Annotated in this window: 105 protein-coding genes and 5 pseudogenes; 61 read left to right on the top strand and 49 right to left on the bottom strand. The window is 62.4% G+C overall.

From position 1 onward, the window contains the following. The first annotated feature begins 194 nt into the window (after positions 1 to 194). The 4 genes from BcanWU425_RS25145 (at position 195) to BcanWU425_RS25130 (ending at position 7333) form a co-directional block, all read left to right on the top strand. Complete coding sequence (locus tag BcanWU425_RS25145) at positions 195 to 2576, top strand: Ig-like domain-containing protein (protein WP_231188647.1); 2382 nt, start codon at positions 195 to 197, stop codon at positions 2574 to 2576. A gap of 321 nt (positions 2577 to 2897) precedes the next feature. Next, on the top strand, positions 2898 to 4601 hold the full coding sequence (locus BcanWU425_RS25140) for a type I secretion system permease/ATPase (RefSeq protein WP_204510869.1): 1704 nt from the start codon (positions 2898 to 2900) through the stop codon (positions 4599 to 4601). Then, positions 4598 to 5911 (top strand): HlyD family type I secretion periplasmic adaptor subunit, encoded by a 1314-nt coding sequence (locus BcanWU425_RS25135; protein ID WP_204510870.1) that lies wholly within the window; start codon positions 4598 to 4600, stop codon positions 5909 to 5911. Before BcanWU425_RS25140 ends, BcanWU425_RS25135 begins: the two co-directional genes overlap by 4 nt. An 807-nt stretch (positions 5912 to 6718) precedes the next feature. Next, positions 6719 to 7333, top strand: coding sequence for a transglutaminase-like cysteine peptidase (locus BcanWU425_RS25130; protein ID WP_204510871.1), 615 nt, complete (start codon positions 6719 to 6721; stop codon positions 7331 to 7333). Positions 7334 to 7376: 43 nt separating this feature from the next. Here the strand turns inward: BcanWU425_RS25130 and BcanWU425_RS25125 are convergent, their stop codons facing one another. The 3 genes from BcanWU425_RS25125 to BcanWU425_RS25115 are packed head-to-tail and all read right to left on the bottom strand — an operon-like array spanning position 7377 to position 10328. Next, positions 7377 to 8378, bottom strand: a complete 1002-nt coding sequence (locus BcanWU425_RS25125; protein WP_204510872.1) for a methionyl-tRNA formyltransferase — start codon at positions 8376 to 8378, stop codon at positions 7377 to 7379. A 1-nt stretch (position 8379) separates the two neighbouring features. Continuing rightward, the gene (locus BcanWU425_RS25120; RefSeq protein WP_231188645.1) at positions 8380 to 9492 is read right to left on the bottom strand and encodes a hypothetical protein; all 1113 of its coding nucleotides are present in this window, start codon (positions 9490 to 9492) and stop codon (positions 8380 to 8382) included. After that, positions 9489 to 10328, bottom strand: coding sequence for a 2OG-Fe(II) oxygenase (locus tag BcanWU425_RS25115; RefSeq protein WP_204510873.1), 840 nt, complete (start codon positions 10326 to 10328; stop codon positions 9489 to 9491). The genes BcanWU425_RS25120 and BcanWU425_RS25115 overlap by 4 nt, the downstream gene beginning before the upstream one ends. A gap of 302 nt (positions 10329 to 10630) precedes the next feature. On the opposite strand from BcanWU425_RS25115, the gene BcanWU425_RS25110 reads away from it, so the two are divergent. After that, positions 10631 to 10852: a hypothetical protein gene (locus BcanWU425_RS25110; protein WP_085358728.1), complete on the top strand. Its 222-nt coding sequence runs from the start codon at positions 10631 to 10633 to the stop codon at positions 10850 to 10852. 59 nt (positions 10853 to 10911) lie between these two features. Here BcanWU425_RS25110 and BcanWU425_RS25105 read toward each other — a convergent pair whose 3' ends face one another. Then, positions 10912 to 11253, bottom strand: a complete 342-nt coding sequence (locus BcanWU425_RS25105; RefSeq protein ID WP_085358730.1) for an H-NS histone family protein — start codon at positions 11251 to 11253, stop codon at positions 10912 to 10914. 528 nt (positions 11254 to 11781) lie between these two features. Then, on the bottom strand, positions 11782 to 12021 hold the full coding sequence (locus tag BcanWU425_RS25100) for a hypothetical protein (protein ID WP_204510874.1): 240 nt from the start codon (positions 12019 to 12021) through the stop codon (positions 11782 to 11784). 198 nt (positions 12022 to 12219) lie between these two features. Here BcanWU425_RS25100 and BcanWU425_RS25095 point away from each other — a divergent pair, with 198 nt between their 5' ends. After that, a complete protein-coding gene (locus BcanWU425_RS25095; protein ID WP_085358734.1) occupies positions 12220 to 12966 on the top strand; it encodes a response regulator transcription factor in 747 nt (248 codons plus the stop codon). Between the two features lie 12 nt (positions 12967 to 12978). On the opposite strand, the gene BcanWU425_RS25090 is transcribed toward BcanWU425_RS25095, so the two are convergent. Next, the gene (locus BcanWU425_RS25090) at positions 12979 to 13251 is read right to left on the bottom strand and encodes a hypothetical protein (protein WP_162847239.1); all 273 of its coding nucleotides are present in this window, start codon (positions 13249 to 13251) and stop codon (positions 12979 to 12981) included. A 240-nt stretch (positions 13252 to 13491) separates the two neighbouring features. On the opposite strand from BcanWU425_RS25090, the pseudogene BcanWU425_RS25085 reads away from it, so the two are divergent. Together BcanWU425_RS25085 and BcanWU425_RS25080 are read left to right on the top strand one after the other, a co-directional pair. After that, a pseudogene (locus BcanWU425_RS25085) lies at positions 13492 to 13785 on the top strand (hypothetical protein); the annotation flags it as partial. Positions 13786 to 14675: 890 nt separating this feature from the next. After that, positions 14676 to 15158: a phasin family protein gene (locus tag BcanWU425_RS25080; protein WP_085352703.1), complete on the top strand. Its 483-nt coding sequence runs from the start codon at positions 14676 to 14678 to the stop codon at positions 15156 to 15158. A 279-nt stretch (positions 15159 to 15437) separates the two neighbouring features. On the opposite strand, the gene BcanWU425_RS25070 is transcribed toward BcanWU425_RS25080, so the two are convergent. Beyond that, positions 15438 to 16229 (bottom strand): Crp/Fnr family transcriptional regulator, encoded by a 792-nt coding sequence (locus tag BcanWU425_RS25070; protein WP_085352704.1) that lies wholly within the window; start codon positions 16227 to 16229, stop codon positions 15438 to 15440. 465 nt (positions 16230 to 16694) lie between these two features. Here BcanWU425_RS25070 and BcanWU425_RS37565 point away from each other — a divergent pair. From BcanWU425_RS37565 to BcanWU425_RS25055, 5 genes and pseudogenes are all read left to right on the top strand, one after another. Then, a pseudogene (locus BcanWU425_RS37565) lies at positions 16695 to 16877 on the top strand (IS21-like element helper ATPase IstB); the annotation flags it as partial. A gap of 75 nt (positions 16878 to 16952) precedes the next feature. Beyond that, a pseudogene (locus BcanWU425_RS25065) lies at positions 16953 to 17980 on the top strand (IS110 family transposase). An 885-nt stretch (positions 17981 to 18865) separates the two neighbouring features. Then, positions 18866 to 20500, top strand: a complete 1635-nt coding sequence (locus tag BcanWU425_RS25060) for a calcium-binding protein (RefSeq protein ID WP_143275435.1) — start codon at positions 18866 to 18868, stop codon at positions 20498 to 20500. 1862 nt (positions 20501 to 22362) lie between these two features. Then, positions 22363 to 22581: a DUF6894 family protein gene (locus BcanWU425_RS37740; RefSeq protein WP_377791128.1), complete on the top strand. Its 219-nt coding sequence runs from the start codon at positions 22363 to 22365 to the stop codon at positions 22579 to 22581. Positions 22582 to 22585: 4 nt separating this feature from the next. Beyond that, positions 22586 to 22726, top strand: a complete 141-nt coding sequence (locus BcanWU425_RS25055) for a hypothetical protein (RefSeq protein WP_162847221.1) — start codon at positions 22586 to 22588, stop codon at positions 22724 to 22726. Positions 22727 to 23309: 583 nt separating this feature from the next. Here the strand turns inward: BcanWU425_RS25055 and BcanWU425_RS25050 are convergent. The 6 genes from BcanWU425_RS25050 to BcanWU425_RS25025 all read right to left on the bottom strand — a co-directional run bounded on the left by BcanWU425_RS25050 (position 23310) and on the right by BcanWU425_RS25025 (position 30034). Then, positions 23310 to 24023, bottom strand: a complete 714-nt coding sequence (locus BcanWU425_RS25050) for a class II aldolase/adducin family protein (protein WP_026233824.1) — start codon at positions 24021 to 24023, stop codon at positions 23310 to 23312. Beyond that, positions 24020 to 25438 (bottom strand): FGGY-family carbohydrate kinase, encoded by a 1419-nt coding sequence (locus tag BcanWU425_RS25045; RefSeq protein WP_231188643.1) that lies wholly within the window; start codon positions 25436 to 25438, stop codon positions 24020 to 24022. The genes BcanWU425_RS25050 and BcanWU425_RS25045 overlap by 4 nt, the downstream gene beginning before the upstream one ends. 6 nt (positions 25439 to 25444) lie before the next feature. After that, the gene (locus BcanWU425_RS25040; RefSeq protein ID WP_085352707.1) at positions 25445 to 26452 is read right to left on the bottom strand and encodes an ABC transporter permease; all 1008 of its coding nucleotides are present in this window, start codon (positions 26450 to 26452) and stop codon (positions 25445 to 25447) included. Then, on the bottom strand, positions 26449 to 27453 hold the full coding sequence (locus tag BcanWU425_RS25035; protein ID WP_204510876.1) for an ABC transporter permease: 1005 nt from the start codon (positions 27451 to 27453) through the stop codon (positions 26449 to 26451). The genes BcanWU425_RS25040 and BcanWU425_RS25035 overlap by 4 nt, the downstream gene beginning before the upstream one ends. Continuing rightward, positions 27446 to 28930 (bottom strand): sugar ABC transporter ATP-binding protein, encoded by a 1485-nt coding sequence (locus tag BcanWU425_RS25030; protein WP_204510877.1) that lies wholly within the window; start codon positions 28928 to 28930, stop codon positions 27446 to 27448. The genes BcanWU425_RS25035 and BcanWU425_RS25030 overlap by 8 nt, the downstream gene beginning before the upstream one ends. Before the next feature lie 102 nt (positions 28931 to 29032). Then, positions 29033 to 30034 (bottom strand): autoinducer 2 ABC transporter substrate-binding protein, encoded by a 1002-nt coding sequence (locus BcanWU425_RS25025; RefSeq protein WP_007608730.1) that lies wholly within the window; start codon positions 30032 to 30034, stop codon positions 29033 to 29035. 688 nt (positions 30035 to 30722) lie between these two features. Between BcanWU425_RS25025 and BcanWU425_RS25020 the strand changes: the two genes are divergently transcribed. From BcanWU425_RS25020 to BcanWU425_RS25005, 4 genes are all read left to right on the top strand, one after another. Continuing rightward, a complete protein-coding gene (locus BcanWU425_RS25020) occupies positions 30723 to 31853 on the top strand; it encodes a sugar ABC transporter substrate-binding protein (RefSeq protein WP_231188641.1) in 1131 nt (376 codons plus the stop codon). A gap of 66 nt (positions 31854 to 31919) precedes the next feature. Further along, positions 31920 to 33461: a sugar ABC transporter ATP-binding protein gene (locus BcanWU425_RS25015; RefSeq protein WP_204510879.1), complete on the top strand. Its 1542-nt coding sequence runs from the start codon at positions 31920 to 31922 to the stop codon at positions 33459 to 33461. After that, positions 33454 to 34566 (top strand): ABC transporter permease, encoded by a 1113-nt coding sequence (locus BcanWU425_RS25010; protein WP_007596118.1) that lies wholly within the window; start codon positions 33454 to 33456, stop codon positions 34564 to 34566. Before BcanWU425_RS25015 ends, BcanWU425_RS25010 begins: the two co-directional genes overlap by 8 nt. Beyond that, positions 34563 to 35522, top strand: a complete 960-nt coding sequence (locus BcanWU425_RS25005; protein ID WP_204510880.1) for an ABC transporter permease — start codon at positions 34563 to 34565, stop codon at positions 35520 to 35522. Before BcanWU425_RS25010 ends, BcanWU425_RS25005 begins: the two co-directional genes overlap by 4 nt. A gap of 15 nt (positions 35523 to 35537) precedes the next feature. Here the strand turns inward: BcanWU425_RS25005 and BcanWU425_RS25000 are convergent, their stop codons facing one another. Further along, positions 35538 to 36437 carry an SMP-30/gluconolactonase/LRE family protein gene (locus BcanWU425_RS25000; protein WP_204510881.1) on the bottom strand — a complete coding sequence of 300 codons (900 nt, stop codon included), beginning with the start codon at positions 36435 to 36437 and terminating at the stop codon, positions 35538 to 35540. Positions 36438 to 36638: 201 nt separating this feature from the next. Here BcanWU425_RS25000 and BcanWU425_RS24995 point away from each other — a divergent pair, with 201 nt between their 5' ends. Beyond that, on the top strand, positions 36639 to 37664 hold the full coding sequence (locus BcanWU425_RS24995) for an aldo/keto reductase (protein WP_204510882.1): 1026 nt from the start codon (positions 36639 to 36641) through the stop codon (positions 37662 to 37664). A gap of 189 nt (positions 37665 to 37853) precedes the next feature. Here the strand turns inward: BcanWU425_RS24995 and BcanWU425_RS24990 are convergent, their stop codons facing one another. Beyond that, positions 37854 to 38657 (bottom strand): DeoR/GlpR family DNA-binding transcription regulator, encoded by an 804-nt coding sequence (locus BcanWU425_RS24990; protein ID WP_204510883.1) that lies wholly within the window; start codon positions 38655 to 38657, stop codon positions 37854 to 37856. Between the two features lie 233 nt (positions 38658 to 38890). On the opposite strand from BcanWU425_RS24990, the gene BcanWU425_RS24985 reads away from it, so the two are divergent. Genes BcanWU425_RS24985 through BcanWU425_RS24965 form a run of 5 tightly spaced genes read left to right on the top strand, consistent with a single transcriptional unit; the run spans position 38891 to position 43833 of the window. Beyond that, complete coding sequence (locus BcanWU425_RS24985) at positions 38891 to 39910, top strand: ABC transporter ATP-binding protein (RefSeq protein WP_085357362.1); 1020 nt, start codon at positions 38891 to 38893, stop codon at positions 39908 to 39910. Positions 39911 to 39968: 58 nt separating this feature from the next. Further along, the gene (locus tag BcanWU425_RS24980) at positions 39969 to 41222 is read left to right on the top strand and encodes an ABC transporter substrate-binding protein (RefSeq protein ID WP_085357364.1); all 1254 of its coding nucleotides are present in this window, start codon (positions 39969 to 39971) and stop codon (positions 41220 to 41222) included. Between the two features lie 57 nt (positions 41223 to 41279). Beyond that, the gene (locus BcanWU425_RS24975) at positions 41280 to 42188 is read left to right on the top strand and encodes a carbohydrate ABC transporter permease (protein WP_094183382.1); all 909 of its coding nucleotides are present in this window, start codon (positions 41280 to 41282) and stop codon (positions 42186 to 42188) included. Next, positions 42185 to 42994, top strand: a complete 810-nt coding sequence (locus BcanWU425_RS24970) for a carbohydrate ABC transporter permease (protein ID WP_085352716.1) — start codon at positions 42185 to 42187, stop codon at positions 42992 to 42994. Before BcanWU425_RS24975 ends, BcanWU425_RS24970 begins: the two co-directional genes overlap by 4 nt. A 47-nt stretch (positions 42995 to 43041) precedes the next feature. Then, complete coding sequence (locus tag BcanWU425_RS24965; RefSeq protein ID WP_231188639.1) at positions 43042 to 43833, top strand: endonuclease/exonuclease/phosphatase family protein; 792 nt, start codon at positions 43042 to 43044, stop codon at positions 43831 to 43833. 182 nt (positions 43834 to 44015) lie between these two features. Here the strand turns inward: BcanWU425_RS24965 and BcanWU425_RS24960 are convergent, their stop codons facing one another. Next, positions 44016 to 44153 carry a hypothetical protein gene (locus tag BcanWU425_RS24960; RefSeq protein WP_018459404.1) on the bottom strand — a complete coding sequence of 46 codons (138 nt, stop codon included), beginning with the start codon at positions 44151 to 44153 and terminating at the stop codon, positions 44016 to 44018. 38 nt (positions 44154 to 44191) lie between these two features. After that, positions 44192 to 45295 carry a DNA topoisomerase IB gene (locus tag BcanWU425_RS24955; RefSeq protein WP_204510885.1) on the bottom strand — a complete coding sequence of 368 codons (1104 nt, stop codon included), beginning with the start codon at positions 45293 to 45295 and terminating at the stop codon, positions 44192 to 44194. Between the two features lie 260 nt (positions 45296 to 45555). On the opposite strand from BcanWU425_RS24955, the gene BcanWU425_RS24950 reads away from it, so the two are divergent. Beyond that, a complete protein-coding gene (locus tag BcanWU425_RS24950) occupies positions 45556 to 46380 on the top strand; it encodes a ribonuclease HII (protein WP_085395842.1) in 825 nt (274 codons plus the stop codon). A gap of 31 nt (positions 46381 to 46411) precedes the next feature. On the opposite strand, the pseudogene BcanWU425_RS24945 reads toward BcanWU425_RS24950, so the two are convergent. The 4 genes and pseudogenes from BcanWU425_RS24945 to BcanWU425_RS24930 form a co-directional block, all read right to left on the bottom strand. Beyond that, positions 46412 to 46585: pseudogene (locus BcanWU425_RS24945) on the bottom strand (ATP dependent DNA ligase); the annotation flags it as partial. Between the two features lie 237 nt (positions 46586 to 46822). Next, a complete protein-coding gene (locus tag BcanWU425_RS24940) occupies positions 46823 to 47161 on the bottom strand; it encodes a hypothetical protein (RefSeq protein WP_085395844.1) in 339 nt (112 codons plus the stop codon). 64 nt (positions 47162 to 47225) lie between these two features. Then, positions 47226 to 47489 carry a GlsB/YeaQ/YmgE family stress response membrane protein gene (locus tag BcanWU425_RS24935; RefSeq protein ID WP_018459399.1) on the bottom strand — a complete coding sequence of 88 codons (264 nt, stop codon included), beginning with the start codon at positions 47487 to 47489 and terminating at the stop codon, positions 47226 to 47228. 24 nt (positions 47490 to 47513) lie between these two features. Then, positions 47514 to 47972, bottom strand: coding sequence for a YidB family protein (locus BcanWU425_RS24930; RefSeq protein ID WP_026233798.1), 459 nt, complete (start codon positions 47970 to 47972; stop codon positions 47514 to 47516). Between the two features lie 172 nt (positions 47973 to 48144). Between BcanWU425_RS24930 and BcanWU425_RS24925 the strand changes: the two genes are divergently transcribed. The 3 genes and pseudogenes from BcanWU425_RS24925 (at position 48145) to dusA (ending at position 49629) form a co-directional block, all read left to right on the top strand. Further along, the gene (locus tag BcanWU425_RS24925) at positions 48145 to 48285 is read left to right on the top strand and encodes a hypothetical protein (RefSeq protein ID WP_018459397.1); all 141 of its coding nucleotides are present in this window, start codon (positions 48145 to 48147) and stop codon (positions 48283 to 48285) included. Positions 48286 to 48344: 59 nt separating this feature from the next. Continuing rightward, positions 48345 to 48434, top strand: a pseudogene (locus BcanWU425_RS24920) (DUF3606 domain-containing protein); the annotation flags it as partial. 235 nt (positions 48435 to 48669) lie between these two features. Further along, entirely contained in the window at positions 48670 to 49629 is a 960-nt protein-coding gene (dusA, locus tag BcanWU425_RS24915) for a tRNA dihydrouridine(20/20a) synthase DusA (RefSeq protein ID WP_231190905.1), read from the top strand. 33 nt (positions 49630 to 49662) lie between these two features. Here dusA and BcanWU425_RS24910 read toward each other — a convergent pair whose 3' ends face one another. The 5 genes from BcanWU425_RS24910 to BcanWU425_RS24890 form a co-directional block, all read right to left on the bottom strand. Then, on the bottom strand, positions 49663 to 50217 hold the full coding sequence (locus tag BcanWU425_RS24910; RefSeq protein ID WP_018459395.1) for a TIGR02281 family clan AA aspartic protease: 555 nt from the start codon (positions 50215 to 50217) through the stop codon (positions 49663 to 49665). Positions 50218 to 50245: 28 nt separating this feature from the next. Then, on the bottom strand, positions 50246 to 50449 hold the full coding sequence (locus tag BcanWU425_RS24905; protein ID WP_018459394.1) for a DUF1289 domain-containing protein: 204 nt from the start codon (positions 50447 to 50449) through the stop codon (positions 50246 to 50248). A gap of 44 nt (positions 50450 to 50493) precedes the next feature. Next, positions 50494 to 52089: a sensor histidine kinase gene (locus tag BcanWU425_RS24900; protein ID WP_018459393.1), complete on the bottom strand. Its 1596-nt coding sequence runs from the start codon at positions 52087 to 52089 to the stop codon at positions 50494 to 50496. Positions 52090 to 52226: 137 nt separating this feature from the next. Continuing rightward, a complete protein-coding gene (nhaD, locus tag BcanWU425_RS24895; RefSeq protein WP_204510887.1) occupies positions 52227 to 53504 on the bottom strand; it encodes a sodium:proton antiporter NhaD in 1278 nt (425 codons plus the stop codon). A 22-nt stretch (positions 53505 to 53526) separates the two neighbouring features. Then, positions 53527 to 54399, bottom strand: a complete 873-nt coding sequence (locus BcanWU425_RS24890) for an NAD(P)-dependent oxidoreductase (RefSeq protein WP_026233796.1) — start codon at positions 54397 to 54399, stop codon at positions 53527 to 53529. Positions 54400 to 54581: 182 nt separating this feature from the next. On the opposite strand from BcanWU425_RS24890, the gene BcanWU425_RS24885 reads away from it, so the two are divergent. The 4 genes from BcanWU425_RS24885 (at position 54582) to BcanWU425_RS24870 (ending at position 58275) form a co-directional block, all read left to right on the top strand. Beyond that, the gene (locus BcanWU425_RS24885) at positions 54582 to 55019 is read left to right on the top strand and encodes a VOC family protein (RefSeq protein ID WP_018459390.1); all 438 of its coding nucleotides are present in this window, start codon (positions 54582 to 54584) and stop codon (positions 55017 to 55019) included. 53 nt (positions 55020 to 55072) lie between these two features. Beyond that, on the top strand, positions 55073 to 56215 hold the full coding sequence (locus BcanWU425_RS24880) for an Mrp/NBP35 family ATP-binding protein (protein WP_085352723.1): 1143 nt from the start codon (positions 55073 to 55075) through the stop codon (positions 56213 to 56215). Between the two features lie 218 nt (positions 56216 to 56433). Further along, positions 56434 to 57525, top strand: a complete 1092-nt coding sequence (locus BcanWU425_RS24875; protein WP_018459388.1) for a TRAP transporter substrate-binding protein — start codon at positions 56434 to 56436, stop codon at positions 57523 to 57525. 303 nt (positions 57526 to 57828) lie between these two features. Then, the gene (locus BcanWU425_RS24870; RefSeq protein ID WP_438286320.1) at positions 57829 to 58275 is read left to right on the top strand and encodes a YunG family protein; all 447 of its coding nucleotides are present in this window, start codon (positions 57829 to 57831) and stop codon (positions 58273 to 58275) included. A 57-nt stretch (positions 58276 to 58332) separates the two neighbouring features. Here BcanWU425_RS24870 and BcanWU425_RS24865 read toward each other — a convergent pair whose 3' ends face one another. Together BcanWU425_RS24865 and BcanWU425_RS24860 are read right to left on the bottom strand one after the other, a co-directional pair. Then, complete coding sequence (locus BcanWU425_RS24865; RefSeq protein ID WP_231190903.1) at positions 58333 to 59313, bottom strand: sensor histidine kinase; 981 nt, start codon at positions 59311 to 59313, stop codon at positions 58333 to 58335. A 227-nt stretch (positions 59314 to 59540) separates the two neighbouring features. Then, positions 59541 to 60587 carry an alpha/beta fold hydrolase gene (locus tag BcanWU425_RS24860; protein WP_204510888.1) on the bottom strand — a complete coding sequence of 349 codons (1047 nt, stop codon included), beginning with the start codon at positions 60585 to 60587 and terminating at the stop codon, positions 59541 to 59543. Positions 60588 to 60893: 306 nt separating this feature from the next. Here BcanWU425_RS24860 and BcanWU425_RS24855 point away from each other — a divergent pair, with 306 nt between their 5' ends. Both BcanWU425_RS24855 and BcanWU425_RS24850 read left to right on the top strand, forming a co-directional pair. After that, positions 60894 to 61568 (top strand): response regulator transcription factor, encoded by a 675-nt coding sequence (locus BcanWU425_RS24855; RefSeq protein ID WP_007592584.1) that lies wholly within the window; start codon positions 60894 to 60896, stop codon positions 61566 to 61568. Between the two features lies 1 nt (position 61569). Continuing rightward, a complete protein-coding gene (locus BcanWU425_RS24850; protein WP_085385594.1) occupies positions 61570 to 62979 on the top strand; it encodes a sensor histidine kinase in 1410 nt (469 codons plus the stop codon). Positions 62980 to 63048: 69 nt separating this feature from the next. On the opposite strand, the gene BcanWU425_RS24845 is transcribed toward BcanWU425_RS24850, so the two are convergent. Next, positions 63049 to 64350, bottom strand: coding sequence for a M20/M25/M40 family metallo-hydrolase (locus tag BcanWU425_RS24845; protein WP_085385596.1), 1302 nt, complete (start codon positions 64348 to 64350; stop codon positions 63049 to 63051). 279 nt (positions 64351 to 64629) lie between these two features. Here BcanWU425_RS24845 and BcanWU425_RS24840 point away from each other — a divergent pair, with 279 nt between their 5' ends. Beyond that, on the top strand, positions 64630 to 65718 hold the full coding sequence (locus tag BcanWU425_RS24840; RefSeq protein ID WP_085352726.1) for a TRAP transporter substrate-binding protein: 1089 nt from the start codon (positions 64630 to 64632) through the stop codon (positions 65716 to 65718). Between the two features lie 78 nt (positions 65719 to 65796). Here BcanWU425_RS24840 and BcanWU425_RS24835 read toward each other — a convergent pair whose 3' ends face one another. The 5 genes from BcanWU425_RS24835 to BcanWU425_RS24815 form a co-directional block, all read right to left on the bottom strand. Next, entirely contained in the window at positions 65797 to 67452 is a 1656-nt protein-coding gene (locus BcanWU425_RS24835; RefSeq protein WP_204510890.1) for a TRAP transporter large permease, read from the bottom strand. A gap of 27 nt (positions 67453 to 67479) precedes the next feature. Then, positions 67480 to 68061, bottom strand: a complete 582-nt coding sequence (locus BcanWU425_RS24830; protein WP_018459380.1) for a TRAP transporter small permease subunit — start codon at positions 68059 to 68061, stop codon at positions 67480 to 67482. A 170-nt stretch (positions 68062 to 68231) separates the two neighbouring features. Beyond that, positions 68232 to 69257 (bottom strand): GTP 3',8-cyclase MoaA, encoded by a 1026-nt coding sequence (gene moaA, locus BcanWU425_RS24825; protein ID WP_085352728.1) that lies wholly within the window; start codon positions 69255 to 69257, stop codon positions 68232 to 68234. 107 nt (positions 69258 to 69364) lie between these two features. After that, positions 69365 to 69862 carry a hypothetical protein gene (locus BcanWU425_RS24820; RefSeq protein WP_204510891.1) on the bottom strand — a complete coding sequence of 166 codons (498 nt, stop codon included), beginning with the start codon at positions 69860 to 69862 and terminating at the stop codon, positions 69365 to 69367. Positions 69863 to 70001: 139 nt separating this feature from the next. Further along, positions 70002 to 70691, bottom strand: a complete 690-nt coding sequence (locus BcanWU425_RS24815) for an HAD-IA family hydrolase (RefSeq protein ID WP_018459377.1) — start codon at positions 70689 to 70691, stop codon at positions 70002 to 70004. Between the two features lie 167 nt (positions 70692 to 70858). Here BcanWU425_RS24815 and rpiA point away from each other — a divergent pair, with 167 nt between their 5' ends. Genes rpiA through gor form a run of 3 tightly spaced genes read left to right on the top strand, consistent with a single transcriptional unit; the run spans position 70859 to position 73537 of the window. Continuing rightward, the gene (rpiA, locus tag BcanWU425_RS24810; protein ID WP_085352729.1) at positions 70859 to 71572 is read left to right on the top strand and encodes a ribose-5-phosphate isomerase RpiA; all 714 of its coding nucleotides are present in this window, start codon (positions 70859 to 70861) and stop codon (positions 71570 to 71572) included. Between the two features lie 2 nt (positions 71573 to 71574). Then, positions 71575 to 72093 (top strand): DUF2059 domain-containing protein, encoded by a 519-nt coding sequence (locus tag BcanWU425_RS24805; RefSeq protein ID WP_085352730.1) that lies wholly within the window; start codon positions 71575 to 71577, stop codon positions 72091 to 72093. Positions 72094 to 72148: 55 nt separating this feature from the next. Then, on the top strand, positions 72149 to 73537 hold the full coding sequence (gene gor, locus BcanWU425_RS24800; RefSeq protein WP_018459374.1) for a glutathione-disulfide reductase: 1389 nt from the start codon (positions 72149 to 72151) through the stop codon (positions 73535 to 73537). Positions 73538 to 73543: 6 nt separating this feature from the next. Here the strand turns inward: gor and BcanWU425_RS24795 are convergent, their stop codons facing one another. From BcanWU425_RS24795 to BcanWU425_RS24765, 7 genes are all read right to left on the bottom strand, one after another. Then, a complete protein-coding gene (locus BcanWU425_RS24795; protein WP_018459373.1) occupies positions 73544 to 74683 on the bottom strand; it encodes a hypothetical protein in 1140 nt (379 codons plus the stop codon). 572 nt (positions 74684 to 75255) lie between these two features. Beyond that, positions 75256 to 76482, bottom strand: coding sequence for a carboxylate-amine ligase (locus tag BcanWU425_RS24790; protein WP_143275438.1), 1227 nt, complete (start codon positions 76480 to 76482; stop codon positions 75256 to 75258). Between the two features lie 21 nt (positions 76483 to 76503). Next, a complete protein-coding gene (locus BcanWU425_RS24785; protein WP_018459370.1) occupies positions 76504 to 77331 on the bottom strand; it encodes a class II glutamine amidotransferase in 828 nt (275 codons plus the stop codon). A gap of 91 nt (positions 77332 to 77422) precedes the next feature. Then, positions 77423 to 78049 carry an FMN-binding negative transcriptional regulator gene (locus BcanWU425_RS24780; RefSeq protein ID WP_018459369.1) on the bottom strand — a complete coding sequence of 209 codons (627 nt, stop codon included), beginning with the start codon at positions 78047 to 78049 and terminating at the stop codon, positions 77423 to 77425. 73 nt (positions 78050 to 78122) lie between these two features. Further along, entirely contained in the window at positions 78123 to 79577 is a 1455-nt protein-coding gene (gene pdxR / locus BcanWU425_RS24775; RefSeq protein ID WP_204510892.1) for a MocR-like pyridoxine biosynthesis transcription factor PdxR, read from the bottom strand. Between the two features lie 50 nt (positions 79578 to 79627). After that, positions 79628 to 80224 (bottom strand): redoxin domain-containing protein, encoded by a 597-nt coding sequence (locus BcanWU425_RS24770; protein ID WP_026233787.1) that lies wholly within the window; start codon positions 80222 to 80224, stop codon positions 79628 to 79630. Between the two features lie 15 nt (positions 80225 to 80239). Continuing rightward, positions 80240 to 81997, bottom strand: coding sequence for an MOSC and FAD-binding oxidoreductase domain-containing protein (locus tag BcanWU425_RS24765; protein ID WP_204510893.1), 1758 nt, complete (start codon positions 81995 to 81997; stop codon positions 80240 to 80242). Between the two features lie 167 nt (positions 81998 to 82164). On the opposite strand from BcanWU425_RS24765, the gene BcanWU425_RS24760 reads away from it, so the two are divergent. The 5 genes from BcanWU425_RS24760 to BcanWU425_RS24740 all read left to right on the top strand — a co-directional run bounded on the left by BcanWU425_RS24760 (position 82165) and on the right by BcanWU425_RS24740 (position 85070). Continuing rightward, positions 82165 to 82545 (top strand): nuclear transport factor 2 family protein, encoded by a 381-nt coding sequence (locus tag BcanWU425_RS24760; protein ID WP_204510894.1) that lies wholly within the window; start codon positions 82165 to 82167, stop codon positions 82543 to 82545. A gap of 436 nt (positions 82546 to 82981) precedes the next feature. Continuing rightward, a complete protein-coding gene (locus BcanWU425_RS24755) occupies positions 82982 to 83455 on the top strand; it encodes a tellurite resistance TerB family protein (protein WP_085352736.1) in 474 nt (157 codons plus the stop codon). Between the two features lie 2 nt (positions 83456 to 83457). Continuing rightward, positions 83458 to 83820, top strand: a complete 363-nt coding sequence (locus BcanWU425_RS24750; RefSeq protein ID WP_026233786.1) for a hypothetical protein — start codon at positions 83458 to 83460, stop codon at positions 83818 to 83820. Continuing rightward, positions 83817 to 84452 carry a TerC family protein gene (locus BcanWU425_RS24745; RefSeq protein ID WP_204510895.1) on the top strand — a complete coding sequence of 212 codons (636 nt, stop codon included), beginning with the start codon at positions 83817 to 83819 and terminating at the stop codon, positions 84450 to 84452. Before BcanWU425_RS24750 ends, BcanWU425_RS24745 begins: the two co-directional genes overlap by 4 nt. Before the next feature lie 33 nt (positions 84453 to 84485). Next, the gene (locus BcanWU425_RS24740) at positions 84486 to 85070 is read left to right on the top strand and encodes a TIGR00645 family protein (protein WP_018459361.1); all 585 of its coding nucleotides are present in this window, start codon (positions 84486 to 84488) and stop codon (positions 85068 to 85070) included. Positions 85071 to 85091: 21 nt separating this feature from the next. On the opposite strand, the gene BcanWU425_RS37735 is transcribed toward BcanWU425_RS24740, so the two are convergent. Together BcanWU425_RS37735 and BcanWU425_RS37445 are read right to left on the bottom strand one after the other, a co-directional pair. After that, positions 85092 to 85469: a LysR substrate-binding domain-containing protein gene (locus BcanWU425_RS37735; RefSeq protein ID WP_268738912.1), complete on the bottom strand. Its 378-nt coding sequence runs from the start codon at positions 85467 to 85469 to the stop codon at positions 85092 to 85094. After that, positions 85403 to 86029, bottom strand: coding sequence for a LysR family transcriptional regulator (locus BcanWU425_RS37445; protein ID WP_268738911.1), 627 nt, complete (start codon positions 86027 to 86029; stop codon positions 85403 to 85405). Before BcanWU425_RS37445 ends, BcanWU425_RS37735 begins: the two co-directional genes overlap by 67 nt. Positions 86030 to 86187: 158 nt before the next feature. Here BcanWU425_RS37445 and BcanWU425_RS24730 point away from each other — a divergent pair, with 158 nt between their 5' ends. Then, positions 86188 to 86763: a hypothetical protein gene (locus BcanWU425_RS24730; RefSeq protein ID WP_204510896.1), complete on the top strand. Its 576-nt coding sequence runs from the start codon at positions 86188 to 86190 to the stop codon at positions 86761 to 86763. A 33-nt stretch (positions 86764 to 86796) separates the two neighbouring features. Here the strand turns inward: BcanWU425_RS24730 and BcanWU425_RS24725 are convergent, their stop codons facing one another. After that, complete coding sequence (locus tag BcanWU425_RS24725; protein ID WP_204510897.1) at positions 86797 to 87879, bottom strand: substrate-binding domain-containing protein; 1083 nt, start codon at positions 87877 to 87879, stop codon at positions 86797 to 86799. Between the two features lie 112 nt (positions 87880 to 87991). Here BcanWU425_RS24725 and BcanWU425_RS24720 point away from each other — a divergent pair, with 112 nt between their 5' ends. Both BcanWU425_RS24720 and BcanWU425_RS24715 read left to right on the top strand, forming a co-directional pair. Continuing rightward, positions 87992 to 89476: an aldehyde dehydrogenase family protein gene (locus tag BcanWU425_RS24720; protein WP_231188636.1), complete on the top strand. Its 1485-nt coding sequence runs from the start codon at positions 87992 to 87994 to the stop codon at positions 89474 to 89476. 186 nt (positions 89477 to 89662) lie between these two features. Beyond that, positions 89663 to 89926, top strand: coding sequence for a hypothetical protein (locus BcanWU425_RS24715; RefSeq protein ID WP_085352740.1), 264 nt, complete (start codon positions 89663 to 89665; stop codon positions 89924 to 89926). Positions 89927 to 89933: 7 nt separating this feature from the next. Here BcanWU425_RS24715 and BcanWU425_RS24710 read toward each other — a convergent pair whose 3' ends face one another. Continuing rightward, positions 89934 to 90830: an alpha/beta hydrolase family protein gene (locus tag BcanWU425_RS24710; protein ID WP_085362159.1), complete on the bottom strand. Its 897-nt coding sequence runs from the start codon at positions 90828 to 90830 to the stop codon at positions 89934 to 89936. A 180-nt stretch (positions 90831 to 91010) separates the two neighbouring features. Here BcanWU425_RS24710 and BcanWU425_RS24705 point away from each other — a divergent pair, with 180 nt between their 5' ends. The 4 genes from BcanWU425_RS24705 (at position 91011) to BcanWU425_RS24690 (ending at position 95326) form a co-directional block, all read left to right on the top strand. After that, positions 91011 to 92399 (top strand): class II 3-deoxy-7-phosphoheptulonate synthase, encoded by a 1389-nt coding sequence (locus BcanWU425_RS24705; RefSeq protein ID WP_106943045.1) that lies wholly within the window; start codon positions 91011 to 91013, stop codon positions 92397 to 92399. Between the two features lie 4 nt (positions 92400 to 92403). Next, positions 92404 to 92757 carry a diacylglycerol kinase gene (locus BcanWU425_RS24700; RefSeq protein ID WP_085352742.1) on the top strand — a complete coding sequence of 118 codons (354 nt, stop codon included), beginning with the start codon at positions 92404 to 92406 and terminating at the stop codon, positions 92755 to 92757. Between the two features lie 91 nt (positions 92758 to 92848). After that, positions 92849 to 94606 (top strand): NAD+ synthase, encoded by a 1758-nt coding sequence (locus BcanWU425_RS24695; protein ID WP_204510899.1) that lies wholly within the window; start codon positions 92849 to 92851, stop codon positions 94604 to 94606. A gap of 147 nt (positions 94607 to 94753) precedes the next feature. Further along, positions 94754 to 95326: a putative immunity protein gene (locus BcanWU425_RS24690; RefSeq protein WP_204510900.1), complete on the top strand. Its 573-nt coding sequence runs from the start codon at positions 94754 to 94756 to the stop codon at positions 95324 to 95326. A 95-nt stretch (positions 95327 to 95421) separates the two neighbouring features. Here BcanWU425_RS24690 and BcanWU425_RS24685 read toward each other — a convergent pair whose 3' ends face one another. Continuing rightward, positions 95422 to 96615: a DUF2865 domain-containing protein gene (locus tag BcanWU425_RS24685; RefSeq protein WP_204510901.1), complete on the bottom strand. Its 1194-nt coding sequence runs from the start codon at positions 96613 to 96615 to the stop codon at positions 95422 to 95424. 131 nt (positions 96616 to 96746) lie between these two features. After that, a complete protein-coding gene (locus tag BcanWU425_RS24680) occupies positions 96747 to 97052 on the bottom strand; it encodes a hypothetical protein (protein ID WP_026233782.1) in 306 nt (101 codons plus the stop codon). Positions 97053 to 97343: 291 nt separating this feature from the next. Between BcanWU425_RS24680 and cysS the strand changes: the two genes are divergently transcribed. The 4 genes from cysS (at position 97344) to BcanWU425_RS24660 (ending at position 101373) form a co-directional block, all read left to right on the top strand. Next, on the top strand, positions 97344 to 98726 hold the full coding sequence (cysS, locus tag BcanWU425_RS24675; RefSeq protein WP_085395862.1) for a cysteine--tRNA ligase: 1383 nt from the start codon (positions 97344 to 97346) through the stop codon (positions 98724 to 98726). Positions 98727 to 98841: 115 nt separating this feature from the next. Continuing rightward, positions 98842 to 99351 carry a GNAT family N-acetyltransferase gene (locus BcanWU425_RS24670; RefSeq protein WP_085385796.1) on the top strand — a complete coding sequence of 170 codons (510 nt, stop codon included), beginning with the start codon at positions 98842 to 98844 and terminating at the stop codon, positions 99349 to 99351. After that, complete coding sequence (gene cimA, locus BcanWU425_RS24665) at positions 99348 to 100946, top strand: citramalate synthase (RefSeq protein ID WP_018459349.1); 1599 nt, start codon at positions 99348 to 99350, stop codon at positions 100944 to 100946. Before BcanWU425_RS24670 ends, cimA begins: the two co-directional genes overlap by 4 nt. 49 nt (positions 100947 to 100995) lie before the next feature. Beyond that, positions 100996 to 101373 (top strand): VOC family protein, encoded by a 378-nt coding sequence (locus BcanWU425_RS24660; RefSeq protein WP_018459348.1) that lies wholly within the window; start codon positions 100996 to 100998, stop codon positions 101371 to 101373. Here BcanWU425_RS24660 and BcanWU425_RS24655 read toward each other — a convergent pair. Continuing rightward, positions 101370 to 101975: an LOG family protein gene (locus tag BcanWU425_RS24655; RefSeq protein ID WP_204510902.1), complete on the bottom strand. Its 606-nt coding sequence runs from the start codon at positions 101973 to 101975 to the stop codon at positions 101370 to 101372. The genes BcanWU425_RS24660 and BcanWU425_RS24655 overlap by 4 nt on opposite strands. Positions 101976 to 102177: 202 nt before the next feature. On the opposite strand from BcanWU425_RS24655, the gene BcanWU425_RS24650 reads away from it, so the two are divergent. From BcanWU425_RS24650 to BcanWU425_RS24635, 4 genes are all read left to right on the top strand, one after another. Next, positions 102178 to 104133 (top strand): ABCB family ABC transporter ATP-binding protein/permease, encoded by a 1956-nt coding sequence (locus tag BcanWU425_RS24650; RefSeq protein ID WP_204510903.1) that lies wholly within the window; start codon positions 102178 to 102180, stop codon positions 104131 to 104133. 83 nt (positions 104134 to 104216) lie between these two features. Beyond that, the gene (locus BcanWU425_RS24645) at positions 104217 to 104915 is read left to right on the top strand and encodes a phosphatidylserine decarboxylase (protein WP_018459345.1); all 699 of its coding nucleotides are present in this window, start codon (positions 104217 to 104219) and stop codon (positions 104913 to 104915) included. 87 nt (positions 104916 to 105002) lie between these two features. After that, positions 105003 to 105884, top strand: a complete 882-nt coding sequence (locus BcanWU425_RS24640; RefSeq protein WP_018459344.1) for a CDP-alcohol phosphatidyltransferase family protein — start codon at positions 105003 to 105005, stop codon at positions 105882 to 105884. Between the two features lie 152 nt (positions 105885 to 106036). Further along, positions 106037 to 106756 carry an RraA family protein gene (locus tag BcanWU425_RS24635; RefSeq protein ID WP_018459343.1) on the top strand — a complete coding sequence of 240 codons (720 nt, stop codon included), beginning with the start codon at positions 106037 to 106039 and terminating at the stop codon, positions 106754 to 106756. An 18-nt stretch (positions 106757 to 106774) separates the two neighbouring features. Here the strand turns inward: BcanWU425_RS24635 and BcanWU425_RS24630 are convergent, their stop codons facing one another. Further along, positions 106775 to 107086 carry a hypothetical protein gene (locus tag BcanWU425_RS24630; RefSeq protein WP_231188633.1) on the bottom strand — a complete coding sequence of 104 codons (312 nt, stop codon included), beginning with the start codon at positions 107084 to 107086 and terminating at the stop codon, positions 106775 to 106777. Positions 107087 to 107396: 310 nt separating this feature from the next. Here BcanWU425_RS24630 and BcanWU425_RS24625 point away from each other — a divergent pair, with 310 nt between their 5' ends. The 4 genes from BcanWU425_RS24625 (at position 107397) to BcanWU425_RS24610 (ending at position 113264) form a co-directional block, all read left to right on the top strand. Continuing rightward, positions 107397 to 108170 (top strand): motility protein A, encoded by a 774-nt coding sequence (locus BcanWU425_RS24625; protein ID WP_018459340.1) that lies wholly within the window; start codon positions 107397 to 107399, stop codon positions 108168 to 108170. Positions 108171 to 108193: 23 nt separating this feature from the next. Next, positions 108194 to 109024 carry a flagellar motor protein MotB gene (locus tag BcanWU425_RS24620; protein ID WP_231188632.1) on the top strand — a complete coding sequence of 277 codons (831 nt, stop codon included), beginning with the start codon at positions 108194 to 108196 and terminating at the stop codon, positions 109022 to 109024. Positions 109025 to 109295: 271 nt separating this feature from the next. After that, positions 109296 to 111194: a potassium transporter Kup gene (locus BcanWU425_RS24615; protein ID WP_085385797.1), complete on the top strand. Its 1899-nt coding sequence runs from the start codon at positions 109296 to 109298 to the stop codon at positions 111192 to 111194. 141 nt (positions 111195 to 111335) lie between these two features. Beyond that, positions 111336 to 113264: a potassium transporter Kup gene (locus BcanWU425_RS24610; protein WP_204510904.1), complete on the top strand. Its 1929-nt coding sequence runs from the start codon at positions 111336 to 111338 to the stop codon at positions 113262 to 113264. Positions 113265 to 113354 lie beyond the last annotated feature (90 nt).

Raw genomic sequence — 113354 nt, 5'->3', positions numbered from 1 at the left:
CGAGGGCAATTAAACTGAATCACACAGGAGACTTTGATTTGGCGACGACAACAACTGGATGGCCGGACGCAACAAACACAGGTGTACCTGCAGGTGTAACTCTTACGCCATCGGGCGACTTGGTCATTACTCAGGCGGGGACGGTAATCTCTGGGCTTAACATTAGTGGGACGGTCTATATCAACGCTCCCAATGTGACGATCGAAAACTGCAAAATTACTGCGGCGAGTTTTGCGGTCGTGCAAATCAAGCAAGGCGTGACGGGAGCCGTCGTCCAGAACTGCGAGATCAATGGCGTCGGCAGCAATAACGACGGATCGAACGGCATCAGCGGCCAGGGCACATTCACCGGCAACAATATCTATAATGTCGAAAACGGCATTAATGTGCAGGGAAGCTCGACAATCATGGGCAACTACATCCATGACCTGAAGGCATCCGGATCGCCTCACTATGACGGCATCCAGGTCGATGGCGGCGTATCAAACGTGACCATCAGTCACAACACGGTCATCAACGACTACAGCCAAACCTCGGCGGTCATGGTGGACAATTATTTCGGCCCCATTTCGAATGTCAGCGTCAGCAACAACCTGCTCGTCGGCGGCGGCTTCACCGTCTATTCCGATGCGCAGTTCAACGGTGGCTCGATTACCGGCGTGTCCTTCACAAACAATCACATGGGATCTGGCTATTGGGGTGTCACCGATTTCAATCTGAATTCGCCGACCTATACCGGAAACGTCAATGATGGCGCGACGCTCGCGTCGGCCCTGAATACATCGGCGAACCAGGGTCCGACGACTTCACCGAGCCCCGCACCGAGCGCGCCGGTGATCGCGTCCTGGTCGCCCGACACCGGTGCGACCGGCGACGGCGTCACTGACGCCAACAAGATCTCCCTGCACGGAACGGCCGCTGCAGGCAGCACCGTAAAGGTTTACGACGGCTCGACCCAGATCGGTACGGCAACGGCCAACTCGAGCGGCAGCTGGGACTACATTACCTCAGTCCTGACTGACGCCAAGCACGCACTGACGGCGACCGCGACCAACGCGTCGGGCCAGACCGGCGTGGCGTCGGCCGCGCTGGCCGTCACGGTCGACACCAAAGCGCCGACTGCGCCGACCATTGCCAGCCATAGCGTGAACAGCGCCAATCAGGTGGTGCTGTCGGGCAATGCCGAAGTGAGCAGCGTCGTAAAGGTGTTCGACGGCACGACCCAGATCGGGACCGCGATGGCCAACAGCAGTGGCGTGTGGGGCTACACCAGCGCCGCCCTTGCGGCCGGTTCGCACAGCTTCACCGCGAAGGCAATGGACGTAGCAGGCAACACCGGCGCGGCGTCCACCGTGTTCGCGGCTAACATCGGGACTTCGACGTCCCCAACCACACCGACGTCGCCGACGCCAACTCCTGATAAAGTAATCGAGTCGGCTGGTGCGACAAGTCTCGTTGAGAGTGGCGGCAAATTTTACCTCAACGGCAGCAGCGGATCGGGCCCCTCGCTGAAGAACCACGGCGTCGACTTTGTGGACGGGTCAGATTACACCTGGGCACCGATTGGTGCGGAGAAGACGGCGACGGGCTATCTGGTTGCCTGGAAGGAGGCGAGCACCGGTCAGTACACGGCCTGGAACACCGACAACAACGGCAACTACGTTTCCCATGTCAGCGCCCTGACCGGCTCCACGTCGGGCGGCTCCGTGTCGGGTACGAACTCTGGCCTCAAATCGCTTGAGACGAGCTTCCATCAGGATCTCAACGGTGACGGGCAGATCGGTACTTCCAGTGCTTCCACACCGACGTCGCCAACGCCAACCCCTGATAAAGTAATCGAGTCGGCTGGTGCGACAAGTCTCGTTGAGAGTGGCGGCAAATTTTACCTCAACGGCAGCAGCGGATCGGGCCCCTCGCTGAAGAATCACGGCGTCGATTTTGTAGACGGGTCAGATTACACCTGGGCACCGATTGGTGCGGAGAAGACGGCGACGGGCTATCTGGTTGCCTGGAAGGAGGCGAGCACCGGTCAGTACACGGCCTGGAACACCGACAACAACGGCAACTACGTTTCCCATGTCAGCACCCTGACTGGCTCAACGTCGGGCGGCTCCGTGTCGGGTACTGACTCTGGCCTTAAATCGCTCGAGACGAGCTTCCATCAGGATCTGAACAGTGACGGGCACATCGGTACTTCCACCGCAACTGCGTCGTCCACCGTATCCGACAGCACCAGTCAGGTCGTTGCGACTTCGGGCAGTACGCTCGTCGCCTCGACCGGCAACACGACCTTGAAGGGAACGTCAGGCAATGACATCTTCGTTGGCAGCAGCCAGGCCGACACTTTCGTGTTCGGCGCGAACTTCGGCCACGACGTCATCAAGGACTTCGTTGCTCGAGGTCCTGCTCACGACACGATCGAGTTCAGCAAGACTGTGTTCGACAGTTTCGCGAGCGTTCTCTCCCACGCGGCCCAGTCGGGCGGCGACGTCGTCCTCGCGACGGGGAGCGACACGCTCACACTGAAGAACACCAAGCTGGATGCGTTGACCAGCCACGACTTCCACTTCGCGTAAGGGGCGAGTCAACCACACAGACGAGTACTCAACAACTGCCTCGGGGATCTCTTGGGGGATCTCCCGAGGCTTGTTTCAAGGGCGGGTGTCATGACTGACTCTGGACGGCGGGGGGTGATCTCCCCGCTTGTGAATTCTTATCGTATCCCACTTATGCATTTGGCAGGACTATGGTCTGTCGGACGACAGTGGGCGGATCACGCCGAACTGCGGACGCCGCGACTGACCGGCTGGGCGAAGCGCCCGGTCGAGGCCCTGCGGAAACGGATATTCGCTGGTCGATCCCGGCCGGCGGAGGACTATGACGAGCCGGATTCAGAGATGTCGGCTTTCTTACGGTCTTGCCGCCGGATTTTCTGGGCTCTCGCCGCCTTCAGCGGCATGAGCAATCTCCTTATGCTCACCGGCTCGTTTTTCATGCTGCAAGTCTATGATCGGGTGCTGCCCGGGCGCAGCATACCGACGCTAATCGCCTTGATGGTTCTTGCTACGGTTCTTTACCTGTTCCAGGGCGGGCTCGATCTCGTCAGGAGCAGGATCAGCTCCCGGGTCGGCCGGTATTTCGATGAAAGGCTCAGCATTCGCATATTCGACTCGCTTGTTCGCCTGCCTTTGAAGACCAGAGCGGACGGCGATGGCTTGCAGCCGGTGCGGGATCTCGATCAGGTCCGCAGCTTCCTGTCGAGTGGAGGGCCGACGGCGCTCTTCGATCTCCCCTGGATGCCGATCTATCTCGGCATCTGCTTCCTCTTTCACTTCTGGATTGGCGTGACTGCGCTGGCCGGCGCGCTGGTCCTAGTCGGCATTACGATACTTACGGAAACACGTACGCGAGGGCCGGCAAAGGCATCCTCGCGCCTCGCCGTCTCGCGGACCGCACTGGCGCTCGAAGGGCGGCGAAATGCCGAGGTCCTGCAGGCGATGGGCATGCGGCAACAGGCGGGCTTACGTTGGCGGGATGTCAACGCGAAGTACCTCGCGGCCCATGAGCAGGCAAGCGATGTCGCAAACGGACTCGGTGGTGCCTCCAAGCTCTTCCGGGCGATCTTGCAATCGCTGGTTCTTGCCGTGGGCGCCGTCCTCGTTATCAATCAGGAATCCACAGCCGGCATCATCATTGCGGGATCGATCCTCACCGCGCGGGCACTGGCGCCCGTCGAAATGGCCATCGCGAACTGGAAAGGATTCGTCGCCGCGCGGCAATCGGGGCAAAGGCTTGATCGCTTGCTGAAGCTTCTGCCTCGCGAGGAGGAGCGGTTGGCATTGCCTGCGCCCGTTGAAACTCTCACTGCCGAGCACCTCTATATTGGCGCCCCGAACTCGGAGAGGCCCACCGTCAGTGAAGTGTCGTTCCAGCTGCGGAGCGGGCAAGCCGTTGGAATCATCGGTCCGAGCGGGTCCGGCAAATCGACGTTGGCACGCGCGCTGGTGGGAGTGTGGCCGTGCATTCGAGGCAGGATCCGGCTCGACAACGCTTCGCTCGATCACTGGTCTTCGGACGCCCTCGGCAAGCACATCGGTTATCTGCCTCAGGACGTCGAATTGTTCGACGGCAGCATTGCAATGAACATTGCACGGTTCGATCCGCAGGCAACGGCCGCCGCAGTTCTGGAAGCTTCGCATGCCGCGGGCGCACACGATCTCATCCTCTCGCTTCCAGACGGCTACGGCACGAAGATCGGCGAAGGAGGGTTAGCGCTGTCGGCAGGGCAGCGGCAGCGTATCGGGCTCGCGCGCGCCTTTTACGGCAAGCCGTTCCTGGTCGTACTTGATGAACCCTCTTCCAATCTCGATGCCGAGGGCGAGGACGCCTTGACCGAGGCGATCTTGAACGTGCGCCGTCGGGGCGGAATTGTCGCCGTTGTTGCGCATCGACCGAAGGCGTTGGAAGGCGTGGACCATGTCTTGTGCCTCGGGGAAGGCAAGGTGCAGTCCTTCGGCAAGAGAGAGGAGGTCCTCAAGAGAGTGTTGCGAAATCCCACTCCGCTCAAGGTCGTCGCGGAAGCTCAAGGAGGTGGCCGATGAATGGCCAGGTGACGCCGGCGATGCAATCCATCCAGCGTTACATGATCGTGGGTATGATCATGTTTGGTTTGGTAACCTTTGGGGTCGGCGGCTGGGCGACAACCACCCAATTGTCGGGCGCGGTGATCGCCCAAGGCGTGGTCGTGGTGGATTCGAGCGTCAAGAAGGTTCAGCACTCCACTGGTGGGATCGTGGGAGAGTTGCGCGTGCGGGAGGGCGCGCGGGTCAATGCAGGGGATATTTTGATCCGCCTCGACGAGACGCAGACGCTCGCGAATGCCACCATCGTCACCAACAGCCTCGATGAGCTGTTCGCGCGGCAGGCTCGTCTGGAGGCCGAGCGCGATGGCGCCGAGCACGCTGTCTTTCCCAAGGTGCTGCTCGACCGGGCCAAGGAGAGCAACTCCGAGGCGAGCCGTGCGATCACTGCCGAGCGAAAGCTCTTTGAGCTGCGTCGTCAGGCGCGGGGCGGCCAAAAAGCGCAGCTGCAGGAGAAAAGCGCGCAGCTGGAAAACGAGATCAAAGGCCTTACGGGGCAGACCGAGGCCAAGCAGAAGGAGGTCGAATTTATCCGGCAGGAGCTGGAGGGCGTGCGCAGTCTCTGGCAAAAAAATCTGGTGCCGATCGCGCGGCTCAATTCTCTCGAACGTGATTCCGCTCGCCTCGAAGGCGAGCGCAGCCAGCTGGCAGGAATGATTGCTCAATCGAAAGGCAAGATCGCCGAAATCGGACTCCAGACCATTCAGATCGACCAGGACCTGCGGACGGAAGTTGGCAAGGATCTGATCGAAACGCGATCGAAGCTCTCCGAGCTGAGCGAGCGCAAGACTGCGGCCGTCGATCAATTGAACCGGGTCGATATCAGGGCACCGCAAACCGGCCGCGTCCACGAGCTGAGCGTGCACACCGTTGGAGGTGTGATCTCTCCAGGCGAGCAGATCATGCTGATCGTGCCCGATGCGGACTCGCTTGCGGTCGAGGTCAAGATCGCACCGCGCGATATCGACCAGGTCTATATGGGGCAGACCGCGACAATGCGCTTCGCGGCGTTCAACCAGAAGACCACGCCCGAAATCGACGGAGAGGTCAGCATGGTCTCGGCAGACATTACACAGGATCAGCGTGCCGGCACCAGTTACTACACGGGCCGTGTCCTGCTGAAGCCGGAAGAGCTGGCGAAACTCGGGTCGGCCAAGCTGTTGCCCGGCATGCCGGTCGAGGTCTTCATCAAGACGGCAGGTCGGACCGCGCTATCCTACCTGCTCAAGCCGCTGCACGATCAGGCAGAGCGCGCATTCAAGGAGCGCTGACTCTTCGCGAGAAGATAGCAGAGCTCGACTGCCCGAATTCGGGCCTGGCGCCCGCTCCGTGGGCGCCAGCGTTGCGATCAGCCGCTGCTGCTGGGCGGCCGGAAGGCACCGGTGACGGGCCGCGGCTGGCCGAAGAGTGCGCCTTACAAGTCGGACGGCACTGCGGTCTGGTCTGAAGCATCGACCGCGGCGTTCTGGTCATGTCGGGCCGTCGCGAGAGATGGCGAGATCGATCAACCTCCTGATCAATAGCAATAGATCGCGCGGTTTTCGACGGAAGGGGCGTAGCGGATGTCTGTCGTCCGTGGGCGAGACCACGGATCGCTCGAACGACCGTCCGCTCAGCACATCCATCCGTTTAGCGTACAGGGTCATCGCGGCCAGGAAGACAAGTTCAGCCCCCAGGATGATGAGTAGCCCATCTGGCAGATGAAACTGTCCCGATCGATTTGGGGCCGGCGAAATTAGACCAACGCTTCAAATCGTATGGGGCGATGGTTGCCCGGCTCTAAACGCGCGAAGCACGTTCCGTGGGGTGCTTGAACGGCTTTTTCAGCAGGCCATCCGAGCCGACCTAACAGTGTCTGCTGCTCATTCTCCCCCATTCTTCGTCGCCAGGATTGTGAGCGCGATCGCGCGCCTTGCAGGCGGTTGTCACGTCTATTTAATTGTTGAATTTTATTATACGCATTATATTGTATTTAATTGAGGTTTTAATATCATAATTGCGAGTAATGTTCTTGCGACAGGGCGGTCGCGCTCTGGGTTGAATCCGGGCCTCAATTGGCGTTCGCGGGGGATCGGCAGATGCAACGTATCTCGGGGCCAATCGTCACGGCAGCCGTAGCCGTCATGATCGGAGGCGTCCACTGGGCGCGTGCGGCCCCGTTGACCGTGCAGACGGCCCCGCGAGCGGCTCTTGCGCATATCGAGCTGGGACGCCCGACGCTTCCGCCCCTCACTTACACGCTGTTTTGCCTCCGCTATCAGGGCGAATGCCGGCTGCGTCGCTTCTTCCGGGGCGGGCCGATCCGGCTGACCGAGAGGCGATGGGCGGATCTGCGGGAGATCAATCGTGCGGTCAACTTGGCGATAGCGCCAGCTCGCAACGAGCTCGGTCTTGCGGGTGAGACCTGGATCATCAACCCCGCTCGCGGGGATTGCAACGACTACGCGGTGAGCAAGCGCCACGAGCTGCTTCAGCGCGGCTGGCCGGCGCGAGTGCTGTTATTGAGCGAGGTCGTTGTCGACTCCGGAGAACATCATTTGGTGCTTCTGGTGCGTACCGAGAGTGGCGATGTCGTCCTTGATAATCTCACGCCGCAGATCGTGCCGTGGTCGCGGACGCCCTATCGCTGGGTTCGCGTGCAGAGTCCGGGCCGCGATGGGCTGTGGGCGGCGGTTGGGCGGGAAGGGGCGTGAAACGCCAGCGCCGGGAGCCTTGCTTGGCAAGAACGGCCAAGAGCTACTCCTGAGTGCATTTGAGTTGCTCGAGCGAAGCAAGCCTGTCCTCAAGCGCAACGATCCGGCGGAGAAGGTCAAGGCGTGACAGCCCAAGGGTAGCTCGCGTCGATCCAATGACGAAAGCGGCAGCACATGGCCGTTCGGAACTGGCAGTGAGGACGCTGGACACGCGCAGGACGCCGTCGCCGGTCAGCACATCCACCCAACCTTCGGAGGGTGACCGGCCCACGATCCGGCCCGGCACGCGGCCGATATAAGAGGGAGCATCAAGCCGCGGCGAAGCCTTGGCGATGATAAGCCGCTGAGCGTCAAGATGGGTGAAGGCACCAGGAAAAGGCGGAGTTAATCCGCGGATCAGTCGATCAATGACGTCGGTCGGCTGTCGCCAATCAATCTCGCCATCGTCCGGCACGCGGGTGCAGCCATAGGAGGCCTGATCGATATTCTGGACGGTGCCCTGATAGCCGGCAACGACTCGCAGAACGACCCCGCCGAGCTCACGCTCCTGGATGGCGTTGAGACGATGGTACAGGCACGCGACCGTGTCGTTCGAGCCGATCGGGATCGCCTGCTGAAACAGCAGATTGCCGCCATCGAGCTCCGGGATGACAAGGTGAATGCTGATTCCGGCGGTCGTCTCGCCATTGATGATTGCCCAGTTCACGTTGGCGCGGCCGCGATAATGAGGTAGAAGCGAATAGTGCACGTTAACAAAGCGACACAATGCAAGAATTTGCGGCGGGATTATCCGATCGAAGGAAGAGATCACGACGGCAGCGGGACGCAAGTCGGCGATCGCTTTCCGAAGCTGGTTCAATTCCTGCAACTCCGTGACCAAGATGCCCTGGGCGTTCGCAAACGCCCTTAGCGCGCTGGCTTCGGGTTGGTCCGGCTTCCGGAAGACCTGGACCACGCGGCACTGCGCAGCCAACGACCGAAGGGCAGTGAAGCCTGTCGGTCCGTCCGCGAGAAGGAGGACATCGGGCTGCAGCCGCTCGGTCATGTCATTCCTGCCATGGTACGAGCTGGGCAAAGCCGTCCCGTGTCACGGCACCGCCGCGCCACACCCATTCGGCTGCCCGCAATCCTCCAGTCTGCAATCGTACGATCGGCTCGGGGCCAATCTCCGACAGCAGGATGCCCATATGGCCCTGCCCGACCGGCTGCGTGGGCCAGAGGGAAAAACCATTTCGGGCCAGCGCCGCTCGATCGACGTCGCCCCAGAACTGTACCACGACGGCGCCGGCGGGCGCGCATGCAGCCAGATGCGCAGCTTCCGCTTGGCCGATACGCGGCGCTGCCGCTGGCTGCAACGCGACAACGAACGCGTCCCATCCTTCGGGATGGACCGCCGCAGCACTGTCGAACGTCGTGACGCTCGCCCCCGAGCTTGCTAGTCCAGTGCGCAACGGGACAAGGAAGTCATTGTCGCAGAGCAGACCGATTCTGTTGCCGAGCACCGCCAAACCGCAGTCGTGCAGCTGTTTCACGGCGAGCGGTCCGAGGAATGAGAAGGCGTCCACGGCGGGGTGTCGCTCGTTGACACCGACCACCGGGATTTTGCGCCTTGCACACGCTTCGATATCCAGGTCCTCACGACGAAATTCCCACGCCTCGAACATCAAGGCGATCACGGCGTCGTTGCGCAAATGGGCAATCAGCGGAGCCGTCAGGGGGCGAAGGTGGCCACTGTTGGTTATGATGTCGACATTGCAAAGCACTTCGGGGCTGATCTTCTCCAGGATTTCGATGCGATCAGCGACGCCCAAGGGGGCAGCGAGCTCCAGAGTCTCTTGTTTGGCATCGGCCACGGTCCCGTGGCGGCCAGCTTTTGCAAGCGCGTAGACGTGCTTGGCTCCGGACATCGCGGCGAGGACGGCAGTCACGGCGTAGGCGCCAGTCGCCGCTTCGGTCAGCACGGTCAATTCCGAAAGGTCCAGCCCTGTTCGCTCAACGGCGAGCTTCATCAATGTTCGCAGCCGAACAGGCGAGAAGCCCGGCCTCGAAGGAATTCGCTTGTCGGTATCGGCTGGTCGCGGTTGGGTGAAGGCTGTTCCGGCCTCAATTCCGGTCGTGGAATGGGATCCCGCCATTGCCGCTGCAAATACTGGATTCATGATGCCCTCGACCGGCGCGCTCTGGATATCCGATCGCGTGCCGCCCGGAGCACGTTATAGAGCGGATCGGGTATGAGGGCGCGGAGATGATCCTGCCAACTCATTCGCTCAATGCAGTGGTCTTCGCCGGGACGCGCGGCCCAATACCGGACGCGGCGTTCGCCCGGCGCCGGGACGCGGCGCGTCGTCGTGTAGTAATACGATGCGACAGAAAGGCGCATTCGACCAGGCGGACATGTGACCGGATCAGGGAGGCCGTGAAGAGTGGCGCCGTGTGTCTCCCAGAGGATCATGGTGTTGAACTGCGGGAAGATACGGCGTCCGAGAGCTGACATGTCGGCAGGCCACAGCTCGAGGCTGCCGCCGTAGGCTTCCGGCCAATCCCGGTTGAGATAGATGAGGAGATTGACCCGGTGGAACAGTCGGGTCGTCGGATGAACCTCGAAATCGCGATGAATCTTCGTGAAGCCTCCCGGAGGCGTTCGATGTACCCCCGCGAATTTGTGGGTTGGATCGGAGAGAAGATCGCGAACTCCAGTGATGGCCGACACGAACTCACGGAAACGAGCGCTATCCACCAGGCTCAGCAGATGTTGAGTGGCTGGCCCGAGCCCGTGAGAAATCTCCTGCTTCACCAGGCGATCGGTGTTTGTGGCAATCATGTTGGTTTCATGGAGCGCGACGCATTCGGCAGCAACCATATCCAGTAATTTCTCGGGAAATGCGTCGTGGACGACAATGTGCGGCCAGGGTTTTGCACTGGCGTATTCAGAGCGCAGGGCATCGCCTCGGGCGAAGAGGCCGCTTAGCGAGTGAAGTTGTACGTCGACATGCAATTTCGCGGACTCCCGCTGTGGCGGCTACGAGCTGCCCCCTTCCAGGCATGCTGCCCACAAATTTAATTCTATGACTAAAACTCCGCGAATTAAATGTCAAATTAAATAACTGGAGGTGTGAGCTGCGCACGGTGGAGATTGGGGGATCTTCTCCGAGGCAGAAATGTCGTTTCAGTCTGCTGCTCCGCGAAGTCGAATAGGCCCTGTGACCAAATTTAAATCATTAAATTAATATACATCAGTTGCCACGCGATGATTTTGGTCTATCCTGCAAAGCGGGCTGGCTGTTGCAGGATGATCCCATGACCCATCTCGATACCGACGGCGAAGATCGTCGTGAGTTCTTGAAGAGCTGCGGAAAATTTGCCGCCGTCACCCCTCCTGCCATGACGCTGTTGCTGTCCACCTCTCTTACGTCAACCGCGATAGCCAGTTCAGGCGGTCATATTGTTCATGGCAACAATGGCTACGGCAACGGCGGCGGTGACGGCAGTCCGAACAATAAAGAGGATCGCGATCGCTAGATGTTGCTGTGGACAGCCGCGCCATAGCAGTGTCTACGGCGTCGCGACCGTCGCGGGGCTCAACCGGTGCGGCGGCGCTTGTGGCTGGATGAACGGTTGATCAACAAATCGTTCAGCTTCTTGCCGGCTCGGAGCTGCGCCTTCAGCCAGCGGGGTTGCTTGCCACGACCGGACCAAGTCTCGGACGGGTTTTTCGGATTTTGATACTTCGGCAGCACGGGCGGGTAGGGGCGGCGCGCACGTTCCCCGTTGGGGGCCCCGGAAGTTCCCTCGATCCTGCGAAGCCGCTCTTCGAGCTTGGCTTTTTCCGCAATCATTCTCCGACTAAGAACAGTCGTCACTTCATCGTAAAGCCGCCACAGCTCAGCTGTGGTCGCGGATGCCCACTCTTCGTTCCCCATGGAAGCCGTCCCCACTACTTCCGATTTGAAATAGGAGGGGGGCTTATCAGGTCGAAGCCCCGTCGGGCAAGCCTGATCGGCCCGCGCACAGAACTCTAGTGTGCAGTGCGGTACTTCTTGGCGCTACCAGCCGGGCCTGTGCCTTCGACCGGCCGGTCGCCTCCCAGCCGGTCTCCGCCGGCGGACCCTTCGCATCGGGCCGAGCAAGCGCTGCTCGGCCATCGACACGCGACTACGTAAATTCTGCAATTCGGTGAATTGAACGATCAGAGATTCATGCGTTTGCCGCAAAACAGCCGAAGAATACATATGACCACCTACTCATTACCAGCGATGTCCCGTGACCGCAGATTGAAGTTTGCCGGGTTAGCGAAAATGTCGCCCGAACTTTGCTGACCAGGTTTTCATCGGTGCTACTGCCGAAGCAGAGCCGTTATCGTTCGCGACGTCTGATTAATGGTTGGAAAATTTCCACTCCTCATATTGATGTTGGATGAATAGTATTACTTTTTGAGCCTCCTCTTCGTGTTATGGGGCGAGGCTTTCAGCTGCCTCGCTCCGGTCAAGTTTGTCGAATGTTAGATTTGAATCGTGAATGTGACTATATATCGTTCGTAATAAGTGGTCGGTGATGAGCTTGATGGCGGTTAACCAATCCTGACAGGCAGCCACATACTGGACCGCCAGATCTGCGGGAGAGTTTTGCAGATCATAGCCAGGTGAGAAGGCGCTGTTTTGTAGATGAATCGGCTGCTTCGGATTTTCCATGGAGGACCGCAATCCTACGGTGCTGCACGCATTCTCAAAGCGAGTTACAGTGGTGTGGCCATCATGCGTTGCCGATCGCCGTGACGAATTGACAGTGCGGCATTTTGGCAGAACGGATTGTTGTGCTTCCCGCGCGTCTTGAGGTGAATGCAGGAATAAAAACTGCCGCGCGGGGTATCAGGAATAGGCAGGGGAAGCATGCGCCGCATCAGAGTCGTCATCGCGGATCGGCACCCGATCGTCTTGCAGGGGATCAGCAGCGTCCTTGCGGCGCAGCGCGATTTCGCGATCGTGGCCGCCTGCGGCGATACTGCAAGCTGCATTGGGGCCATCCGACTTTTGGTGCCCGACATTGCACTGGTCGATATTGCAATGCCCAGTATCAGTCGACCTGACATTCTGGCTATCGCAAACACCGCTGGCCAAGGTACCCGGGTCATTTTCTTCGCTGAAAAGGCCGGCGATCAAAGGTCGCAGACGCTGGCCGCGGGCCGCGCCTGCCTCGTCCTCACGAGGGATGCTGAGCCGGAGATGCTGGTCGCGACCCTGAGGAAGGTTGCGGAACGCCAGGGGCCGGCATCGCGGTCGCCGTGCACAGGTGGCGAGGTCCGTGGGGAGTCTCACATCGGTGAGGAAAAGGCTCCGACGCAGCTGACCGACCGGGAACGGCAGATCATGAGACTTGTATCGGAGGGGCTGTCGAACAAGGAGATTGGGCGTTTCCTGAACATTACCGATGGTACGATCAAAGTCCACCTTCACCACATCTTCCAGAAGCTCGATATCAGCAATCGAACAGTTCTCGCGGCATTTGCAATTTCGCAAAACGGGCAACATGCGGCCGCACGTGAACTCGCCCCTTCCGGCCTACTACAGCAGGATTCGTCGGTTCGAAACGACGAGGACGTCAAGCGTAGCAATGTCCTTCCGGAACGTACGCGTTAGCTGGACATCGCATCATGCTGGGCGGTGAGCATCGGTTGCGGCGCGCAGATGCTCGGCCATGTTGCGGCAGGCTCCTTCGGCCTCAGCCAATGTTCGGAAGGGCGACCCGCTGATCTTGATCGCGCCGTTGTTCTCGTAGAGTGGTCGCCAACTCGCCAGGTACCCGAAGCGTCCGTGAAAGCCTGGACCGGTAGGGCTCTCCAGGCTGATCACAAACGAGAAGCCATCGCCGCTCGCGCTCCAGATCTCCATGTTTTCGATTGGCCGGTGAAATTGCAGTGGCATGGCAATCATCCGTCGTGCGCTGCTCTTGACCCAGCTAATCAGATATATGCATATTAAATATTAATTTGATACTCTCGATTGGGGCTCCGGCAACGGGCTAGCAAGCCCGAAAGGCCATGGAAATGCTGGCAGTCTGCCGGCGGCGCACGCCTCGCAATCTCCATTTTTCAAACAAAATTTTGGTTGAAAGTCTATTTAATATATAATACCAATAAAGTAAATTTAAATCAAGGGGAGCGCATCGTGAGCCAAAGTGGCAATGAAGATGACGACCGGCGGGCGTTCCTGAAAACCTGCGGAAGATTCGCGGCCGTGACACCCCCCGTCATGACGCTGCTGCTGTCGACCTCGCTGACCTCGACAGCCATCGCACGTTCAGGCGGACAGAACGGAGCAACGCATGGCGACGACAAGGGCCAGTCGTTCCTCGACAATGATCGCCCGTCCTCTGCAGCGTCGGGGTCCTCTGGCGGCGGGGCATCTGGAGGCGGGGCATCTGGAGGCGGGGCATCTGGAGGCGGGGCACCTGGAGGCGGTGGCGGACCTGGGGGGCGGCGTGGTGGGGCATCTGCTGCCGGAGGGCCATCCGGCGGTGGCGGCGGATCCGGCGGAGCGACCGGTGGCGAAGGACCTTTCGCGACGGGAGGGAACTCCGGAAATCCGGCCGCATATGGAGGGGTCGATTGTGCAGATGAAGAAGACGACGAGCGGAGGCACAAGCCCGAGTGCGAGCGAGCCGCCACTCGACTTTCGAGCGCAACCCGCTCCGAGCCTTAACAACGGTTCGATCCGCTGTTGTTGCAAGCTGAGCAGCCAGACCCAATGGAGCGTGCCGCGCGCCGGGGCACATGAGTACTTTTTTAACGCGCCGCCGCATCGTCATCGGCAACGCAGCATGCCGAATTAGTCGCGTTTTCCTTTGATTGCATATTTTTGCCCAAGTCAAAGCTGGCGGAATTCTCGCGGACATATTGCTAGGAGAACTCACATGAAAATCTGCGCTCGAGTGGACAACCCTGCCGCTGTTCTTCGCCAGCGTCTCGAAGCCCTTGCCTCTCAACTCGCAGAACTTGAGAGTCTCAGGGACCGGGTGGATCGAGAAGAGAACCATCAGCGCGAGCGGCGCCAGTGCGGCTATCTCAGACGACGAGCAAGCTCAGAGTGCAACCGAGCGGTCGCTGCAACGTCGCAGATCTAAAGCTCCGCCTTGTCGCAACCCATCAAATTATTTCAGCGAGAGTCCGAAAGCGAACGGATGTTTCGAATTTAATCGATCATATTTGGCTTCGGCAGGGGGCGAGCGGTTCATCCGCAGCAGCCTCCGGTCACGCCGAGAACAGGGGCGCTGGTTTTCTGACGCAGTACGTGCCGGGAGCGGGGGTCTTCAATCCATTAACTAGTTTCGCTTGAAAGGATGAAAGCTCGTGAATGATGCCAATGTGAAAGTCGAAACGCAGGCCGATCCGGTGAATGAGAATACGAATGGTGCAAAACCAAGGATCGATTTGCCGCTTTTGAATTTCCAGGAACTCTTCCGTGGATTCGCCGAGCAGGGCGCCGCACAGACCAAGAAAAATATCGCGAGCATGAAAGCGACTTCCGAGGAGATCAGCGACATTCTCCGTGAAGCCTGCTCAATGAACGCCAGAGGGGCCGTCGATTACGGTGCCAAGGTCATCGAGATTTCCAAAGACAATACCAGGGCCACCCTGGAGTTTTTATCCCGGCTCGCTGAGACCAGGTCGCTGCTGGATATCGTGCATCTTTCGACCGCCCGAAGCCGCGAGGCTTTCGAAGTCGTCTCCGCACAGAATCGGGAGCTCTGGGAGCTCGCGCAGAAAGTTGCGATCGAGACGACCGAGCCCATCAAGACCAGCTTCAATAGGGTGTTTCACAAGACCGTCTGAACCGAGGCTACCGGCCGCGCGGTTCGACTGGACGGACATCTCCGCGACGAGGGGACGCTCGGTCCAGTCGATGGCGGGGCAGCGTGCCCTGACCGCACAACAGGTTGCAGGAGATCAAGATGGGTGTGGTGATGATCAAATGCCCGGAAACGGGCGACGCCATTTCGACGGGTATCGAAACCGATCGCGAAAGGTTTCGTTGCAGCGCGGTATTCTTTCGCGCACCTATTGCCGGGTCTGCGCGGCTACACACGAGTGGTTCGCGCGAGAGCCCTGGGTCTACGAGCCTGCCCTGGATAGTCGGTTGCCGGGCGGCTGGCAGGCGTCTCGCGCCGGCGCGGCGTGAATAAGTCCTGCTGCGCCACGCGAAACGATCCGATCGATTCTGCGGCTCATCACCTTGTAGCACTCGCATGCCACGGCTTCGAGCCGCGGCCGGTCAATCTCGAGCTGACCGCGGCGGTTGGATTTCAAGGCTCGTGACGCGCGCAATGCCCTCACAACATGCGTGACCGTGGTGCGCCGGACCCCCAGTAGCTCCGACATAGTCTCCTGTGTCAAAGGGAGGGGATTGCTGCTATTCGCCCGGTCGTGAATTTGAAGCAGCCAGCAGGCCATCCGGGCTTCGACGGAATGCAGTGCATTGCAAGCCGCGACGTGCTGAACCTGCGTCAGCAGCGATCTCGTGAAAATCTGCGCCATGGATGCGATGGCGGGGCTGCGCCCCAGAGCTGACAAAAATTGCGCCGCCGGAATCTGCAGCACGGGCCCTGGTACGCGGACGACTACCGTCACAGATGAGTGGGATGTGCCAAGCGCCAACGTTAGACCGATCGCACCTTCACGACCGATCACCGCTGTGGCGGCAGTCTGCCCGTTCGGCAAGTCCACGATGAAGGCAATCGCGCCGCCACAGGGGAAGAGAAGGTGCTCGATCCGATCTCCCGATCGGACCAGTACGGCGTCGCGCTCGAGCACGACTTTCCGCAGGTGAGGCGCAAGCAAAGCGAAATCGGCCGGCGGCAAGGCTGCTAACAATCGATTACCAACTCTGGTCGCGTGGTCCATCATGGGATTCGTCCCCACCGATGTCCGGCGCTAGGTCTCGTGCCGGCTGGTGCCAGCTGGTCTGCACTACTCAACAGCGATCCAATCGGTCACCGGAGATATGGTTCCAATTGGGAGTCGTGCGTGTGCGACGGCACCGCCACGCACGATCCCGCGAGATCCTGCGATTGGCGCCAACTGGAGACCGGCAGGCTCGCGGGCATTGCAGTTGATTTCGGCCGAGCCTATCGCTCGTCCGCCTTCTCGGGAACCGGAAGAGTGTCCTCGGAGCGGACGCTCTATGCCTGTGGGACGGATGCCAATTTTTGGCCGAATATGCTCAGGCGGCGACTGCCTAATCATTGAACGTTCTTAACTCGTGGCTAAACTCTTAATCAGGCGGGTCCCAGGTTTGGGCCCCGCCCACCGCACCTCGCAAAGCCTTAGGCCGATCCACGGTTTGAAGACCGAATTAAAACGGCTTTTCACGTCGAGACCGGCAACGATAGCTGGCGGTTCAAAAGCCGAGACGACGATCACGCGACCCGCGCTCGTCTCGCCTCCGCTATCCCGGCCAGCTCCGACGAGACGAGCGCTACCAGCAAACCCCGCCGCGCAAAGGGGCCAAAATTGGACGCCGATGAGGGGGCAAATTTGCAAACGATGACGTAATTGCGGTCGGCGCTCGTGGCATGCAAGCCGCATTATCGTCGAGCCCTCGCAATCACCTGATTCGAAGGAGCTCCCATGAAGCAGTACGTCGGGCTGGACGTCTCACAGAGAGAAACCGCCGTATGCGTTGTCAACGAGACTGGCCAAGTAATCTTCGAAGGAAAAGCCAAGTCTAATCCTGGTGCCTTGACCGACCTGCTTCGCAACATGCGCCTCAAGCCGAGCGTATCGGCTTCGAGACGGGTGCGATGGCGAGTTGGCTATGGCATGAACTCCGCAGGGTTGAGCTTCCGGTGGTCTGCATCGACGCTCGGCATGCGCACGCAGCTTTGTCGGTCCGTATGAACAAGAGCGGTCAGAATGATGCGCGAGGCCTTGCAGAACTGGTGCGAGTGGGATGGTATCGAGAGGTCAAGGTCAAAAGTGAGGAAAGCCAAAAGATCCGAGCGATCCTTGTCGCTAGATCTCGGCTAGTGTCGATGCGCCGAGACATTGAGAACCAGATTCGTGGCTTGATCAAGGAATCTGGATTACTATTCCCTCGCGCGATCGGCCAACAGTTCCGCAACCAGGTCAGCGAATTCTTAGGCGCTGATCATTTACTCCTCAACGTGATATCGCCGCTGCTCTCGATCCATGAGAACATCTGTCGAGAACAGGAAAAGTTCGACAACGAGGTCCGCCAGTTGGCGAAGCTGGACGAGACGACGCGGCGACTGATGACGGTCCCGGGTGTCGGCGTCGTCACGGCCCTAACGTTCCGCCACACGATCGATGATCCCTCGCGCTTCCGATCGGCGTCGACAGTCGGCGCTTACCTCGGCCTTACGCCGCGACGTAGCCAATCCGGCGAAACCGACACCAACGGAAAGATATCTCGACGGGGCGACCGGCTTCTCCGAACTTACTTGTTCGAGGCCGCCACTGTCCTTCTTTCTCGAACCAAAAAGTGGTCTTCTCTAAAGGCCTGAGGCATGAAGCTCGCCAACCGGATCGGCATGAAGAAGGCAAAGGTCGCAATTGCCCGAAAGATCGCCGTGATTCTCCACTGCATCTGGGTCGATGGCACATCGTTCGACTGGGTCCAGCCGAAGCCAATCTAATATTTGCTCGCAAGTTCCTGGTCCGGTCCGCCGGACTGGCGATGTCCCGCTGGGACGGTGGTTGTGGTGACCTCGGTCAATCGGCTGGTGGCGGTTCGCCCGCACTCCGCTGCAGACGTTGAGGCGCCCGATCCGGACATCATCATGAGGCGCTCGCGACCTCGGAAAGGACCATGACCCCATCTACGACATCAACCCAACTCGCTGAAGCCGCCAACGATGTCGATTGCCAATCCCGCTAGGCAATCGTCTCGCCATCCGCGATCGCTCCGTCTCCGCAACCTGACCAGCTCCGACGGAGCAATCGCTACGGGCGTGTCACTGGAGAGAGGAAGAATGGTAACTTGACAACAAACCGCAATTAAAGGGCCGATCTCCTCCAGAAGAATGTTCAAGGCGCTCGGGCCTTCTAAGCACGCGATCGGCCATACCGGAAGGGCGGCAAAAGCACTGGGTGAAGAGGTCAAGAACCGGATCATCCCGCAGTACACCGGGAGCTTTGATCGGGCGAGCCTTTGCGGCGCTCGGGTTTCGGAGGACTCTCTCGAACGCGAGGCAATCTGCACGTCTTTGCGCCCGATGATCCGAGCTGGACGCCATCGACCTTCCAACGTCAAAACCCGCGTGAAAAAGTCCGGAATGCCGAATGGGCTGCTCACGTTGAGAGACGCCCCCCGTTTTAGAGACGTTGCGGACTAGGCACGGTACTGCATTTGGCCCCGAATTCGATCAATCCGGGCTAGAACCTTCTCTCGTGACGATAGCTGTCGATTTCAAATATATGATTTAATTCGTTTAAAAATGTGATTTAATCATAACAACGAAACGTTGTAAGTCATTTGGACGCATCTCCGCGGCAACCTGCGGACCACGAGGGAGGTTCACATGGCTGTTCTCTTTGGCGACACAAGTGGATCACTCACGGGCCGACAGCATGGCGCAGCGCAAACACTGGTTGGTTCCGATCCGACAAACACACTGTTCGGGGATGCTGGCGTGGACTTGCTCGGCCGCGCGATCGGCGGCAACGACACGTTGCTGACGTCCGGCTCTGGAAGCCTATATGGTGATGCGGGCGGAAACATTTCTGATCATGCCCGGGGCGGCAGCGACACGTTGTCCGCTCAAGTATCGGCGCCCGCTATCATTCCCGGCGAGACCTTCAGCCTGGATATGTACGGTGATGCTGGAGGCAACATTTCGGACTGGGCCATTGCGGGCAATGACATGTTCAATGTCGAATTGCCCCTGGCCTTTACGCCCGGAGTGAGGGTGAATGCCTATGGCGACGCTGGCGAAACATTGTCTGGTCAGTCCCAGGGTGGTGACGACAACTTCGGCGTCACTGCTGGCGGACATCAAACAATTATCGTGTATGGAGATGCGGGTGGAAACCTGATCAATTGCGCGGTCGGCGGTAATGACACATTCGTTGGTCACATCGGACCGGATGGGAGTTTTGTGTTCTATGGCGACGCTGGCGGAGGCTTGCTCGGGCATACCCGGGGCGGCAATGACAGCTTCACTGCGAGCGGATCCGAGTACAACAACTATCTCTATGGTGACGCCGGCGGCGACATGGCCGGTCATGCGGCCGGCGGCAATGATAGTTTCGCTGTGAGCGGGATTAATCCGTTCAATTTTGTCTTCGGCGATGCCGGTGCAAATATGTCCGCTTCCGCCGCCGGGGGAAACGACACGTTCGACGACTCTAGCGACGCAACACTCGCTGACCGAAATGTCTTTTCCGGCGATGCTGGCGGGAACATGTCCGGCTCTGCCCACGGAGGGGACGACACGTTCAACAAGACCGGCTTAGGAGGAAGTACGTTCTATGGCGAAGTCGCGGGCGACATGTCTGGTCGTGCCCAGGGCGGCAATGACACATTCCAGGCCTCGGGCACGCAAAACCAAAATCTCTTCTACGGCGATGCCGGCGGCAATATGGGCGATCAGGCCGTTGGCGGCGACGACACCTATTTCGGTGGCAACGTATTTTCCCAGCTCATCAATCAAGCATATGGCGATGCGTCGACTATGTCGGGCCGCGCGCATGGCGGCAATGACACCCTGGTCGGCGGCAATGATCCGAATCCGCATGCCGTGGGCAGCTACGAGACCATTCTCGTCGGCGATGCCCAATCCATGTCCGACTACGCGCGCGGCGGCAACGACAGGCTGGTTAGCGGCACGGGAAACGATGACATATGGGGTGATGCCCAGATGATGCTCGGCTTTGCCCAAGGAGGGAACGACACGTTCGTGTTCGATTTCGATAACGGGCACGATAAAGTCGAAGACTTCGGACAGGGACTCTCGAATCAGGGCGCCGATCACATCGACGTCTCTGCGCTCGGTATCGAGAACTTCAGCGATCTGAGCTTCTCACCGTTCGATCCTGTCACGCACGAGAGCACGGTCACGTTCAGTCCAGGCAACGACGTGGTGGTGCATAGCCAGCAAGCACTCAGACCTCAGGATTTTATCTTCGCGCCACATCAAGACGGTTTGTTGGCCTGAGCCGTCGCTCAAGACCGCCCGCACGCTCGACATACATTCAGCCTCGTGCCTACTTCAGGGCGCGACGAGGTTATCGGGTTATGGTCGGTCCCAGACAGCGTTCGGTCCCATCCCGTCGTGCTGCATTGTTTTCCGTGTGGACACGCGAAGCTGAAAGTTGCTGCGGTGCAGGTCCGGTTGTGGACCCAAAGCGGACTCCAGCGCATCGCGCTGCCCCTGAGGGAGTAGCGAAGCCTCGAATAGCCTTGGAGCAACTTATGGGCGCACTTTCGTGACCGAGCCCGTTAACATAGTTAAATTGATTTGCTGGTTTTTCCCGATAGTTTTTTGCGCAGGGGAGAACATTCATGCGAAGCTCTCGCGCAATCCTTTATGCCCAACGACTTAGCGAACTCACCTCTCAGCTCTCAGAATTGGAATATATTCGAGGTCTAGTCGAAGAAGCAGAGCGAAGCGCCCGCAGTGTGCCTCCATTACGCTTGACACATCCTGCTTCGCGCCGCCTTCGAACTCGTGAACCAGGCGCCCTGTCTGTCCGCTTCCGTCGCCGCGCGCCACCAAGCTGGAATGCAGGCGCTATCAGCCCCCGACAACGACAACCAAGTCAATCGGACTTTGCTGGAGCCATTCCCCGACGGATGGTGGGCTTCCTCCTAAAACCTCTCCAAGCGCTGGCTTACCGCGCCTTGGACGAGAGCCAGGGAAGCGCCAGCAATGATAAGCGACTTCGCACGTTGATACGCATCGCCGGCCGAGGGTCTAACCGTAGGCGCCGGTGGCTGAGAGACAATTCCGCGCTCCCGCCTGCATGTTAGGAGCGCAAATGGCCGAAGAATTCAGCGCCGAGACACGCCGCCGGCTCGAGCGAGCCAACGAAACCATCGCTCAAAGTCGTCAGTTAGCCACGGAACATCGCGCACTCGTCGCTGAGTGCGAACTAAATCTCCGACACAGGCTGCTCAACATTGCCACCCTGCCTACTGATGACCTGGAGCGCCGGGTCCGCGCACCTGAGGGGAGTGGACTGCACCCCCTTGTGGCCCATCAAGTTGCGCCTCGTTCGGAGGAGGTCCGCTCATCGCGCCACAGCAGACCAGGTTGTTCAACTTGAGTTCTTCGCATTTTGACCCATTGCAAAAGCTTCGAGCGTTCGTCTTTACGAACACGTGCTGGGGACCCACTCCATGCCACAGCACGGGATAAACGTTGTGCTCGACATCGCCAGGAATGTCCTCCCTTTAGCCATGAGTTGCTTCGGGGTGATTGCGGTGACCCACAGCAGTCGTCAAGCTACTGGCTAGTTTTCTTGATGCAAACTGGCTCACTGTTGGGGACGCTCTTGCAATCCCAATCTGGGCCGAAGCCAGATGCCTGATGAACGGATGGATATCGAACAAGAAAGACAGCACAGACACATATCAGAACAACGGCAAAGAGGACGACGAAGACGTCACTGCGCGCGAACTGCCACCTGAGCCATCTGATCGTTCGTTCCAGGGTTAACTACCATTCTCACAATTAGCCTCGCCTCGCTAAAGATTCATTCGACCAATTCGGAGAAATTGAGCAATTGGCGCGAGGCCAGCTTTTGGCCCATCGCTTCCTTACGCGGTGTCGCTGCATGTCGGCTCACAAGGGCAGACCGGAAGTTTGCAGCCAGGGGCCAGGTCGGCGGCTTGTGACCCGTTGCTAACGCGAGCTAGTGAGCCTTCATTGCGCGCAATAGAAAACGAAGGCCCGAGCGTTCGTCACGCTTAAGACAGCGGATCCGTTTGCGGGTCGGTTATTTCGGACTACGCAGCGTGGAGCGCTGCTCATTCCACGCCGCCAGCAGAGGTTTCAGCAGCTCGTCAAGCTGAAGCGTGCTGGGTTGGCGGCCGGACGGGACGGCATTGAAGGATCCATCGGGATTGGACTGCCGTGACGATGAAGATGCCCTGGCCAAAGCCAGGACCACCGCCAGCGAGATTGCATCTGCCCCCCGCGTGCACGACCCGCGCCGCATCGCCATTGAGGACGAGGCCAGCCGGCAAGTTACCATCATTCCAGTGATCAATCACCACACCAACATAGGAGGATGACTCCGTGGCTGCCGACAAACCGGTCGGCGACAACGCGCGCAAAGGCGCGGTGAAGAAGCGGTCGCAGACCAAGACCAGGATGGGCGGCGCGACGACCTGGACCAAGCGTGACAGGTCGAGCAGCGAGTTCATGGCCTTGAAGTAGACCAGCAAGAAAACTAGCGCCAGAAAAAGTGATCTCGTTCAGCCTTACCGCTGTCGAGCTGCTGGGCGCGTTTCGAGATATGCGCATAACCAAACGCGATCCCAAGCTTGTCATCGGGACGTTTTGTCGCTGAGCCCGATGAACTCCAGGCCGGCGTCGGCATAAAGGTCGATCAGATTGCGGTCGGCAGGGGCGCCGGAAACTCTGCCGAATATGTCGATGCGCGGTCGTCGCTGCCTCATATTTCTTGAGGACGGTGGAGTCGTGCGACTACAGTTCTCGCGAAAGCTGCTCAAAGCTGCTAACGTTTCTTCAAACGTAGACGCTGGTTTATGATTTACGGTAACCTCTTTCGCTCATCGCCATTTCTCTCTCCGGAGATCCAGGTGGCCCGCTGTGTTTTGAGCCCAAAGCCCGTTGCTCTTGCTTGCGTGTAGAATCGGTGGTGGGCGGCCTCACTCTTCCGCCACTCTCACCTTGAAAGCACCCTAGCCAACGTCCGTTGACACCTTTGCGACTGTTGCAACATTCGCGTGGGCCGGTGCTGACCGAACTCGGTGGCAGCTGTCCGTGAAATCCACCATCAATGTGCCGTCCGTTTCGAGTCCAGTAAGGCGCGCGGAACATCGCCGACATCGTCAAGGTCAGGCGCCTGGCCGTATCCCATGCGTTTCATCTGCTCATGTACCTGCGCCATTTCAGCGTCGCTGAGGCGCGGCGGCTCGCCGATAGCCAACGCATGGACATACATCTTCGCCAGCGTCTCCACCTCCAAGGCGAGCCAAAGCGCCTTTTCAAAGGTCTGGGCCGTCACGATCAAGCCATGATGGCCAAGGAGGCAAGCGTCGCGATCTTCGAGGGCCTTGAGGGCGTAGTCCGATAGTGCCTGCGTGCCGAAACAAGCATATGGCGTACACCGGACATCGTTGCCACCCGCAACTGCGACCATATAGTGGAAGCAGGGAATATCACGTTCGTGAACGGCGAGAATCGTGCTGAAGGTGGAATGCGTATGCAGCACGACGTTGACGTCTTCGCGTGCTCGCAGAATATCGCGATGAAAGCGCCATTCGGATGAAGGCCGATGGTTGCCCTGGTAGTTCGCGGCAAAATCCATCGCGACAATGTCCTCTGGCTGCATCCGATCATAGGGCAGACTGGTAGGCGTGATTAGCATGCCGTTTGGAATCCGGTGCGAAAGATTGCCGGATGTGCCCTGATTGAGACCGTTTCGATTCATCTCCCTGCAGGTATCGACAATGCCTTGGCGGAGATCGGCATGATTACGGTCTGTCATGAAGCGGGCTCCGAGAAAGCGATCCAGGACTGGTAAGCGGTGGAAAGGTCGCGCGGTTCGAACCTATCGTTGCTGAGTGATGTGACGGCTTCAAGGATCACGCTTGAAACCGGCAGCGTACGCGAGAATCGCCGCCACAGCAGCGCAGCACCAAGCGCCGTTCCGTCGGGAGATCGACTCACCCAGACACTCTGCGAGGATCGCAAAGCCGCAAGACAACGGGCGAAGGGCAGGTTTGCGGCAAAGCCACCATCGATGACTATGCGTTTTGAGCTCTCGAGCGCATCAAGGCAGCGGTTTGCGCTGAACGCTGCGTAGAGCACCGCCAATGCCTGCCATTCGGCAGGCGTTTCGGGGGGCGGCCCGATGACTCGTCCGCGGCGAGCAGCGCCCGGAAACAATCCATCATCGCCGACGAATGAGGGGAGCGCCAGGGTTCCTCTCGACAGCAGGGTGGGCAATGCGGCAAGGACGGCTGCATCAGAAGCAAAATGTTCCCCGCGGATGAGGTCGTATTCGCGGCCGGCCGCGATCAACGTCGAAGGTGCATTCTCCCCATCGACATCGATATTGAGAACCATCGCGCGCGCGCAATCGAGTTTGTCCAGGGGGAGGCCGCGCTGAAAGCCGATCATCCAAGTACCGGTCGATAGGATCGAGGCATCGGCCATGCCGGCGGCCTTGTAGCGAAACAGGTTGGCGTTGGAATCATGCACGCCGCAGAGGATCTCGGTCGATTGCGCCAGGCCAGTGCGCCTGGTTACAGATTCCGAAACCGTCCCTAGCACCTCACCGGCGGGTACGCATTCGGGCAACAGATGGCTCCAACCGCGCTTACGCATAAGAGAAGAAGGCTGACGGTGGATGAGGTCCCAGATATGGCTCTGAGCCGCGAGCTGCGAGATTTCGCTGGCCGCACGTCCACCAAGCCGCAGGGCGAAAAACTGCGCGGTGGTCAGATAGGCTTTTGCGCGAGCGAATTCGACGGGATACGCGCTTTCCTGCCAAAGCAGCTGTTTTCCGAGCCGCATCGCCCCTCCGATTCCGCAAAACACCTCATCGTAACCAGGCGCGATCCGGGCATATGCTTCATCGATTGCGGGCGGAGAGACGGCATCATAGTCCATCATCGGCAGCACTGGCGTATCACCGTCGACGAGAACCGCGCCGCATCCATGCGCAGCCACGATCACGGCGCCAATGGCATGGCGTTGAGACAAGTCGGCAAGGGTATCGAGAAACCACTCTTCTAACCCGGCAAGGTCATAGGCGAGGTACGAGCCCTGAGTCATAGGCACATTTGGAAGCCCGTGTGTTTCGAGCGGCCAGCCGTCGTCGCTCGCCACGACCAGTTTGAGATTGGTCTTGCCGATGTCGAGAACTGCAATAGGGTTCGAGACGATCGAGCGCATCATCGCCGGCTACCGCGGCGCTTTGCCGGCGACATGAGGAACCGCCGCGACGGCAATCAAGATTCCACCCCAGATCGCTAGCGTGAGGAATTGGCTGAGGTTCAGAAGGTTGAATGCCGAGGAGATCACCTGAAGGATGATCAACGCAAGCAATAGCCCGCCGACTTTGCCGAAGCCGCCAAACGGATCGATGCCGCCGAGCACGGCCGCGAGAATGGTGACCAGCAGATAGCTCTCGCCGTATGCCGCGTTGGCCGAATTGAAACGTGCCAACATGACGACCGCCGCCACGCCCGCGAGCAAGCTGGAAAATAAATAGAGTTTGAGGAGGACGGCGCGGGTATTGACGCCGGAGTAACGGGTCGCCTTCTCGTTCGAGCCGATCATGTAAACCTTTGCACCGAACGGCGTCGCGTTCAGCATGAGCGCGACGGGCAAGGCGCAGAACGCAAGTACGATCAGAGCAAAGGGTACCCCGAAAACCGTTCCGTTGCCGATAAACACAATCGGCTCCGGGAATCCGGAGATGACGTTACCGCGCGACAGGCCGATCGCGAGACCCTTGCAGAGCGTCATCGTGCCGAGCGTGGCCAGGATCGGCGAAACGCCGAGATAGGCGATGACAAAACCATTGAGGAGGCCGACCAATGCAGCCACTGCAAATCCTGCAGCGATCGCAAAGACCTGAATGCCGACCCAGGCAAGGCCCTGGCTCCCCGGGATGTAGCGCGTCAGCAGGAAGGCGATGGTCAGTCCGGACAGATTGGCGGTTGCGATGATGGAAAGGTTGAGTCCACCAGATAGCAGGGCCAGCATCATCGCCAGTGAGAGGATGCCAAGTTCGGGCATCTGGAAAGCCATGGATTGCAGCGTGTTGACCGAGAAGAACCGATCGCCGATCGTGATCGCGAACACGACCCAGAGTGCGAACAACAGCAGGATGAGGGTGGCGACTGTGCCGCTGCTGGCGAGACCGACCATGCGCCGGCGAAGCGAGAGGGCAGGGGCGTTGCTCATCGGGGCGCGCTCCGGGTTCGCCGCTCGCGCTGCGACCAGGCGGTCGCAGAGACCGAAATGAGAATAACCAAGCCGACGAAGAACGGCGACCAGTAGGACGAAACGCCCAGCAAAATGATTCCATTTTGGAGTACCGCGAGCAGTGTCAGGCCCAAAAACGTGCCGAAGACCGTGCCGACGCCGCCCATCAGGCTGGCGCCGCCGAGCACGACGGCAGCGACCACATCGAGTTCCTTGCCCACCAGCACCGTCGGGGCAACGGACTGCGCGAGTTGTGCCTGAATCAGGGAGGCGATTCCGGCCATGACACCCATGTAGCAATAGACCAGTATATTGAGGCCGAAAATGTGGAAGCCGAGCCGCTGTGCGGCGTCGGTATTGCCTCCCATGGCATAGATTTGCCGGCCGATATTGGTTCGGTTAAGCAGGAGCCAGGTGACGAGAAATGCCAGCACGAGCGCGAGGATCTGCAGATTGACACCGTAGGAGCTATCCTTGCCCCATTCGAACTCGAACCAGAATATTCCGGTCGCAAACCAGTCGGGCAACGAATAGATGTATTTGCCGCCGGTGAAGAAGATCAGAAGCCCATAGAAGATGTTCAGCGTCGCGACCGAAACGATGATCGATGGTATTCGAAGTTTCTGGATGAAAATCGCGTTGAGGGCACCGAGCGCACCGCCAATTCCAATCGCGATGGCGAAGACGCCGATCCAGTTCGCCCCGTAAGCATTGGCAAGCGAAAGTGTGACATATTGCGCCACCGACGCGGTCGCGGTGAATGAGATGTCGATTCCACCGGCGATCAGGACGACCAGCAGCCCGAGCGCTAGGATGCCGACAAATGCATAGGAGGTCAGCAGATCAAACAGATTCTGCATGGTCAGGAATTGGGCGTTCGCGAAGCCCAAGCTGGCGCAGAGCCCAAGGATGACTGTCAGCAGCCAGAACTCATGGCTGCGACGAAACCTGCCGAATGATGCCATGTGCGATTCAGGCATTGACGGCCTGCCCAAGCGCATCTTCGGAAGTGGCTGCGGCAGGCACGTCGGTTGTCAAACGACCATCCCGCATCACCAGGACGCGATGACTATGATAAAGGACCTCGGAGATTTCGTCCGATATCATCAAGACCGCGACGCCGTCGCGGGCCAACCGCCGGATGATTTCGTAAATGCCGTCCTTGGCGCTGATGTCGACGCCCACCGTGGGGCTATCGAGGATAAGCACCCGCGGATTGGTCGCCATCCATTTGGCGAGCACGACCCGCTGCTGGTTGCCCCCGGAGAGCGTCTTCACCGGGTTGGCGGGATTGGAGACCTTGATCCCGAGTTCAGCAACCCACCGAGCGACATGGGTCTGTCGCGCGCGTGCGGCAATCAGGCCGAACGCGCCAGCCAGACGATCCAGCACCGCAAGCGTGACGTTCGCCGTGACGGACTGATTCAGGATGAGACCAAGCGTAAGCCTATCTTCGGATACGTAGGCGATCCCTCGATTGATCGCCTCTGCATTTGTACGGAGGGCGATGGGCCGCCCGTCAAGTGCGATAGTGCCGCGATCGGGCGGCTTCATGCCGAACAGGGATAGCGCCAATTCGGTTCGCCCTGAGCCGAGCAGACCGGTGAGACCCACTACTTCGCCCGCGCGCAACTGCAAGCTTACATCCTCATACTCGCCCTCGCGGCCCAGGCCCTTAACTTCCAGCACAACCGGGCCAGCGGCAAGCTCAGGCGCCTGTATCTGATACTCGAAGGACTTGCCAGTCATCAGCTGGCTGAGTTTCCGCCCATCGATTGTGTCTGCGGCAAAAGTACCGACTTTGGCGCCATCCCGCAGCACCGTTACGCGCTGGGCGATTTCAAGCACCTCATCGAGACGGTGGCTGACGAAAACGACGCAGATGCCGGCACGCTTCAGCTCGCTTACGAGCGCGATCAGGGCGTTCACCTCGTGGCGGGTCAACGATGCCGTCGGCTCATCCATAATCAGGAGTTTGGCATCCGCAGCCAAGGCGCGGCAGATCGCGACCAGCTGGCGTCCGGCAATGCTGAGCTCTGACACTTTCGCGTCCGGGTCGAACGCAACGCCGATCTTTGCCATTGTGGCCTTCGCGGCGGCGCGCATTGAGGCCCAGTTCACCGAATGGAGGCCGCCAAGATGGTGCGCCATCGCGATATTCTCGGCGACGGTGAGGTTGGGGAATAGCGAAAGATCCTGGTAGATGACCTGAATGCCGCAATGCGTGGAGTAGACCGGGTTCAGTTTAGGATATTCCTTGCCGGAAATTGCGATACGGCCGCCAGGCTCCGGTGCCTCGACGCCCGAAATGATCTTGATCAGGGTGGACTTGCCGGAGCCGTTTTCACCGACCAGGCAATGCACCTCGCCGACTTCCAGAGTGAGATCGACGTCGCGGAGCGCGTGCACGCCGCCGAAGCGCTTCGATATGCCGGACATTTCCAGGAAAGTCACCAAAGGTTCGCCTGCAATGGAGTCGTGCGATCACTCGAGTGGTCCCGCATTCCCGACCGGAAGGGCCGGGAATGCAGCGCGACGAGGCGACTAAACCGGTCCGGCCTAGAGCCCTCCCGCGATCAGACCGTCGATGGTTTCCTTGTTGATGCGCATGATCTTGTCCACCTTGATCTGCTTTCCTGCAACGTCGACGGCTGCCTTGCCAAGGCCGGGTACATCGACGCCATCCGTGATCGGCTTGCCATCGAGCACGAGTTTGGCCACCGCGACCATCGCGTAACCCGCATCGGTGGGATTCCACAGAAAACCCTCGCGGATCGTATCATCCGCGATAAGCGACTTCGCCTGGCTTGGCAGTACAGTGCCGACAACGGCGATCTTCTTGCCAAGACGTTGCTGACGCACAGCATTTCCGGCCCCGATTGGTCCGTTCGAACCGAAGCCGAGAATACCACGCAGGTTGGGATAGGCCTTGATCACGTCAAGCGTCGTGCGCTGGCTGGTGTCGATCTCGTCGGCGCCAGGGAAGCGGTCGGCGACGAGCTTCATTTTTGGAAAATTTTTCTGCTGGTAGGCAATCGCGGCATCGGCCCATTTGTTGTGAAGTGGCGTCGTAAGAGTCCCGACATAAACCACATAATCACCTTCGCCGCCCATGTCCTTGGCGAGACGTTCCATCTGCACCTCGCCGAACCGAACGGAGTCGATCAATTCCACATTCCAGTCACGGCCTTCCTGTTCCGGACCCTCATGCGTGATGACCTTGATTCCGGCGGCCTGGGCGCGCTTCAGTACGGGCTCGCAGACTTTTACATCAAGCGGCACCAAGCCGATCACGTTGACCTTCTTGGCAATCAGATCCTCAAGCAGCTTTACTTGCTGTGCCGGATCGACGTTCGCCGGGCCAACCATAGTGGCATTAATGCTGAAATCCTTCGCACCCTTCTGGATTCCCTTTTCAAGTGCGTTGAACCACGGAATTCCCGCGATCTTCACGACCGTGACCATTTCCTTTTGGGCTTGCGCAAAGGCAAAGCCCGGAAAACCGGCACCGGCCAACGCGGCCGTACCACCGATCAGCTTGAGCGTCTGGCGTCTGTCCATTGTTCCCTCCCAGGAAACGATCTTGGATTCCGCACCCTTGACCTGACAGTCGCTGGGTGGGGCAGTCGAGCCTGTTCTTGCTTGGGGGCAGAAAGTGTTGCCTGTCCAACCGCAGGACCTTGAAGGACATTAGAGACCGGCGCTTCAGAACGTGTCAAGCAAGTGACATGTTCGCCAGCCACCGTCGCGGTGCGATACCTGATCTCGCCGTCGAGCTGCTGAGTGAGGAGCTGCGAGCGATCGGCGTTGCTACAGCCATTATCTTAGCGGAGGAGCGCCAGGCCGCCGGACGAAAGCAAGTAGTCCCAGCCTCTGGTTTTCAAAACCCGGCTTCAGCAAGCGGGCTTCGTTCGGCTTCGCGTAGCGATTCACACTTTTCCCTGAGTGTCATTTTTTTCGTCACGCGCGTGGATGCCACCATGAAAGCCCGGCCATCGCCAGCTTCGCCGTTGCACAATCCCTTGCCGCCCACGAACATCCGACTGTCATTGTTACGTTTTCTGCTTCCACAATTGCCGTCGGTTTGGCCGTGCGTTCAGATCGTGTCTCGCGCCGGAGCGTCCGCCCTCGGCTTGTCAGCATCGCAAGCTGCGTGCCATCCTAGCCCGACACGCGCATGGGAAGGTCAATTCCCGGCATGGCTACGCGCCGCGTTAGGGTGGAACACAAACGCTCAGGGAGACACGACATGGTGTGGACGCTTCGTCTGGCGGAGCTGGCTTGCGCCGGCTTGCTGTTGTCATCGGTGAGTGCTCTGGCAGGTCCAAAGGTCGTCTCCGGTCCCGGCGCCGACCCCGCCTGCTTCAAGCCGTGGTCGTCCGAGACCAAATTCTTTCAGTGGCCCAAGAAGGCGGGCCCCTACAGAATCGCGCTGGTCAACGGTTTTGTCGGCAACACCTGGCGCATCCAGATGGTGAAGACTGCCAAGGCTTTCGCCGATCAGCCGGGTATCAAGGAGAACATCAAGGAGTTAAAGGTTGTTTCCACCGGGACCGATGTCGCGGCGCAACTTGGCGCGATGGAGGATTTCATCAACCAAGGCTTCGACGCAATCGTTACCATTGCGGTAGCTCCCGACGGTTTTGATCGCATCATCCGTCTTGCCGACAAGAACAACGTCGTGGTGGTGCCGTTCGACAACGTCCTCGACACCGACAAGGTGATGATGGTCAACGAGGACCAGAAGGAAATGGGCCGCATGTCGGCCAAATGGCTGATCGACGAGAGCGGCAAGAAATCCGGCGACATCCTCGAAGTCCGTGGCCTCCCGGGAAACTCCGTTGACCGCGATCGTCATCTCGGTTTCCGCGAGGTAATAGAATCGCCCGGCAACAGCTTCAAAATCACCGAGGTGGTTGGTAATTGGGACACCGGCACCTCGCAGAAGGTGACTGCAGATGCGTTAGCTGTGCATGGTCATTTCGACGGAGTATTCACCCAAGGCGGATCCGACGGCACCGTGCAGGCACTGATGGCTGCCAAGCATCCCTTTGTGCCGATGTCGGGCGAGGGCGAAAACGAGTACCGTAAACAGATTGCCGATCACGCCAAGGACGGACTAAAGGGAATGTCCTACGGCCAGTCGCCGGCGCTGGTGGCGATCGCGACCAAGGCGGCGATCTCGGCGCTGCAGGGCAACATTATGCCGCAGCTGATCTCGATCCCGATTCCAGTGGCGACCTACAAGGATCTCAAGCCGGGCACGAATTACTGGCCCGAGCTCAATGCCAACTTCTTTGCGCCGAACCAGTTCACACCGTGCGGCGTGAACTTCACTGCACCGGAGATCATGTCGCAGAGCGAGAAGAACACCCAGTGACGGCTCCAGCGATGTCTCTGTCACGGCCCGGCATTCGCCGGGCCGTCGTTGCGTGAAGGCCCGGCCATGCCGGCTGCCGATCCGACGCAATCCGCCTTCCTGGAGCTTGCCGGCATCTCCAAGCGCTATGCCGGCGTTCGCGCGCTTGAAGGCGTCGACTTCGCCTGCGAACGCGGCAAGATTCATGCCGTGCTGGGCGAGAACGGCGCCGGCAAGTCGACCCTGATCAAGATCATTGCCGGTGTGGTGCAGCCCGACAGCGGTCGCATGCGCCTCGCGGGGAGCGAGGTCAGCTTCGCCACGCCGTCGGCGGCGAATGCGGCCGGTGTCGTCTGCATCTTTCAGGAACTATCGCTGATGCCCGACCTCTCGGTCGCGGACAACATCTCCATTGCATCCCCGCCGCGGCGGTTCGGCCTGATCGATGCGAAGGCGCAGCGCCGCCGCGCCGAAGAGCTTTTGTCCGAGATCGGCTGTGAGGACGTCAACCCCCTGAGGCGCGTGCGCGATCTGCCCCTATCGAGGCGCCAGGTGGTCGAGATCGCGAAGGCGCTCGGCAAGCGGCCGCAGTTGCTGATCCTCGACGAGGCGACATCGGCACTGACGAGCGCCGATGTGGAGAAGGTTTATGCGATGCTGGCGCGGCTCAAGGCCGAGGGCGTCGCAATCCTGTACATCTCGCACCGCATGCACGAGGTCGAGGCGCTCGCCGACCGGGCCTCGGTGTTTCGCAACGGCCGCCATATCGAGACCTTCGACAAGGGGAGGCGTTCGACCGCCGATATCATCCAGCTCATGATTGGGCGTGACATCGCGGCCCAGTATCCGCCCAAGCCGGCGCGAAATGCCGCGAAGCCGGTGCTGGCGCTCGAGAACCTGTGCTGGGAGAGGCAGCTCGATCGCATTTCACTGAGCATCGGCGCCGGCGAGATCGTCGGGCTCGGCGGTCTCGACGGGCAGGGCCAGAAATCCCTGTTGCTTGCGCTGTTCGGTGTTTTGCGCGGTGTCACTGGTCGCCTCACGGTGGCGGATCGCGAAGTACGTCCCGGCTCCCCGGCGGCGGCAAAATCGGTCGGCATCGCGCTCGTCCCTGAGGACCGCAAGACCGAAGGGCTGATGCTGCCGATGTCGATCGCGGACAATCTTGCGATCGCATCGCTCGACGCGCTTTCCACTGGCCCATTCATCGATACCGGCCGGGAACGCACCGCGATCCAGCGAGCCATCGCGAGGCTACAGATCAAGTTGGACGCAGCGAGTGATGCGGTCTCGACGCTGTCGGGCGGAAACCAGCAGAAGGTCGTGCTCGCCAAATGGCTGATGACCGATCCGCGCATCATCCTGCTCAACGATCCCACGCGCGGAATCGACGTAGGCACCAAGCAGGAGCTCTACCGGCTGATGCGCGAACTCGCCGACCAGGGCGCCGCAATCCTGTTCTACTCGACCGACTATGACGAGCTGATCGGCTGCTGCGACCGCGTCGTCATCATGTATGACGGCCGCATCGTGCGCGAGCTCGAGGGCGACGACCTCACCGAGACCAACATTGTCGCAAGCTCCCTGAATGTCGACACCGATACCGCAGCGGGGGCGGCGCATGCTTGACGATATCGCGATCAGGATCCGCCAGAACATCGGTCTGGTCACCGCCATCCTGTTGTTCTGTGCCCTCTACATTTTCTACAACGCCGCGCATCCCCGCGGTTTCTCCTCCGCCGTGCTGGTGCAGAATGGCGACGAAATCTTTGCGCTCGCCATGCTGGCGATGGCGCAGACAGTGCCGGTCTTGATGTCGGGCCTTGATCTCTCCGTCGGAGCGGTCATGACCATGGTGGGCTGCTTTGCGAGCTACCTCCTGACCGGCGCGGCAGGTGGTGCGCCGCTGCATCTCGACATGTTCGGCGTGCATCTCGGCCTCGGCACCTTTCCGGGCGGCGTGAGCGGCATTCTGCTCGGGATCGCCGTGTGCCTTGCGATCGGCGCGGCTGCCGGCTTTATCAATGGTTGCGTCGTCGTCTATGGGCGCATCCAGCCGATCATCGCGACGCTTGCGACCGGCGCGGTCTACATCGGCATCGCGCTTTTCCTGCGTCCGACCCCGGGCGGCAAGATCGATGTTGATCTGAACTGGGCGCTGACTAACTCGCTCGGCGATTTCGCCTCGACCGTGCACATCTTCGACGATGGCGCGGCTGCCTGGTTTGCGCCGTTCGCCTGGATCCCTGTGCCCTTTGTGCTTCTCGTTCTCATTCCGCTGCTGGTGTGGGTGCCGTTCCGCCGCTCCGTTCTCGGCCGCGCCGTCTATGCGATCGGCTCGGCCGAGGGCGCGGCTTATATGTCCGGCCTTCCGATCGAGCGCGCCAAGATCGCCGCCTTCACGCTCGCGGGCTTCTTCGCCGGCTGCGGCGGTCTCTTCCTTGCTATCCAGACTTCGTCTGGGAATGCGGACATTCCGCAGGCCGGCGCCTATACGCTCAACTCGATAGCCTCCGTGGTGATCGGCGGCACGTCGCTGCTTGGCGGAACCGGCAGTGCGATCGGGTCGATCTTCGGCGCCATGGTCTTGCGCGTGATTTCCTTCTTCTTCCGCATCTTCGACATTGCCCCTCTTCTGCAGCCGCTGTTCGAGGGCGTGATCCTGCTCGCTGCCGTCAGCATCGGCGCGTTGGGTATGCTGCGCGTCAAGAACACGTTGGAGCTGTTTCGATGACGGCGGCCTCATTCAGCCTCTCGCGCGACGATCGCCCGATCCTGATTGCGGCGGTGTTCATCGTCGTCATTCTCGTCGCGGGTACGGTTTACACATTCGCCCGTTTCGGCAGCGCTCCCCTGTTGTCTCCGGCCTATCTTCTGCAGCAATTGCAGATCGGTGCGTTCCTCGGGATCGTCTCGGCCGGCATGATGATCGTGATCCTGATCGCGCAGATCGATCTGTCGGTGCCCTGGACGCTCGCCGCCGCGGCCATGATGGCGACCTCGGTCGGCGGTCCTCTCGCAATTCCGGTCGGGCTCGGGGTCGGCGTTCTGGTCGGGCTCGTCAACGGCGTCGGGGTCGCGTATCTGCGGGTCCCCTCGATGATCTTTACGTTGGGCGTGAACGCCGTGATGCGCGGCCTGATGGTCGCGCATACTGGCGGCTATGCACCGCAGACCGGGGCGACCGACCTGATGCGGATGCTGGCGGGCGATCGTACGCTCGGCATTCCCAACGCGCTGTTCGTCTGGGCCGCGGTGTCCGTGCTGGTGGTCGTCATCCTGCAGCGCATGTCGCTCGGCCGCTACATCTACGCCATCGGCAACAAGGAGGCGGCGGCCTATCTGGCCGGCGTCAACACGCGCCGCGTCACGGTGGTCTGCTTCGTGCTCTGCGGCCTTGCTGCCGCGCTCGCGGGCGTGCTGCTCGCCGGCTATTCCACCAAGGCCTACCAAGGCATGGGAGACGCCTATCTGCTGCCCTCGATCGCCGCCGTCGTGATTGGAGGCACCAACATCCTCGGCGGCCGCGGCCGCTATCTCGGCACGCTGATCGGCGTCGTCCTGATCGTGCTCCTGAACAGCGTATTGTCGATCATGGAGATGCCGGAGGCGGGCCGCCAGGTGATCTATGGTCTCGTTATCATCTTCATGCTGCTCGTCTACGGGCGGGGCGAACGCGTCACGAGCTAGATGGCCGGCCTAAGCTTACACGGCCGCGCGCGTATTGAGGAAGATCGAATACAACGAGGTCTGTCCGCAAATGTACAGGCGGTTGCGCCGTGGACCGCCGAAACAGACATTCGCCACGATCTCACCGATCGGGAACGTGCCGATATGCGTCCCGTCGGTCCCGTAGCAGAACACGCTCCGTCCCGCCGACGTCCAGATGTTGCCATGGATGTCGCAGCGAAATCCGTCATAGAGCCCGTCGGGGCAGGTGGAAAACAGCGAGGGCTCAGCGACCTTGTCTCCCTGCACCTTGTAGGACCAGATCGTCGCGGGCAGCCCGTCGACGTGGGTCGCGCCGGTATCGGCGACATAAAGCAGCTTCTCGTCTGGCGAGAACGCCAGCCCGTTCGGCTGCACGCGGTCAGAGACGACCAGGCTGATCTCGCCGCCCGCTGGACCGATCCGGTACACGTTGGAGGCGCCAATCTCGGATTTGGTCTGCCGGCCCTCGTAATCGCTGTCGATGCCGTAGGTCGGATCCGAGAACCAGATCGAGCCGTCCGATTTCACCACGATATCGTTGGGCGAGTTCAGCCGACGCCCTTCGAACTGCTCGGCAAGCACCGTGATGGAGCCGTCATGCTCGGTCCGGGTGACGCGGCGCATGAAGTGCTCGCAAGTGACCAGCCGCCCCTCGCGATCGGTCGTGTTGCCGTTCGAGTTGAAGCTCGGCGAGCGGAACACCGACACCGATGAATCCGTCTCGTCGAAGCGCATCATCCGGTTGTTCGGAATGTCGGACCAGATCAAATAGCGGCCGGCCGGAAAGTAAGCGGGTCCTTCGGCCCAGCGGCAGCCGCTGGTGAGTTTTTCGAGATTGGCGTGACCAAAGACCAGGCGGGCAAAGCGTGGATCGTGCGTGACATAGGGGAGCATCGTTCCTCCTTCGTTGCCGCAGGTCGTGAAGTGCCCGCGCGCCGGTTCCGCTTTTCTTAGCAACCCGAATGTATGAGCGGAATAGTCTTGTACGAGACCCGCAATCCTCGCGTTGACACCCGACGGCAAATACATACGCTGCGCGTCGCTGCAATGAGACGAGCGCGCGATCAAGGCGCGAAGAAGGAAGAGCAATCCACCATGATTTCGCAATCAGCTTTGCCGCGCCGCACACTTGGCCGGACCGGTCTCGAAGTCTCCATCCTCGGGTTCGGAACCGCACCGCTCGGCGATCTCTTTCTCGAGCTCGACGACCACACTGCAATTGCCGCAGCGAGCCGTGCCTTCGAGCTCGGCATCAATCTGCTCGATACATCGCCGCACTATGGCAACGGCCTGTCGGAGCATCGCTGCGGAACGGCGCTCCGGCGCGTGCCGCGCAAGGATGTGGTGCTTTGCACAAAAACTGGTCGCTGGATGGATCCGTTTCACCAGCCGGAGACTCGGTCCGGATTTATTGGTGGACAGCCGCACCGAGCCGTCGTCGACTATTCCTATGATGGCACCATGCGCTCGGTCGAGCAGTCGCTGTTGCGGCTTGGCACCGACCGGATCGACCTGTTGCTGATCCATGATGTCGATGTGTGGACCCACGGTAAGGACGCGATCGAGGATCGGTTTCGCGAAGCGATGTCCGGGGCCTATGTAGCGCTGGACAAACTTCGTTCCGAAGGTGTGGTCGCGGGCATCGGGATCGGCGTCAACGAGGCGGAGATGTGCGTGCGCTTTGCGCAGGCCGGGTCCTTCGAGGTGATGCTGCTCGCCGGGCGTTATTCGCTGCTGGAGCAGCCAGCACTCGAGGAGTTCATGCCGCTGGCGCTGAAGCAGGGCATCGCGGTGCTGCTTGGCGGCGTGTTCAATTCGGGGATTCTGGCGACGGGCGCCATCAAGGGCGCCAAGTACAATTATCAAGACGCACCGCCGCAGATCCTTTCGAAGGTTGCTGAGATCCAGCGTATCTGCGCAGCTCATGACGTAGCGTTGCCGACGGCCGCTCTACATTTTGCGCTGGGTCATCCCGCGGTCGCGAGCGTGGTTCTCGGGGCGCATAATGCGCAGGAGGTCGAGCGCAATGTGGCAGCGCTGACCACCACAGTGCCGGGCGCGCTCTGGAGCGATCTCAAGGCCGCGTCCCTGCTGGAATCGGAAGCGCCTGTTCCGAGGTAGACCGGATGAACACGCTTGAATTGGTTCAAGCCGAGGGCTCGGATCACCGGGAAAACAGCTCCCCACCGCTCGGGCTCGCCCCCGTAGGTGCGCGGCACGTGGGACTGGCTCAGTGCCGATTGCGGCGCGGATTGTCGGCCGTGCGTTGAAGTCCGCGATCGATCTGAGCAAGGGAGTCTATGTTGTCCGCTAGGTATGGCCAAGGCGTTCGAAATCTGCGCGGGCGTCGCGGGCCGTGTGGATCAGACCGCCATACCTGTCCGCGATTGGCTTAAACGATCCAGGCAATCGATCATCGATGACGAGATGGTGGCAGTCGTCGAGATGGCCGCCCCGGACCGTCGCATTGCGACCGAACTTGGTGATGTCGGCCACTAGCACGGACGTTCGCGAATTGGCCACAATGGATTGACGCGCCTTGACTTCATCGGCATGGAAATCGAGCAGCGTGCCGTCCTCATCAATCCCCCCGACACCGAATATACCAAAGTCGGCGCGGAAACCCGCGAAGAAGCGCGCAGCCGACTCGCCAATGATATCGCGATCGAGTTGCCGCAGCGTGCCGCCCGCGATGCTGATCTCCACGTCCGGATTGTGCGCGAATGCTGCGGCCACGTTCAGGCTGTTGGTGATCACCCGCAGATCCCGACGGCGGGAGAGCGCCTGCGCGACGTATTCGGGCGTCGTGCCAAGTCCGATCATCAGTGACGTCCCGTCAGGGATGAGGTTGGCGGTCGCGTGCGCGATCCGCCGTTTCGCGCTGGCGTTTAACCTGTGCCTGCTGCCATAGGCGAGGTTCTGGTTCTGGACCGGGAGGCCGACCCCGCCATGCACCCGCCGGAGCAGGCCCTGGTCGCAGAGTGCATTCACGAGGCGGCGAATGGTCTGCTGAGTGACATCGAAACGCACCGCGAGCTGCTCGATGGAGGCGAAGCCTTGCTCGCGCACGATCTCTAGTATGTGGGTCTGACGGGTCGTGGCGGTCCTGAGCATAGGCCCTCCGTTCTCAACGAAAGTATCATTTGAACTCCAAGGACGCAATTTTCTGGTTTCATATGGCGTTACGCTATGTTCAAATGAACATCGTGGTGGCTACGCCGACGAATGCGCGTGGCACGAGGGAGGGCGCATGGACCGGTCTGTCTGCGGTGAGCGGCCTTGCATGGGTCCGTTGCAGCGAGCCGTCGCCAGCGGCGTAGCCGCATCACGGTGAGAGCGAACAGGCCATGTCAGCGATCACGCTGAGTCATGTCTCCAAGTTCTGGGGCGCGATGCGCGCCGTCGATGACGTCAGTCTGACAGCGAACGAGGGCTCGCTACTTGTGCTGCTGGGACCGTCCGGCTGCGGTAAGTCGACCACGCTGCGGCTGATCGCCGGGCTTGAGGATGCTGATGCCGGTACGATCGCCATCGGCGGCGTCGACGTGACCCATCTGACCCCGGCGCAGCGGAATATCTCCATGGTCTTCCAGTCCTATGCGCTGTTTCCGCATTTGAGCGTAGCCGAGAACATCGTCTTCGGACTGCGTGTGCGTCGCGTGTCGCGCGCGGAACGAGACGAGCGGCTCCGGCGTGTGGCCGAGATTGTTGGCCTTGCGCATCTGCTTGAACGCAAGCCGTCGCAGCTATCTGGCGGCCAGCGCCAGCGGGTTGCACTGGGACGAGCCATCATTGCGGAAGCGCGGGTCTGCCTCATGGACGAGCCGCTTTCAAATCTGGACGCCAAGCTGCGGCATGAGATGCGGACGGAGATCCGCGCCCTGCAACAGCGGCTCGGAATGACGATGGTCTACGTGACCCACGATCAGACCGAAGCCATGACGATGGCGGATCGCGTCGTGCTGATGCGCGATGGTCGTATCGAGCAGAATGGCACACCAGAGGAGCTATATAACCGGCCGGCGACGGCATTCACGGCGCGGTTCATCGGCACGCCGCCGATGAACCTGTTGCGCCAGGGTGATCATCTCATCGGCATCCGGCCCGAGCATATCCGCATCGTGTCGGGCGGGGACCATTTTGCGCGCGTCAGGGCGATCGAGCATCTTGGGGCCGACAGCATCGTTCTGTGCGAGGTCGATGGTCAGCCCATCTCGGTGCGGCTCGAAGGTTTCAGCAAGGTTCGGCCAGGCGAGGATGTCCGGATCGCGTGGGAACCCGGGCTCGAGCATCGGTTCGATTCAAGTTCGGAAACTCGCTTGGAGACCATCGTCACAGAGGGCCAGCGGGCGATATCCGGTCGATAGCAGCGGCTGTTTCAAACGCAGTAACGAAGGAGATTGTCCCATGTTTGCGCGACGAACGATGTTGATGGCAGCGGCGTTTGCCGTACTCTCGATGGCTGCACGCCCGGCTGCCGCGGTGGATCTGACCATGTACTATCCGGTCGCGGTCGGCGGTCCCGTCACCAAGATCATCGACGACATGGTCTCGCGCTTCGAGAAGGACAATCCCGACATCAAGATGACGGCGGTCTATGCCGGCAACTACACGGATACGATGACCAAGGCGATGACCGCCATGAAGGGCGGGCAGCCGCCGCAACTGTCGGTGTTGCTGTCGACCGACGTGTTCACGCTGATGGACGAGAACGCGATCGTGCCGTTTGACGATCTCGTCGGCGACAAGGCCTGGTTCAAGGAGTTCTATCCGGCGTTCATGGCGAACGGGCAGATCGACGGCAAGACCTGGAGCGTGCCGTTCCAGCGTTCGACCATCGTGCTGTACTGGAACAAGGACGCCTTCAAGGAGGCGGGCCTTGATCCCGAGAAGGCGCCGGCGTCCTGGGACGAAATGGTCGAGATGTCGAAGAAGCTGGTCAAGAAGGATGGCGGCAACACGACGCGCTGGGGCATCGAAATTCCCTCGACCGGATATGCCTACTGGATGCTGCAGGCGCTGGCGATCGAGAACGGGCAGAAGATGATGAACGAGCCCGGCAACGAGGTCTATCTGACCGCTCCGAAGACGGTCGCTGCCCTCGAGTACTGGGTCGACCTGTCGCGCAAGCACAACGTCGCCCCGGCCGGCAGCATCGATTGGGCGACGCTGCGCAACGATTTCCTCGAAGGCAAGACGGCGATGATGTGGCACACCACCGGCAATCTGACGGCGGTCAAGGACGCCGCGAAATTCCAGTTCGGTGTGGCCATGCTGCCGGCCAGGGAGCGGCGCGGATCACCGACCGGCGGCGGCAATTTCTACATCTTCAAGAGTGCGTCTCCCGAACAGCAGAAGGCGGCCGTCAAGTTCATTCAATGGATCACGGCTCCGGATCGCGCGGCCGAATGGAGCATGAAGACGGGCTACGTGGCAGTGTCGCCGGCCGCCTACAAGACGCCGACGATGGAGGCCTACGCAAAGGCCTTCCCGCAGGCCACAGTTGCGCGCGATCAGCTGGAGCACGCGGTGCCGGAGCTCTCCGTTCATGAGAACGGCCGCATCTACAAGTTCATCGGGGATGCCGTGCAGGCCGCGATCACGGGCGCGCAGAAGCCGCAGGAAGCGCTGGCCGCCGCGCAACAGCAGTCCGACCGCGTCTTGCGCGCCTACAAATAGGGACGTGGCGGGATGGCGCGCCACCGCCATCCCGCCGGCTCACAGATGTCCGACTCCATGGTCTCATCGCCAATAGCCCCGCGCCGTGCCCGATCGCAAGCGTGGTGGAACACCGTGAATGCCTGGCTGCTGCTGCTGCCGGCGGCCGTCCTGCTACTCGCATTCACGCACTTTCCGATTCTGGCGACGATCCGGCATTCGCTGTTCGTCACGCGCCGCAATGGCACGGAGGCCTTCGTCGGGCTTGACAGCTATCGGTCCATGGCGGCCGATCCGATCTTCTGGAAGGCGCTGGTCAATAATTTCTGGTTCGCGCTCGGCACGATCCCGACCTCGATTGCCCTGGCCCTGGTGATGGCGATCTGGGTCAATCGCAACATACGCGGCCGCGGCTTTCTGCGACTGGCCTATTTCACGCCGACCGTGCTGCCGATGATCGCCGTCGCCAATATCTGGCTGTTCTTCTACACGCCGGATTACGGGTTGCTGGATCAGTTGCGCGGCCTTTTCGGTCTCGGTGGCTGGAACTGGCTGGGCGATCCCTCGACGGTGATGAGCTGTCTGATCGTGATGGTGATCTGGAAGGAGGCCGGCTTCTTCATGATCTTCTACCTGGCGGCGCTGCAGCAGCTCTCGCCGGACCTCGAAGAGGCCGCGTCCATCGAAGGCGCGAGCCGGTGGTACACGTTCCGCCGGATCACGTTCCCATTGCTGATGCCGACCACGTTGTTCGTGGCGATCAACGCAGTCATCAACTCCTTCAAGTTGGTGGACCATCTGGTCATCATGACCAAGGGCGGTCCGAACAACGCCAGCACGCTGCTGCTCTACTACATTTATGAGGTTGCCTTCACCTTCCAAGATTCCTCTTACGCGGCAACGCTGACGGTTGTGCTTCTGATGCTGCTGAGCTCGGTTGCGCTGATCAAGTTCGGTTATCTCGATCGCAGGATCCACTATCAATGAGAGGCCGGACACGCCCCATTGAGGCCGTCGCAGCATGGCTCCTGGCTTTGATCTGGCTTGCCCCATTGGCCTATGCCTTTTGGAGCGCGCTGCATCCGGCCGCTTACGCCACGTCGTTCAGCCTGTCCGCGCCCTGGACGCTGGAGAATTTTGCCCGGGCCTGGAACCAGGCGCCGTTCGCTCGGTACTATCTCAACACGGTGGTGCTGGTGACGCTGATCCTGGTTGGTCAGCTCATCCTGTCGACGCTGGCCGCCTATGCCTTTGCGCGCTTCAGGTTCAGGGGCAGCGGCATCGCTTTCGCCCTCGTTCTGCTCCAGCTGATGATCATGCCCGACGTCTTGATCGTCGAGAACTACCGCGCGATCGCCAAGCTGGGATTGCTCGATACGATCCCTGCGATCGCGCTGCCCTATCTCGCGAGCGCCTTCGGCATCTTCCTGCTGCGGCAGACCTTCAAGGGGGTGCCCCAGGAGTTGGTCGAAGCCGCGCGGGTCGAGGGAGCGGGTCCGCTCGGAATCCTGTGGCGGGTCTATGTCCCGCTGGCTCGCCCGACCTATGTCGCCTTTGGCCTCGTCTCCGTCAGCTATCACTGGAACAATTTCCTGTGGCCGTTGATCGTCACGAATTCGGTGGAAGCGCGGCCGCTCACCGTGGGGCTTGCCGTGTTCGGCGCGCCTGAGACCGGCGTGGATTGGTCAGTGATCACGGCGGCAACCGTGATGACGATGGCGCCGCTGCTGATCGCGTTTCTGCTGTTCCAGCGTCAGTTCGTCCAGTCATTCATGCGTGCAGGCATCCGTTAATGAGACTTCTCACCTGGAACATACAGTGCGGAAAGGGCTGCGACGGCGTGACCGATCTGGCAAGGATCGTTGCCGTCGCTCGACAGACGCTCGATGCGGACGTGTTCTGCTTCCAGGAGGTGAGCGCGAACTTCTCGAGATTTGGTGATGGAGCGGATCAGAGCGAACAGCTGGCAGCCCTTTTGCCCGGCTACTCCGCAATATTCCGGCCCGCGATCGAAACTGTCGATCCTGATGGCAACCTCCATCGCTTCGGTAACATGACGCTGTCGAGGTTGCCGGTGCTGCAGATTGCAAACCATCTGCTGCCATGGCCGGGCGTAGCCGCGGTGCGCAGCATGCGCCGTCACGCCCTGGAGGTGACGGTTCAGGCCTCGTTTGGCGCGGTCCGCGTCGTCAACACGCATCCCGAGTTCCATTCGGCCGGCCAGCGCGAGGCGCAGATCGCTCGCCTGCTGGATTTGCAGGAGGACGCGTCAATGAGTCCGAGGCAGGCCGGCTTCCGGCACGATGAGCCATATGGAAGTCAGACCGTCGCGGCGTCGAGCCTGCTGTGTGGTGATTTCAATTTTGATGTTGCCGACCCTCAGCACGCATTGATTGCCCGATCTGGCCGGCCTCGTCTGGCGTATCGGGATGCATGGACCGCCGATCGTCCCGGCCGCGCGCGTGCGCCGACTTGCGGAATCTACGACCGCGCGCAGTGGGCCGACGGGCCCGACTGCCGCGACTTCATTTTCGTGACGGAAGATTTGACCGGCTACGTTCGCAGCATCGAGGTCAACGAAGCGACGGATGCATCCGATCACCAACCCATTGCAATCGAAGTTTCGGAATAGAGGAATAGAGGAGCTACTAAAAAGCTGTCGTTGCAAGGGGGGCTTCCTCGGTCTACGTCGCGATACGTCTGAACTCGGTCAAACAAAAAAGAATGGCACGCCACGATGAACGCGACGGCGGCTGACCTCAAAGCCGCGCCTGAATTTATGCACTCTGGCAGGTGGGCCAACACGTGATTGATTCAGAAGGCGTCCAATGCCCTTTTACGTTTGGCCGAAAGCGCGAAGGCGGCAAGCAAGCCGACAATAACAAGCACGCCGGCCAGCTTCTGTTCGCCTTCGACAGCTTCCGGCACCTGCCGAGGCGTGCGCGCAAGCATCGAGGAGGACGCGGGCGTCCGGAGACTGGTACGCGAGGCTAGGCGGGCGCCTTCAGAGAATTGAGACGCTTGCGGAGAAATGCCAGCACCACGATCTCGTCGGGAGTGAGCTTGGCGTACTGGCGCTTGAACTTCTGCGCGATCTTGGCATCAATCATCTTCACGAGGTCACCAGACATGTAGGCGTTCAGGACTTCCGGGTGCACGTAGCACTTGCGGCAGATCGCCGGTGTGTTGCCGAGCTGCTTCGAGACGCTTTCGATCGCGGCGACGACGTTGCGCTTGGCCTCGGCCTGGCCGTCGTACTTCTTGAATTCGGCAAGCGCCAACGCCGCCAGAACCGTCCCCGCCCAAGTTCGAAAATCCTTGGCGCTGAAGTCCTCGCCCGTGATGTCCTTGATGTAGGCGTTGACGTCGCCGGAATCGACGGTGCGGGGCTGTCCGTCCTCGTCCAGGTACTTGAAGAGCTCATGTCCCGGGATCTCCGCGCAGCGCTTCACGATCGCGACTATCCGCTTGTCCTCGACGCGAAGCTTCCACTGTTTGCCCGACTTGCCCGTGAAGTCGAACCGAAGGACGCCGCGCCCGATCGCGACGTGCTTGCGGCGCATGGTGGTGAGCCCGTAGGACTTGTTTTGCTCGGCATACTCGGCATTGCCCACCCGGATCAACGTCTTCTCCAGAAGACTGACGATCGTGGCCAGCACCTTCTCGCGGGGCAGTCCGTCCCGCTTCATGTCGGCGGCGACCCGCTCCCGCAGCGCTGGCAGCGCGGTCGCGAACTGGATGATGTGCTCGTACTTGTTCTGGTCGCGCAACTCGCGCCATTTTGCGTGGTAGCGGTACTGCTTGCGGCCCCGCGCATCGAGCCCGGTTGCCTGGATGTGGCCGTTCGAAGACGGGCAGATCCACACGGATTCGTAGGCCGGCGGGATGCCGATTGCTTTGATGCGTCGGATGACGGCGGCATCGGTGATTCGCTTGCCGTCCTTGTCGTAGTAGCTGAAAGTGGTTCCAGTCCGCTTGCGCGTGTACCCCGGCGCGGAGTCGCTGACATACCGGAGGCCTTCTTCCGCGATGGTGGCCGCGACCTCGGCGGTGCGGTCCAGAACCTCTTCTTCGTTGCTGGTTTGTCGGAGCATGGGCCGGTCCCTCGGAAGCACCCTGGGATCGAGGCTCCACTCTTTCTAAAGGGATGAAGACACCGGTTGGTTCCGCTCGGAGGTCGGTGGACGCGAGGTGTGGATCAGTGGCCCTCCAGAATAGCGGGACCTCAGATGGAGAGCCGGTCCGGTTCTTTCGACAAGGCGCTGCGCAGTCGATGACGGCATGGTCTAGCTTCAGACAATCGCCACAAATTTCACCGACACGCTTCCCACAGTCAATCTTCAGGAAGGCCGCCATGTCCCAGTATTCACTCGATGTATTGCGTCGGCGCTATGTCGTCGAGAAAAGACCGCTCGAAGCCAGCATCGAGCAGATCTTGCGGGCCGACGCCCGCGCGGGAGCCCGTGCCATCCTGGCCTCAATCGATAAACGGCGCTCCGAAAATAGGTCCGAGGGGCAGCGCCTGCGAAAGATGCTCCGCTTCGAGACCTCTCTCTGGGAAAGCGGCCATCATGCCGTGGCAGGCGTGGACGAGGCGGGAATGAGCCCTCTCGCCGGGCCAGTCTCTGCTGGCGCCGTGATCCTGAAGCCCGGCACGCGGATAATCGGAATCGACGACTCGAAAAAACTCGATGCCGCCGCTCGCGAAGAACTCGCGAGGGAAATCAAGGAGAAGGCAGAGAGTTGGTGTGTAGCATTCGTCGAGGTCGAGGAGATCGACGCGATCAACATCTATTGGGCAGGCATCCAGGCGATGCAGCGTGCGGTCCGGGGCCTAGGGTTGGCGCCGCAGCACTTGCTGATCGACGCGAAGCGGTTGAAGGAAATCGAGATCCCTCAGCAGTCCATCATTAAAGGTGACGCCAAGTCCGCCAGCATTGCGGCCGCCTCCATCCTCGCGAAAGTCGAGCGCGATATGGTCATGCGGACGCTCGACGTGCGTCACCCCGGCTACGGGTTCGCGGATCACAAGGGCTACCCGGTGCCGGCTCATTATGAGGCGCTCGCCAGGCTTGGTGCATGCGCAGCTCACCGGAGGTCGTTCGGACCTGTACGCAAGGCCCTCGGACTGCCGCCCCTGCCGCCGTGGCCTTCGGCATCCGAGCGCACCGCTGGTTGAACTCCTGGGGTCCACGTTTCGTCTCGGCGTACTATTTTCGCGGCCATTTCTTTTCGCGAACGACGTCCTCGGCCAATTTGTCCGACCTCAGGCCGAGATAGACCGGCTGGCGCAGCTCGCCCTTGCTGGTCCACTCCGCTAATTTCACTTCCGCGACCTACGAAGGATGCACCCAGGTCGTGACCCGCTCATCCTTTACTTTGGCTGCGGTGCTTGCTGAACGCGATCAGCTTGTGGCGCGGCAGGAGGGCCTTGAGCCGGTGCTTGCGCTATAGTTCGGCCGACATCTCTGCCCGCAGGTCCGTCAGGGCGACATTTAGGCGTGCACCTATAATCGTCAGCAGGCCAAAGGTCAGCGCGGGCGAGAACAATGAAGGCAGGGGCGATGAATGCGCAGCTGCAACATTCGTTTGCGGCTGCGCCTGTTCGAAACGTTCAGACGTCACGTTTTCGGACTTGGCTGAGGCATAGGTCCGGCTTGAGGAGTTTGAGGAGGTGTCGGAGTGCTCTGCTGCTGAAGCGCCGCGGGGTCGCCACCCGCATGAGGGACGCACGTACCGATGTTGCTGAGCAGGCGTTTGGCCTGGAGGTCGCGGACCTTTGAGTATTCGCGTCGTCGCTCGATATTGGCCGCGGCCCATCGGTCCCAGGCCTCGAAAGCGTCCGTATAGTGCTTTCGCATCTGCTCCTCGGCGGCAAGGCAATCGGCGAACTTGTCGAAAACCAGGTCGGTGTTGACCGGGGTCATGCCTCCTACCAGGACAACGAGCATCCATTTCATCTTGCCGATCGCCTTTCACACCGGGCGAATTCTCCGCTTACGCGCAGAATTCCGTTCACTGTGGTTAGATCGCCCGACGGCTGCGACCGGCTACAAAACCGTAGACGAAAAGCACGATGATGGCGCCTACCACTGCCCCCACTAGTCCTGCGCCTTCTCCTGGCCGGTACCAGCCGAGAGATTGGCCAAGATAGGTCGCTACGAACGCGCCCACTATTCCCAGGATGGTGGTCAGGATGAAACCCGAGGGCTCGTTGTCGCCGGGCATGATGAACTTCGCGATGACGCCTGCGATGAAACCGATGATGATCGTCCAGATGATGCTCATGTCTCTCCCTCGATCGCTGTGGTGTTATCCCGCCGATGAAGCCGGAAGACGTCCATCAGGCGTGTATTTGTCCACGGCAGTCGGAAGCTCTCGGGACAAACGGTCGAGAATCTCCTGCTGCGACAAGCCGGTCTGCTGCTCCAGTTTTTGAAGGACGTCCGGACCGATAGCCTGCTGGAGTTCGGGCGGGGTGACTTCGCGGTTCGGCCCCTGATTGATCCAGGATTGAGCCACATCGCCTTGCCCGTTCTGCCTGAAGTGCTCGAGCAATTCGCCGATCCCGCCGTTCAGCAGCGAACCCACGCCTCCGGTGCCCGCTAGGCCGCCAAGGCTGCCGAGCATGCCGCTCAGGGAATCCTTGGCACCCGCCGGCTGGCCGGAGGTCGCATTGCGAAACATGTCCGCCAGCTTGTCCCGATTTTGATACCCCGCGATTGCGAGCATACCCAAGAGGGCGGTCATCGATGGCATTCCGCGGCTCATTTTCGGCTCCTGAGTTCAACGATCGGCAACCAACCTACGCTGGGCTGAGAAGTTCCAAGTTTTCCCGAGCCGTGGGTTTGGGAAAGGAGGATCTAGAGAAGCATCTGCAAGAAAACGGGAGCGGGCTCCGGGCGAAAGTCCGGAGCAAACCAGCTCGCGCGACGTGCGCCAAATGGCCGCTTTGCTCATGCGGCGCGACGAAGCCTTCGTGCAGGCGGTCGAGGAACTGAAAATGGAAAAGCCCACCAAGTTGGAGCCGCGATGCTGCGTCGCTCGCGTTCGTTCGGCCTCGCGCTCGCAACAGCTTCTTTGAAGGAACTCGCGATTCCTTGAAGCGTCGCACCGCGATGAGTTTCGCGGGCGGAGGAGCAGATGGCAGCGAAGAAGAAGACCGCACGGGGACGCAAACAAGATCGCGCCCGCGTGGCTAACGGCCAGGACTACGAAGTGCGATACGATTCCTCCTGACTTGAACGCGCCAGCTGCCCGACTTGAGCTTCTTAAAGGTCGGCACCGCGTGTGCGCTCCACCCGGATTTCATGTGCGCTAGTGTGCACCGGGAGATCAAACGCGGTACAAACGTGTGCAATTTTGGCTAGTTTGGAGTGCACACGTGTGCACTTGTTCCTGCTCTAGTCCATTGTAAGGATAGGATAACTACTTGGAATATCAAGAATATCGCTTTTCCGTGGCGCCCATGATGGATTGGACCGACCGGCATTGCCGGGTGTTCCACCGTCACCTGACGAGGCGGGCGCTGCTCTATACGGAGATGCTGACCACTGGCGCCATCATTCATGGTGACCGGAAGCGGCTGCTTGGGTTCGACCTGGTCGAGCACCCGGTCGCGCTTCAGCTCGGCGGGTCGGATCCACGCGAGCTGGCGCTGGTGGCGCGGATCGGCGAGGAGTTGGGTTATGACGAAATCAACCTCAACGTCGGCTGCCCCTCCGACCGCGTGAAGGACGGCCGTTTCGGCGCTTGCCTGATGGCAGAGCCTGATCTCGTGGCGAGGTGCGTCGAGGCGATGAAGGGTGCGGTGGCCGTGCCCGTGACCGTGAAGTGCCGCATCGGGATCGACGACCAGGATCCCGAAGTCGCGCTCGACAACCTTGCGCACGCAGTCGTTGACTCCGGCTGCGATGCGCTGATCGTACATGCCCGGAAAGCATGGCTCAGCGGTTTGTCACCGAAGGAGAATCGCGACATCCCGCCGCTCGACTATGATCGCGTCTATCGCCTCAAGCGCGCGATGCCGGATGTGCCTGTCATCATCAACGGCGGCATCCCCGGTGTCGACGAGGCAAGGGCACATCTCGATCACGTTGACGGCGCGATGCTTGGACGAGCCGCCTATCAGGAGCCGTGGCGGCTGCTCTCGGTCGATACCGACATTTTCGGCGAGGCGGCGCCGCATGCCTCGATGCAGGATGCGCTCGAAGGGATGGTGCCCTACATCGAACAGCAACTCGCGCGCGGCACGAGGCTGCACTCTATGACGCGGCATTTCGTCGGCGCATTCCACGCCGTCCCCGGCGCGCGCGCCTTCCGCCGGCATCTTGCCGAGCAGGGGGTGAAGCCGGGCGCTGGCCTCGAGGTGCTACGCGAAGCGATTGCGCGTGTCGGTGCGCACGTACCGGCGGAGGCGGCGGCCTAGCCGTAATCGCATGACGAGCCGGATTGCAAGAGTCTAGTCGACTGCCAGGCGCGAGCGGCGGCGACTGGTCTGGAGCTCCGGATAACCCGTGAGCATCAGCCTGTCGGCGCGCACGCCCCAGCTCTCCAGGCGATCGAGGAAGCTCATCCCGAGCAGGTTGGTCTTCATCTGCCCGCGCTGTACGACGAGGGCTGGCACCGATTTCTCGACGAGGTGACCGACGGAGAGGCGGTCGATCGTGAGGCGGGCCGCCTTGGTATGACCGCCCGCGGTTTCGAGATCGACGTCGTATTCGAGCATCTCGAGCGGCAGCCCGATCGCCTTCGCGGTTTCCCAGGTCAGCACCACCGAGGTCGCGCCGGTGTCAATGACCATCGGTGCGGCCACGCCGTTGATCTTCGCGCGCAGCGCGAATTCGCCGCCCTGGCCGCGCGGAATCTGCACGGCGGGCGCGGGCGCTGCGGTCTGCGTGCGAAAGATATGCGAGACCTTGCTGCTTGCGCGCGCGATCTGGTCGGAATCGCCATAGGCGACGACGGCACCGGCCGTGCAGGCGAGCATGATGAAGACGAGCAGAAAGCGGATCATTGCGCATCTCCAGATGCGCGCCGACCGGTCAGGTGTGTTTCGGCGATCCCGCGATGGGCGGAAGTCCAGCCTGATTCATGCGCGCCGGCAACAGCGCCATGAGGGCGAGCCGCTCCGCGCTCTCCATGGCGTGCCAGCGCGCGATCTCCGGCAATGTGCGTCCGCAGCCGAAGCACAGCCTGGTCTTGGGGTCGATCATGCAGACCGCCACGCACGGCGTTTCTTTGCTCATTGGGGCATAGTGGCGGATGGTCGGGCATGTCTGCAAGCATCTCGTTACGAGCCCGTACCCGCGCTCATGATCGGCTTGCGGCGGGGCCGGCGCTTCTCGTCCGCCACCGCGGAACTCTCGGGTTGGAGCGGCGGAGAATCATCCGACATCGGCGCCAGCGCGCTCATCACGCGCTCGGGCGGGAAGGTGACGATCACTTCGGTGCCGATGCGCAGCTTCGATTTCAGCGTGAACGTACCGCCATGCAGGTCGACCAGATTCTTGGCGATCGGCAGGCCGAGACCGGCGCCCTGTTCGGCCGACTTGATGGAATTGGAGCCTTGGCCGAACGAGGCGAGCACGACCGGGATCTCGTCCTCGGGAATCCCGGAGCCGGTGTCCTTCACCGAGAGATATTGTCCGCCTGAGGCCGTCCAGCCGGCCTTGAGCCAGATCTCGCCGCCCTGCGGAGTGAACTTGATCGAGTTGGAGAGCAGATTGAGCACGACCTGGCGGATCGCGCGCTCGTCGGCCCACAGCCGCGGCATTGCCTGCTCGAACACCTCGTGGATGGTGATGCCACGGCTCGAGGCGCGCAGCTTCATCAAATGATGGCAGTCGGCGACGATGCCGACCAGCGAGACCGCTTCCTCGTTGAGCTCGTAGCGGCCAGCCTCGATCCGCGACAGATCGAGGATCTCGTTGATGAGGTTGAGCAGGTGGACGCCGGAATTGTGGATGTCGGCCGAGTACTCCTTGTAGACCGGCACGGCATGCGCGCCGAAAATCTCGCTCTTCATCACTTCCGAGAAGCCGAGGATTGCATTGAGCGGCGTCCGCAGTTCGTGGCTCATCTGCGCCAGAAAGCGCGACTTGGCCACATTGGCGGATTCGGCGCGGTGGCGCGCTTCGTCCGAGATCGCCTTGGCTTGTTCGAGCTCGCCGATCAGCGCGTCCTTCTCGGCCCGCGCCTCGAGCGTGGCGAAGGTCGAAGAGTGCAGGCGGTGAGCCAGCAACACGAAATAGCCTTCGGCGGCGACGGCGAGCGCGGCCAGGATGTAATTATCCAGCGAGCCGGTCATCACGAAGCTCAGCGCCATCGCGACCGCGACCGGTGCGGTGGCGGCGAGGGCGGCGATCGGCAGATTGGCGGCCAGCATGCTTGATACTGCGATCACCAGCAGCATCAGGAACATCATCAGCGTTTCCGTGATCATGTCGAGCACGGGATGGATCAGGATCGCCATCCAGCAAAGGCCATAGAGCAGGTCGAGCACGACGAAACGCGTCTGCCATGCGCGCGTTGCCGCGGGCGAGGCGGGCTCGGCCAGGAAGCGGTGGCAGCTGCGGATCATTGCGGCATGAATGCAAAGCATGCCGGCGGTCCAGGCCGCGGCCGGGATCGGCTGCATCCACAGCCCAAACAGCACGCCTGTCGCGACCACAAGCAGCATCACGACATAGGAGGCCGACAGCCGCGTCTGGGCGTACTGGCGCAGCATTTCGGCATCGAAAGCCGGCCGGGTTCCACTGGTCGACGTTAACTTATCGCGCGCCTCGCGCACCCGCTGTGCCGCAGCCCGGCGATGGCTCGCCGACGGCACGCTCACCGGCTCGGCCGGAAGCTGCACAACCTCGGGCTTTTCAGCGGGTTTACTCATCGCACAACAACAATTCCTGCCCGCGCGGGACGGGCCTTCTGCATTGTCTATCTCTGGCAAGAAATCCTTAAGAGGTGACTTAAGGAGCTAAAGAATTACGTTAACCCGGCGTTAATTTTGGATCCGGCGTGAGCCGCTCAATGCAGCGCCGCGTGCTGCGCGATGTACACCACGGCGCCCGCCAGATAGCCGGCGAGCGCGGGAACGGCGATGCGGCGGGCGTACCAGAGGAACTCGATGCGCTCGAGCCCCATGGCGGCGACGCCTGCGGCCGAGCCGATGATCAGGATCGAGCCGCCGGTTCCGGCGCAATAGGCGATGAACTCCCAGATGAAGCTGTCGGGTGGATAATGCGCGAGGTCGTACATGCCCATCGTCGCGGCGACCAGCGGCACGTTGTCGATGACAGCACTGAGCAGGCCGAGCACGATCACGATGATGTCCTGTCGGCCGATCGCGGTGTCCAGCCATTTGGCCAGCATGGAGAGCAGGCCGGCATGTTCGAGGCAGGCGACCGCGAGCAAGATGCCGAGGAAGAATACGATCGAGCCCATGTCGATCCGCGTCAGCGCATTCGCAAGCGTGAGGGGACCGCGGACATGCTCATCCTTTTTGCGATGAACGATCTCGCCGACCAACCACACGATGCCAAGCCCGAGCAGGACGCCCATGAAGGGCGGCAGGTGCGTGACCGTCTTGAAGGCGGGCACCGCGATCAGTACGCCGAGTCCGAGATAGAACATCACGTTCCGCTCGAACGGATCGACGCCCTGCAATCCGTCCTCTTTCGGCGGTGGTGCGATGGTCTTGCCCTTGAGTGAAAAGCTGATGAATGCGAGCGGCACCAGCAGGCTGAGCAAGGAGGGCAGGAACACCGCGCTCATGATTTTCAGGGGCGAAATCTGTCCGCCGATCCACAGCATGGTCGTGGTGACGTCGCCGATCACGGTCCATGCGCCGCCGGCATTTGCGGCGATGACGATGAGGGAGGCGAACAGCAAGCGGTCGTCGCGCTTGGCGATCAGCCGCTGGATCAGCGAGACCATGACGATGGTGGTGGTCAGATTGTCGAGGATTGCACTAAGGAAGAAGGTAACGAAGCCAATCAGCCATATCAGACGGACCTGGCTGGTCGTGCTGATGCGGGAGGTGATGACCTCGAAACCGTCATGGGCGTCGATGACCTCGACGATGGTCATCGCGCCAACCAGGAAGAACACGATCTGCGCGGTGGCAGCGACGGACTCGTCAAGCTGACGGCCGACCAGCGTGTGGTCGCCGGTCGCGAGCGCGTAGATTGTCCAGAGCACGCCCGCGCCGAGTAGCGCAGACGCGCTCTTGTTCACCCCGATAGGATGCTCGAGCGCGATCGCCGCATAGGCGAGGATGAAGATTGCGGCGAGTGCGGTCAGCAAGGCAGGATCACTTCGTGAGGTGTCAGCGATTCAGGCGCGCGAGCAGGCTCGATGTATCCCAGCGCTTGCCGCCCATCTTCTCGACCTCGGCGTAGAACTGGTCGACGAGCGCGGTCACCGGCAAATTGGCGCCATTGCGGCGGGCTTCGGCTAGCGAGATCGAGAGATCCTTGCGCATCCATTCGACCGCGAAGCCGAAATCGTATTTGTCCTCGTTCATGGTCTTGTAGCGGTTCTCCATCTGCCAGGACTGCGCGGCGCCCTTGGAGATGGTTTCGATCACGGCGGCGACGTCAAGGCCACTTTTCTTGGCGAAGTGAATACCCTCGGAGAGGCCCTGGACGAGGCCGGCGATGCAGATCTGGTTGACCATTTTGGTCAGCTGGCCGGAGCCGGCGGGCCCCAGCAATTTGCACATCCGCGCATAGGCGCCTGTGATGATCGGCTCGGCGCCGGCATAGGCGTCCTGCGCGCCGCCGCACATCACCGTCAGCACGCCGTTCTCGGCGCCGGCCTGGCCGCCGGACACGGGTGCGTCGATGAACTTGAAGCCGGCCTTGGTCGCGGCCGCATCGAGCTCACGCGCGACCTCGGCGGAAGCGGTGGTGTGGTCGACGAAGGTTGCACCCTTCTTCATGCCGGCGAACGCGCCGTCGGCACCGATCGTGACCGCGCGCAGATCGTTATCGTTGCCGACGCAGCACATCACGAAATCCTGGCCCTCGGCCGCGGCCTTCGGGGTCGCCGCGGTCTTGCCGCCGAACTTGTCCGCCCACTCCTTCGCCTTGGCCGCGGTGCGGTTATAGACGGTGACCTCATGGCCCCCTTTTTTCACGAGGTGTCCGGCCATGGGGAAGCCCATCACGCCGAGACCGAGGAAAGCGACTTTAGCCATCTGTAGTACCTTGTCCGTAGTTTGGGTTTTACGGTTCTTGCCGGGCGAGGGCCGTCCGGTTCCGCCATTGCGGCAGATCGGGCGCACCATAAACCCTTGAGGCCGGAGGGCAACGGGTTCGTTTGGCCCCCGCCTGTGTTAGGATGGTGGACCTAAGGACTTCAAAAAAAGGGAGCGAAGGCATGGGCGGCGTAAGCGTGGGCGTGCTCGATCATTTCAATGTCCGGACCCGGAATCTGGCCGAAACCGTCCGCTTCTACGAGGACGTGCTGGGCCTGGAAAAAGGCGCCCGGCCGAATTTCGCCTTCCCCGGCGCCTGGATGTACAGCGAGGGAAAGCCGGTGGTGCACCTCGTCGATATTTCTCCGACTGCCGAGCCACAAAAGCCGGATTCCGGCGTTGTCCACCACGTCGCCTTCGCCAGCCGCGGGTTTGACGGCATGAAGCAGCGGCTGGCCTCAAAGGGGATGAAGTTCGACTCCCGCCAAGTGCCCGGCGGTGAGCTCTGGCAGATCTTCGTCCACGACCCCAACGGGGTCATGATCGAGCTCAACTACGAGGCGGCCCTGGAGCAGGGGGCCGCGCCCGCCGAGATGGCTGACGATATCGGCAGGCAGTAGCCTTTTGGGCGTTTCCGCTCTAATGGGGCATCTTGAATTCTAGGAGATGCGCTTTGAGCGTGACGCAGCAACAGGTTCTCGACAGCCTCGCCAGGATCAAGTCGCCCCGCGGGGTCGCGCTCACCAATGCCAATGTGCTGAGCGCGATCAGCGCGGCCGACGGCAAGGTGTTCTTCTCGATCAATGTCGAAGCCGCCGAAGCGCGAGCCTGGGAATCCGTCCGGGCCGAGGCCGAGGCCGCGGTGCGCGCCATTCCCGGCGTCACCACCGTCATGGTGGCGCTGACCGCCGAGCGGAAGGCCGGCGCGGCGCCGCCACCGCCGCCAACTCCCAGCCGCGGCACGCCGGGCGTGCAGCCCGTCCACGCCCACAAGCCGCCGCCGCAGGGCGGCGCCCAATCGCCGATGGCGCGGCAGTCCGAGATTCCGGGCGTCGCGGCCGTGATCGCGGTCGCCTCGGGCAAGGGCGGTGTCGGCAAATCCACCACCGCGCTTAACCTGGCACTCGGTCTGCGCGATCTCGGCCTCAAGGTCGGGCTGCTCGATGCCGACATCTACGGCCCATCGGTGCCGCGGCTGACGGGCCTGCATGAGAAGCCGGAGCTGAACGACGAGCGCAAGATGATTCCGCTCAAGCGCTTTGGCCTGGCCATCATGTCGATCGGCTTCCTGGTGGAGGAAGAGACCGCGATGATCTGGCGCGGGCCGATGGTGATGTCGGCAGTGACGCAGATGCTGCGCGACGTCGTATGGGGCCAGCTCGATGTGCTCGTCGTCGACATGCCGCCAGGCACCGGCGATGCCCAGCTCACGCTGGCGCAGAACGTCCCTTTGAAGGGCGCCGTGATCGTCTCGACCCCGCAGGACCTGTCGCTGATCGACGCAAGGCGGGGGCTTGCGATGTTCAAGAAGGTCAACGTGCCCGTGCTGGGCATCGTCGAGAACATGAGCTATTTCCAGTGCCCGCAATGCGGCACGAAATCCGACATTTTCGGCCATGGCGGCGCGCGCCACGAGGCCGAGAAGCTCGGGGTACCATTCCTGGGCGAGATCCCCCTGCACATGGCGATTCGCGCCACCTCGGATGCGGGCACGCCCGTAGTGGACAGCGAGCCGGATGGTCCCCATGCGGCGATCTACCGCGCCATTGCGGGACAGGTGCGGGACCAGCTCAAGGGCGTCATCGCCGCGGCCTAAGCGGATCCAAGCCGATCCCTTGAAACCAATACCTTGGGGACATGCGACTTTCGTAGAGCCCTGTCATGCCAATGTCGCGTTTCGAAAGCAGGGCTTCCGTGTTAAAGGCCCACGGCAGTCAAGCCCCTTCGGTTCGACGCGGCCCAAGAACGCGTCGCCGGAATGAGCGGCAGCAAAGAGGAAGTTAGGGGAAACGCCCCAACAAGGAGAGACTGAAGATGAAGCGTCGTGATTTCCTGAAAGTGTCGGCAGCCGGCGCGGCGGCGACCGCCGCGGTGGCCTCGCCGGCGATCGCGCAGTCCTCGCCCGAGATCAAGTGGCGCCTGACGTCGAGCTTCCCGAAGTCGCTCGACACCATCTATGGCGGTGCCGAGCAGATGGCGAAGTACGTCGCCGAGATGACCGACAACAAGTTTCAGATCCAGGTCTTCCAGGCGGGTGAAATCGTCCCGGGCCTGCAGGCGCTGGATGCGACCCAGAAGGGCACCGTCGAGATGTGCCACACGGTGTCGTATTATTACGTCGGCAAAGACCCGACCTTCGCGATTTTCGCGTCGGTGCCTTTCGGCCTGAATGCACGCCAGCAGAATTCCTGGCTGTACCAAGGCGGCGGCAACGAGCTCGCCAACGAGTTCTTCAAGAAGACGAACGTGGTGGGCTTCCCCTGCGGCAACACCGGCACCCAGATGGGCGGCTGGTTCCGCAAGGAGATCAAGACCGTTGCCGACCTGTCGGGCCTGAAGATGCGCATCGGCGGCATTGCCGGCCAGGTGCTTCAGAAGGTCGGCGTGGTGCCGCAGCAGCTCGCCGGCGGCGACATCTATCCGTCGCTCGAGAAGGGCACCATCGACGCGGCCGAATGGGTCGGTCCCTACGATGACGAGAAGCTCGGCTTCGCCAAGGTCGCCAAGTACTACTACTACCCGGGCTTCTGGGAAGGCGGTCCGACCGTTCACGCCTTCGCCAACATCGACAAGTGGAACGAGCTGCCGAAGAACTATCAGGCGATCCTCACCAACGCGACCGTCAACACCAACACCTGGATGGCCGCGCGCTACGACATGGTGAACCCCGGCGCGCTGAAGCGTCTGGTCGCCGGCGGAACGCAGCTTCGCCCGTTCACCAATGAGGTTCTGGAAGCCTGCCTCAAGGCGACCAACGAATTGTGGGGCGAGATCTCGGCCAAGAATCCCGACTTCAAGAAGTCGATCGACGCCATGCAGGCCTACCGCTCCGACGAATATCTGTGGTGGCAGGTCGCCGAATACACCTACGACAGCTTCATGATCCGCTCGCGCACCCGCGGCTGATCTTCGAGCAAGTCGCAAGACGACACGCCCGGTCTCGTTCGCGAGGCCGGGCTTTTCTTTGGGGCGACGCGATCGGAATAGGCGAGCGGATATCGGCGAGCGGCGGTGTCGCCGGGGGACGGGCGGGGCCTCCAACAAAAAATCTGAAAAACAACCCCATGCACAGTAGACGAGGGGTGAGAGGACAAGGCGTTGCGAGTGTAGCCAACAGCTTGATGCGATGGGCTAATTGGCAGGCACGCCCGAGCATCGCGCGGTCGAGGGCAACTTCGTATTTTTGGGCGTCAAAGCGGGCAGGCGCGCGTGCTTCAGCGAGATCGTTTGACTCGTCGGGCAAAACAGTGGCATAAAGGCATTATCGCAAAATCCGAAATGAGCGCCTCGGCGGCTGGCCTGGGGTTGATGATGAGCTTCGATCCCGATGAGGTTCAAAGCGCGCTGCGCAAGGCCTGGTCGTTGGCAACCGCCAGTCAATGGACGGCGAGCAATCCGGCGGCGGGGCAATGCAACGTCACCTCGCTGCTGATCCACGAGCTCTTCGGCGGCGAGTTGCTGAGGACGCCGCTGCCGGCCGGCGACCATTTTTACAATCGCATCGGTGGTCGGCGGTACGACTTTACGGCCAGCCAGTTCGATCAGCCGATTGCTTACAGGGATTTACCTGCAAGCCGTGCCGATGTGGAATTGGGAGCGACAAGCGATGAACTGGCCGAACTCAGAGAGGCTTTTCAGGAGCGTCGTACGAAGTAAAGCCAAGGGCCAATCGCAGACGGGTGACAGGAGTGGGCGCGGGAAATCAGCTCAACATCAATTCGCAAGACGGTCTTTGCTCATGCGCAGGATGACCACCACACCCTCTTCCGACCAGTCAAAAGTTATAGTCCCGCCAAGCTGGGCGGCCATACTTCGGTGCACCAACTGGCTTCCAAAGCCTTCGAGCTTTGTTGGAGCGACAACGGGGGGACCACCCCGCTCCGTCCACTTGACCACGACCTCGTCCTCGTGAGCGTTGCACGATACGTCCAGGGTGCCACTTGAAAGGGACAGCGCACCGTATTTCGCAGAGTTGGTTGCCAGTTCATGCATCACCAAGGCGAGTGCTGTGCTGGAAGCCTCTCCCACGTTCATCTTGGGGACCGAGACACGAATACGAACGCTGGCTCCTTCCTCATCGTACGGCGCAAGCAGAACAGAGATGAGGTCTCCGAGAAGCGTCCCTTCTCTATTTCGTCCCGGTACCGGGCGCACAAGGTCCTGAGCACGTCCAAGAGCCATCAGGCGACTGGTCAGCTCCTGGGCCATATCCTCTTTTGATGCTGCCGAGCGTGAGCTCATTTGCGTCAGCGCCGTTGCGACGGTGAGAAGGTTTTTCAGCCGGTGGCTCATCTCGCCCGCCAGGAGCTCGTTGGCTTCCTCGGCTTGCTTGCGTTGGGTGACGTCCAGGAAAATACCGAACATCGTTCGATCCGCGATGTCGGCATCGTCGCCCTGGCCCCGCGCGGAAATCCAACGGATATCGCTGCCGGTCAGAATACGAAAATCTATCTCGTAAGAGCCTACGACTGCGCGAGTAGCGGCAAATGCCGATCTCACCCTCTCAAGATCGGCGGGGTGGATGTTCTTGGACAGTATCTCGAACGTAATTTTCTGCTCGCCCTTGGGCACCTCCCAAAGGTCGTACGCGGGTTCATCCATGGTGATGGCGTCGGTATCAACGTTCCAGGACCATAGAGCGACACCGGCGGCGCGAGTGGCAGCCCGGAGGTGCTTTTCGTGCCACAAGGGCATCGTCACCTGGCTAGGAACCATTGTGCTTCGTTTTCCCGCTTTATCTGACCAATCGGCACCTCGGCCAACGGGCGATCGACAGATACCATACCCGGTCGAAAAGGTCTCCGTTCGACCGAGAGGGCGGGTTGAAGTGTGGTCCCGCGCCCGAGTTGGCTCAGAAGCGATCCTCCGCAAACGAGCCGTGAGGTTCGCCGACGGCGATCAGCGGCGTTGTTCGTGAGCGATTACGCGTTGCTTCGCGAAACGCCTGGGCCTTCCCGTCCATGGGTCAACACGGCCTCGGCAGCAGCTTCGTCGATGGCCGCCATCACATCAGCGGTTGCGGAATGATGAATCATGTGTCCCGCTCCGTCGATCCGGTGCAATTTGCTCTGCTTGACCTCGCCATGCAGCCTGACCGACTGCTTGATATCGATCAGACGATCGTTCTGGCCCGCGATAATGATCGTCGGCATCTTGAGTTCTGCATAAGTCTTCGAACCTGAGAATGCGGCGGAGATCAACATCGTCGCTTCGGCCGCTGTGGCCCGCATCTGTGATGGGCGCAACGCCATTTCTTTCGGAAAGCCGGCGAACTTGTTCGGGACCGGCCGGGGGCCAAACAGCTTGCGCAACATCGCGGGCCACATCATCCGACCGGCTAGCGGCGAAATCGTGGAGCTGATGACGTCCCCGACCACCGGTAGGGCGGACAGCACCGACGCCGCGCTGTCCGCGCGGGGAGTCGGGAAATAATAGCCCGAGGCCAATACGAGAGCCTGCACGAACGAAGGATGTCTTGTCGCCAGCGCAACCGCAACCGACGCTCCCCATGAATGGCCAAGGACAATCGCTTGAGAGACGCCCAACTGATCGAGGGCCTTCTTGAACAGGTCCGCCTGGGCATCCGGAGTCCAGACGACGTGCCTTGGCCGCGAGCTATGCCCAAAACCGGGACGATCGAACACTATGACCCTGTAGTTCTCGGCTGCGAGATCGATCAATCCACTCGAGACGAAATCCTGGACCATGCTGCCATTGCCGTGAAACAAGACTAGCGGCTTGCCTCTGCCGCGTTCCAAATAGTGCAGGCGAACCCCCTCGACGTCGATGAACCGACCCTGCGGAGGATTATCGCGTTGCGCTTTGTTCGCGAGCCGCCGGTTTATGATTGCGGTAGCCGCAACGAGGGTACCTGCGGCAGCAAACGCGGCGGCGCCTGGATGTCGCGTGATGGCGCCCAAGCAATCGGATAGAAGGGAGCTGGAACGTGTTCGTCGTGCAAGGCGCATGTGCATTACCTTAGGTGGTCTGCACGACGCCCCATCAAATGAGAAATGTTGCAGCTGAGTTGAACGGTTCGCGGGGGTGTTCGTTCCTCGGCAGGGCCGACGGCGGCGGGGCCCAAGGAGGTAAATTTCCGGGCCATCCGCGACCTCATCCGCTCGTGCCCGGACTGGCTTACAGGAACCTGACGGAAGGGAGCGGCCGGCCCGCCGGGTGCTTTTTCGCTGGCCGAGATGCCCCGGATGATGGAAGACAGCGAAGATGCGGCGGAAGCCGTGCGGTGACACCGGAACATCCCGCGGGAAAATGCGATGCGCCTTCTGATCGTCGAGGACAATGCCGAGCTGTCGCGGCTCGTTGCCGGCGGGCTGTCGGCGGCCGGCTATGAGAGCGACATCGTCGGCAGCGCTGCCGAAGCGCGCGAGGCGGTCAGCAGCGTCAGCTATGCCGCGATGATCCTCGACCTCGGACTACCCGACGGCGATGGCCTGTCGGTGCTGCGTGAGCTTCGCCGGCAGATGGAGCCGTTGCCGGTGCTGGTGCTGACCGCGCGCGGCGGCTTGCAAGATCGTGTCAGCGGCCTGCGCAGCGGCGCCGACGACTATCTCGCCAAACCGTTCGCGATGGAGGAGCTGGTGGCGCGACTGGAGGCGATCCTGCGCCGTCCGGGCCAGTTGCTTGGCCGCTCGCTGCGCCTCGCCAACCTCGTCTATGACACCGAGAGCCGCCAGATCTTCGTCGACGACCAGCCGCGCATCATCTCCGCGCGCGAGACCTCGGTGCTCGAGATCCTGCTGCGCCGGCAGGGGCGGGTGGTACCGAAGAAGAACGTCGAGGACCACATCTTCGGCCTCGATGGCGAGGTCGCCTCCAACGCGGTCGAGGTCTACGTCTCGCGGCTGCGCAAGCAGCTCGCCGAGCATGGCGCCAAGGTCGTGATCCACACCATCCGTGGCGTCGGCTATCTCATGGCCGAGGAGAAATAGCGTGGCCCGGATCGGATCTCACGCCGGATTCCGCGCCGGGATCCATGGGAGGTCGCCGACGTTCAAATCGCTGATCTGGCGCATCGTGTTCCTGCACATCGTGGCGGTCGCGGTGGTCGCGATCTTCCTGCCGCTGGTGCTGTTCTGGCTGCTCAATTCAGAGATCGACCAGCTGCATCGCGATGCCATGCGCGCGCAGGCCGAGGTGTTGGCCGAGCGCATCGTCGCCCAGCCCGACGGGCTGCTGACGTTCAACCTGCCGGACAGTCTCAAGGGCCTTTATTCAGAAGCCTATGGCCGCTACCAGTACGACATTCGCGATGCCGGGGGGAATCTGCTGTTTTCGTCGCGGCGCAAGACCGGCACTGCGGCGGCCGCGCCACCGCCGCTCTCCGAAACGATTTCCGGGGCCGGAGTCACCCGCACCGTCGACGGCAAGGTGATACGCATTCGCGTCGCGGAGGACCTCGCGCACCGCGACGTCATCATCGACGACATCGTATCGAACTTCTTCCGGCGGGTCGGATGGATCACCATTCCGATCCTGCTGGTCCTGCTCGGCATCGACATCATCATCTTTCGCCGCGCTGTTGCGCCGCTATGGAAGGCCTCCGAGGAGGCGAGCAATATCGGCCCGGCGCGCACGGACATCCGTCTGCCGACGGAGCAGATTCCGCGCGAGATCATGCCGCTCGTCACCGCCGTCAACCAGGCGCTCGACCGCCTCGAGGACGGCTTTCGGGTGCAGCGGCAGTTCACCGCCGACGCCGCGCATCAATTGCGCACGCCGCTCGCGATCCTGCGCACGCGGATCGAGACGCTCGGCGATGGCGCCGCACGGCATGCGCTGCATGCCGACATCGAGGGCATGAGCCGCATCGTCGCGCAGCTACTGGAGATCGCCGAGCTCGACACGCTGGTGCTCGATCCCGGCGAGACCGCGGATTTGCGCGCGGTCTGCGCCGAGGTGGTCGGTTCGATCGCGCCGCTCGCGATCGCACAGCACAAGGATATCGCGCTGAGGGGCACCGAGGCGCCGGTGCTGATCCACGGCAATTCGGTGATGCTCCAGCGCGCGATCTTCAATCTCGCCGAAAACGCCATCAAGTTCACGGCAAAGGACACGTCGGTCGATGTCGAGGTGAGCGAGGACGGTGCGGTGCGCGTGCGCGATTGCGGCCCGGGAATTGCGGAAGCCGAGCGCGAATTGATCTTCCACCGCTTCTGGCGCGCCGACCGCCAGCGCAGCGACGGCGCGGGCCTCGGGCTGTCGATCGTGCGCGCCGTCGCGGATGATCACGCGGCGACGGTTGCGGTGGACAATCTTCCCGGCGGCGGCGCGCAGTTCACGCTGCGGTTCAGGCTGGCGGAGAAGTCGGACGACGTTGATTTGAACGCGGCGCGGCGCTGACGCGCCACTTTCTCCCACATCCGCCTTTGCCAAGGCTTCGGCGGACGTGAGGAGAGAAGGAAGATCGGGCTATTTCAGCTTGCCGGTGGACAGATCCATGATCATGCGTGTGGTCAGATAAAGCCGCGGCACGATGCTGTTGAGCTGCACATATTCGGCATCGTTGGAATGCGCGCCGAACCCCGACAGGCCCATGCCTTCCACCACGGCTCCGCTGGTCTTGAGTGCGGCAAACGCCGCGTCGGTGCCGCCGCCGGTCGCCTTCTCGTCGACTTTGAGAGGCAGTCCGATCTCCTCATAGATCGTCTTGCCGTGGGCCGCGACTCGACGTGAGGCGTCGTTGGCCTCCAGCGGCGGACGGCGCACCTCGAATTTCAGCTCGACCTTGGACTCGGGCAGCAGGTGATTCTTGATCTTCTCCTGCAGTGTCTTCTCGAGCTCGTCGAAATCGGCGACCTTAAGTGCACGTGCGTCGGCCTGGGCCGTGGCCTCCGCGGGGATCACGTTGCGGTTGGTGCCGGCCTTGGAGACCGTCCAGTTCAGTTTCAGGCCCTGCTCTGGTTTGGACAGGTCCTTCATCTGCAGCAGCTGGTGGGAGAGTTCGTACAGCGCGTTGACGCCGCCCTCGGGCCGTGAGCCTGCATGCGACGACTTGCCCTGCACCGTGAGATAGGCCGAGCCGATGCCGCTGGTGGCCAGCCGCAGCGTGCCGTCGGTACCGCCGCCTTCAAAGGAGAACACCACATCCTGATCCGCAGCGAACCTGGTGATGGTGCTGCGCCAGCCCGGTGAGGAGATCTCCTCGTCGCCATTGGTGAGCACCGTGAGCGTGCCGTAGTCCCGGAAGCTCAGCTTCTGCAGCAACGCCACGGTATGAAGAATGAGCGCGACGCCCTGCTTGTCGTCGGCAATGCCGAGGCCGTAGGCCTTGTCGCCGTCGATGCGGAACGGTTGATCCTTCAGCATGCCCTTCAGGTACACGGTGTCCATGTGGGCGATCAGCATGATCTTCTTGCTGCCGGTGCCCTTGAATACGGCGTGTACGGCCGGGCCGATCTTCTCGGGTGTGTCGTCGAGGCGATAGACGTCGGTGGGTTCGAGGATCTCCACCGTGCCGCCGAGCTGCTTGAGCTGGCCGGCAACGCGCTGGGCGATCTGGTTCAGACCTTCGACATCCTTGCTGCCGGATTCGATGCTGACGAGATCGCGCAGCGTGTCGAGCAGCGGCTGCTGCTCTTTTTGCGCCAACGCATGGACGTCGGCCATGACATTCGCGCTCAGCTCAGCATGCGCCGGCATTGCCGCACATCCCAGCCAGAGCGACGCGATCAACGAACCAACGAGCGATGGAGCAGGGTAGGATCGCGACATGCGTGGCGGCCTTAGGTTGGGGGAATGGCGCGGTATGCCCGTGTTTCCGGCGCTTGTCACGTGCCCGGCGCGCCCGTCATGCCCGGCCGAGGCGGGCGTGATGGGAACGGCCAGGGCCGCGGCCGTCTAAGCCTAAAGTCGTAGGACCGGATGGCGCGGGAGCTGGGCATTTTCGTCCCTCACATCGTGAGGGATGGAAATCGGACGACACATGTTCCATGCTGGCCTCCAAGCCTCGGCAAGAAGGCCCATCGTCACAATCCATCAGGGTAGGACATCATGAAAAGACGAGATTTCATCAAGGTCACCGGGCTTGGTGCGGCGGGTGTCGCCACGCTCGCCGCTCCAGCGATCGCGCAGACGACGCCCGAGATCAAATGGCGCATGCCGACGAGCTGGCCGAAATCGCTCGACACGCTCTATGGCGGCGCCGAGATGATGGCCAAGATGGTCGCGGAAGCGACCGACAACAAATTCCAGATTCAGACATTTGCCGGCGGCGAGATCGTGCCGGGCCTTCAGGTGCTCGATGCCGTGCAGAACGGCACCTGCGAAATCGGCCACACCGCGTCTTATTATTATTTCGGCAAGGACCCGACCTTCACCTTCGGCTCGGCCGTGCCGTTCGGACCGAACATGCGCATCAACCAGGCCTGGTACATGCTGGGCGGCGGCAGGGAGATTCTCAACGAGTTCTACAAGAAGTACAACGTCGTCTCGCTGCTTGCCGGCAACACTGGCTGTCAGATGGGTGGCTGGTTCCGCAAGGAGGTCAAGACGCCTCAGGACTTCAGCGGGTTGAAATTCCGCATCGGCGGCTTCGCCGGCAAGGTGATGGCCAAGCTCGGCGCGGTGCCGCAGCAGATCGCCGGCGGCGACATTTATCCGGCGCTGGAGAAGGGCACCATCGACGCCGCGGAATGGGTCGGGCCCTATGACGACGAGAAGCTCGGCTTCGTGAAAGTCGCGCCGCATTATTACTTCCCGGGCTGGTGGGAAGGCGGGCCGATGCTTCTGGCCTTCGTCAACCAGGACAAGTGGAACGCGCTGCCGAAGCACTATCAGAGCATCCTCGAGCAGGCGGGGCACTACGCCAACAACTGGATGATGGCGAAGTATGACCAGTCCAATCCACCGGCGTTGCGGCGCCTGCTCGCAGCCGGCGCCAAGCTGCATCCGTTCTCGCCCGAGGTCATGCAAGCCTGCTTCAAGGCGGCAAAGGAGCTGCACACCGAAGTCTCGGCTACCAACGCGGACTTCAAGAAGGTCTACGAATCGCTGACCGCGTTCTCGAACAACGGATATCAGTGGTTCCAGGTCGCCGAAGTCGGCTATGACAACTTCATGGCGCGCAACTCGCAGAGCTGATCGCAGAGCGCACGATCGGCCCAAACGAAAAAACCCGGAGCTTTCGCTCCGGGTTCTTTTTTGCAGGCGGGCCGGGCGCTATTGCTTCGGCTGGCCGAAGTCGAGCGGCGGCAGATCGATCTGGGGAATATCGATCTTGATGCTGTTGGGATCGACGGTGGACTGCACGCCCTTGTAGTGCATCACCATCGACGGCAACATGATCACGAGCAGCACCATGATCATCTGGATGACGACGAACGGCACCGCACCCCAATAGATCTGTCCCGTCGTGACCGGCTCCATGCGTTTGCCGGTGACGCGATCGGTATAACGTTCCTTCGGCGCGACCGAGCGCAAATAGAACAGCGCAAATCCGAACGGCGGATGCATGAACGACGTCTGCATGTTGACGCCCAGGATGACGCCGAACCAGATCAGGTCGATGCCGAGATGCTCGGCAGCCGGCCCGAGCAGCGGGATCACGATGAAGGCGAGTTCGAAGAAGTCGAGGAAGAACGCCAGCACGAAGACGAAGGCGTTGACGAAGATCAGGAAGCCGATCTGGCCGCCGGGCAGGGAGGTCAGCAGGTGCTCGACCCAGACGTGGCCGCTGACGCCGTAGAAGGTGAGCGAGAACACGCGTGCCCCGACCAGGATGAAGACGACGAACGCGGACAGCTTCGCCGTCGATTCGGTAGCCTGACGGATCAGGTCCCAGGTCAGCCGCCGCTTCGCGGCTCCGAGAATGAGGGCGCCGGCTGCACCCATCGCACCGCCTTCGGTGGGCGTCGCGACACCGATGAAGATCGTGCCCAGCACCAGGAAGATCAGGAATAGCGGCGGCACCATTACGAAGGTGGTCTGTTGCGCCATCTTCGAGAGAAAGCGGTAGCCCGTCAGCTTGTCGAGGACCCAGTTCGCGATGGCGACGAAGAACGCGAAGAGGATGCCGAAGAACATGCTGAGCACGACGAAGTCGGCGCCGTGTGTCTCCGAATTCCGCATCATGAACCAGCCGAAGACGCAGCTCGCCAGGAACAGCACGCCGAGCGACTTGAGGCCGCGGTCGCCGCTCTCCTCGCGGAAGCCGATCGCCTCCTTGGGAAGACCAGGCGCCGCCTTCGGGAAAATCATGGTCACGAGGAACGCGTAACCCGCATAGAGGCCGGCGAGCACCAGGCCCGGAATGAACGCGCCCTCGTACATGTCGCCGACCGACTTGCCGAGCTGGTCGGCCATCACGATCAGGACGAGCGACGGCGGAATGATCTGCGCCAGCGTGCCGGAGGCCGCGATGATGCCGGTCGCCACGCGGCGGTCGTAGCCGTAGCGCAGCATGATCGGCAGCGAGATCAGGCCCATCGAGATCACCGAGGCCGCCACGACGCCGGTGGTCGCCGCAAGCAGCGCGCCGACGAACACCACCGCGTAGGCGAGGCCGCCACGGATGGTGCCGAACAACTGGCCGATGGTGTCGAGCAGATCCTCGGCCATGCCGGAGCGCTCGAGCACCAGTCCCATGAAGGTGAAGAAGGGAATGGCGAGCAGCGTGTCGTTGTTCATCACGCCGTAGACGCGCTCCGGCAGGGCCTGGAGAAAGTCCGGGTGAAATTGTCCGAGCTGAACGCCGATGATGGCGAAGAACAGGCCTACGGCGCCGAGCGAAAATGCCGCCGGATAGCCGAGCAGCAGCACGATCACGAGCGTCGCGAACATGATGGGCGCCAGATTGGCGATAATAAACGCGGTCATGACTTCCCCCTAAACCGTCGCCAACGGCTACTTCTTTTCGATCGCTTCGACGAGGTGCTCGACCTCGGCCTCCAGTGCGGACACCTGCGACTCGTGTGGGTCCGGGATCATGCCGCGCATGATCGCGATTCGCTTGATCAGCTCGGAGATGCCTTGAACGAGCAGGAGGGCGAAGCCGATCATGATCAGCGCTTTTGCCGGCCATTGTGGCAGGCCGCCCGCATTGCCGGATTGCTCGTTGATCTGGAGCGAGCGCAGGAAGAACGGTATTCCGGTCACGATCATGACAACGGTCAGCGGGATCAGGAAGAAGATGTGCCCGATGATGTCGATGATGTTGCGAGCCCGTTTCGGCATCATGCTATTGAAGATGTCGATCCGGATGTGCTCGTTGTCGAGCAGCGTCCAGGACGCGCATAGCAGGAACACGATGCTGAAAAGCACCCATTGCAGCTCGAGCCACGAGTTGGAGGACGTGTCCAATGTCTTTCGGATGATCGCATTCAGCGCCGAGATGACGACGGCGAGCAGGATCAGCCACGCCAGACGCTTGCCCGTCCAACGTGTGAACGCGTCAATTCCATTGCTCAGCTTCAGGAGCGCTTGCAAGATTGGTCCTCCCCGATTTGCCCCGGCCGTCTTGACTGCGCCGAGTGGGCGCGTTGGCTTGTCTCGCCGCGCAGGCATGAGGCTGCCGCACCAAACCAGCGAGCGTGCCGCCAGTCAATCGGAAGTTTGTTGATAGTTAAGGGGAATAAGCCGCGGCCGGCCAGCCGATGTTAGCCGCCAGTGACGCTCATGTGCCTGGAGACGCTGGGGCGGTCGTGGCGGCGGTCGATAATGAAATCGTGGCCCTTGGGCTTCAGCCCAATGGCGCGGTCGATCGCATCCGCAAGCAGCGAATCGTCGTCCGATGCACGCAGAGGTTTGCGCAAATCGGAGGCATCCTCGTGGCCGAGGCAGGTGTGCAACGTTCCCGTGCAAGTGACGCGCACGCGATTGCAGGATTCGCAGAAATTATGGGTCATCGGGGTGATGAAGCCGAGCTTGCCGCCGGTCTCGGCGACGCTGACATAGCGCGCCGGCCCCCCGGTGCTCTCGGCCAGATCGGTCAGCGTGAACTGCTGGGCAAGGCGCGCGCGCACCAGCGACAGCGGCAGATATTGGTCGATTCGTCCCGATCCGATCTCGCCCATCGGCATGACCTCGATCAGCGTCAGCCCCATGCCCTTGCCGTGGGCCCAGCGCATCAGGTCGGGAAGTTCATCCTCGTTGAGGTTCTTCAGCGCCACGGCGTTGATCTTGACCGCGAGGCCCGCGGCGCGTGCCGCCTCGACGCCTTCCAGCACCTTGTCGATCTCGCCCCAGCGGGTGATCTCGCGAAACTTTTGCGGGTCGAGCGTGTCGAGCGAGACGTTGATGCGGCGGACGCCGCAATCGGCGAGTTCGCTGGCATGTTTCGCAAGCTGGGTGCCGTTGGTGGTCAGCGTCAGCTCGCTCAGCGCGCCGCTCTTGAGGTGCCGCGACAGCGAGCGCACCAGCGTCATCACGTTACGGCGGACCAGCGGTTCGCCGCCGGTGAGCCGCAGCTTCTTCACACCCTTGGCAATGAAGGCCGAGCAGAGCCGATCGAGTTCCTCCAGCGTCAGCAGGTCCGCCTTGGGCAGGAACGTCATGTCTTCCGACATGCAGTAGAAGCAGCGCAGGTCGCAGCGGTCGGTGACGGAGACGCGCAAATACGAGATGGTCCGTCCGAACGGATCGGTCATCGTGCTCGACAGGGGGCTCGCGGAAAGTCCGTTCATACCAAATGCCTTGTCACTTGCGGCAACGCGAGCAGTTTTGCTTCAGCGGTGTCCTGGAAGCAATCTAAGCATCGAATGCGTCAGAGACAATTGGGGGATGACGGAGGTCAGCGCATGCCCGCGTTAGGATCGGGGAAAGGCGAGCCCGCAGCCGGTGCGGCAGCAGCCGGGGCGACCGCGGCCGCCGCCGGTTTCGGTTTCTTCGGGCGGTGCGGCTTGCGGACCGGTTTTGGCGGAACGGCCGGCTGGAGCTCCGCGAAAATCGGGTTGGGGTCGGTGGTGATCGAGGCGGGCGTGGTGAAGTCGCCGGGATTTCTGATGACATTCACCGGTACGCTCACCGGCTGGTATTTTGGCAGCGCGAAAGCGACCGTGAAGGGGGCGTCGGGAGCGGGAACCGCGACGGAGCAGGGCGTCTTGCAGCCGGCACCCAGTGAGGTCGTGGCGTCAGCACCCGGGGGATTGGATTCGAGCCGGACCTGCACGGTCGGCGGGGCCGATTTGAACATGTCCCAGGACGTCGAAGACATCGAGGAGCAGCCGGCAAGGGTCGCTGCTCCCAAGAGACTGACCCCAGCTAGCGCAATCGCAATGACACGACGCATGACCATCCACTTCTACTGCGACGAACCGCCACATCCCCGGACAAACTTAGGAGTGTCGTTCCGAACGAGCAACCGGCCGGCCGCACATCGTTAGTAGATGGTTAAAGCGGGATTCCGTGGAATAACTAAGCTATCTCAGCTACTTGAGACCTGCCTGCGCGGTCATCAGGCTGCTGGCGGCTGCCGGCAGGTCGCGCATGTGATGGATCAGCCGGTCCGGCTTCAACTCGGCAATCGGGACGTCCGTATAGCCGAAGCTGACCCCGATCACGGGAACTCCGGCGCGCCGGGCCACACCGACATCGGGTCCGGCGTCGCCGACCATGATGCTGGCTTTCACCTCGCCGCCGGCCCGCGCCACCGTTTCCCGGAAAATGGTCGGATCGGGCTTCTGGACGCCAAAAGTGTCAGCGCCGCAGATCGCGGCGAAGCGCCGGCTCAGGTCGAGCTGATCCAGCAGGCGCTTCGACAACCATTCCAGCTTGTTGGTGCAGACCGCAAGGCGATGGCCCTGGGCTGCAAAATGGTCGAGCGCGGCCTCCAGACCCTCGAAGGGCCGGGATTCGACGGCGATATTGTCGGCGTAATAGCCGATGAAATCGGCCGTCATCCGGTCCATGTCGGCCACCGTGACGCTGCGGCCCTCGGCCTCCAGCCCCCGCTCGATCAGCTTGCGGGCGCCGGCGCCGATCATGTTGCGGGCCGAGGCCATCGGCACGGGCGGCAGCCCTTCGCGGTCGAGCACGTAATTGAGCGCGGTGATCAGGTCGGGCGCGGTATCCACAAGCGTGCCGTCGAGATCGAAGACGATGGTGTGGGAGGGGGTCATGGTCCAGCGCTACCGGCCCGGCCCCGCCCGCGCAAGGGCCGAAGCCATAAGATCACCTTATAAGGTGGGTCCGGAGGCCTGTTCCCCCAGACCCTGTTCTCCGAGGGAAAACGAGGCTACACAGGCCGCCGCAAGCCTAACACTCGTAATTCAGGGACGGCGCAAACGTGAACATGGACCAGTTGAAGCGGCAGGCTGCGGCGCGCGCCCTCGAGGACGTCCGTGACGGCATGCAGCTCGGGCTCGGTACCGGCTCGACTGCAAAACATTTCGTCGAGCTGCTCGGCGAGCGGGTCCGCGCCGGACTGAAAGTGATCGGCGTGCCGACCTCCGAGGCGACGCGTCTCGATGCAATCCGCTGCGGCGTGCCGCTGACCACGCTGGATGAGATCGATCATCTCGACATCACCGTCGACGGCGCCGACGAGATCGATCCCGAACTCAATCTGATCAAGGGCGGCGGCGGCGCGCTGTTGCGCGAGAAAATCGTGGCGGCCGCCTCGGATCGCATGATCGTGATTGCCGACGACACCAAATGGGTGCCGACACTCGGCGGCTTTCCGCTGCCGGTCGAAGTCATCCCGTTCGGGCTCGGCGCAACGCGTCGCGCGATCGAGAAGGCGTTTGCGGAATGCGGCGTTTCCGGGCAGATGGCGGTCCGCAACGGCAAGGACGGCCACGTTTTCGTCACCGATGGCGGCCACTGGATCCTCGATGCCCAGCTCGAAAAGATTGAGGATCCCGCCCGCCTCGCCACGGCGTTGAGCGCGATCCCCGGCGTCGTCGAGCATGGTTTGTTCATCGGCTTGGCCAGCTCGGCTGTCTTGGCGGGTGGCGAGGGAATTCGCGTGATTGAACGGCGAAAGCCGAAAGGAGACTAGGAATGAAGAGCGTTTTGAAATTGTTGCCGGTCGCGACCCTCGCTGTGGGACTGGCCCTCTCGGTCGCCCCGGCCGGGGCCCAGCAGGCGGCTCCGCCGAAATCGTCGCCGACGGCCATCGCGGCCGCCAAGGAGATCCTCGCGATCAAGAACGCCAGTGCGATGTATGCCAACGCCGTGCCCGGCCTGGTCGATAAGACCAGGATCGCGCTGATCCAGCAGAACCTCAACTATCAGAAGGATCTCACCGAGGTCGCCGGGGTCGTCAACCAGCAGCTGGCAGGCCGCGAAAAGGAGATCGGAGAAGGCATGGCGCAGGTCTATGCCAGCGAGTTCACCGAGCAGGAGCTGAAGGATCTCGTCACCTTCTACAAGTCGCCGCTGGGCAAGAAGCTGATCGAAGCCGAGCCGCGCGCGATCGGGCTGAGCATGGCCTTCATGAACTCCTGGGCTCAGAACTTCTCCGAGACCGTGATGGGTGCCTTCCGCGCCGAGATGCGCAAGCGTGGCAAGGAGATCTGACAGTCCCTATCTGATCGGAATCCGGATCATGTTCTGAAAGAGGTCGGAGTGGACAATGGCTGAATTCGACGTCGACCTCTTTGTCATCGGTGGCGGTTCGGGCGGCGTGCGCGCCGCCCGCATCGCGGCCGGCTACGGCGCCCGCGTCATGATCGCGGAAGAGTACCGCATGGGCGGGACCTGCGTGATCCGCGGCTGTGTGCCGAAGAAGCTGTTCGTCATCGGCTCGCATTTCCGCCATGAGATCGAGGACGCCGCCGGCTTTGGCTGGACCGTTCCGTCTGCGACCTTCGACTGGCCGACGCTGATCGCCAACAAGGACAAGGAGATCGCGCGTCTGGAGGCGGCTTACACCGCCAATGTCGAGAAGTCGGGCGCGCAAATCGTCAAGAGCCGCGCGGTGATCGAGGACAAGCACACCGTCCGCCTGCTCGAGAACGACCGGAAGATCACTGCAAAATACATTTTGATCGCCACCGGCGGCGCGCCCAATCACGGCGCTCCGATTCCCGGCATCGAGCACGTGATCTCCTCCAACGAGGCGTTTCACCTGGCCAAGCTGCCGAAGCGGATCGTGATCCAGGGCGGCGGCTACATCGCGCTGGAGTTCGCCGGCATCTTCGCCGGCTTCGGCTCCGACGTCACAGTCATCTATCGCGGCGACAACATTCTTCGCGGCTTCGACGAGGATGTTCGCGCCCATGTCCGCGCCGAGATGGAGAAGCAGGGCATCACCATCCTGACCGGCTGCACGGTGACGAAGGTCGATCGGCACGGCGAGGAATTCACCACGCATCTGTCGAACGGATCGAGCCTTGCCTCCGACCAGGTGATGTTCGCGATCGGCCGCCATCCCGCGGTCGCCAATCTCGGCCTGGAGAAGGCCGGCGTCGCCATCAACCCGCGGAACGGCGGCATCGCGGTCGACCATTTCTCCAAGAGCTCGGTCGACAGCATCTACGCGATCGGCGACGTCACCCATCGCTTCAACCTGACGCCGGTCGCGATCCGCGAGGGCCATGCGTTCGCCGACAGCGTGTTCGGCAAGCGCGAGGTGCAGGTCGATCACGCCAACATCCCGACCGCCGTGTTCTCGCAGCCGGAGGTCGGCACCGTCGGCCTGACCGAGACGGAAGCCCGCGCGCAATTCAGCCATATCGACATTTACAAGACCACGTTCCGGCCCATCAAGGCGACGATGTCGGGCCGCGATACCCGCGTGCTGATGAAGCTCGTCGTCGATGGTTCAACCGACCGTGTGCTCGGCTGTCACATCGTCGGCGATGCCGCAGCCGAGATCACGCAGGCAGTCGCGATTGCGGTGAAGATGAAGGCGACCAAGGCCGATTTCGACGCGACGATCGCGCTGCATCCGACCGCGTCCGAAGAGCTCGTCACCATGCGCACCCCGACCGCCCGCCACGTCCGCCAAGCGGCGGAGTAACTCCGCTCAGCCGTACAGGTATCCGACCGGCTTGCCCTCGGTGCGCAGCGGACGGATGTCCTTCTGCGTGATGATCTGACCGGCGAGGCCGTCGATCTCGTCGCGTTGCGTCGGCGTCCAGCTGCGGAGGTCGTTCATGCCCTTGAGAAGGCCGAGCCGAAGGACCTGCGTGTTCTCACCAACACCGACGAGGCTTGTGGCGTTCTTGCCCGCCGTCACCACATCGCCGGCCGCGAGCTCAAAGGTCTCGCCAGTCTTGTTCCTGAATTCGGCCGTGCCGCGGATCACGCGGTAGATCACGACCTCGCCCTTGGCGAAACATGTGGTGTCCGCCGCTGACGACGTGCTCTTGGACAAGAGCGATTGGCCGCGCGGATCGGTTGCGATGATGTGGCCGGCGACGAGGTGACCGCTCGGAGCCTCGATCCCGATATCGCGCACGTAAACCGGCATGGCCGATTTGATCGGGCTGTCGGTGAGCGGCTTGAACAGCGCATCCAGCGCCAAGGGGTCCTGGAGCCAGAAGCCTGCATCGACCGGGCGATCATGCAGAGAGTGGCTCCATGCCACCCGCGGCGTCTCGGCTTCGTTGATCTGGTCCGGACCGACGATGGTCGGGTTTGGAAACGTCGTCGGGTCAGTGATGAAGGCTTCGAGGAATTTGCCCGAATAGCCCATCGAGATTGGATCCGGCACCACCGTCTGCGGCGTCTTCAGATTCTCTTCGGTCGACAGTCCCGACCAGGTGTAGAACAGCTGTCGGTGCACGATCGCGCTTTGCAGCATCACCGCGCCGGGGCCGACATTATAGAAGCGCCCGTCATAGTCGAACGTGAACGCGCCCGACGTGACCAGCACGAGCTGAAAGCCGCCCGGCGGCAGATGAAGATGGAAGTCGGTAGGGCCGGTGTCGGGCAGATAGATCGGCAGATTGGTCGCGACCTCGTGCAGCAGGAAGGTTTCGTTGTTGGCGTGGAAACCCTCGTTGGCGCGATTGTAGAGGGCCTGCGGCCGGTACGTTGCCTCGAACTTCGCATTCCGGTCGCGATCGATCGCCACGAACTCCTGATCGTTGAGGCGAAGGGGCGCGCCGTCCGGGCGGGTGAGGCCGGTGAATTTGAGATCGCCGGTGGCATGCACGTTCATGGCATTCTCCGATCTGGCCCGCTCACCCTGTCTCGGCGCACGCATCTTGCTGAGAGCAGGGGATCAGGCCTGATGCTGCCTTGCGAATTTTAGGCCAGTCGAGGCGGTGCGCGGCACGCAAGGCTTTGCGACTCGCCGCCACGCGATGAAAAATCGAGGTTGCACTTGAGGTTAGATGACACGCTTGACCAGCCTGCATGGCCATGTTCGCCCAGTCTGCAATCCTGGTGACGAGACGTGTCTTGTCTAATTTGGCGGCATTCTGGCGCGGATGCGCAGCTGCGCCGATCAGGAGAAGTCGGCGGCCGGGTGTCTGAAGCCGTTCATTCGAAAGCTCGACGGACGGTCCGCTCGGGCTTGCCGTACGGGCTGTCAGCCCACTTCGCCATGTCCACTGCACGCGCCTCGATGAGCTCGCACCAGAGGCAGCTGAGCTCCGCGCGCCCTTTGGCCGAGAGCATCGGAATGAGGCCATGGCCACAGCCAGCGCAACATTTGACGTGATTCATCGTTCTCTCCGCGACCTTACGCATTCAGGACCGACATTGTTGCTCGCGAAGCTTGCGCGGGCGCTATGAAGGCGCGGGAACGCCTGCGGCGGGGGTGCTCGTGCCCGAGATCGTCGCGTCTGCGATCCAGCGCGACACGGCGGCGATATCTTCCGCATTGTCGCGGAAGGCGCGAAGCTGGAATTCGGCCGAGCTGCCGCGTTCGACGATGGTGCGACAGTGTTCGACCTCGGCCATGCAGTTCAGCGCGGCGGCGTCTTCGGCGATGTGCTCGATCACACGGGAGAGCAGCTCGGAGATCTCGACCGGCCCGTCCTTGGAGGCAAAGATGCAATCGGTGCCGTAGCGCTGGGCGCGCCATTTGTTTTCCACCGCAATTGCGCGTTCGACCGCGGTGACCTCTTTCGAGAGATGAGGTCGCAGGTAGAGATAGCGGGTCAGGCAGCGATAGAGCGAGGCAATGGCAACGGCGTCGTCGACGAAGGTGCAGGTATCGGGCGCACGCAGCTCGAGGGTCGGGTGCTTCATCGAGGGGCGCATGGCCCACCAGATGTGACTTTCATCGGGGATCACGCCCGAGCGCTGCAACGCGCCGACATATTCGTCGTAATCCTGCCGGCTCTCGAATAATTCGGGCAGGCCAGTGCGCGGCAGCTCGGAATAGGCGGCGAGCCGATAGCCCTTCAGTCCGGTCTTGTGTGAATTCCAGAACGGGGAGGAGGCCGACAGGGCGATGAACAAGGGCAGATGCGGCAGCATCGCTCGCATCACCGCCATGCGCTTTTCGGGATCGGGCAACTGGACGTGCACGTGCATGCCGCACATCAGGTTGCGGTGGCCGATGCTGCGCAGATCCTCAATCATCTCCTCGTAGCGTGGCTTCGGGCTCGGCTGCGACATGCGCCAGACCGCGGTCGGGTGCGTGCCGCAGGCCATGATCACGAAGCCGTATTGTGCCGCGACGTTTGCGACTTCGCGACGCAGGAAGCGAAGCTCTTCGCGCGCGTCGGCGACGTCGACATGCACGTTGGTGGCGACCTCGAGCTGCGACTGTAACATCTCCCGCATCGCCTGGCCGCCTGTCGACCAATTCGCAGATTCGAATAGCTCATTGGGGGTCTGGATCGCGACCTCCAGGCTGCGGCGATCGGCGAGGAAGTATTCCTCCTCGATACCGAACGAATATTCCGCAGCCTTGCCGCGTCCGCCGGCCGAGCGAATGACGAGGTGCTGCCTGTCCTCGGAGGAATCAAGCCGCAGCAGTTTCAAGACGTCTGACGCCAATGTCATCGTGCCACCCGGCCAAGGTATTTACCCGCGGGCGATAATCCTTCTGGCAGGAGCGGGTTCCGCGTCGACCTCACTGGAAATTGCAAGATCGAACGGAACAATTTTCGCGCTCTCGGACGCACGTGCGACCAGCGCGTGATTCGCGGGCACTTCCGTCCAGTCTGTTTCCTTGTCGAACGGCTCGGAGACGACGATGACTTGGCCGCCAGCCTCGCGGAAATAGAGCGTGTTGGCGGCATCGTTGACCGCAACCCGGAAGGCATAGAGATCCCGGCCGTTGGCGATGGCGCTGGTGAAGCGTAGCCGCTCACGAAGCTCGCCTTCGTTGACGAGGCCGACGAGGGCTCGCAGCACGCGATGCGTTGCGCCGAGCGGATCGGCGTCGAGACCCGCGCCCATCATGGCGAGAAACACGGCTTCCGAATCGGTCGTGCCTGTCCGCGAGGGGTAGTAGGCATCGGGGATCAGCGCCTCGACCTTGCGCCGTAGGCGATTCCAGCTGCCGACGAAACCATTGTGCATGAACATCCACTGGCCGCAGGCAAAGGGATGGCAGTTCTGCCGCGTCACTGCCGTGCCGGTGGCGGCGCGCACATGGGCGAAGAACAGATGCGAGCGCAAATGGCGGCAGAGGTAGCGGAGATTTTCGTCCGACCAAGCGGGGCGTGTTTCACGATAAAGACCAGGCTCCGGATGCTCACCGTACCAGCCGAGACCAAAGCCGTCGCCATTCGAGCCCGCCGTCGACTGGAGCGAGCGGATGCTTTGCGCGATGAGCGAATGCTCGGGCTCGGTGACATAGGGCTCGAAGGACGTGGTCTCGCCCCGGTATGCGATCCAGCGGCACATAGGAATTCCGTCAGGAGATGCTTGCTGAAATGTATCAACGAACCTGACAGGACGATGGTTCCCGACAGCGAGTGTCGGAACCAAGTGGCTACTAAACCGGAACCGGAATCAATGGCGCAACCTCGCGATCACCAGCGTTCTCGCTCGCTGCGAGACCTTGCGCGACGCCGACACGGTCAGCCTCGGGACGGTTCTGGCTCATCTTGCGCTTGCCTTCGAACCGCACGACGGGAATCCGCACGCCGACGATTCCGCGCAGCTGAGTTGCGATGAAATCTTCGGGGGCATCGGTAACGGCCCACGGCTTTGCACGCGATCCTTCATGCCTATTCGTGAGCCGCGTCACGGCGTCGAGCAGGCGCTCGGGCTCCTGGAAGAATTCGACCGGGCCGTAGGCATGCACCGCGACGTAGTTCCAGGTCGGCACGACCTTTTCGGTTTCCTGCTTGGTCGCGTACCAGGACGGCGTCACATAGGCGTCGGGACCGCTGAAGATCGCCAGCGCATCTCCGATCGGCGGCAGTTTCCATTGCGGGTTGGCTTTCGCCACATGTCCGTACAGCACGCCATGTTCGCCTTCGCTCTCGTCGAGAAGCAGCGGCAGCGGCGTGGCGACGGGGCCTTCGCTGGTGGCCGTGACCAGGCTGGCGAGGCGGGCGCCGCGAATGGTCGCTCGGATGCTCTCGATGTCGTCCTTGAAGGCGGGAGGGATGTACATGTCTATCTCCGGTGTTGCTCTGGAGATAGCCGGAATCTGGCCTGTAAGAAACTGCCAGTTATCGTCTATTTGATCAGTCCAGTTTGGCGACGGCTTGTGCGAGAAGCCTGCAGCCGCGCTCGATCTGTGCCACCTCCAATGCCGAATAGCCCATGACGAGGCCGACCGTCTTCCGCGGTCGGCGAGGTCCGACGAACAGCGCAGAGACGGAATAGATGCCGACGCCCTTTGCATGGGCCGCCTTGATCAACGCGTCCTCTCGCTTCTGCGGCAGGTCGTCGAACCACGCCACGATGTGCAGGCCGGCGGCCGTGCCCTCGATCCGGACGCGGTCCCCGAACCTGCGGCGAAGCGCGTCGAGCAGCGCCCGCTGGCGTTCGGCGTTGCGCCGGCGCACGCGCCTGATGTGGCCGTCATAGGCGCCGCTTTCCAGCATCGACGCGAGAGCGTCCTGTTCGATCAGCGGCGTGTGCCGGTCCATGATCTGCTTGGCGGCGGCGATCAGGGATCGCAGGGCGGAGGGCACCACCAGAAAGCCGATCCGCAAGGTCGGCGAGAGCGTCTTGGAGACGGTGCCGAGATAGATCACATTGCCGCCGCCTTCCAGCGCGTGCAGCGGCGGGATCGGCTTGGTATCGTAGCGATACTCGCCGTCGTAATCGTCCTCGATCACGTAGGCGTCGTTTGCCCTGGCCCAGGCGAGCAATTGGTGCCGGCGGCCGATCGGCATGACGCCGCCGAGCGGATATTGGTGCGACGGCGTGACATAGGCGAGGCGGGCTTCGACGCCATCGAGCCGCGCTGTCTCCAGTCCGTCCACGTCGACGGGAATCGGGATCGCCTCGGCGCCCGTTGCTGCGAAAGTATGCCGCGCCATCTGGTAGCCGGGATCCTCCATCACGAAGCGGTCGCCGGCATCGAGCAGCAGGCGCGCGCAGATGTCGAGGCCCTGCTGCGAGCCGTTCACGACCACGATCTGATCGACCTCGCAGCGGACGCTACGCGACCGCCACAGATAGCCTTGAAGCGCGGTCCGCAGCCGCAGCGCTCCGCAGGGATCGTCATAGGCCAGCCGTTCGGGCTTGCGCGCCATCGCAGCGGTCACGGCCTTTTTCCATGCCAGTACCGGGAAATCCGACGGCGCGAGCTCGCCATAGCGGAAGTTCGCGACGAGCCCGCGCGGCGGCTCAGACCAGCGCGGCGGGTCTTGAAGCAACCGGCTCCCGAAGGCCGACAGCCGCACCTTCCGCGCCGACGGCCGCGACACTACGCGCGTGCGTCCTCGCTCGACGACGGCGCGAGCCACACGCGGTCGCGCGCCATGGCGTGTCTCGATGAAGCCTTCGGCGGCGAGCTGTTCGTAGGCGATCGTGACGGTCGAGCGCGCCACGCCCATCTCACCGGCCAGCGCGCGGGAGGACGGCAGCACCCCGTCGATCCCATACACCCTCGCCAGGATCTGATCTCTCAAAGCCTCGTAGATCTGGCGCGCGCCCATGCGGTCGGGATTGGTCTTCATCTGGATCATCCACATTCCGAACCGGCATTCGCCCGGGCGGACGATGTCGGAATGTGGTTCTAATCCCGTTCGCCGAGAGTTTCGACGTAAGCCTTGCCGTAGGGATGAAAATGCTCCCTGCGGCCCTGGTCCCACAGTGCCCTGAGGCCGGGCGCCGCGATGTCCCAATCCGGCCGGCACTTCATGCCGACTGCCCTGAGGTCCTGGCGGAGCTCTTCGACGGTTGGACGGCCGAAGAACCAGTAGCCGTTGTAGATCTTGTGAATGACGAGGCCGGGCTCGAGCACGATCACGTGCGGAATCATCGGATTATGGACGGGGTCGGTGTATTCGGCGATGTCGAGATCCTTCTGAACGAGGCGCCGCGAATCCGAGAGAAAGGGCCAGTGCGCTCCGACGCCGCTGCGATATTCGCTGGTCTGGGTGATGTTGTCGGTCGTGATCGTGACCATCCGGCAATAGCCCACCTCCATCTCGCGATGGAGTTGCAGCAAGCCTTCGGCCTGGCGACGATCCTTGGGACAAAATCCGCCGCGGCCGAGCACGAGCACCATTGGATCGCCCGCCTGCAGTTCGGAGAGCTTCCGGTGCTTGCCGGTGTGGTCGCTGAGTTCGTAATCCGGGAAGGTTACTCCCGGCATCATGTCAGGTCGCATTGCGCTCTCCCACTTTTACAGATCAACCACGACGTCGTTTCGGGGTCGTGAGCAGCAGATCAGGACATTGCCGTCCGCCGGCGGATCGAGCGGATCCGGCGCATAGTCAACCGTCCCCGCGATCAACCCGCTCTCGCAATTGTGGCAGACGCCGGTCCGGCACGACCAGCGCACGGGGACGTCGCACGCCTCGGCCAATTCCAGCAGGCTGGCATAGGATGGTCCCCAGCGGACATTGAGGCCACTCCGGGCGAACGAAACCATCGGGCCGGGGCCGGGGGCACCGATCGGCGGGTGCGCCCGCTTCTGCGGGGAGGACGCTATGCCGGGCGTCAAGGACGGTCCGGCGCCGAACAATTCGGTGTGGATGCGATCCGGTGCGACGCCCAACGTGGTGAGGCCAGCTTTCAGATCGTTCATGAAACCTGCCGGTCCGCACAGATAGAAATCGCCGTCACGCGGCACGCTCAGGGTCTGGAGCAGGCGTGCGTCGAGATGTCCGGCTGTGTCGAACGCCACATTGAGACGATCGTCCGGGTCAGGCGCGCTGTAGCAGACGTGGCTATGGTGACGAGAGAGCCCACCTAGCAATTCGCGCGCCTCGGCGGCGAACGCATGTTCGCGGCCATTGCGAGCGCCGTGCAGCCACCACACGTCCCGCGTCGTCGCTTCGGCGGCGAGCGCGTGAAGCATTGCGAGCAAAGGGGTGACGCCGATGCCGGCGCTCAACAGGATGACGGGGCGTGCATCTTGCCGGAGCGTGAAACTGCCGCGTGGCGCACCTAGTTGCACGGCAGCGCCGGCCAGCAGCTCGTCGGCAATGTAACGGCTGGCGGCGCCGTGAACTTCGCGCTTGATGCTGACGCGATAGGACGCGGCATCGGCGCCGCCCGACAGCGAATAGCTGCGTGTCATCGCCTGCGCACCGGAGGGCTCGAGCTTGATGACGACGAATTGACCGGGCAGGGCGGCCGCCACGGGATGTCCGTCGGCGGGTTCGAGGATCAGCGACGTCACGTTGCCGCTTTCGGCGATCTTTCGCGCCACGCGAAAGGAGCGGAATCCGCGCCAGGCCGGAGCTGGGCTCGCCGCCGGCCCAAGCCCGGCGTTTCCCGCGGTCTTGTTGTCCTTCTGCTGCTCGAGCAGCGCCTCGAAAGAACGGCGCCAGCCGCGGCTCAGCGCGGGAATCCGCAGCGCGCGCTCCAGGCGTTCGCGCGGATGAGGCGGCAGGTAAAGCAGCGCATTGATCTCGAACACGCTCATGCGCTCGGGTCCCACAGCGATCTGTGTGATCTCGTCACCGGCTTCGACGTCGCCTTCCTCGATCACACGGAAATAGAATCCGGGCCGCCCGTGCCTGACGAGCAGCGCGGCCATGTCCGGCTCGTCCATGCGAATGCCGAGACGGTAGCAGGTGACGCGCGGCTGCGTCACTTCGAACACCGCGGAGCCGATCCTGTAGCGGTCTCCGATGCACACGTTGGTGTCGGCGAGGCCCTCGACCGTAAAGTTCTCGCCGAACTGGCCATGAACGAGGTTCGATCGACCCAGATGCTCCTGCCAGTACCGGTAGGATTCATCCTGATAGACGAATACGGCACGATGTTCGCCGCCATGACCGGCCGTATCGCCCTGGCCGTCGCCATCGATGTTGAGCCGGCGCACCCTGCGCGGGCCTGTGACCTGTGCCTTCCAGATGCCGGTGTGGACGGTCCGACCCTGCCAAGCGACGTCGCGCGGCAGGCCGACATTGACCGAAAGCAGACGTGCCATTGCGTGTTCCCGATCTGGCTGCGCGGTTCTGCCGTCATCATTGCATCGGATGGGGTTTTTGGCTCGTTAGTCGTTGTTAGACGTTGCGAGCAAGCCTTGCCACCGGCGGCGCTGAGGCCAATTTGAAATGCGTAACGTAAACGCAGTCGGTACAACGGGAGATCACGATGGATGATCAGGGCAAGCTGGCCGCGCTCCAGCGCCATTGGGATGCTTCGGATGCGAACGATTTCGAGGCCGAGCACGACATCTATCGCGAGGACGCGGTGCTCGACTATCCGCAGTCCGGCGAGCGCATCCGCGGTCGCAGGAAGATTCAAGAGAGCCGGTTCGTGCAGCCGAACAAGAAGCGCTTCACGGTTCGGCGGATCGTCGGCAGTAACGATCTCTGGGTGAGCGAATTCGTGCTGACCTATGACGGGGTGCCGTCTTACGTCGTGAGTATCATGGAATTCCGCGACGACCTCGTGGCGCACGAGACGCAATATTTCGGCGACAGGTTCGAGCCGTCGCCCTCGCGGGCGCATCTTGTCGAGCAGGTGGGGTAGGCTGAGTGCTCCGCACTCCGCTGTCATCGCCCGCGCAGGCGGGGAATCCAGTACGCTGCGGCTTCTCGACAAACTACGGACGTCTCGGAGTACTGGATCGCCCGCCTGCGCGGGCGATGACAGTAAAGGACATGATCGCAGGTGCGGAGCGCGCAGAACTGCTTAGCCAATGTGGAAACACGGAACCCGATGCGGCGGCTGGTCGCAGTCGCGTCGTCTTGATTCCGACAGCCCCATCTTTATGTGTGAAACGAACAAGAATCCGGGCCCCTCTGGCGAGGAAGTCGACGCTGTCGGCAAAACCTCGTGATGTCGGATGACCTGTCCCGCGCGAATGCGATGGATCGGCCGATCGTCGGGCCTTCTTGAGAGTCTCTCCGACCGAATCGTCCCCATCGCAGCTCCGTGCGGTCTTTCGCAAGATAAGGGAGCAACGATGTCCGACGCCAAGCATTCAAATCCGATCGAAATCGAGATCACCGAGCCATCCAGCCTGAACGAGCAGGCTGCGGTGGCACTGGTGATCGTCGGCGCGCTGGTTGCCGTCGCCGACCGGCAAGTTTCGCCGGTCGAACGCGACGAGGTCGTCCGGTTCATCCGGGATCGCAAGCTGGCGCCGCATATCTCGGACGACCGGCTCTACGCGATGTTCGACGAGCTTGCTGAACGACTCGAGGAGCCGGATTTCGCCAATGTGGTGATCGAGAATTTGCGTCCGGTTTCAGACCTGCCGCTGTCGGCTCATTTGATGGAACTGTCGGAGCGCGTCGCGGCCGCGGACGAGGACGTGCATCCCCACGAAGTGCAGGCGATCAAGCTGTTGCGCCTGCTGACGCTGGTGCTGCCGCGCGCAAAGCAGGTGACGCCGGGTGCAGTGCGCGCCGAACACCGCATCGCCGCCGAGGAGTAAGCATGAGCGTAGTTTCGGACGAGGATAAGACAGGGACTGCGGGCGCTAGCGGCCAGATGGCTGGCGGCGACCCGCGCCTCGACAAGCTTGTCCGTCGCCTGCCGCCGCGCATGGGCGACACCGTCACCTATCTGCTCAAGCCATCCAGCCGCTGGGTGAGAATCCCTTCGGGTGCGCTGCTGATTGTCGGCGGCGTGCTCTCCTTCCTGCCGGTGCTCGGCGTCTGGATGCTACCGCTCGGCCTCGCTTTGCTCGCGGAAGACGTGCCCGCGCTGCGCTCCGGGCGCGCCAAGGTTCTGGATTGGGTCGAGCGGAAGAAGCCGCACTGGCTCGATCCGTCCGCACCGAAAAATGACCAATCATGACTGAATTCATCACCACCGAAGCGCTGACCGCGCTGCTTCAGGTCGTCCTGATCGACCTCGTGCTCGCCGGCGACAACGCCGTCATCATCGGCCTTGCCGCAGCCGGCCTCCCGGCCGAGCAGCGCCGGCGCGCCATCGTCGTCGGCATCATCGCCGCCACCGCCCTGCGCATCGTCTTTGCCGGCGTCGCGACCCAGCTTCTGCAAGTGATCGGGCTATTGCTCGCCGGCGGCGTGCTGCTGCTCTGGGTGTGCTGGAAGATGTGGCGGGAGCTGCGCGAGCAGTCCGCGCATGCGAACGAGCTCGCGTTCAGCCATGGCGGCAGCAGCGCTGCGCCTGCGTCCCGAAAGACCTTCAGGCAGGCGGCGGTGCAGATCGTCGCCGCCGACGTCTCGATGTCGCTCGACAACGTGCTCGCGGTCGCGGGCGCTGCGCGCGAGCATCCCTACATCCTCGCTTTCGGCCTGCTATTGTCGGTCGCGTTGATGGGCGTCGCCGCCGATTTGCTCGGCCGCGTGCTCCAGAAGCAGCGCTGGATCGGCTATGTCGGCCTCGCCATCATCGTTTACGTCGCCTTCGAGATGATCTATCGCGGATCGCTCGAGCTCGCGCCTGTGATCGCGAGTCTCTGAGGCAACGCGCCTGTCCATCATCCGGAGTGATCAATGACGTCCGAACCCAAAGCACCTTCGGCGGATTCCGTGCCGGCGCCGCAAATCGGCCCGTTTGCCCAACTCATCTTTGGCTCGCGCTGGCTGCAGGTTCCGCTTTATGTCGGCCTCATCGTCGCGCAGGCCGTCTATGTGCTGCTGTTCCTGAAGGAGCTCTGGCACCTGGTCGTGCACTCGTTCGACGCCAGCGAGCAGCAGATCATGCTGGTCGTGCTCGGGCTGATCGACGTCGTGATGATCTCGAACCTGCTGGTGATGGTGATCGTCGGCGGTTACGAGACCTTCGTCTCGCGCCTGAACCTCAGCGGTCATCCGGACGAGCCGGAATGGCTCAGCCACGTCAATGCCAGCGTGCTCAAGATCAAGCTTGCGATGGCGATCATCGGCATCTCCTCGATCTCGCTGCTCAGGACCTTCATCGAGGCGGGCAATCTCGGCACGACGCGGAGCAATTTCACCGAGAGCGGCGTGATGTGGCAGGTGCTGATCCACCTGACCTTCATCATCTCCGCGATCGGCATCGCCTGGGTCGACCGCCTCGGCGATAGCGGCCAGCGCAAGGGAGCCGGCCACGGCTGAGCGTCAGACGTCGGCGTTTGATCAGGCGATCTGCGGATGCGCCGCGTTTTCCCGCCGCTCGCGCTCGCCCAGTTCGCGCACCAGCTCCTGGAGGAAGGATTCCGTGTAAGCGGGGAGGGTGCGCTCGGCGCGAACGTAGATGCCGAGATCTGACCACACCGGGCTGCCGGCATTGTCGAGCGGCAGGAAGACGAGCCGGCTGTCGCGCGACAGCCTGCTGATGCCGAGCTGGGTCTGGAAGGCGACGCCGACGCCGCGCGCCGCGAGCTCGCGCATCAGGTCGATCGAGTTGGCCTGGATGGCCGGCTCCGGTGTCTCGGAGAGCTGCGCGATCAGCGGCTGGAGCAGATGATAGATCGACAGCTCCGGCAGCGCGTGGATGACGGAAAGGCGAGACATTGGGGCAGCGTGACCGTCTTGCCGCGCGCCAGTGGATGCTCGCGCGCGACGACCGCGCCCAGGCGAAACCGTTTCAAGGCGACCTGGCGCAGGTCCGGCGGATGCCGCAGCGCCATGGCGATGCCGATGTCGGCCTCGCCGCGGCTCAGGGCCTCCAGCACGTCCGACGATCCCTTCACCTCGGTGGTGAAGCTGACGCGCCGGGCGCGGCCGCGATGGGAGGCTATCAGGTCGGGCAGCACCGACTCCGTGAGCGACTCGATGCAGGCAATGCTGACGGTGCCGTGCCAAGTCCCCGCCAGGGATGCGACGTCCGAGCGGAAGCGGTCGAGGTCCTGGAGCACGTTCATGACGTGCCGGGCCAACATCTCGCCGACCGTCGTCAGCGTCAGGCCGCGCGCATTGCGCTCGAACAAGGGTGACCCAACCTCCTGTTCAAGCTTGAGAATCTGGCGGCTTACGGCCGACGAGGCAACGTTCAGCATGCGCGCAGCGGCCCGGATCGAGCCGGTGCGGCGGACGGCGTGGAAGTACTGGATGGCCGGTGAGTGAAATCGCATGGGACCCCCGGCCGGACTATAGCCGTTGCCGAAACGGCATCAACGTGTACGAAATTCTGTGCTTTTCGAGTGCGCTCCTCCCACCTAGGTTCGCCGCCGGCTTGGCCGGTCCTGTCGGGCCGTCATGCCATGCGCAACGAGGCGCCAGGGGATCCCGGGTGGACGAGAACATTGTTTGCGAGGTCGCGCCGGACACGCGTCTGGTCGATCGCCGTCGCGCGGCGGCCTATGTCGGCGTGACCGCCGGACGCTTCGAGCAGCTGGTGCGCGACAGCGTCGTGCCACCGCCGGTCATGGTGGACAACAAGCGGCGCTGGCCGCTCGCGTTGCTCGACGTTGCGAAGGACGCGGTTGTCGCCAGCAGCATGCCGTGCCTGCCGCAGGTGATGGTCGAGATTGCGCAGGACGCGCGTCCCTGCGAACGGGCCCCCGCACCAGCCTCGCACGAACTGCCGGATAAAAACTGGTTCGAGCAGCGCGCGCGGTTCGTTCAGCGCGTGCGCCGGTCGCTGCTGTCGGGCAACGAGATACGGCTCTTGCGCGAGTTCAAGCTGCTCAGGCAGAACCAGATCAGCATGTTCGGCTATTACGGCAGTTTCGAAGCCCTGATCGTGCGCGGCTACATCGTCGAGCTCGCGCGAAAGCCGCCGTCGAGCCGTCCGCTGGTGACGTACCGGCTGACCGCGCAGGGCGAGCGGGTCATGGCGGCGCTCAAGGGCGAGCCGGCGATCTGACCGGCGCGGACAAGGCGATGGCATCCTCCGGCATCATCGCACGGCGTGCATCTCCAGAAATGCCTTCACGCCGGTGACGGTGCCCGTATCCGACGGCACATAACCGGGCAGGGTGGCGATGGCTGCGCGAAAATCGGCGCTGCGGATGATCTCCAGGATGCGCTGCATCGGCCCGGTGTCCAGGAACGCGCGCTTGCAGACGAAGAAATAATCCTCGGTCAGGAGCCGGATGAAATCGAGGCCGAAATGCCGGGCGGCGGCTTCGACGCCGAAGCTCGCATCAGCCATGCCGCTCGCGACATAGGCTGCGACCGCGGCGTGGGTGAATTCGATCTGCTGCGCGCCGTTGATCCTGCTCTCGTCGATGCCGTTTGCCGCAAGCAGTTGGTCGAACAGAAGCCGCGTGCCGGAATCGTGGTCGCGGTTGACGAAGCGGACTTTTGGTCCGGTGAGATCATCGAGCGAAGCGATGCGCAGCGGATTGCCGCGCGCGACCATCAATCCCATTTCGCGTGTGACGAAGCTGATGATGCGATCCTCGCGCGGATCGAGCCATTCGCGCGCAGCCTTGATGCCCTGAGCCCGCAGCGCGCCGTGCGGCAGATGCAGGCCGGAGAGATCGCAGGCGCCCTGCGCCAGCGAGACCAGCGAATGCTGGTTGCTGACATAGCGCAGATCGACGCCGATGCCGGGCTCGCGGTCGAGGAATTCGCGCAGTTTTGCGACCGCAAAACCGTGACTGGCATGCACGCGGATCACCGACGGGCGCTGCTCGAGGAACGGCTTGATCTCGCTCGCCAGCTCCTGTGCCAGATTCTCAAGCTGAGGTCCGAGCCGGGCCTGCATGCGCTCGCCCGCCCACACCAGCCGCTCGCCGAACGGCGTGAGTTTCGAGCCCTTGCCGCGCTGGGTTTGCACCAGCGGCGTGCCGAAGAACTCCGACCATTGCTCGATCAGATTCCAGACATGGCGATAGGAGAGGTGCGCATCCTTGGCCGCGCTGGTGATCTTCCCGGTTCTCCTGATCTCGTTGAGGACGCCAAGCATGATGACGGCGGTGCGCGGATTGCCCTCCCGGCGAAACCGCCAGACGGCCTCGATCTCGATCTGAAGCATTGGTCCTCCCTATGAACTACATTTCATATGACCGCGGTCCATTTGCAATCCATATCATATTTACTCCCGTCCACAGGCGCCTAGTCTGGTATACCAGAACTGGAGGAATATGATGTCTGCTGCATATGACTTTGCACACTCGCCGGCCACCGAGTTCATGTCCCGGCCACAGCATCTGCTGATCGACGGTCGCCGCGTCCCGGCGAGCTCCGGTCGCACATTCAAGTCGCTCAATCCGGCCACCGGGCAGGTCATCGCCATCGTCGCCGAAGGCAACGAGGCCGATGTCGATCATGCAGTAGCGGCCGCGCGCCGGGCCTTCGAAGGCCCCTGGCGCACGATGCGGGCGTCCGAGCGCGGCCAGATCCTGCTACGCTGGGCAGACCTGCTCAAGGCTCACGCCGAGGAGATCATCGAACTCGAGTCGATCGATGCGGGCAAGCCGATCGCCGCGACATCGCGGCAGGATTTTCCGGCCGCCGTCGACACGCTGATCTACTACGCCGGTTGGGCCGACAAGATCAGCGGCGACGTCGTGCCCGTGCGCGATGATGCCCTGACCTACACCGTGCGCGAGCCGGTCGGCGTGGTCGCGGCGATCGTGCCCTGGAATTTCCCGCTGATGATCGGGATGTGGAAGCTCGCGCCGGCGCTGGCCTGCGGGTGCACCATCGTGATGAAGCCGGCCGAGCTGACCTCGCTGTCGGCGCTACGCATCGCCGAGCTCGCGCTCGAAGCCGGCCTGCCGGCGGGCGTCTTCAACGTCGTCACTGGCCCCGGCCGCGTCGTCGGCGACGCGCTGGTCAATCACCCTGACGTCGACAAGGTCACCTTCACCGGCTCTCCCGGTGTCGGGCGGGGAATCATGAAGGGCGCCGCAAGCAACTTCAAGCGCATCTCGCTCGAGCTGGGAGGCAAGTCGGCCAACGTCATTTTCGACGATGCCGATCTCGAAGCCGCATCGAAAGCTGCGGCTTCCGGCATCTTCTTCAATGCGGGCCAGGTCTGCTCGGCCGGCTCCCGCGTGCTGGTGCAGGAGAAGGCCTATGACGAGGTCGTCGAGCGGCTGGCGGCGCGCGCAAAGTCGCTCAGGATCGGCGACCCGCTCGACCGCAAGACGGTGCTCGGTCCCGTCATCTCCGAGAAGCAGATGAAGTCGGTCCTCGATTATGTCGACATCGGCCGGAAGGAGGGCGCGACCCTCGTCACCGGTGGCGAGAAGGTCGGCGATCGCGGCTACTTCATCAGCCCCGCGGTGTTCGCGAATGTCGCGCACGAGATGCGGATCTCGCAGGAAGAGATCTTTGGCCCGGTCGTCAGTGTCATCAAGTTCAAGGACGAGGCCGACGCTTTGCGGATTGCCAACGGCACGGCTTACAGTCTCGCCGCCGGCGTCTGGAGCCGCGACATCGGCAAGCTGCAGCGCTTCGCCAAGCGAGCGCGCGCGGGCACAGTCTGGATGAACACCTATGGCTATACCGACGTGCGGCTGCCCTGGGGCGGCGAGCGCGACTCCGGCCTCGGCCGCGAGCACGGCACCGCCGCGCTAGACAATTTCACCGAGCCCAAGGCGGTCTGGATGAATCTGGCCGTTTGATACCTCCCGAGCGGCCAAGCCTGGAGCCCGCCTGACCACCCGTGCAGGCGGGCTCTTTTTCGAGATCGATAAAATTGTCTGCATTCCGCTCAGCTGCGGCAAACCGTGCGGACAAGAACCGCGCGGCCTTAAACCCCGGCTTTGGAACCGGCGTGCATCCTGCCTGCAAAAGGGTGGGGCATCAGCATGTCAGTTCTCAGGGAGGTCGTCGTCGCAATCGCGGGAGTCTACGCACTTCTGTTTGCGTGCGACGCAATGTTCGGGATCGGCGAGGCGCGCTTCGACGACGTTTATTACAGCGCCAGCTTCTATGCGCCGCGGCCGAAGGAGTTTCGTTTCGCCGGCGATACGCCGCCGGCGGTCCGCGTCAGCGAGGCGTTTGCGCAATTCGCGCCGGGCGAAGCCAAGCCGAACAAGCGCTACTCGTCGCTGACCACGATCCTCCGGTAAGCACTGTCTATTCTCCCTGGATCCATTCCGCGACGCCACGCCACAATGTGTCGCGATGTTCGGGGCGGAAGAAGCCGAAATGGCCAATCGCCTTGGCGCCGACGTCGGACGGCTTCACGTTGATTACCTCCGGCTTGATTGCGGTGAATCCGCTCGCAAGCAGCTCGACCGCGGGCCGCGTCGCCCAGGGATCGTCGGAGAAGCAGAGTGTGCGCAACTCGCCCTTGAACCTGGCGAAATTCTCCAGCGCCGGCAGCTTTGAATCGAAGAGATAACGGGGGCTCGAGACCCACTCGGCCCATTGCAGGAAGACGCCCTTGGGCAGATCCTCGCCGATGCCGGCCCAGCCCGGCGCGTAACCGAGCGCGTGGACGAGCGGCACGCCGACAAAATTCATGAAGGCGAAGACGCGGTATTTTTCCGGCGACGTCATCAGCCGCCAGGTCGCCGCCTGCGAGGCCACGAACGCGGCGCGCGAGATGTCCGCGTTGTTCGCGATCAGCCCGAGCGCCTGGCCGCCAAAGGAGTGCCCGACATAGGCCAAGGGCAGAGTGTGGTAGCGCTCGCGCATCCAGTGCACTGCGGCGGTGACGTCGAGCGCGGCCCAGTCCGACATCGAGGCCTTGAAGCCGACCAGCGATTTCGGTTGGTTGTAGCCAACCATCGCCGGCAGCCGGGAGTCGCCGATGCCGCGATAGTCGTAGGTCAGGACTGCGCAGCCGCGATGGGCGAGATAGGAGGCAAAGCCGCGATAGATTTTTCGCGGGACGGCAGTCGCCGAATTGACCAACACGGCATGACGTTTGGTGCCGCGGGGCAGGAATAGCGTGCCGGCCAGCGCATACCCGTCGGTCGCCGGGAAGCTGATCTCGTCGATGAAAACGTCGTCCAGTGCCGCGTCCATGGACCGAAGGTATCTGCCAGTTTCCAAGCCGTTTCCCAGCAAATGCGAATTTGGCTTTCCCCGCAAGGCTTTGCAGTGCCAGACGGATTTACAACTGGCGGCCGGTGGCCAGCCTGTGTATAAGGCGACCCTCGCAACCCACAGATCAGGTTGTGCTTTTTGCTTCACGGAGAGATTGCGATGTCCGAGCGGTGGACGCCCGAGTCCTGGCGCAGCAAGCCGGTGCTACAGGTGCCCGATTATCCCGACGCCAAGGCCCTGGCCGACGTCGAGGCGCAGCTTGCGACCTTTCCGCCGCTGGTGTTCGCGGGCGAGGCGCGCAATCTGAAGAAGGCGCTGGCGCGGGTCGCGGCCGGAGAGGCCTTCCTGCTGCAGGGCGGCGACTGCGCCGAGAGCTTTGCCGAGCACGGCGCCAACAACATCCGCGACTTCTTTCGCGTGCTGCTCCAGATGGCGGTGGTACTGACCTATGCCGGCGCCGTCCCGGTGGTGAAGGTCGGGCGCGTCGCCGGCCAGTTCGCAAAGCCGCGCTCCTCGCCGATGGAGAAGATCGACGGGGTCGAGCTGCCGAGCTATCGCGGCGACATCGTCAACGACATCGCTTTCACCAAGCAAGCGCGCGTCCCTGATCCGCAGCGCCAGCTGATGGCCTATCGCCAGTCGGCCGCGACGCTGAACCTGCTGCGTGCGTTCGCGACCGGCGGTTACGCCAATCTCGGCAGCGTGCATCAGTGGATGCTCGGCTTCCTCAAGGACAGTCCGCAGTCCCGTCGCTACAAGGAATTGGCCGACCGCATCTCCGATGCGCTCAACTTCATGCGCGCCTGCGGCCTCGATCTCGAGGCCCATCCCGAGCTGCGCGCCACTGATTTCTACACCAGCCACGAGGCCCTGCTGCTCGGCTACGAGCAGGCCATGACCCGGGTCGATTCCACCACCGGCGACTGGTACGCGACCTCGGGCCACATGATCTGGATCGGCGACCGCACCCGCCAGCTCGACCACGGCCATATCGAATATTTCCGCGGCATCAAGAATCCGATCGGGCTCAAATGCGGCCCGTCGCTCAAGCCCGACGAACTGCTGAAGCTGATCGACGTGCTCAATCCCGACAACGAACCGGGCCGGCTGACGCTGATCGGCCGCTTCGGTTCCGACAAGATCGGCGAGCATCTGCCGAACATGATCCGCGCCGTAAAGCGCGAGGGCAAAGTGGTGGTCTGGTCGTGCGATCCCATGCACGGCAACACCATCACCTCGACGTCGGGTTACAAGACGCGCCCCTTCGACCGCATCCTGTCCGAGGTGAAGTCGTTCTTCGCGATCCACGCCGCGGAAGGTACCCATGCCGGCGGCGTGCATCTGGAGATGACCGGCCAGGACGTCACCGAGTGTCTCGGCGGCGCCCGCGCGATCACCGACGAGGATCTCAACGACCGCTATCACACGGTCTGTGATCCCCGGCTCAATGCCGAGCAATCCATCGACATGGCTTTCCTGGTCGCAGAACTGCTGAAGCAGGAACGCGCCGGCAAGGTCAGGCCGATGCCCGCCGCAGCGGGGCTCTAGAACCTTGCTGCGGATCTGGAAGGCCACGATCAATTCCCGTAACGGTCTGGCCTTTGCGTTCCACTCGGAGCAGGCCGTCCGCGAGGAAATCGTTGCGCTCCTCTTGTCGCTGCCGCTTGCATGGTTCGTCGGCGCGACCGCGATGCGCGCGGTCGAGCTGATCTGCGCGGTCGCGTTCGTGCTGGTGGTCGAGCTGCTCAATACGGCGATCGAGAAGCTTGCCGACCGGCTGACCATGGATCACGACAAGCAGATCGGACGGGTCAAGGACATGGGCTCGGCCGCGGTCGGTGTCGCGCTGCTGATGGCCGGCGCGTTCTGGATCATCGCCATCATCGAGCGCTTGGGATTTCTTTAAAGCGCGTATCGCGCTTTAAACTGTTTTTTGAGCATGATCTTTTCGGAAAACCGCTTCACTCTTTTCCGGATCATGCTCTGATCGGAGCGCCATGACCGAACGTCTCAACGCATTCGCGGTCACGCTCGCCCAGCTCAATCCGACCATGGGCGACATCGAGGGCAATGCCGCGAAAGCGCGCGCGGCGCGCGTGCAGGCAGCCGCCGACGGTGCCGATCTCGTGCTGTTTCCGGAATTGTTCATCGCCGGTTACCCGCCGGAAGATCTCGTGCAGAAGCCTTCCTTTCAGGCCGCCTGCCGCGCTGCGATCGAAGCGCTGGCGCGCGAGACCGCCGATGGCGGGCCGGCCATGCTGGTCGGCACGCCCTGGGTCGAGGAGGGCAGGCTCTATAATGCCTGCACGCTGCTCGATGGCGGCCGTATCGCTGGTCTGCGCTTCAAATGCAATCTGCCGAATTACGGCGTGTTCGACGAGAAACGGCTGTTTTCGCGCGGGCCTGCCGCCGGCCCCGTCACCGTGCGCGGCGTGCGCGTCGGTGTGCCGATCTGCGAGGACATCTGGCTTGAGGAGTCCGAGGACTACGAGAACGTGGTCGAGACGCTGGCCGAGACCGGCGCCGAGATCATCCTCGTGCCGAACGGCTCGCCTTACGCCCGCGACAAGGCCGACGTGCGCTTGTCGGTCGCGGTCGCGCGCGTCACCGAGAGCGGTCTGCCGCTGGTCTATCTCAACCAGGTTTGCGGCCAGGACGAGTTGGTGTTCGACGGCGCCTCCTTTGCGCTCAACGGCGACCTTTCGCTCGCAGCGCAATTGCCGGCGTTCGCGGAGAGCATCACCACACTGCACTTCACGAGAAGCGGCGATGATTGGCGTTGCGCCGGGCCGATCGCCGCGCAGCCCGAGGCAGACTACGCCGACTACGCGGCCTGCGTGCTGGGCTTGCGCGACTACGTCGCCAAGAATGGCTTTCCCGGCGTGCTGCTCGGCATTTCCGGCGGCATCGACTCCGCGCTGTGCGCGGCGATCGCGGTCGATGCACTCGGTTCCGATCAGGTGCACGGCGTGATGCTGCCTTATCGCTACACCGCGGCAAGCTCGATTGCGGACGCCGGCGAGCTCGCCGGCCATCTCGGCATCCGCTACGAGGTGCTGCCGATCGCCGAAGCGGTGACCGGGTTCGAGACCATCCTGTCCGGCGTCTTCAAGAATCTGCCGCCCGATGTCACCGAGGAGAATCTCCAGGCCCGCACCCGCGGCACGCTGATGATGGCGATCTCGAACAAGACCGGCCTGATGGTGGTGACCACAGGCAACAAGTCGGAGATGTCGGTCGGCTACGCCACGCTCTATGGCGACATGAACGGCGGCTTCAATCCGATCAAGGACATCTACAAGACGCAGGTGTTTCGGCTGGCAAGCTTGCGTAATTCGTGGAAGCCCGAGGGGGCGCTGGGGCCGGCCGGTGAGGTGATCCCGCCCGACATCATCACGCGTCCGCCGACCGCGGAGCTGCGCGAGAACCAGACCGACCAGGATTCGTTGCCGGCTTACGACGCGCTTGATGCCATCCTGGAGCGTCTCATCGAGCGCGAAGAGCCGCTCGATATAATCATCGCCGCGGGCTTTGACCGCGAGACGGTCACCCGCATCGACCATCTCCTCAACGTCGCCGAATACAAGCGCCGCCAGGCCGCGCCCGGCGTCAAGGTCACAGCCAGGAATTTCGGCCGCGACCGCCGCTATCCCATCACCAACCGCTTTCGCGACAAAGGCGAGCAGCTCGCCGCTCCGGATGAGACGCTGGTCTCGCGTGGGAGCAAAGCCTCGATCGACGCGTTTGAGGGGTAGGGGCTGCCAGTTCGGGTAGCTTGGAGATTGCATTCCGCTGTCGTCATCCAATGAGGTGATCCATATCTTCTGGCATCCTGCTTGGGCGATCGAATTCGACCATAGAGCATTCATAGGTGTGCTCCGGAGCTGGTGGTGGGCGAAAGCATGGCAGACGAAATCTCCCTTGACATGGATGATCTCCGAGAGGTTGCAGCCTATGCGGCGGCAAATGCCGCGGACGTGCTGGAAATATTCGAGCGGGCGCATCCAGTGGATTTCCGGCCGCGTGACGCAGTCGAAGCAGCGCGGACCTTCGCGAAGGGAGGCAAGCGGGTAAAGACCCTGCGCGATGCAGCCTGGGCAGCGCTGAAGGCAGCAAACGAATCCAAAGGTGCGGCAGCCAGCCAAGCCGCACGCGCGGCGATGAGTGCCTCATCCGCGGCGTATCTTCATCCCCTGGCTCGATCGACCCAGGTCAGGCACATTCTTGGCGCGGCGGCCCACGCCGCACGGGCCCTCGAACTCGAAACGGCTGCGAATCCCGGTGTCGGTGTAGACTATATTGAGCACGCCGCCCGGCGCGCGACGCCTAGATTTGTTCGTGTCTTGGGGCGCTACCCGACAGCGCCGCTTGGCGGCGGCCGGGTCGGGGAACTCTTGCGCGCAATTGATTGGATGATTCGCGAGGCAAACGGTCTCGCCACCCATTTCGCTGTTATCAGCCGCGAAAGCAGATGATCCAGTACGCTGCGCCGGTCGTCGTGAAAACCAGCTGATGCCAGCGTACAGGATGGCCCCCGCTTTCGCGGGGGCATGACAGCGGAGGACGTGACCTACTTCTGCTGCTGGGGCAAGAAGCTTGGTCCGACCGAACGGATCGGCTTGTTCTCGGACGAGGTCGTAGCGGTGCCGGTTTCCACCGGCGGCGTTGCTGCCGGGGCGCCAGCCGCCGTCGGCGCCGGAGTCGCACCCTTTTTGCCATTGGCGGCAGGCGTGCCCTTGTTGAGCTGCCGCTGCTGCATTTTCTTGGCGCTCTCCTCGGTGACGATGATGTCACCTTGCTGTTCGGCCGACGCCTTGTCGTCGGCCGATTTGAGCGCGTCCGCCCAGGTCTGGCCCGCGGCCTTGCAGGAGCAGGACGGGTTGAACTCGCTGCGGAATTTGAACGCGGTCGGCAGCGCCGTGTAGGGCTGGCCGCTGGTGGAGACCGCGGAGTTCATGTCTTCACCGGGATTGCGATGGGTGTAGAGCACGGCCTCGGCGGCCGGGCACAGCGCCTTGCAGGTCTTCTCGTCGTCGGGGAAGCGCGCCGGCACGGTCGCAAACGAGACCGGGAAGTAGGCGCCGTCGCAGGTGCGCACGCACACGGTGCGATAGGTGCCTGATTGCGGGCCGAGATCGGAAGGCGGCACGCCTTGCGGATTATTGGGGTTGTTGCCGCCGAACAGATTGCTCAGGAAATTGCCGCCGCCTTGCGACTGCGCCGCATTGGCATATTGCGGGCCGCAATTGTTCTGCGCCAGCGCTGCCAGCACCGAGCGGCGCTGGTTGTCACGCTCGGGGCTAAAGCCGCCGGGGCCGCCGCCGCGCAGGCGTTCGAGATTGCCGGTGATCTGGTCCAGATTGGCGCGCATCTGCTGGATCTGGGTGTTGACCGGACCGCATTGCGCCGACTGGCCGCTGAACAGCGAGAAGAAGCCGGAGGAATCGCAACCCATGCGCTTGGCCTGCATGGTGACACGATCGAGCTCGGCCTGCTGCTTGGTCTGAGATTCCTGATAGCGGCGGATCTGGTCTTCGCGCGCGGGATCACCGCCGCCGCCACGATCGAGACCGGCGAGCTGACCTTCCAGGCGCGCGCACATCGGGTTGGGTCCGAGCCCGTTCTGGCCGGGCTGAGGCGGCGGTCCCGGCGGGCCGGCCTGTGCGAACGCGTTATTGGCGAGCGCAACCGTGCTGAAGAGCACGGCACAGGCAAGGATCGAGCGAGCACGGGAGAGAGACAAAAATTCAGGCATATCCGCCATTCTAGCGAGGTCACGGCCACGCGTGATGTGGGGAGGCCGGAGCGCGCCCTCCCATAGCCGCTTCCTGCGGCATCGTCACGTCGTTTCAGAGGCCAGCGATTGGGCCTAAGGTACGCCAGTTCCGAGCGAATTCAGCGCTGGCAGGTGATTGCGACATATTCGTCGCAATGGCCATGGGAGCAGTTTGCGCCGGATTTGGGGACAGAGCCGGTAATTTCGTCGGGATCGACCCGGCGATAGGCCGAAGCCTGGGCAAAATCGCGTGACTGGCAGTAGGTGCGGGCGACCTGCGCGCCGCATTTGTCGCTCTTGGCCAGGCACTGATCGACGCCGTAGCCGTCCGCCTGGTTTGGGATGATGAAGACGCGGGTCTCCGCGAGAGCGCTGGACGCCGCAAGGATGGAGGCGCAGGACATGAGCGCGAGCAATGATCGCATGAAAACACCGGGGCAAAAAATGTGAACTGCCAGTTCCAGAATGGGCTCAAATGGTTAAGGAGATGAACCATCTGCGCGCGGCGGCTGCGCATTGCGGAGATAAGACGGCGTTTTCGCGGCTCTCTTGACGCGGGGCCGCCTCATAGCCCATATGTTCCGTCATGAACGGTCTCCTCGTCATTTGCGCCATTTGCCGCGAGATTACGAGCTAGCGATTCGCTGGCTGGAGCCGTCTTTTCTCAAAACCATTGAGAGCACTGGACGCCCGGCCAACAGCCGACGGGTATCCTTATGGAATTGCGCCTTTACGATACGCTGAGCCGGGAAAAGCGCACCTTCGTGCCGCTCGATGCCAAGAACGTCCGCATGTATGTCTGCGGACCGACGGTCTATGACTTCGCCCATATCGGCAATGCCCGGCCGGTGATCGTGTTCGACGTGCTGTTTCGGCTGCTGCGCCATCTCTACGGTGAGGCGCACGTCAAATATGTCCGCAACATCACCGACGTGGACGACAAGATCAACGACCGCGCCGCGCGGGATTTCCCCGGCCTGCCGCTGAACGAGGCGATCCGGAAAGTCACCGAGCAAACCGGCAAACAGTTTCACGCTGACGTCGACGCGCTCGGCGCGCTGCGGCCGAGCGTCGAGCCGCGCGCCACCGAGCATATCGGCGAGATGCGCGAGATCATCGAACGGCTGGTTGCCGGCGGCTTTGCCTATGTTGCCGAGGATCACGTGCTGTTCTCGCCGCAGGCGATGAACGCGGCCGATGCCGGGTTGCCGCGCTATGGCGCGCTGTCCAATCGTTCGCTGGACGAGATGGTTGCCGGCGCCCGCGTCGATGTCGCGCCCTACAAGAAAGGCAACACCGACTTCGTGCTGTGGAAGCCGTCCAAGCCCGGCGAGCCGTCATGGCCGTCACCCGCCGGCGTCGCCGCGCAGGGGCGCCCGGGCTGGCATGTCGAGTGCTCGGCCATGGCCTGGAAGCATCTCGGCGAGCACTTCGACATCCATGGCGGCGGCATCGATCTCGTGTTTCCGCATCACGAGAACGAGGTCGCGCAGACCTGCTGCGCCTTCCACCGGGACCGCATGGCGAACTACTGGATGCATAACGGCTTCCTGCAGGTCGAAAGCGAGAAGATGTCGAAGAGCCTCGGCAACTTCGTCACTATTCACGAACTGCTCGCGGACTGGCCGGGCGAAGTGCTGCGCCTGAATATGCTCAAGACGCATTACCGCTCGCCGATCGACTGGACGATGAAGTCGCTGGAGGAGAGCGCCAGGACGCTCGACGATTGGTATCGGGTTGCGGCTGACGTCGCATCCGGCAAGCCCGCCCCCTCAGTGGTCGAGCCGCTGCTCGACGACCTCAACACGCCGCTGGCGATCGCGGCGCTGCATGGGCTGCGCGGCAGCGATGTTGGTGCCCTCGCGGGTTCGTTGCGTCTGCTCGGCTTTCTCTCCGAGAGTGCCGCGCAGTGGGAAGGACGCAAGCAGCAGGCGAGCGGCGTCGATGCCAAGGAAGTCGAGCGCCTGATCTCGGAGCGGACGGCGGCGCGTGCGCGCAAGGACTTTGCGGAGTCCGATCGTATCCGCGATCTGCTTGCCGCGATGGGCGTTGCGATCAAGGATTCCAAGGAAGGGACGACGTGGGAGGTCGCACGATGAAGCGACCCGATACGCCTTTTCCGCGGCACTGGTTCTATTACATCGCGCTGAAAATCCTGCTGCTCGGCGCTGCCGTGGCGCTGGCGCTGAAACTCTATGGGATGTGGTGAAGACGATGGCACAAGCACTCCCAAAGCCTGGCTTGCGGCCCTTCCTGCCGGAGGACGTGCCGGTTCTCGCCGCGATCTTCACCGCCAGCATCGAAGAGCTGACCGGCGAGGACTATAGCGAGGCCCAACAACAGGCCTGGATGGCGTCGGCGGAAGACGAAGAGTTCGGCAAGGGGCTCGCCTCCGACCTGACGCTGATCGCAACGCTGGAGGGGTCACCGGTGGGTTTTGCCTCGCTGCAGGGCAAGGATCATATCCGCATGCTCTATGTGCATCCGGCCGTGGCCGGGCAGGGCCTCGCGACCATGCTCGTCGATGCGCTGGAAAAGCTTGCGGGCGGCCGCGGCGCCGACAAGCTGACGGTCGATGCCAGCGACAACGCGCAGGGCTTTTTCGCCAAGCGCGGCTATGTCGCCATGCAGCGCAACAGCATCACTGTCAACGACGAATGGCTGGCCAACACCACCATGCAGAAGACGCTCGGCAGTGGACCCGCGTCGGGAGCGCTGCAATGAGCAAGGAGCGCCTCTATCTGTTCGACACCACGCTGCGCGACGGCGCGCAGACCAACGGCGTCGATTTCACGCTGACCGACAAGCAAATCATCGCCCAGATGCTCGATGAACTCGGCATCGACTATGTCGAGGGCGGCTATCCCGGCGCCAATCCGACCGACACCGAGTTCTTCGGCACCAAGCCGAAGTTTTCGCATGCGCGCTTCACCGCCTTCGGCATGACGCGGCGAGCGGGGCGCTCGGTTTCCAACGATCCCGGTGTGGCCGGGCTGCTGGAGGCCAAGGCCGACGTGATCTGCTTCGTGGCGAAGTCGTCGGCCTATCAGGTGCGCGTTGCCCTGGAGACGACGAAGGAGGAGAACCTCGCCTCGATCCGCGACAGCGTCGCAGCAGCCAAGGCCGCCGGCCGCGAGGTGATGCTCGACTGCGAGCATTTCTTCGACGGTTACAAGGAGGATTCCGGTTTCGCGCTCGCCTGCGCGAAAGCTGCTTATGAAGCCGGCGCGCGCTGGGTGGTGCTGTGCGACACCAACGGCGGCACCATGCCCAACGAGGTCGAAGCGATCGTCACCGAGGTGACGAAGCACATCCCCGGCGATCATCTCGGCATCCACGCCCATAACGACACCGAGCAGGCGGTGGCGAATTCGCTCGCCGCGGTGCGCGCCGGCGCGCGGCAGATCCAGGGCACGCTGAACGGCCTCGGCGAGCGCTGCGGCAATGCCAATCTCTGCTCGCTGATTCCGACCTTGAAGCTGAAGGCCGAGTTTGCTGACGCCTTCGAGATCGGCGTCACGGCGGAGAAGCTCGCGACCCTGGTCAAGGTGTCGCGCACGCTCGACGATATGCTCAACCGCGTTCCGAACCGGCATGCGGCCTATGTCGGCGAGAGCGCGTTCGTCACCAAGACCGGCATCCATGCCTCTGCCGTGCTGAAGGATCCGCAGACCTACGAGCATGTCTTGCCGGAGCTGGTCGGCAATCATCGCAAGGTGCTGGTGTCCGATCAGGCCGGCCGCTCCAATGTCATTGCCGAGCTCGACCGCGCCGGCATCGCCTATGAGAAGAGCGATCCGAAACTGTCGCGGCTGGTCGAGGAATTGAAGGAGCGCGAGGCGCAGGGCTACGCCTATGAATCCGCCAACGCCTCGTTCGAGCTGCTGGCGCGGCGCACGCTCGGCAAGGTGCCGCATTATTTCGAGGTCGAGCAGTTCGACGTCAATGTCGAGCAGCGTTACAATTCGCATGGCGAACGCGTCACCGTGGCGCTGGCGGTGGTCAAGGTCGACGTCGCCGGCGAGCATCTGATCTCGGCGGCCGAAGGCAACGGTCCCGTCAACGCGCTCGACGTTGCCTTGCGCAAGGATCTCGGCAAGTACCAGAAATATATCGAAGGCCTGACGCTGATCGACTATCGCGTGCGTATCCTCAACGGCGGCACCGGCGCGGTCACGCGCGTCCTGATCGAGAGCGAGGACGAGAACGGCGACAGCTGGACCACGGTCGGGGTGTCCCCCAACATCATCGACGCCTCGTTCCAGGCGCTGATGGATTCGGTGATCTACAAGCTGGTGAAGTCGGGCGCGCCGGCGTAGGGCGGCGGTGCCACAAACGGGATGACGAGCAGGAGAGGGGGCGCGACCCATGATCGATCACATCTCTGTCGGCGTCAGCGATCTCCAGCGCTCGGCGACATTTTACGAGGCGACACTCGCCGCGCTCGGTCTCGCTCGCCTCGTCACGCGGCCGCGGACGATCGGCTTCGGCAAGGCCTATCCCGAATTCTGGATCAATCTGCGCGAGGGCATGCCGCACGTGCCGCCGGAGAGCGGCGTCCATATCTGCCTGCGGGCAAAGACGACCGTCGAGGTCGATGCATTTCACGCCGCAGCGCTGTCGGCCGGCGGCGCATCCGACGGCGCGCCGGGTATCCGCCCGCACGATCGCGTGCGTTATTACGCAGCCTTCGTTGTCGACCCCGATGGTAACCGGATCGAGGCGGTGACGTTTCCTGCGGACTAGAGCTTGCGCGCCATTTCCGGTGCGAGCTGCTTTTCCGCATCTTCGATCTGCGCTGCAGCCGATTTCAGCTTCGGCAAAATCTCTTCGATCCGATCGGCCTTGAGGATGTCGACCGAAAGGCCGGTGCGGATGAACTCGGTCTGGCGCATGTGCGACAGCAGCGAGAACAGCGGCTCCCAGAAATTATCGATGTTGGCCAGCAGTACCGGCTTGGCGTGACGTCCGAGCTGCTTCCAGGTCAATTGCTCGACCAACTCCTCCAGCGTGCCGACGCCGCCCGGCAGCGCCACGAAGGCGTCGGAGCGTTCGAACATCAGTCGCTTGCGCTCGTGCATGTCGGGGGTGACGATCATCTCCTGCACGCGCGTCAGCGCGTTTTCCCGCATCCGCAGGAAATCGGGGATGATGCCGGTGACAGTGCCGCCGTGATCGAGGACGGAGGTCGCCACCGAGCCCATCAGGCCGAGCGAGCCGCCGCCATAGACGAGGCGGATGTTGTTCTCGGCGAGCGCCTTGCCGAACGCCTTGGCGCCTTCGGTGAAACGGGGATTGGTTCCTGGGCCGGAGCCGCAATAGACACAGACGGTTTTGATCGTGCTCATTGGTGCCATGATGCATTGCAGCGAAGGGGCGTCAAGCCCAATCGGTGATTCGGGGCTTCCGGAAATCTACCGGTAAACCACGACGAACAATCCAAGATTCGCCATCTGGCGGGGTGCATGGGCATCGGTAAGGCTCTATATGACAAACGAAAATCCTTAATGGCAACGCAGCCCGCATTCGACGGGCTTTTCAGGCTTCTTGATGGACCAAGCTCAATCGCCCGCCGGCGCCAACGTTCCTGATCCCGCCGGGGGGCCGCTGGAGCGGGCCACGCTGATGGGCACGCTGGCGCATCTGTGGCCCTATATCTGGCCGGGCGACCGTTTCGACCTGAAGATGCGCGTGGTCTGGTCGATGGTGCTGCTGCTCGCCGCCAAGCTGATCACGCTGACGGTTCCTTTCAGCTTCAAATGGGCGACCGACGCGCTGACCGGCGCCAACAGTGCGCCAGTTCAGGCCGACAATTGGCACCTCTGGGTGATCGCCTCGCCGCTGCTGCTGACCGCCAGCTACGGCGTGATGCGCATCGTGATGGCGGTGCTGACGCAATGGCGCGACGGCATTTTCGCGCGCGTTGCCATGCACGCGGTGCGCAAGCTCGCCACCATCACTTTCATCCACATGCACGAGTTGTCACTGCGCTTCCACCTGGAGCGCAAGACCGGCGGCCTGACGCGCGTGCTCGAGCGCGGCCGCGAGGGCATCGAGGTCATCGTGCGCATGGTGATCCTGCAGCTGATCCCGACCATCGTCGAGGTCTCGCTGCTGATGGCCGTGCTGCTGTGGCAGTTCGATTGGCGCTACGTGCTTGCGACCCTCGTCACTGTCGCGGTCTACATGTACTACACCTACATCGCGACCGAGTGGCGGATCGGCATCCGCCGCAAGATGAACGATGCCGACACCGAGGCGAACACCAAGGCGATCGACTCGCTGCTCAACTACGAGACGGTCAAATATTTCAGCGCCGAGGCCCGTGAGTCACAGCGCTACGACCGGTCGGTCGCGCGTTACGAGGAGTCGAGCGTCCAGGCCTATACTTCGCTGGCCGTGCTCAACACCGGGCAGGCCGTGATCTTCACGCTGGGGCTGACCGCGACCATGCTGATGTGCGCGATCGGCGTGCGCAACGGCACCAACACGGTCGGCGATTTCGTGCTGGTCAACGCGATGATGATCCAGCTCTACCAGCCCTTGAACTTCATGGGCATGGTTTATCGCGAGATCAAGCAGGCGATCATCGACATCGAGAAGATGTTCAACGTGCTGGGGCGCGAGGCTGAGATCAAGGATGCGCCGGGCGCGAAGCCACTGGTGGTCTCCGCGGGCAATGTGCGTTTCGAGGATGTGCGCTTTGCCTATGAGCCGTCCCGTCCGATCCTCATGGGCATCAGCTTCGAGGTGCCGGCCGGCAAGACGGTCGCGATCGTCGGCCCGTCAGGTGCGGGCAAGTCGACCATCTCGCGGCTTCTGTTTCGCCTCTACGACATCTCGGGCGGCAAGATCCTGATCGACGGCCAGGACATTCGCGAAGTCACGCAGGCGAGCTTGCGCGCGTCCATCGGCATGGTGCCGCAGGACACCGTGCTGTTCAACGACACCATCCGCTACAACATCCGCTACGGGCGTTGGGACGCCAGCGATGCCGAGGTCGAGCAGGCAGCGCAGCTGGCGCAGATCGATCATTTCATCCGCATGGCGCCGAAAGGCTACGAGACCCAGGTCGGCGAGCGCGGCCTGAAACTGTCCGGCGGCGAAAAACAACGGGTTGCGATCGCGCGCACCGTGTTGAAGGCGCCGCCGATCCTGGTGCTGGACGAGGCGACCTCCGCGCTTGACACCCACACTGAGCACGAAATCCAGGGTGCGCTCGAGCGCGTGGCGAAGAACCGCACTTCGCTGGTGATCGCCCATCGGCTCTCGACCATCGTCGGCGCCGACGAGATCATCGTGCTGGACCAGGGCCGCATCGCCGAGCGCGGCACCCACGCGAAACTGCTTGGGGAGGGGGGACTTTACGCCAGCATGTGGAACAGGCAGCGCGAGGCCGAGGCGGCGCGCGAGAAACTGGCGAGGATGGCCGATTCCGGCGAGGCGCCCAACCGGGAGCCACCGCCGGTCGCCGATGTCCTGACGGCGCCTGCGGCGGCGGAGTGACCTTGTCTCCGGTCCCAACTCTGGCCTAAACAACACCACCGCGCGGGACGACCTGCGCCATCAACCCTGAGCGGCAGATAGCGATGTCCATTCTCGATTCGATCCAGCGTCAGATCCCGCCGATCCACAAGGAGGGATATCCCTTCATCGGCGGCTTTGCGCTGGCAAGCCTCCTCCTGTTCTGGCTGTGGTCGCCGTTGGGGTGGATCGGCACCATCCTGACCGTATGGTGCGCGCTGTTCTTCCGCGACCCCGTGCGCGTGACCCCCGTGCGCGAGGGGCTCGTGGTGTCGCCCGCCGACGGCCGCGTCTCGATGATCACTATGGCGCTGCCGCCGGCCGAGCTCGGCCTCGGCGATCGGCCGCTGCCGCGCGTCTCGGTGTTCATGAGTGTGTTCAACTGCCATGTGAACCGCAGCCCGATCGCGGGCCGGGTGGACCGTATCGCCTACCGGCCCGGCCTGTTCATCAATGCCGAGCTGGACAAGGCGAGCGAGGACAATGAGCGCAACTCGCTGGTGATCACGACGCCGACGGCGCGGATCGGCGTGATCCAGATCGCGGGTCTGGTCGCCAAGCGCATCGTCTGCTTCGTCAAAGAGGGGCAGGCAATCGGCGCCGGTGAGCGCTTCGGTCTGATCCGATTCGGCTCGCGGCTCGACGTCTATCTGCCGCTGGGCACGAAGGCGCTGGTCTCGGAAGGCCAGACCGCGATCGCCGGCGAGACGATTCTGGCGGATCTTGCCGGAGACGACCCGAGCCGCGCCTACCGTGCCAATTAACCAATAAGTCGGTCCTGAGGGGCCTTCCGCCGCAATGGCGGAGGGGAACGCGGCTTGCTATATCTCGCCCCAAGGTGAGGACGAGCCATGACGCCTTATGACTTCAAAGATCCTGATGTGCGCCGCCGGCGGTTCCGCCCGATCCCGGTGCGCATGCTGGTGCCCAACGTCATCACGCTGCTGGCGATCTGCGCCGGCCTGACCTCGATCCGGCTCTCGATCGAGGGGCGGATGTCGCTCGCGGTCTACGCCATCGTGTTCGCGGCGGCACTCGACGGCATCGACGGCCGCATCGCGCGCATGATCAAGGGGCAGTCCAAGTTCGGCGCCGAGCTCGACAGCCTCGCCGACTTCGTCAATTTCGGCGTGGCGCCCGGCCTGATGCTGTATTTCTGGCAGCTGCACGAGCTCGGCAATGCCGGCTGGATCGCCGCCATGGTGTTTGCGATCTCCGGTGGCCTCCGCCTGGCGCGCTTTAATGCCACCATGGACGATCCCAACAAGCCGGCCTTTGCCGCCAACTTCTTCACCGGCGTGCCGGCGCCGGCCGGCGCGATCACGGTGCTGCTGCCGATCTATGTCGCGTTCCTCGATCTCGGCCGGCTGCCTGCGGCGGTGACGGCTGCGTATACGCTGCTGATCGCCTTCCTGATGGTGTCGCGCCTGCCGGTGTTCTCCGGCAAGACCAAGCGCATGCGCGTGCCGCCCGAGCTGGTGCTGCCGGCGTTCGTCGCGGTGGTCGTGTTCATCGCGATCCTGATCGCCTATCCCTGGCACGTGCTGTCCATCGGAACGGTGCTGTATCTGCTCGCTTTGCCGCTCGGCTACAAATCCTATCGCGACCAGGCGCGCGCGATGGAAGCCACCGCGCCGGCTGGAGGCGAGGTCTCCTCGCCGCCTTCGGCGCCGACGCTGGCAAACCTGTCGGAGCCGCCGCGCGAAGACGACCGGCCCGACCGGCTGCACTGAACGGCAAGCGCCAAGCAGCCAAGGCACTGAACAGCGAGACTTGGATATCTGCCATGAGGCGCCCTGAGTTGGGTTGAGGCCCGATCTCGGCTATATCGCCCGGTGCAGGCGGCACCGCACCAACAGCGGCCGCCAATCTGGGAGAGAACGCTGTGACGAATACTGCGACCGGGCCGCTGCCCGCTTCCGTCCTCGAAGCGCTGGGCCGCTATGACACGCCGACGATCTGCAATGCCATGGAGATCGTGGCGCCCGAGCGCCGGCTGATCGGCTACACCACCAAACCACTGGTCTGCCCATTTCCCGATCTGCCCCCGATCGTCGGCTATGCCCGCACGGTCGCGATCCGCTCGGTGCTGAAAAATTCACTACCGCCGGAAGAGCAGTCCAAGCGCCGCATCGCATATTACGAATATGTCGGTACCGGCCACGGTCCGCGCATCTCGGTGATCCAGGACATCGACGGTCCCGACGTCGGCTACGGTGCGTTTTGGGGCGAGGTGCAGAGCAACGTGCACAAGGCGCTCGGCTGCCTCGGCGTCATCACCGACGGTTCGATCCGCGACATTCCGCAATGGGCGCCGGGCTTCCAGGCGCTGGCCGGCTCGATCGGCCCGTCGCATGCGTGGGTGCATGCCGAGAGCTTTGGCGGCGAAGTGCGCGTCGCCGGCATGACCGTGAAGTCGGACGATCTGATCCATGCCGACCAGCACGGCGCCGTCGTAATTCCGCACGATATTGCCGCAAAGCTGCCCGAGGCCGCCGAACTCTGTGGCCGCCGCGAGACGCCGATCCTCGAGATCGCCCGCAGCCCCGACTTCTCGTTGGAGAAGTTGAAGGCTGCGCTGAAGCGCTCGGCGGAGATTCACTAACGGCGGGACCGCGATGATCTACGGTTGCGACGCCGCTCGCAGGCTGCCCTGTTCCGTCAGGAACAAGGCGGCCTGATCCGGCTCGCCGAGCACCGCGGCAGCGCATCCGATCAAGGTGAAGCCGCCGGCAAAATCCCACAGGGTGATATCTTCCGCATTGTCCGGCATGTGGATCAGGTGCGCTACGATCACGGCGAGGGCCGCCTCGGCAAAGAGCAGCACGCTGAACGCCGGCAGGACGAGCCCGGGTTCGAGCATGTGGAGCGCCAGCACTGCGGGAAGCGCGGTGAGAAGACTGAACAGCGTCACCATTGCGATGCCTTCCGCCATGAGGTGCCGGCCCGGATCCAGAATACCAATTGATCGGTCGCCCCCGATGTGGCGCAGGGCCGCAGCCGAAGGGATCGCGTGCACGGGTGACGGGTGCGCGCGACACCGTATGGTTAGCAAAATGTTGAGATCCGTGTCGGCAGTCGGCAAAAGCCGGCGCCTTTCAGCGCGCTGCGGCCGCCAGGCGCGCCGGCTCAACTTAACCTTTACGCGTCTTTAATCGCGGCTCACTAGGGTTTCCGATGCGGTTCGGGGTTGGGCCGCGCCATCGGCCAGGACGGCCGTTGTTGCGTTCGCGTTGGAGTCTCCCATGGATATCATGACGAGCATCGGGCTCGTGGCGGGCATTGTCGTCATCGCGACGATGATGCTGCTGGGCGGCGATCTCCACATGTTCGTTTCCGAGCATGCGATGATCATCATCTTCGGCGGCTCGACGGCCGCGACCATGATCCGCTTTCCGCTCTCGACGCTGATCCACGGCCTACCGCTCGGCGCCAAGTTTGCCTTCACTATGAGCCGTCTGTCGGCGCACGATCTGGTCGACGAACTCGCCCGCATCGCCGAGATCGCCCGCAAGCAAGGGCCCGTGGGTTTGGAAAAGGTCGAGACCGACGAGCCGTTCCTCGCCAAGGGCATCCGCTACGTCGCCGACGGCTACGACCTGGACTTCATTCGCGACAATCTCGAGCGCGACCGCGATAATTTTTTGATGCATCTGGATGAAGGCAGCAAGATCTACCGCGCCATCGGCGACTGCGCCCCGGCCTTCGGCATGGTCGGCACGCTGATCGGCATGGTGCAGATGTTCGCCAACATGACCGACCCGTCAAAGCTCGGCCCGTTCATGGCGACCGCGCTGCTCGCGACTCTCTACGGCGCGCTGGTCGCCAACCTGTTTTGTACCCCGATCGCCGACAAGCTGCATGGAAAGCTCCTGGACGAAGAGACCAACCGCACGCTGATCATCGACGGCATCCTGATGATCCGCGACTCCAAGAGCCCCACGTTGGTCCGCGAAATGCTGCTGGCCTATCTGCCCGAGAAGCACCGCCACGCTGAAGGCGAGCCGGTGCCGGCCTGAGGCCGCGCGCCGGGATTTGAGATATGGCCAAGAAGAAGCGCGGCGATTCACACGGAGGCGGTCACGGCTGGTTCGTGACCTTCGCCGATCTGATGGGCCTGATGATGAGCTTCTTCGTGATGCTCGTCGCGTTCTCGACCCAGGATGCCAACAAGCTGAAGGTCGTCGCAGGCTCCATGCGCGACGCCTTCGGTGTCCAGACCGAAGCGCGCTATTCCGGCATCGTCGAGTCCGACGGGCTGCCGACCCGCCCTCGGCTGAAGAACGTCGATCACATTCAGCCCGAGGACTCCTCCAACACGCCGACGCCGGACCAGGAGGATCGTGACCGCACGTCGGGCGCGAAGATCAAGGTCGACCGCAATTTTGCGCTGGCGGCGGCCTCGCTGCGCCAAGCGTTGCAGGACATGCCGGAATTGACCGAGATGTCGAAGCACATCATGTTCGAGGAGATCAAGCAGGGCCTCAACCTCGAGATCGTGGACCAGGACGGTCGCTCGATGTTCGCCGACGGCTCCAAAGTCCCCTATGACCGCACCCGCCGCCTGATCGAGAAGCTCGCTGTCCCGCTCAAGGCGACGCCGCTGCGCGTCTCCATCGCCGGCCACACCGCGGCTGGATTCGTGCCGACCCGCAGCGACTACGGCGCCTTCGATCTGTCGGCCGACCGCGCCAATGCCGTGCGTCAGATCCTCGAACGCGAGGGCCTGCCGGCCGCCCATGTCTTCGCCGTCGCCGGCAAGGCGGATACCCAGCCGCTGTTTCCGGACGATCCCTCGCTCGCGGCCAACCGGCGGGTGACCATCACCCTGATGCGCGAAGATCCGCCGCTGCCGCCGAATCTGAAGCCGTAGGGCGCATTCGAGCGAAGTGGACCCTGTTTCGCGCGAAGAAGCGCGACAAAACAAGGATGTAGAGCCAATTCCCCTTCAATCGGGGACTGAAGGCTCAGGGCTCTTGTGCCACCATCTTACCTGAGGCATGTCGTCGCGTGGGCAACGACCGTTGCTGCGCCGTCACAGCATCTGGCCCGGTGCCTGCTATGGTGATGTGCCGATTGACAGGGGCGCCGGAACCGTCAAAAGGCGCCGGATCAATTCTCGGGCAGAAGCGTTCCAGTTTCATATGACGGCGAGCATCACATCGACCGAAGCTCCGGACGGGCCGGTCACCTCGGGTTTCTGGGGCCTGACGCTCGGGAGCATCGGCGTCGTCTTCGGCGACATCGGCACGTCGCCGCTCTACGCATTCCACGAGGCCGTCAGGGGCGCGGCCCATGGCCAGCCGGTCTCGCGGGTCATGGTGCTCGGCGTGCTCTCGCTGATCCTTTGGGCGCTGCTGATCGTCGTCACCGCCAAATACGTGCTGCTGCTGCTGCGCGCCGACAACAACGGGGAGGGCGGCACGCTTTCCCTCATGGCGCTCGGCCAGCGCGCGCTCGGGCGGCGGAGCTGGTTCCTGATGGCGCTCGGCGTCGTCGGCGCCTCCATGTTTATCGGCGATTCCATGATCACGCCGGCGATCTCGGTGTTGTCGGCGGTCGAGGGTCTGAAGCTCGCAACGCCCGCCTTCGAGCACTATGTCGTTCCCCTGACCGTTCTCATCCTGACGCTGCTGTTCGCGGTCCAGAGCAAGGGGACGGCACTGGTCGCCTCAGCCTTCGGGCCGGTGATGGTCGTCTGGTTCACCGTTCTTGCCGTGCTGGGTGCCGTTCACATCGCCGACGATCCGTCGGTGCTGGCAGCGATCAATCCCTATTACGCCCTGCAATTCCTGCTGTCGCACGGCACGATCGGCCTGGTGACACTGGGCGCGGTGTTCCTCGCGGTGACCGGCGGCGAGGCGCTCTACGCAGACCTCGGCCATTTCGGCCGCAAGCCGATCCAGTCGGCCTGGATGTTCTTCGTGCTGCCTGCGCTCCTGATCAACTATTTCGGGCAGGGCGCACTGGTGCTGTCGGATCCGAGCGCGATCGAACACTCCTTCTATCGCATGGTGCCCGAGCATTTCGTGCTGCCGCTGGTCGGACTTGCGACCGCGGCGACCGTGATCGCGAGCCAGGCGGTAATCACGGGGGCCTATTCCCTGGTCTATCAGGCAGTGCAGCTCGGCCTCCTGCCGCGCTTCGAGGTGCGCTTCACCTCGGAAACTCATGCCGGCCAGATCTATCTGCCGCGTGTAAACCGGCTGCTGCTGATCGGTGTGATGCTGCTGGTGCTGTTGTTCCACACCCCCAGCAATCTGGCTTCGGCCTACGGTATTGCGGTCTCCACCACCATGGTTGCTGACGGCATCATGGGCTTCATCGTGATCTGGAAATTGTGGAACTGGCGCGCGGCGACGGCCGCAGCGGTGATCCTGCCCTTCGTCGTGGTCGACATCAGCTTCTTCAGCGCGAATCTTCTGAAGCTGCTCGAAGGCGCCTGGGTGCCGCTGCTGTTCGGCGTGATCATGGCCGGGACAATCTGGACCTGGCGGCGAGGGTCGGGGATCCTGATCCAGAAAACGCGCCGCATCGAGGTGCCGCTGGACGATCTGATCCGGAGCCTGGAAAAGCGGCCGCCGCACATCGTCAAGGGCACCGCGGTGTTCCTGACCAGCGATCCCTCCTTCGTGCCGACCGCGCTGCTGCACAATCTCAAGCACAACAAGGTGCTACACGAGCACAACGTGGTCCTGACCATCGAGACCGCGCATACGCCGCGGGTCGATCTGTCGGAGCGGTTCCGGATGGAGAGGATCAGCGACAAGTTCTTCAAGGTCCGCCTGCGCTTCGGCTACATGGAGCAGCCGAACGTGCCCAAGGCACTCGCGATCGCGCGCAAGCAGGGCTGGCAATTCGACATCATGTCGACCTCATTCTTCGTGTCGCGGCGCTCGCTGAAGGCGTCGGCGCAGTCCGGCATGCCGCTTTGGCAGGACCATTTGTTCATCGCGCTGAGCCGGTCCGCCAACGACGCCACCGACTATTTCCAGATTCCCACCGGACGCGTGGTTGAAGTCGGAACCCAGGTCACCATCTAAACGGCATCCGGCCAAGCCATGCAAATGTGCATGGCTAAGGTCCAAAATCTGGCTAGGCTATGCCGGCAGCGCAGGCCTATAAGCCCCGCGCCCTTCTGCCGTTGTGCAGTGAAGCATTTTTAGAGGCCACCAGGCTCTCCCATGACAAGTGATATCGCGATTTCCGCCCCGGAAACGGCGGCGGCCAATGGGCATGGCGATGCCCACACCACTGCCGGCTTCGGTGCGCTGACACTCGGCAGCATCGGCGTGGTCTACGGTGACATCGGCACCAGCCCGCTCTACGCGTTCCGCGAGGCGGTGATGGCGGCTTCTGGCGCGGAGGGGGTGCCGACGCCGGCGGCCGTGCTCGGCGTGCTCTCCCTGATCCTGTGGGCGCTCATCGTCGTTGTGACGCTCAAATACGTCGTGATCCTGCTCCGTGCCGACAACAACGGCGAGGGCGGCACGTTGGCGCTGATGGCGCTGGCCCAGCGCGCAGTCGGCACCCGCGGAACAACCATCGTCCTGCTCGGCATCATTTCCGGAGCCCTGTTCTACGGCGACGCCGTGATCACGCCGGCGCTCTCGGTGCTGTCGGCGCTCGAAGGCATGAAGGACGTCACCCTGCACTTCGAGCCCTACATCGTGCCGCTGACCGTGATCATCCTGGTCGGTCTGTTTGCCGTGCAGTCCCGTGGCACCGCTCGCGTCGCCGCCTTCTTCGGCCCGATCATGTGCGTCTGGTTCGCGGTGATCGCGATCGCGGCGATCCACCCGATCATCCAGCAGCCGCAGGTGCTGTTCGCGCTGAACCCGCTCTACGCCGTGTCCTTCATGATTCACCACGGCATCATCGGCTTCGTGACGCTCGGCGCGGTGTTCCTGGCGGTCACCGGTGCCGAGGCGCTCTATGCCGACCTCGGCCATTTCGGCAAGCGGCCGATCCAGACCGCCTGGCTGTTCATCGTGGTGCCGTCGCTGGCATTGAACTATCTGGGGCAGGGCGCCCTCGTGCTCGGCGACCCCGGCGCGATCGTGAGCCCGTTCTTCCAGCTCTTTCCGCAAGGTTTTTTCCGCGGCTGCATGGTGGTGCTGGCCACCGCCGCAACGGTTATCGCGAGCCAGGCGGTCATCACCGGTGCCTATTCGCTGACGCGTCAGGCGATCCAGCTCGGTCTGTTGCCGCGGTTTGAAATTCGCCATACGTCCGAAGCCCATTCCGGCCAGATCTTCATCCCGCGCATCAACCAGCTCCTGCTCGTCGCAGTGGTCCTGCTGGTGCTCTTATTCCGCTCCTCCAGCGCGCTGGCCTCGGCCTACGGCATCTCCGTCACCGGGACCATGGTGGTTACGGCGATGATGGGCTTCGTGGTGATCTGGAAGGTATGGCGGTGGTCGCCGTTCACGGCTGCCGCCCTGATCGCGCCGTTCTTGTTTCTCGACCTCACCTTCCTGGCCGCCAATCTGCTCAAGGTGTTCGAGGGCGGCTGGGTGCCGCTGGCGCTCGGCGCGCTCATGATCATCCTGATGTACACGTGGCGGCGCGGCAGCCGGCTGCTGTTCGAGAAGTCGCGCAAGCTCGAATTCCCGCTCGCCGACCTGGTGGCCATGCTGGAGAAGCGGCCGCCGCAGCGCGTGCCCGGGACCGCCGTGTTCCTGACCAGCGACCCCCTGAGCGCGCCGACCGCGCTGATGCATAGTCTGAAGCACTACAAGGTGCTGCACGAGAAGAACGTCATTCTCACCATCGAGACCGCGCAGACCCCGCGCATCGATCCGGCCGAGCGGGTGAAGCTGGAACAGATCTCGCCGACCTTCTCCAAGGTGACGCTGAAGTTCGGCTTCATGGAATCGCCCAACGTGCCGAAGGCGCTGGCGATCGCCCGCAAGCTCGGCTGGCAGTTCGACATCATGTCGACCTCGTTCTTCCTGTCGCGGAGGGCGCTCAAGCCGGCCGCCCATTCCGGCATGCCGCGCTGGCAGGACCGGCTGTTCATCTCGCTCAGCCGTTCCGCCAACGACGCCACCGACTATTTCCAGATCCCCTCCGGCCGCGTCGTCGAGGTCGGCACCCAGGTGACCATCTAAGTGACGATCTGATCCTCCGTTGGAAGGTCGCGCTTCAAGTCGCTGCGATTTAGCTTTAACTTGCGCAAGGCAGCTCAAGCCTTTGTAGCG

It is taken from the genome of Bradyrhizobium sp. WU425 (genome assembly GCF_021052305.1).
In the GTDB taxonomy this organism is placed as follows: domain Bacteria; phylum Pseudomonadota; class Alphaproteobacteria; order Rhizobiales; family Xanthobacteraceae; genus Bradyrhizobium; species Bradyrhizobium canariense_D.
The sequence above is the reverse complement of the archived record's forward strand: the minus strand, read 5'-3'. Positions and strand labels throughout refer to the sequence as shown.

Bases quoted from the DNA above. Each gene is read 5' to 3' on its own strand.
- BcanWU425_RS24950 (WP_085395842.1), top strand. From the start codon at position 45,556: ATGTCCCAGTATTCACTCGATGTATTGCGTCGGCGCTATGTCGTCGAG.
- BcanWU425_RS24820 (WP_204510891.1), bottom strand. From the start codon at position 69,862: ATGCGTCGTGTCATTGCGATTGCGCTAGCTGGGGTCAGTCTCTTGGGA.
- BcanWU425_RS24795 (WP_018459373.1), bottom strand. From the start codon at position 74,683: ATGAACGTGCATGCCACCGGCGATCTCAAATTCACCGGCCTCACCCGC.
- BcanWU425_RS24715 (WP_085352740.1), top strand. From the start codon at position 89,663: ATGTCAGTTCTCAGGGAGGTCGTCGTCGCAATCGCGGGAGTCTACGCA.
- BcanWU425_RS24790 (WP_143275438.1), bottom strand. From the start codon at position 76,482: ATGACATTGGCGTCAGACGTCTTGAAACTGCTGCGGCTTGATTCCTCC.
- cysS (WP_085395862.1), top strand. From the start codon at position 97,344: ATGGAATTGCGCCTTTACGATACGCTGAGCCGGGAAAAGCGCACCTTC.
- BcanWU425_RS24875 (WP_018459388.1), top strand. From the start codon at position 56,434: ATGAAGCGTCGTGATTTCCTGAAAGTGTCGGCAGCCGGCGCGGCGGCG.
- BcanWU425_RS25135 (WP_204510870.1), top strand. From the start codon at position 4,598: ATGAATGGCCAGGTGACGCCGGCGATGCAATCCATCCAGCGTTACATG.
- BcanWU425_RS24970 (WP_085352716.1), top strand. From the start codon at position 42,185: ATGAGAGGCCGGACACGCCCCATTGAGGCCGTCGCAGCATGGCTCCTG.
- BcanWU425_RS24960 (WP_018459404.1), bottom strand. From the start codon at position 44,153: ATGCTTGCGCGCACGCCTCGGCAGGTGCCGGAAGCTGTCGAAGGCGAA.
- BcanWU425_RS24705 (WP_106943045.1), top strand. From the start codon at position 91,011: ATGTCCGAGCGGTGGACGCCCGAGTCCTGGCGCAGCAAGCCGGTGCTA.
- BcanWU425_RS25110 (WP_085358728.1), top strand. From the start codon at position 10,631: ATGACCCATCTCGATACCGACGGCGAAGATCGTCGTGAGTTCTTGAAG.
- BcanWU425_RS25000 (WP_204510881.1), bottom strand. From the start codon at position 36,437: ATGCTCCCCTATGTCACGCACGATCCACGCTTTGCCCGCCTGGTCTTT.
- BcanWU425_RS25060 (WP_143275435.1), top strand. From the start codon at position 18,866: ATGGCTGTTCTCTTTGGCGACACAAGTGGATCACTCACGGGCCGACAG.
- BcanWU425_RS25015 (WP_204510879.1), top strand. From the start codon at position 31,920: ATGCCGGCTGCCGATCCGACGCAATCCGCCTTCCTGGAGCTTGCCGGC.
- BcanWU425_RS24720 (WP_231188636.1), top strand. From the start codon at position 87,992: ATGTCTGCTGCATATGACTTTGCACACTCGCCGGCCACCGAGTTCATG.
- BcanWU425_RS37445 (WP_268738911.1), bottom strand. From the start codon at position 86,029: ATGCGATTTCACTCACCGGCCATCCAGTACTTCCACGCCGTCCGCCGC.
- BcanWU425_RS24695 (WP_204510899.1), top strand. From the start codon at position 92,849: ATGACCGAACGTCTCAACGCATTCGCGGTCACGCTCGCCCAGCTCAAT.
- BcanWU425_RS24710 (WP_085362159.1), bottom strand. From the start codon at position 90,830: ATGGACGCGGCACTGGACGACGTTTTCATCGACGAGATCAGCTTCCCG.
- BcanWU425_RS24840 (WP_085352726.1), top strand. From the start codon at position 64,630: ATGAAAAGACGAGATTTCATCAAGGTCACCGGGCTTGGTGCGGCGGGT.
- BcanWU425_RS25010 (WP_007596118.1), top strand. From the start codon at position 33,454: ATGCTTGACGATATCGCGATCAGGATCCGCCAGAACATCGGTCTGGTC.
- BcanWU425_RS25045 (WP_231188643.1), bottom strand. From the start codon at position 25,438: ATGATGCGCTCGATCGTCTCGAACCCTATTGCAGTTCTCGACATCGGC.
- BcanWU425_RS24725 (WP_204510897.1), bottom strand. From the start codon at position 87,879: ATGCTTCAGATCGAGATCGAGGCCGTCTGGCGGTTTCGCCGGGAGGGC.
- BcanWU425_RS25125 (WP_204510872.1), bottom strand. From the start codon at position 8,378: ATGACCGAGCGGCTGCAGCCCGATGTCCTCCTTCTCGCGGACGGACCG.
- BcanWU425_RS24890 (WP_026233796.1), bottom strand. From the start codon at position 54,399: ATGGCTAAAGTCGCTTTCCTCGGTCTCGGCGTGATGGGCTTCCCCATG.
- moaA (WP_085352728.1), bottom strand. From the start codon at position 69,257: ATGAACGGACTTTCCGCGAGCCCCCTGTCGAGCACGATGACCGATCCG.
- BcanWU425_RS24640 (WP_018459344.1), top strand. From the start codon at position 105,003: ATGACGCCTTATGACTTCAAAGATCCTGATGTGCGCCGCCGGCGGTTC.
- BcanWU425_RS25025 (WP_007608730.1), bottom strand. From the start codon at position 30,034: ATGGACAGACGCCAGACGCTCAAGCTGATCGGTGGTACGGCCGCGTTG.
- BcanWU425_RS24630 (WP_231188633.1), bottom strand. From the start codon at position 107,086: ATGGCGGAAGGCATCGCAATGGTGACGCTGTTCAGTCTTCTCACCGCG.
- pdxR (WP_204510892.1), bottom strand. From the start codon at position 79,577: ATGATCCAGATGAAGACCAATCCCGACCGCATGGGCGCGCGCCAGATC.
- BcanWU425_RS24985 (WP_085357362.1), top strand. From the start codon at position 38,891: ATGTCAGCGATCACGCTGAGTCATGTCTCCAAGTTCTGGGGCGCGATG.
- BcanWU425_RS24905 (WP_018459394.1), bottom strand. From the start codon at position 50,449: ATGAGCAAAGAAACGCCGTGCGTGGCGGTCTGCATGATCGACCCCAAG.
- BcanWU425_RS24975 (WP_094183382.1), top strand. From the start codon at position 41,280: ATGGTCTCATCGCCAATAGCCCCGCGCCGTGCCCGATCGCAAGCGTGG.
- BcanWU425_RS25090 (WP_162847239.1), bottom strand. From the start codon at position 13,251: ATGCCACTGCAATTTCACCGGCCAATCGAAAACATGGAGATCTGGAGC.
- BcanWU425_RS24765 (WP_204510893.1), bottom strand. From the start codon at position 81,997: ATGGCACGTCTGCTTTCGGTCAATGTCGGCCTGCCGCGCGACGTCGCT.
- BcanWU425_RS24625 (WP_018459340.1), top strand. From the start codon at position 107,397: ATGGATATCATGACGAGCATCGGGCTCGTGGCGGGCATTGTCGTCATC.
- BcanWU425_RS24845 (WP_085385596.1), bottom strand. From the start codon at position 64,350: ATGTCGCGATCCTACCCTGCTCCATCGCTCGTTGGTTCGTTGATCGCG.
- BcanWU425_RS25040 (WP_085352707.1), bottom strand. From the start codon at position 26,452: ATGAGCAACGCCCCTGCCCTCTCGCTTCGCCGGCGCATGGTCGGTCTC.
- BcanWU425_RS25130 (WP_204510871.1), top strand. From the start codon at position 6,719: ATGCAACGTATCTCGGGGCCAATCGTCACGGCAGCCGTAGCCGTCATG.
- BcanWU425_RS24750 (WP_026233786.1), top strand. From the start codon at position 83,458: ATGAGCGTAGTTTCGGACGAGGATAAGACAGGGACTGCGGGCGCTAGC.
- BcanWU425_RS24805 (WP_085352730.1), top strand. From the start codon at position 71,575: ATGAAGAGCGTTTTGAAATTGTTGCCGGTCGCGACCCTCGCTGTGGGA.
- BcanWU425_RS24910 (WP_018459395.1), bottom strand. From the start codon at position 50,217: ATGATCCGCTTTCTGCTCGTCTTCATCATGCTCGCCTGCACGGCCGGT.
- BcanWU425_RS24835 (WP_204510890.1), bottom strand. From the start codon at position 67,452: ATGACCGCGTTTATTATCGCCAATCTGGCGCCCATCATGTTCGCGACG.
- BcanWU425_RS24885 (WP_018459390.1), top strand. From the start codon at position 54,582: ATGGGCGGCGTAAGCGTGGGCGTGCTCGATCATTTCAATGTCCGGACC.
- BcanWU425_RS24615 (WP_085385797.1), top strand. From the start codon at position 109,296: ATGACGGCGAGCATCACATCGACCGAAGCTCCGGACGGGCCGGTCACC.
- BcanWU425_RS25140 (WP_204510869.1), top strand. From the start codon at position 2,898: ATGTCGGCTTTCTTACGGTCTTGCCGCCGGATTTTCTGGGCTCTCGCC.
- BcanWU425_RS24940 (WP_085395844.1), bottom strand. From the start codon at position 47,161: ATGAAATGGATGCTCGTTGTCCTGGTAGGAGGCATGACCCCGGTCAAC.
- gor (WP_018459374.1), top strand. From the start codon at position 72,149: ATGGCTGAATTCGACGTCGACCTCTTTGTCATCGGTGGCGGTTCGGGC.
- BcanWU425_RS24860 (WP_204510888.1), bottom strand. From the start codon at position 60,587: ATGCGCCTTGCACGACGAACACGTTCCAGCTCCCTTCTATCCGATTGC.
- BcanWU425_RS25020 (WP_231188641.1), top strand. From the start codon at position 30,723: ATGGTGTGGACGCTTCGTCTGGCGGAGCTGGCTTGCGCCGGCTTGCTG.
- BcanWU425_RS24955 (WP_204510885.1), bottom strand. From the start codon at position 45,295: ATGCTCCGACAAACCAGCAACGAAGAAGAGGTTCTGGACCGCACCGCC.
- BcanWU425_RS37735 (WP_268738912.1), bottom strand. From the start codon at position 85,469: ATGTCTCGCCTTTCCGTCATCCACGCGCTGCCGGAGCTGTCGATCTAT.
- BcanWU425_RS24620 (WP_231188632.1), top strand. From the start codon at position 108,194: ATGGCCAAGAAGAAGCGCGGCGATTCACACGGAGGCGGTCACGGCTGG.
- BcanWU425_RS24770 (WP_026233787.1), bottom strand. From the start codon at position 80,224: ATGCGACCTGACATGATGCCGGGAGTAACCTTCCCGGATTACGAACTC.
- BcanWU425_RS24680 (WP_026233782.1), bottom strand. From the start codon at position 97,052: ATGCGATCATTGCTCGCGCTCATGTCCTGCGCCTCCATCCTTGCGGCG.
- BcanWU425_RS24900 (WP_018459393.1), bottom strand. From the start codon at position 52,089: ATGAGTAAACCCGCTGAAAAGCCCGAGGTTGTGCAGCTTCCGGCCGAG.
- BcanWU425_RS24610 (WP_204510904.1), top strand. From the start codon at position 111,336: ATGACAAGTGATATCGCGATTTCCGCCCCGGAAACGGCGGCGGCCAAT.
- BcanWU425_RS25005 (WP_204510880.1), top strand. From the start codon at position 34,563: ATGACGGCGGCCTCATTCAGCCTCTCGCGCGACGATCGCCCGATCCTG.
- BcanWU425_RS24745 (WP_204510895.1), top strand. From the start codon at position 83,817: ATGACTGAATTCATCACCACCGAAGCGCTGACCGCGCTGCTTCAGGTC.
- BcanWU425_RS24755 (WP_085352736.1), top strand. From the start codon at position 82,982: ATGTCCGACGCCAAGCATTCAAATCCGATCGAAATCGAGATCACCGAG.
- BcanWU425_RS25035 (WP_204510876.1), bottom strand. From the start codon at position 27,453: ATGCCTGAATCGCACATGGCATCATTCGGCAGGTTTCGTCGCAGCCAT.
- cimA (WP_018459349.1), top strand. From the start codon at position 99,348: ATGAGCAAGGAGCGCCTCTATCTGTTCGACACCACGCTGCGCGACGGC.
- BcanWU425_RS25095 (WP_085358734.1), top strand. From the start codon at position 12,220: ATGCGCCGCATCAGAGTCGTCATCGCGGATCGGCACCCGATCGTCTTG.
- BcanWU425_RS25100 (WP_204510874.1), bottom strand. From the start codon at position 12,021: ATGGAAAATCCGAAGCAGCCGATTCATCTACAAAACAGCGCCTTCTCA.
- BcanWU425_RS24740 (WP_018459361.1), top strand. From the start codon at position 84,486: ATGACGTCCGAACCCAAAGCACCTTCGGCGGATTCCGTGCCGGCGCCG.
- BcanWU425_RS24925 (WP_018459397.1), top strand. From the start codon at position 48,145: ATGGCCGCTTTGCTCATGCGGCGCGACGAAGCCTTCGTGCAGGCGGTC.
- dusA (WP_231190905.1), top strand. From the start codon at position 48,670: ATGATGGATTGGACCGACCGGCATTGCCGGGTGTTCCACCGTCACCTG.
- BcanWU425_RS24930 (WP_026233798.1), bottom strand. From the start codon at position 47,972: ATGAGCCGCGGAATGCCATCGATGACCGCCCTCTTGGGTATGCTCGCA.
- BcanWU425_RS24650 (WP_204510903.1), top strand. From the start codon at position 102,178: ATGGACCAAGCTCAATCGCCCGCCGGCGCCAACGTTCCTGATCCCGCC.
- BcanWU425_RS25105 (WP_085358730.1), bottom strand. From the start codon at position 11,253: ATGGGGAACGAAGAGTGGGCATCCGCGACCACAGCTGAGCTGTGGCGG.
- BcanWU425_RS24760 (WP_204510894.1), top strand. From the start codon at position 82,165: ATGGATGATCAGGGCAAGCTGGCCGCGCTCCAGCGCCATTGGGATGCT.
- BcanWU425_RS24690 (WP_204510900.1), top strand. From the start codon at position 94,754: ATGGCAGACGAAATCTCCCTTGACATGGATGATCTCCGAGAGGTTGCA.
- BcanWU425_RS25050 (WP_026233824.1), bottom strand. From the start codon at position 24,023: ATGACAGACCGTAATCATGCCGATCTCCGCCAAGGCATTGTCGATACC.
- BcanWU425_RS24815 (WP_018459377.1), bottom strand. From the start codon at position 70,691: ATGACCCCCTCCCACACCATCGTCTTCGATCTCGACGGCACGCTTGTG.
- BcanWU425_RS24685 (WP_204510901.1), bottom strand. From the start codon at position 96,615: ATGGCGGATATGCCTGAATTTTTGTCTCTCTCCCGTGCTCGCTCGATC.
- BcanWU425_RS25070 (WP_085352704.1), bottom strand. From the start codon at position 16,229: ATGATGGACCACGCGACCAGAGTTGGTAATCGATTGTTAGCAGCCTTG.
- BcanWU425_RS24855 (WP_007592584.1), top strand. From the start codon at position 60,894: ATGCGCCTTCTGATCGTCGAGGACAATGCCGAGCTGTCGCGGCTCGTT.
- BcanWU425_RS24660 (WP_018459348.1), top strand. From the start codon at position 100,996: ATGATCGATCACATCTCTGTCGGCGTCAGCGATCTCCAGCGCTCGGCG.
- BcanWU425_RS24785 (WP_018459370.1), bottom strand. From the start codon at position 77,331: ATGTGCCGCTGGATCGCATACCGGGGCGAGACCACGTCCTTCGAGCCC.
- BcanWU425_RS25120 (WP_231188645.1), bottom strand. From the start codon at position 9,492: ATGAATCCAGTATTTGCAGCGGCAATGGCGGGATCCCATTCCACGACC.
- BcanWU425_RS24935 (WP_018459399.1), bottom strand. From the start codon at position 47,489: ATGAGCATCATCTGGACGATCATCATCGGTTTCATCGCAGGCGTCATC.
- BcanWU425_RS24995 (WP_204510882.1), top strand. From the start codon at position 36,639: ATGATTTCGCAATCAGCTTTGCCGCGCCGCACACTTGGCCGGACCGGT.
- BcanWU425_RS24670 (WP_085385796.1), top strand. From the start codon at position 98,842: ATGGCACAAGCACTCCCAAAGCCTGGCTTGCGGCCCTTCCTGCCGGAG.
- BcanWU425_RS24865 (WP_231190903.1), bottom strand. From the start codon at position 59,313: ATGCCCTTGTGGCACGAAAAGCACCTCCGGGCTGCCACTCGCGCCGCC.
- BcanWU425_RS24645 (WP_018459345.1), top strand. From the start codon at position 104,217: ATGTCCATTCTCGATTCGATCCAGCGTCAGATCCCGCCGATCCACAAG.
- BcanWU425_RS24655 (WP_204510902.1), bottom strand. From the start codon at position 101,975: ATGAGCACGATCAAAACCGTCTGTGTCTATTGCGGCTCCGGCCCAGGA.
- BcanWU425_RS24780 (WP_018459369.1), bottom strand. From the start codon at position 78,049: ATGTACATCCCTCCCGCCTTCAAGGACGACATCGAGAGCATCCGAGCG.
- BcanWU425_RS24990 (WP_204510883.1), bottom strand. From the start codon at position 38,657: ATGCTCAGGACCGCCACGACCCGTCAGACCCACATACTAGAGATCGTG.
- BcanWU425_RS24980 (WP_085357364.1), top strand. From the start codon at position 39,969: ATGTTGATGGCAGCGGCGTTTGCCGTACTCTCGATGGCTGCACGCCCG.